At 71.2% G+C, this 102,450-nt stretch carries 82 protein-coding genes and 1 pseudogene (1 of these 83 only partly in view); 47 read left to right on the forward strand and 36 right to left on the reverse strand.

Translation table 11 applies throughout. The features are described 5' to 3' along the window. From QLQ12_RS09755 to QLQ12_RS09790, 8 genes are all read left to right on the forward strand, one after another. A protein-coding gene (locus QLQ12_RS09755) for a cellulose binding domain-containing protein (protein WP_282758783.1) crosses the window boundary here: on the forward strand, positions 1-627 show its end. The gene continues 774 nt to the left of window position 1, outside the view; only the last 627 of its 1,401 coding nucleotides appear in the window; its start codon lies off the left edge, out of view; its stop codon occupies positions 625-627. A gap of 92 nt (positions 628-719) precedes the next feature. Continuing rightward, positions 720-1,934 (forward strand): cellulose binding domain-containing protein, encoded by a 1,215-nt coding sequence (locus QLQ12_RS09760; RefSeq protein ID WP_282758784.1) that lies wholly within the window; start codon positions 720-722, stop codon positions 1,932-1,934. A gap of 328 nt (positions 1,935-2,262) precedes the next feature. Beyond that, positions 2,263-3,891, forward strand: coding sequence for a glycoside hydrolase family 27 protein (locus QLQ12_RS09765; RefSeq protein ID WP_282758785.1), 1,629 nt, complete (start codon positions 2,263-2,265; stop codon positions 3,889-3,891). A gap of 173 nt (positions 3,892-4,064) precedes the next feature. Beyond that, a complete protein-coding gene (locus QLQ12_RS09770; protein WP_282758786.1) occupies positions 4,065-5,462 on the forward strand; it encodes a family 43 glycosylhydrolase in 1,398 nt (465 codons plus the stop codon). A gap of 24 nt (positions 5,463-5,486) precedes the next feature. Continuing rightward, positions 5,487-6,878 (forward strand): glycoside hydrolase family 43 protein, encoded by a 1,392-nt coding sequence (locus QLQ12_RS09775; RefSeq protein WP_282758787.1) that lies wholly within the window; start codon positions 5,487-5,489, stop codon positions 6,876-6,878. Positions 6,879-6,909: 31 nt separating this feature from the next. After that, positions 6,910-8,382: a family 43 glycosylhydrolase gene (locus tag QLQ12_RS09780; RefSeq protein ID WP_282758788.1), complete on the forward strand. Its 1,473-nt coding sequence runs from the start codon at positions 6,910-6,912 to the stop codon at positions 8,380-8,382. 178 nt (positions 8,383-8,560) lie between these two features. Next, complete coding sequence (locus QLQ12_RS09785; RefSeq protein ID WP_282758789.1) at positions 8,561-10,804, forward strand: rhamnogalacturonan lyase family protein; 2,244 nt, start codon at positions 8,561-8,563, stop codon at positions 10,802-10,804. Positions 10,805-11,027: 223 nt separating this feature from the next. Next, on the forward strand, positions 11,028-11,711 hold the full coding sequence (locus QLQ12_RS09790) for a hypothetical protein (RefSeq protein WP_282758790.1): 684 nt from the start codon (positions 11,028-11,030) through the stop codon (positions 11,709-11,711). A gap of 333 nt (positions 11,712-12,044) precedes the next feature. Here QLQ12_RS09790 and QLQ12_RS09795 read toward each other — a convergent pair whose 3' ends face one another. Further along, the gene (locus QLQ12_RS09795) at positions 12,045-12,188 is read right to left on the reverse strand and encodes a hypothetical protein (protein WP_282758791.1); all 144 of its coding nucleotides are present in this window, start codon (positions 12,186-12,188) and stop codon (positions 12,045-12,047) included. 291 nt (positions 12,189-12,479) lie between these two features. Continuing rightward, the gene (locus QLQ12_RS47055; RefSeq protein ID WP_407651443.1) at positions 12,480-12,896 is read right to left on the reverse strand and encodes a hypothetical protein; all 417 of its coding nucleotides are present in this window, start codon (positions 12,894-12,896) and stop codon (positions 12,480-12,482) included. Between the two features lie 181 nt (positions 12,897-13,077). Between QLQ12_RS47055 and QLQ12_RS09805 the strand changes: the two genes are divergently transcribed. The 3 genes from QLQ12_RS09805 to QLQ12_RS09815 all read left to right on the forward strand — a co-directional run bounded on the left by QLQ12_RS09805 (position 13,078) and on the right by QLQ12_RS09815 (position 17,304). After that, positions 13,078-14,463 (forward strand): FAD-binding oxidoreductase, encoded by a 1,386-nt coding sequence (locus QLQ12_RS09805; protein ID WP_282758792.1) that lies wholly within the window; start codon positions 13,078-13,080, stop codon positions 14,461-14,463. Between the two features lie 241 nt (positions 14,464-14,704). Continuing rightward, a complete protein-coding gene (locus QLQ12_RS09810; RefSeq protein ID WP_282758793.1) occupies positions 14,705-16,171 on the forward strand; it encodes a cellulase family glycosylhydrolase in 1,467 nt (488 codons plus the stop codon). Positions 16,172-16,263: 92 nt separating this feature from the next. Next, positions 16,264-17,304, forward strand: coding sequence for a zinc-binding dehydrogenase (locus QLQ12_RS09815; protein WP_282758794.1), 1,041 nt, complete (start codon positions 16,264-16,266; stop codon positions 17,302-17,304). A 38-nt stretch (positions 17,305-17,342) separates the two neighbouring features. Here the strand turns inward: QLQ12_RS09815 and bla are convergent, their stop codons facing one another. From bla to QLQ12_RS09830, 3 genes are all read right to left on the reverse strand, one after another. Next, positions 17,343-18,317: a class A beta-lactamase gene (gene bla / locus QLQ12_RS09820; protein ID WP_282758795.1), complete on the reverse strand. Its 975-nt coding sequence runs from the start codon at positions 18,315-18,317 to the stop codon at positions 17,343-17,345. Positions 18,318-18,478: 161 nt separating this feature from the next. Beyond that, entirely contained in the window at positions 18,479-20,074 is a 1,596-nt protein-coding gene (locus QLQ12_RS09825; protein ID WP_282758796.1) for a methyl-accepting chemotaxis protein, read from the reverse strand. A gap of 181 nt (positions 20,075-20,255) precedes the next feature. Continuing rightward, positions 20,256-21,575 (reverse strand): MFS transporter, encoded by a 1,320-nt coding sequence (locus QLQ12_RS09830; RefSeq protein WP_282758797.1) that lies wholly within the window; start codon positions 21,573-21,575, stop codon positions 20,256-20,258. Positions 21,576-21,707: 132 nt separating this feature from the next. On the opposite strand from QLQ12_RS09830, the gene QLQ12_RS09835 reads away from it, so the two are divergent. Together QLQ12_RS09835 and QLQ12_RS09840 are read left to right on the forward strand one after the other, a co-directional pair. Next, positions 21,708-22,325: a 5-oxoprolinase subunit B family protein gene (locus tag QLQ12_RS09835; RefSeq protein ID WP_282758799.1), complete on the forward strand. Its 618-nt coding sequence runs from the start codon at positions 21,708-21,710 to the stop codon at positions 22,323-22,325. Beyond that, the gene (locus QLQ12_RS09840; protein WP_282758801.1) at positions 22,322-23,206 is read left to right on the forward strand and encodes a 5-oxoprolinase subunit C family protein; all 885 of its coding nucleotides are present in this window, start codon (positions 22,322-22,324) and stop codon (positions 23,204-23,206) included. The genes QLQ12_RS09835 and QLQ12_RS09840 overlap by 4 nt, the downstream gene beginning before the upstream one ends. A 3-nt stretch (positions 23,207-23,209) precedes the next feature. On the opposite strand, the gene QLQ12_RS09845 is transcribed toward QLQ12_RS09840, so the two are convergent. Beyond that, the gene (locus QLQ12_RS09845) at positions 23,210-23,902 is read right to left on the reverse strand and encodes a GntR family transcriptional regulator (RefSeq protein WP_282758802.1); all 693 of its coding nucleotides are present in this window, start codon (positions 23,900-23,902) and stop codon (positions 23,210-23,212) included. A 145-nt stretch (positions 23,903-24,047) separates the two neighbouring features. On the opposite strand from QLQ12_RS09845, the gene QLQ12_RS09850 reads away from it, so the two are divergent. Continuing rightward, the gene (locus tag QLQ12_RS09850; RefSeq protein WP_282758803.1) at positions 24,048-24,467 is read left to right on the forward strand and encodes a hypothetical protein; all 420 of its coding nucleotides are present in this window, start codon (positions 24,048-24,050) and stop codon (positions 24,465-24,467) included. Positions 24,468-24,509: 42 nt separating this feature from the next. On the opposite strand, the gene rph is transcribed toward QLQ12_RS09850, so the two are convergent. After that, positions 24,510-27,140, reverse strand: coding sequence for a rifamycin-inactivating phosphotransferase (gene rph, locus QLQ12_RS09855; RefSeq protein WP_282758804.1), 2,631 nt, complete (start codon positions 27,138-27,140; stop codon positions 24,510-24,512). Between the two features lie 200 nt (positions 27,141-27,340). Here rph and QLQ12_RS09860 point away from each other — a divergent pair, with 200 nt between their 5' ends. From QLQ12_RS09860 to QLQ12_RS09870, 3 genes are all read left to right on the forward strand, one after another. Continuing rightward, entirely contained in the window at positions 27,341-28,072 is a 732-nt protein-coding gene (locus QLQ12_RS09860) for a VOC family protein (RefSeq protein ID WP_282758805.1), read from the forward strand. Positions 28,073-28,222: 150 nt separating this feature from the next. Continuing rightward, complete coding sequence (locus QLQ12_RS09865) at positions 28,223-28,585, forward strand: antibiotic biosynthesis monooxygenase family protein (protein WP_282758806.1); 363 nt, start codon at positions 28,223-28,225, stop codon at positions 28,583-28,585. A 57-nt stretch (positions 28,586-28,642) separates the two neighbouring features. After that, positions 28,643-29,314 carry a DsbA family oxidoreductase gene (locus tag QLQ12_RS09870; RefSeq protein WP_282758807.1) on the forward strand — a complete coding sequence of 224 codons (672 nt, stop codon included), beginning with the start codon at positions 28,643-28,645 and terminating at the stop codon, positions 29,312-29,314. A gap of 394 nt (positions 29,315-29,708) precedes the next feature. On the opposite strand, the gene QLQ12_RS09875 is transcribed toward QLQ12_RS09870, so the two are convergent. Continuing rightward, complete coding sequence (locus tag QLQ12_RS09875) at positions 29,709-30,200, reverse strand: SgcJ/EcaC family oxidoreductase (RefSeq protein WP_282758808.1); 492 nt, start codon at positions 30,198-30,200, stop codon at positions 29,709-29,711. A 59-nt stretch (positions 30,201-30,259) separates the two neighbouring features. Here QLQ12_RS09875 and QLQ12_RS09880 point away from each other — a divergent pair, with 59 nt between their 5' ends. Then, positions 30,260-30,733, forward strand: coding sequence for a MarR family transcriptional regulator (locus QLQ12_RS09880; RefSeq protein WP_282758810.1), 474 nt, complete (start codon positions 30,260-30,262; stop codon positions 30,731-30,733). On the opposite strand, the gene QLQ12_RS09885 is transcribed toward QLQ12_RS09880, so the two are convergent. Beyond that, on the reverse strand, positions 30,734-32,248 hold the full coding sequence (locus tag QLQ12_RS09885; protein WP_282758811.1) for a M1 family metallopeptidase: 1,515 nt from the start codon (positions 32,246-32,248) through the stop codon (positions 30,734-30,736). Positions 32,249-32,353: 105 nt separating this feature from the next. Next, positions 32,354-33,301, reverse strand: coding sequence for a Bug family tripartite tricarboxylate transporter substrate binding protein (locus QLQ12_RS09890; RefSeq protein WP_282758813.1), 948 nt, complete (start codon positions 33,299-33,301; stop codon positions 32,354-32,356). Between the two features lie 76 nt (positions 33,302-33,377). Between QLQ12_RS09890 and QLQ12_RS09895 the strand changes: the two genes are divergently transcribed. Together QLQ12_RS09895 and QLQ12_RS09900 are read left to right on the forward strand one after the other, a co-directional pair. Continuing rightward, positions 33,378-34,937 carry a sensor histidine kinase gene (locus QLQ12_RS09895; RefSeq protein ID WP_282758815.1) on the forward strand — a complete coding sequence of 520 codons (1,560 nt, stop codon included), beginning with the start codon at positions 33,378-33,380 and terminating at the stop codon, positions 34,935-34,937. Beyond that, entirely contained in the window at positions 34,934-35,638 is a 705-nt protein-coding gene (locus QLQ12_RS09900; RefSeq protein WP_282758817.1) for a response regulator, read from the forward strand. Before QLQ12_RS09895 ends, QLQ12_RS09900 begins: the two co-directional genes overlap by 4 nt. Before the next feature lie 155 nt (positions 35,639-35,793). Here the strand turns inward: QLQ12_RS09900 and QLQ12_RS09905 are convergent, their stop codons facing one another. The 4 genes from QLQ12_RS09905 to QLQ12_RS09920 all read right to left on the reverse strand — a co-directional run bounded on the left by QLQ12_RS09905 (position 35,794) and on the right by QLQ12_RS09920 (position 41,526). Next, positions 35,794-37,338 carry a tripartite tricarboxylate transporter permease gene (locus tag QLQ12_RS09905; protein WP_282758818.1) on the reverse strand — a complete coding sequence of 515 codons (1,545 nt, stop codon included), beginning with the start codon at positions 37,336-37,338 and terminating at the stop codon, positions 35,794-35,796. Continuing rightward, positions 37,335-37,859 carry a tripartite tricarboxylate transporter TctB family protein gene (locus QLQ12_RS09910; protein WP_282758819.1) on the reverse strand — a complete coding sequence of 175 codons (525 nt, stop codon included), beginning with the start codon at positions 37,857-37,859 and terminating at the stop codon, positions 37,335-37,337. The genes QLQ12_RS09905 and QLQ12_RS09910 overlap by 4 nt, the downstream gene beginning before the upstream one ends. A gap of 6 nt (positions 37,860-37,865) precedes the next feature. After that, positions 37,866-38,894 (reverse strand): Bug family tripartite tricarboxylate transporter substrate binding protein, encoded by a 1,029-nt coding sequence (locus QLQ12_RS09915; RefSeq protein WP_282758821.1) that lies wholly within the window; start codon positions 38,892-38,894, stop codon positions 37,866-37,868. Between the two features lie 121 nt (positions 38,895-39,015). Beyond that, the gene (locus tag QLQ12_RS09920) at positions 39,016-41,526 is read right to left on the reverse strand and encodes a helix-turn-helix transcriptional regulator (protein ID WP_282758822.1); all 2,511 of its coding nucleotides are present in this window, start codon (positions 41,524-41,526) and stop codon (positions 39,016-39,018) included. A gap of 437 nt (positions 41,527-41,963) precedes the next feature. Here QLQ12_RS09920 and QLQ12_RS09925 point away from each other — a divergent pair, with 437 nt between their 5' ends. The 5 genes from QLQ12_RS09925 to QLQ12_RS09945 are packed head-to-tail and all read left to right on the forward strand — an operon-like array spanning position 41,964 to position 46,062. After that, positions 41,964-42,722, forward strand: coding sequence for a hypothetical protein (locus QLQ12_RS09925; protein WP_282758825.1), 759 nt, complete (start codon positions 41,964-41,966; stop codon positions 42,720-42,722). Positions 42,723-42,759: 37 nt separating this feature from the next. Beyond that, the gene (locus tag QLQ12_RS09930) at positions 42,760-43,005 is read left to right on the forward strand and encodes a hypothetical protein (protein ID WP_282758827.1); all 246 of its coding nucleotides are present in this window, start codon (positions 42,760-42,762) and stop codon (positions 43,003-43,005) included. 10 nt (positions 43,006-43,015) lie between these two features. Beyond that, positions 43,016-43,237, forward strand: coding sequence for a hypothetical protein (locus QLQ12_RS09935; protein ID WP_282758829.1), 222 nt, complete (start codon positions 43,016-43,018; stop codon positions 43,235-43,237). Between the two features lie 33 nt (positions 43,238-43,270). Continuing rightward, entirely contained in the window at positions 43,271-44,962 is a 1,692-nt protein-coding gene (locus tag QLQ12_RS09940) for a S8 family serine peptidase (protein ID WP_282758831.1), read from the forward strand. An 11-nt stretch (positions 44,963-44,973) separates the two neighbouring features. Then, positions 44,974-46,062, forward strand: a complete 1,089-nt coding sequence (locus tag QLQ12_RS09945) for a trypsin-like serine peptidase (RefSeq protein WP_282758832.1) — start codon at positions 44,974-44,976, stop codon at positions 46,060-46,062. 33 nt (positions 46,063-46,095) lie between these two features. Here the strand turns inward: QLQ12_RS09945 and QLQ12_RS09950 are convergent, their stop codons facing one another. Beyond that, a complete protein-coding gene (locus QLQ12_RS09950; RefSeq protein ID WP_282758833.1) occupies positions 46,096-48,273 on the reverse strand; it encodes an alpha-amylase family glycosyl hydrolase in 2,178 nt (725 codons plus the stop codon). A 365-nt stretch (positions 48,274-48,638) separates the two neighbouring features. On the opposite strand from QLQ12_RS09950, the gene QLQ12_RS09955 reads away from it, so the two are divergent. Beyond that, entirely contained in the window at positions 48,639-51,785 is a 3,147-nt protein-coding gene (locus QLQ12_RS09955; protein ID WP_328518272.1) for an alpha-amylase family glycosyl hydrolase, read from the forward strand. A gap of 74 nt (positions 51,786-51,859) precedes the next feature. Here the strand turns inward: QLQ12_RS09955 and rfbA are convergent, their stop codons facing one another. The 15 genes from rfbA to QLQ12_RS10030 form a co-directional block, all read right to left on the reverse strand. Then, a complete protein-coding gene (rfbA, locus tag QLQ12_RS09960; protein ID WP_282758834.1) occupies positions 51,860-52,768 on the reverse strand; it encodes a glucose-1-phosphate thymidylyltransferase RfbA in 909 nt (302 codons plus the stop codon). A gap of 472 nt (positions 52,769-53,240) precedes the next feature. Beyond that, positions 53,241-54,458 carry a sedoheptulose 7-phosphate cyclase gene (locus QLQ12_RS09965; RefSeq protein WP_282758835.1) on the reverse strand — a complete coding sequence of 406 codons (1,218 nt, stop codon included), beginning with the start codon at positions 54,456-54,458 and terminating at the stop codon, positions 53,241-53,243. After that, on the reverse strand, positions 54,455-55,300 hold the full coding sequence (locus QLQ12_RS09970) for a sugar phosphate isomerase/epimerase family protein (RefSeq protein WP_282758837.1): 846 nt from the start codon (positions 55,298-55,300) through the stop codon (positions 54,455-54,457). Before QLQ12_RS09970 ends, QLQ12_RS09965 begins: the two co-directional genes overlap by 4 nt. After that, a complete protein-coding gene (locus QLQ12_RS09975) occupies positions 55,297-56,055 on the reverse strand; it encodes an SDR family NAD(P)-dependent oxidoreductase (protein ID WP_282758839.1) in 759 nt (252 codons plus the stop codon). Before QLQ12_RS09975 ends, QLQ12_RS09970 begins: the two co-directional genes overlap by 4 nt. Further along, on the reverse strand, positions 56,052-57,149 hold the full coding sequence (locus QLQ12_RS09980) for an alcohol dehydrogenase catalytic domain-containing protein (RefSeq protein ID WP_282758841.1): 1,098 nt from the start codon (positions 57,147-57,149) through the stop codon (positions 56,052-56,054). The genes QLQ12_RS09975 and QLQ12_RS09980 overlap by 4 nt, the downstream gene beginning before the upstream one ends. After that, a complete protein-coding gene (locus QLQ12_RS09985; protein WP_282758843.1) occupies positions 57,146-58,228 on the reverse strand; it encodes an ROK family protein in 1,083 nt (360 codons plus the stop codon). Before QLQ12_RS09985 ends, QLQ12_RS09980 begins: the two co-directional genes overlap by 4 nt. After that, a complete protein-coding gene (locus QLQ12_RS09990; RefSeq protein WP_282758844.1) occupies positions 58,222-59,127 on the reverse strand; it encodes a PfkB family carbohydrate kinase in 906 nt (301 codons plus the stop codon). Before QLQ12_RS09990 ends, QLQ12_RS09985 begins: the two co-directional genes overlap by 7 nt. 67 nt (positions 59,128-59,194) lie before the next feature. Beyond that, positions 59,195-61,294 (reverse strand): 4-alpha-glucanotransferase, encoded by a 2,100-nt coding sequence (gene malQ / locus QLQ12_RS09995; RefSeq protein ID WP_282758846.1) that lies wholly within the window; start codon positions 61,292-61,294, stop codon positions 59,195-59,197. Beyond that, positions 61,291-62,130: a Cof-type HAD-IIB family hydrolase gene (locus QLQ12_RS10000; protein WP_282758847.1), complete on the reverse strand. Its 840-nt coding sequence runs from the start codon at positions 62,128-62,130 to the stop codon at positions 61,291-61,293. The genes malQ and QLQ12_RS10000 overlap by 4 nt, the downstream gene beginning before the upstream one ends. 1 nt (position 62,131) lies before the next feature. Further along, complete coding sequence (locus tag QLQ12_RS10005) at positions 62,132-64,330, reverse strand: glycogen/starch synthase (protein WP_282758848.1); 2,199 nt, start codon at positions 64,328-64,330, stop codon at positions 62,132-62,134. Then, entirely contained in the window at positions 64,327-64,920 is a 594-nt protein-coding gene (locus tag QLQ12_RS10010) for an NUDIX hydrolase (RefSeq protein WP_282758850.1), read from the reverse strand. Before QLQ12_RS10010 ends, QLQ12_RS10005 begins: the two co-directional genes overlap by 4 nt. After that, complete coding sequence (locus QLQ12_RS10015) at positions 64,917-66,017, reverse strand: sugar phosphate nucleotidyltransferase (RefSeq protein ID WP_282758852.1); 1,101 nt, start codon at positions 66,015-66,017, stop codon at positions 64,917-64,919. Before QLQ12_RS10015 ends, QLQ12_RS10010 begins: the two co-directional genes overlap by 4 nt. After that, complete coding sequence (locus tag QLQ12_RS10020) at positions 66,014-68,143, reverse strand: glycogen/starch synthase (RefSeq protein ID WP_282758853.1); 2,130 nt, start codon at positions 68,141-68,143, stop codon at positions 66,014-66,016. Before QLQ12_RS10020 ends, QLQ12_RS10015 begins: the two co-directional genes overlap by 4 nt. 3 nt (positions 68,144-68,146) lie before the next feature. Further along, the gene (locus tag QLQ12_RS10025) at positions 68,147-69,622 is read right to left on the reverse strand and encodes a hypothetical protein (protein ID WP_282758855.1); all 1,476 of its coding nucleotides are present in this window, start codon (positions 69,620-69,622) and stop codon (positions 68,147-68,149) included. Further along, entirely contained in the window at positions 69,619-70,914 is a 1,296-nt protein-coding gene (locus tag QLQ12_RS10030; protein WP_282758857.1) for an aspartate aminotransferase family protein, read from the reverse strand. Before QLQ12_RS10030 ends, QLQ12_RS10025 begins: the two co-directional genes overlap by 4 nt. A gap of 984 nt (positions 70,915-71,898) precedes the next feature. Here QLQ12_RS10030 and QLQ12_RS10035 point away from each other — a divergent pair. From QLQ12_RS10035 to QLQ12_RS10045, 3 genes are read left to right on the forward strand one after another with little or no spacing between them, the layout of a single operon-like run. Further along, a complete protein-coding gene (locus tag QLQ12_RS10035) occupies positions 71,899-72,927 on the forward strand; it encodes an ABC transporter ATP-binding protein (protein WP_282758859.1) in 1,029 nt (342 codons plus the stop codon). After that, the gene (locus QLQ12_RS10040; protein WP_282758861.1) at positions 72,924-73,727 is read left to right on the forward strand and encodes an ABC transporter permease; all 804 of its coding nucleotides are present in this window, start codon (positions 72,924-72,926) and stop codon (positions 73,725-73,727) included. The genes QLQ12_RS10035 and QLQ12_RS10040 overlap by 4 nt, the downstream gene beginning before the upstream one ends. Beyond that, positions 73,724-74,527, forward strand: a complete 804-nt coding sequence (locus QLQ12_RS10045; protein WP_282758862.1) for an ABC transporter permease — start codon at positions 73,724-73,726, stop codon at positions 74,525-74,527. The genes QLQ12_RS10040 and QLQ12_RS10045 overlap by 4 nt, the downstream gene beginning before the upstream one ends. Before the next feature lie 67 nt (positions 74,528-74,594). Here QLQ12_RS10045 and QLQ12_RS10050 read toward each other — a convergent pair. Beyond that, positions 74,595-77,792 (reverse strand): annotated as a pseudogene (locus QLQ12_RS10050) (alpha-amylase family glycosyl hydrolase); the annotation flags it as partial. A gap of 417 nt (positions 77,793-78,209) precedes the next feature. Here QLQ12_RS10050 and QLQ12_RS10055 point away from each other — a divergent pair. From QLQ12_RS10055 to QLQ12_RS10065, 3 genes are all read left to right on the forward strand, one after another. Further along, positions 78,210-79,982: a carbohydrate-binding module family 20 domain-containing protein gene (locus QLQ12_RS10055; protein WP_282758864.1), complete on the forward strand. Its 1,773-nt coding sequence runs from the start codon at positions 78,210-78,212 to the stop codon at positions 79,980-79,982. Between the two features lie 88 nt (positions 79,983-80,070). Continuing rightward, positions 80,071-81,018: an FAD-dependent oxidoreductase gene (locus QLQ12_RS10060; RefSeq protein WP_282758865.1), complete on the forward strand. Its 948-nt coding sequence runs from the start codon at positions 80,071-80,073 to the stop codon at positions 81,016-81,018. A gap of 65 nt (positions 81,019-81,083) precedes the next feature. Next, on the forward strand, positions 81,084-81,467 hold the full coding sequence (locus QLQ12_RS10065) for a COG3415 family protein (RefSeq protein ID WP_282758866.1): 384 nt from the start codon (positions 81,084-81,086) through the stop codon (positions 81,465-81,467). Positions 81,468-81,488: 21 nt separating this feature from the next. Here QLQ12_RS10065 and QLQ12_RS10070 read toward each other — a convergent pair whose 3' ends face one another. Continuing rightward, positions 81,489-82,400 (reverse strand): AEC family transporter, encoded by a 912-nt coding sequence (locus QLQ12_RS10070; protein WP_282758868.1) that lies wholly within the window; start codon positions 82,398-82,400, stop codon positions 81,489-81,491. After that, complete coding sequence (locus tag QLQ12_RS10075; protein WP_282758870.1) at positions 82,397-83,167, reverse strand: TetR/AcrR family transcriptional regulator; 771 nt, start codon at positions 83,165-83,167, stop codon at positions 82,397-82,399. The genes QLQ12_RS10070 and QLQ12_RS10075 overlap by 4 nt, the downstream gene beginning before the upstream one ends. Before the next feature lie 69 nt (positions 83,168-83,236). Between QLQ12_RS10075 and QLQ12_RS10080 the strand changes: the two genes are divergently transcribed. The 6 genes from QLQ12_RS10080 (at position 83,237) to QLQ12_RS10105 (ending at position 90,657) form a co-directional block, all read left to right on the forward strand. Continuing rightward, positions 83,237-84,406: an FAD-dependent monooxygenase gene (locus QLQ12_RS10080; protein WP_282758872.1), complete on the forward strand. Its 1,170-nt coding sequence runs from the start codon at positions 83,237-83,239 to the stop codon at positions 84,404-84,406. 145 nt (positions 84,407-84,551) lie between these two features. Beyond that, positions 84,552-84,977, forward strand: a complete 426-nt coding sequence (locus tag QLQ12_RS10085; RefSeq protein WP_282758953.1) for an Hsp20/alpha crystallin family protein — start codon at positions 84,552-84,554, stop codon at positions 84,975-84,977. 278 nt (positions 84,978-85,255) lie between these two features. Next, positions 85,256-86,182, forward strand: coding sequence for a carbohydrate ABC transporter permease (locus QLQ12_RS10090; RefSeq protein ID WP_282758874.1), 927 nt, complete (start codon positions 85,256-85,258; stop codon positions 86,180-86,182). Continuing rightward, a complete protein-coding gene (locus QLQ12_RS10095) occupies positions 86,175-87,074 on the forward strand; it encodes a carbohydrate ABC transporter permease (RefSeq protein WP_282758876.1) in 900 nt (299 codons plus the stop codon). The genes QLQ12_RS10090 and QLQ12_RS10095 overlap by 8 nt, the downstream gene beginning before the upstream one ends. A 13-nt stretch (positions 87,075-87,087) precedes the next feature. After that, a complete protein-coding gene (locus QLQ12_RS10100; protein ID WP_282758877.1) occupies positions 87,088-88,395 on the forward strand; it encodes an ABC transporter substrate-binding protein in 1,308 nt (435 codons plus the stop codon). A gap of 57 nt (positions 88,396-88,452) precedes the next feature. Then, positions 88,453-90,657, forward strand: a complete 2,205-nt coding sequence (locus tag QLQ12_RS10105; protein WP_282758878.1) for a rhamnogalacturonan lyase — start codon at positions 88,453-88,455, stop codon at positions 90,655-90,657. 49 nt (positions 90,658-90,706) lie between these two features. Here QLQ12_RS10105 and QLQ12_RS10110 read toward each other — a convergent pair whose 3' ends face one another. Beyond that, positions 90,707-91,162: a hypothetical protein gene (locus QLQ12_RS10110; protein ID WP_282758879.1), complete on the reverse strand. Its 456-nt coding sequence runs from the start codon at positions 91,160-91,162 to the stop codon at positions 90,707-90,709. Positions 91,163-91,352: 190 nt separating this feature from the next. Here QLQ12_RS10110 and QLQ12_RS10115 point away from each other — a divergent pair, with 190 nt between their 5' ends. From QLQ12_RS10115 to QLQ12_RS10140, 6 genes are all read left to right on the forward strand, one after another. Beyond that, positions 91,353-92,528, forward strand: a complete 1,176-nt coding sequence (locus tag QLQ12_RS10115; protein ID WP_282758880.1) for a UDP-N-acetylglucosamine--N-acetylmuramyl-(pentapeptide) pyrophosphoryl-undecaprenol N-acetylglucosamine transferase — start codon at positions 91,353-91,355, stop codon at positions 92,526-92,528. Positions 92,529-92,601: 73 nt separating this feature from the next. After that, entirely contained in the window at positions 92,602-92,991 is a 390-nt protein-coding gene (locus QLQ12_RS10120; protein ID WP_282758881.1) for an ATP-binding protein, read from the forward strand. Between the two features lie 40 nt (positions 92,992-93,031). Continuing rightward, a complete protein-coding gene (locus QLQ12_RS10125) occupies positions 93,032-94,207 on the forward strand; it encodes a PP2C family protein-serine/threonine phosphatase (RefSeq protein WP_282758882.1) in 1,176 nt (391 codons plus the stop codon). 136 nt (positions 94,208-94,343) lie between these two features. Further along, positions 94,344-94,622 (forward strand): chorismate mutase family protein, encoded by a 279-nt coding sequence (locus QLQ12_RS10130; protein WP_282758883.1) that lies wholly within the window; start codon positions 94,344-94,346, stop codon positions 94,620-94,622. Positions 94,623-94,800: 178 nt separating this feature from the next. Beyond that, positions 94,801-96,063 (forward strand): chitinase, encoded by a 1,263-nt coding sequence (locus QLQ12_RS10135; protein ID WP_282758885.1) that lies wholly within the window; start codon positions 94,801-94,803, stop codon positions 96,061-96,063. A 31-nt stretch (positions 96,064-96,094) separates the two neighbouring features. Beyond that, positions 96,095-97,276: a carbohydrate-binding protein gene (locus QLQ12_RS10140; RefSeq protein WP_282758887.1), complete on the forward strand. Its 1,182-nt coding sequence runs from the start codon at positions 96,095-96,097 to the stop codon at positions 97,274-97,276. A 98-nt stretch (positions 97,277-97,374) separates the two neighbouring features. On the opposite strand, the gene QLQ12_RS10145 is transcribed toward QLQ12_RS10140, so the two are convergent. Continuing rightward, positions 97,375-98,610, reverse strand: a complete 1,236-nt coding sequence (locus QLQ12_RS10145; RefSeq protein ID WP_282758889.1) for a serine hydrolase domain-containing protein — start codon at positions 98,608-98,610, stop codon at positions 97,375-97,377. 448 nt (positions 98,611-99,058) lie between these two features. Here QLQ12_RS10145 and QLQ12_RS10150 point away from each other — a divergent pair, with 448 nt between their 5' ends. The 3 genes from QLQ12_RS10150 (at position 99,059) to QLQ12_RS10160 (ending at position 100,962) form a co-directional block, all read left to right on the forward strand. Continuing rightward, positions 99,059-99,802, forward strand: coding sequence for an ATP-binding protein (locus tag QLQ12_RS10150; protein WP_282758891.1), 744 nt, complete (start codon positions 99,059-99,061; stop codon positions 99,800-99,802). Further along, positions 99,799-100,452, forward strand: coding sequence for an STAS domain-containing protein (locus tag QLQ12_RS10155; protein WP_282758893.1), 654 nt, complete (start codon positions 99,799-99,801; stop codon positions 100,450-100,452). The genes QLQ12_RS10150 and QLQ12_RS10155 overlap by 4 nt, the downstream gene beginning before the upstream one ends. 144 nt (positions 100,453-100,596) lie before the next feature. After that, positions 100,597-100,962, forward strand: coding sequence for an STAS domain-containing protein (locus QLQ12_RS10160; protein WP_282758895.1), 366 nt, complete (start codon positions 100,597-100,599; stop codon positions 100,960-100,962). Positions 100,963-101,001: 39 nt separating this feature from the next. Here the strand turns inward: QLQ12_RS10160 and QLQ12_RS10165 are convergent, their stop codons facing one another. Next, positions 101,002-102,357, reverse strand: a complete 1,356-nt coding sequence (locus QLQ12_RS10165) for a sensor histidine kinase (protein WP_282758896.1) — start codon at positions 102,355-102,357, stop codon at positions 101,002-101,004. Between the last annotated feature and the right edge of the window lie 93 nt (positions 102,358-102,450).

Genomic DNA, 102,450 nt, shown 5'->3' on the forward strand with positions numbered 1-102,450 from the left:
CTGCTGCGCGACATCCGCGCCAGATATCCGAGAGCCGCCATCCTGGCGCTGCAGACCTTCACCAAGCGGTACGCGGCTCAGACTCAGGCCGCGGTGCAGACCGTGACCGCCGCCGGCGACCGCAACACGTTCTTCGTCCCCACCGACGGATGGCTGCCGGCCGGCGGCTTGAGCGACAACGTGCACCCCAACGACGTCGGCCACCGCGCGATCGCCGCCCGGCTGGCGCCGATCATCGCCGCCAGGCTCGGCCCCGGCACGACCCCGTCCGCGTCGGCCTCCGCGTCGGCGTCCGCTTCGCCGGCGCCCGGCACGGCGTGCTCGGTCACCTACGCCCGGAGCAGCGAGTGGACCGGCGGCGCACAGTTCGACGTCACGATCCGCAACACGTCGGCGACGCCGGCCGCCGGGTGGACGCTGACCTGGACGCTGCCCGCCGGCCAGCGGATCACCCAGGCCTGGAACGCCGCCGTCACTCAGGCCGGCACGGGCGCCCGCGCGGCCGGTGTCGCCTGGAACAGCACGATCCCCGCGGGGGGCTCCGCCGGGTTCGGGTTCCTCGCCGACAGCGCGAACAGCGGCGCCACCGGGTTCGCCCTCAACGGCGCCACCTGCACCACCGCCTGACCTCCCGCCCGCACCACCGGGGCCCCGGCCTTCCGCCTGGCCTCCCGCCCGCACCTCCGGGGCCCTGGCCTCCCGTCTGACAGGAGCATGTCATGACGCCTTTCCGGCGGCTTCTCGCGCCGCTCACCGCATCGGTTCTCGCCCTCACCGCCGGCGGCCTCAGCGTGGCCACCGCCCGGGCCGACGCCGCGCCCGCCTGCCGCGTCGACTACCGCATCACCAGCCAATGGGGTACGGGATTCGGCGCCGACGTGACGGTCACCAACCTCGGCGACGCGATGACCGGCTGGACGCTCCGCTGGACACTCGCACCGGGGCAGAGCGTCACGCAGGCGTGGAACGCGACCGTGGCGACGGCCGGCTCGGCGGCGACCGCCACCGGCCTGAGCCACAACAGCGCGGTGCCCGCCGGCGCCTCCGTCACCTTCGGGTTCACCGGCGCTCACACCGGCGGCAACCCCGTCCCGGCGTCGTTCACCCTCAACGGCACGACCTGTCAGGGCGGTACCGCCCCCTCGGACGGCGGCACACCCGCACCGACGCCCTGCACCGGCCCCAGCACCCCGCCGGTCACGCCCGCGTCCCCGGCCCGGAAGGTCAAGATCTGGCTGGCCGGCGACTCCACCATGGCGAACCCGCAGGGAACCTGCCCGGTCGGCTGGGGCAGCCAGTTCGCCCCGTACTTCACCAGCGACGTGACCGTGCAAAACAGCGCGGTCGGCGGGCGCAGCATCCAGACGTGGCTCTACGAGGGCAACGTCACCGGCACCAAGGACTCCGCCGGCGAATGCGTCGTCAGTCCCGCCACCTACAGCTCGCGGTGGACCGGCATGCTCGACGCCACCACCGGGATGCGGGCGGGCGACTACCTGTTCATCCAGTTCGGCATCAACGACGGCTCCTCCGCCTGTCCCCGCCACGTCGGCCCGGCCCGCTACCAGCAGTTGCTGGGCGTGATGGTCCAGGCGGCCAAGGCCCGGGGCGCCAAACCGGTCCTCGTCACCCCGGTCGCGGCGATCAGGTGCAACGGCGGCTCCGCCGTCGGTAACCGCGGCTTCCTCACCGAGACCCGGAACGCCGCCACCGCCAACGGCGTGCCGGTGATCGATCTGCACCAGCGCAGCGTCGCCCTGTACAACAGGCTGCGACTCTGCCCGAACAACGGCGACTACTCGTCCGGCGCGGTGGGTTCCTTCTTCTGCAACGACCACACCCACTTCGAGGCCGCCGGGGCCCGGCAGATCGCGGGCCTGATCACGGCGGCGCTGGGCGAACAGGGCATCCCCCTCGCCTCCTACCTTCGCTGACCCCGCTTCCTTCCGAGTACGGCGCGGCCAGAATGGCCGAGCTCCTCGTCAGGGAATCCGCGAACGCAACCCGCCCTCACCAGATATCCGCGCTGAGCGCGAGAACGACGAGGCGGCAGCGAAACGATCCTCAGCGATGCGCCATACCTTGACACCGCTCGATGTGAGCGATAACACTTCCGAGTCACAGCACCATGGAGGCAATGCTCCGGTAACGCTTCCCGCGCCCCGCCGTCACGCACGCCGTCTGGCGCAGCCGTGGCCGCCTCGCCCCAGGCGGCCGCGAGGCGATCCCCCCTTCGAGAGCAGGTTCCTTGTGAGATCTCCGGTGCGGCCGCTCGCAGCCGCCCTCTCCGTCCTGGCCACGACTCTGGCGTGCGCGACGTTCGCCCCCGCCTCGCCCGCCGCGGCGGCGCCCGGCAGCCCCGCCGTCCGGCCGCCGCTGGGCTGGAACAGCTGGAACACCTTCGGTTGCGACATCGACGAGGCGAAGATCCGCGGCGCCGCGGACGCCATGGTGAGCTCCGGGATGCGTGCGGCCGGCTATGAGTACGTCGTCGTCGACGACTGCTGGCAGGCGACGACCCGGGACGCCGCCGGCAATCTGCGCTCCGACCCCACCCGATTCCCGACCGGGATGAAGGCGCTCGGCGACTACATCCACGGGAAAGGGCTGAAGTTCGGCATCTACCAGGCCCCACGCGAGGAGACCTGTGCCCAGTACTTCAACGCCGTCGGCGGCGCCACCGGCGCCCTGAACCACGAGCAGCAGGACGCCGACACGTTCGCGGCGTGGGGCGTCGACTTCCTCAAGTACGACTGGTGCTCACCGTGGGGCACCCTGAACGAGCAGGTCACCGGCTTCACGAAGATGCGTGACGCCCTGCGCTCCACCGGACGGCCGATCGTCTACTCGATCAATTCCAACAGCGCGCACACCAACACCGGCCCGTCCTACGACTGGAGCCCGGTCGCGGACATGTGGCGCACCACCGAGGACATCACCGACCGGTGGAGCACCGGCTGCCGCGCCGACTGCTTCATGGGCGTCACCGAGATCCTCGACGTGCAGGCGCCGCTCGCCTCCTGGGCCGGCCCGCGGCACTTCAACGACCCGGACATGCTCGAAGTCGGCGTGCGGGGCACCTTCACCCCCACCGAGAACCGGGCCCACTTCAGCATGTGGGCCATCATGGCCGCCCCGCTGATCGCCGGCAACGACATCACCACGATGCCGCCCGACGTACGGGCCGTGCTGACGAACCCCGACGTGCTGGCCGTCAACCAGGACAGTCTCGGCCGGCAGGCCACCCGGGTCCGCGACTACGGCGAGACCGAGGTGTGGGCGAAGGCCCTCAGCGACGGATCGGCCGCCGTGGCCCTGCTCAACCGCTCGAGCACCACCGCCACCGTGTCCACCACCGCCTCCGAGATCGGCATGCCCGCCGCGAACGGCTACCAGTTGTTCGACGTCTGGAGCAAGGCGGCCCGCAACACGGCCGGCGCGATCAGCGCCACCGTCGCGCCGCACGGTGTGGTCATGTACCGGGTGCGCACCGGCTCGACGGTTCCCACCGACACCTTCAGCCTGCGCGGCGCCGGGTCCGGGCGGTGCCTGGACGTGCTCGGCGGCGCGCCGGCGGACGGAGCCCAGGCCGTGATCTGGGACTGCAACGGCGGCATCACCCAGGTCGTCACCGCCGCCGACGGCCAGCTCCGCATCGGCGGCAAGTGCCTCGACGCCGACGGCAACGGCACCGCGAACGGCACCAGGGTCATCCTCTGGACCTGTGGCGCCGGCGCCAACCAGCAATGGACGCCGCAGGCCGACGGCGCCGTCCGGGGAGCGCAGTCCGGCAAGTGCCTCGACGTGAACCAGGCCGCCACCGCCAACAACAGCACGCTTCTGCTGTGGACCTGCTCGGCGGCGGCGAACCAGCGCTGGTCCCGGGTCTGATCACGGAGGCCTGGGGCCGGCCGGCCCCAGGCCCACTTCTTGACACACATCTATGTGAGCGATAACACTACGGCAACGGCCGTAACGCGGGGGAAACGCAACCTCAACGACCTGATCATGACCTTCCGTCTTGCGAGGCGCTTCGCGCCCCGTACCCCGAGGAAGTGGGTCTCATGTCCCTGCCCCGCCCCAGCCGCAAGCGCCTCGCCGGCGCGATGACGGTCGTCCTCGGCGCCTCCGTGGCGGCGGTCGGCACGGCTGCGCCCGTCCTCGCCGCCGAGATCCCGAGCGGGGCCCGGTCGCTGCAGTCCGTCAACGTCGCGGGGTCCTACCTGCGGCACACCGACTACCTCGGCGGCATCGCCGCGGTCAGCTCCACCAGCACCACCCAGGCCAAGAAGGACGCGACCTTCACGGTGACACCGGGCCTCGCGGGCGGCGCGGGCTGCGTGTCGTTCCAGGCCGCCAACGGGATGTGGCTGCGCCACCGTGACTATCGGATCCGGCTGGAGACCAACGCGGGCACCGCCACGTTCCTCGCCGACGCCACCTTCTGCGTGCGCGACGGGTCAACCGGCGGATCGGTCCGCCTCGAATCGTTCAACTATCCCGGGCGGTTTCTCCGGCACCGCGACAGCGCGCTCTGGATCGATCCGCCGGCCACCAACGCGAACACGTTCGCCGCCGACAGCTCGTTCCGGGTCACCGCGCCCTGGGTCGCCGGCGCCCGCAGCCCGGTGATCAAGGGGTTGTACGCCGACCCGAACATCGCCCACCTCGGCGGCCGCTACTACATCTATCCCACCACCGACGGCTACCACGGCTGGAGCGGCAGCCGGTTCAAGGCGTTCTCCTCCACCGACCTGGTGAACTGGACCGACCACGGCACCATCCTGGACCTCGGCCCACAGATCGCCTGGGCCGACGACCGCGCGTGGGCGCCGACGATCGCCTACCGCGACAACCGCTACTACTTCTACTTCAGCGCCGCCACCAGCATCGGGGTGGCGACCTCCAGCAGCCCGACCGGGCCGTTCACCGATCCGCTCGGCCGGCCCCTGATCGCGGCCGGCTTCCGCGGCGGCCAGATGATCGACCCGCAGGTGTTCACCGACACCGACGGCCAGTCCTACCTGTACTGGGGCAACGGCTCGGCGTACGCCGTCCGTCTGAACGCCGACATGATCTCCTTCGACGCGAGTCAGGTCCGCACGTTCAGCCTGCCCGACTTCCGCGAGGGCGCGTTCGTGTTCAAGCGTGGCGCCACGTACTACATGACGTACTCGGTCGACGACACCGGATCGGAGAACTACCACGTCGAGTACGCGACCGGCGCCTCACCGTTCGGCCCGTGGACGCACCGCGGCACGATCCTGTCCAAGAATCTGAGCCTGGGCATCAAGGGTCCGGCGCACCAGTCGGTCGTCAAGGCGCCGGACAGCGACACCTGGCACATCGCCTACCACCGCTTCGCGATACCGGCGGGCAACGGCACGAACCGTGAGGTGACCGTCGACCGGATGCGGTTCAACGCCGACGGCACCATCCAGCCCGTCATCCCCACGCTGTGACCGTCCTCCTCCCGGGAGATCCCCATGCCTCTGTCCCGCAGAGAGTTCCACCGTCTGGCCGCGCTCGGCACGCTGACCGCCGCCGCCGGCGGCGCCGCCGTGCTCGGCGCCCCGCCGGCCGCGCTGGCGGCCGACAGCGCCTACGTGTTCGGCTACTTCAAGGAGACGCCGAACCAGAGCGGCGACAGCTATGCCCTGCACCTGGCGGTCAGCACCGACGGGCTGAACTGGCGGCCACTGAACCAGAACAACCCGGTGGCGACCCCGACCGCCGGGACGCTCGGGCTGCGCGACCCGTTCATCCTGCGCAAGCGGGACGGCACCTTCGTCGTCCTGGCCACCGACCTGCGCGGCCGGATCTTCACCGAGAACAACCAGTACCTGCACGTGTGGGACTCGACCGACCTGCGCGGTTTCACCGGGTACCGCCGGATCCGGATGCACGGCCTGGCCACCCACACCTGGGCCCCGACCGCGTTCTGGGTGGCCTCGCGCAACCAGTACGCCATCGTCTACTCCGCCAACAACGGCGCCGACGTCTTCATGGTCAATTACACGTCGGACTTCCGGACGGTGAGCGCCAACCAGGTCTACCACAGCCCTGGCTTCCCGGTTCTGGACGCCGACGTCGTCGTCGACGGATCCACCTTCTACATGTACTACAAGAACCTCGCCGACGGCCTGATCTACGGCGCCCGGTCGTCGACCGGCGCACCCCGCAGCTACACCGACTACACCGGCGGGCTCCGGCAGGGCGGCGCGATCGAGGCGCCGATGCTGGTCAGGAACAACACCGGCAGCGGGTGGCGGCTGTGGGGCGACTCGTTCAGCCCGGTCAACAACGACTACTACGCGTGGTCGACGTCGAACGTCGGCGGCAACGCCTGGACGCCGCTCCATCAGCGCGACTACACCCCGCCGCTGAACGCCAAGCACGGCTCGATCGTCGGGATCACCTCGGCCGAGTACGACGGCCTCGTCTCCCGGTGGGGCCTGCCGGCCTGGGTGCGGCTGAAGTCGTACAACTTCCCCGACCGGTACGTCCGGCACGCCGGCGGCATCGCCCGGATCGACGCCTACCCGTTCGACCCGCACCAGGACCAGTTGTGGCGGATGGTTCCGGGCCTGGCCGACCCCGCCGGCGTGTCCTTCGCATCGATCAATCTGCCGGGCCGTTTCCTGCGGCACAGCGACTACGCGATCCGGCTGGACACCGATGACGGCACCGCGACGTTCCGCGCCGACGCGACGTTCACCCGGGTCGCCGGTCTCGCGGACCCCACCTGGTCGTCGTGGCGTTCCCACAACTTCCCCGACCGCTACCTGCGCCACTCCGGCTACGTGCTGCGCATCGACCCGCTCAGCGCGGCGTCCAGCGCGGCCGACCGGCAGGACGCCACGTTCCGGATCTCCTGATCCGTCCCGACCTTCCGACAGGAGCGTTCTGATGGGCAGATTCCCCCTCCGTACCGCGCTGGCCTCCGGTGTGGTCACCGTGCTGGCCGGCATCGGCGCGGTCGCGGTCGTGACCGAGGCCTCGGCCGCCACCGTGCGGGCCGGCATCCCCTACGTGCTGGTCAACCGCAACAGCGGCAAGGCGATGGACGTCTACAACCTGGCGACCACCGACGGCGCCGCGATCAACCAGTACACCCGCAACGACGGCGCCTGGCAGCAGTGGAAGTTCCTCGACGCAGGCTCCGGCTGGTACCGGCTGCAGTCGGTGCACAGCGGCAAGGTCCTCGACCTGCCCACCACCGCCGACGGCGTGCAACTCGTACAGAACACCGACCGCAACGACGCCCGCCAGCAGTTCCGCCTCGCCGACTCGGCCGGCGGCCTGGTCCGCCTGATCAACCGCAACAGCGGCAAGGCCGTCGAGGTGTGGGAGAGGTCCACGGCCGACGGCGCCCGGATCTCGCAGTACCAGGACCTGGACGGGACGAACCAGCAGTGGCAGCTGATCCCGCTGGCCGGCACGGCACGCACCTTCACCAATCCGATCAAGCGCAACGGGCCGGACCCGTGGCTGCAGCACCACAACGGCTACTACTACCTGGCCACCACGACGTGGAACTCCACCATCACCATGCGCCGGTCGGCCACCCTGGCCGGACTGGCCACCGCCACCGATCAGGTGATCTTCAACCTGGCCGGGCGCGCCAACGGCTGCTGCAACATGTGGGCGCCGGAGTTCCATCTGATCAACGGGCGCTGGTACTTCTACTACACCGCCGGGCAGAACGTGCCCGACTACAACCCCACCCAGCGGCTGCACGTGCTGGAGTCGGCCGGCACCGACCCGATGGGGCCCTACACGTTCAAGGCCGACCTGGGCAGCGACTGGGCGCTCGACGCGAGCGTGCTGAAGGTGGGCGCCAACCTGTACCTGATGGGCACCTACAACGCCGGTGGCTCCTACGGGCAGTCCAACTTCATCCAGCGCCTGTCCAACCCGTGGACGCTCACCGGCTCACGTGCCCGGCTCAGCTCGCCGACGCTGTCCTGGGAGCGGCAGACCGGCGCGGTCAACGAAGGCCCCGAGCCGCTCTACCACGACGGCAAGGTCATGGTCGTCTACTCCGCCTCCGCCTGCTGGGGTCCCGACTACAAGCTGGGCCTGCTCACCCTGACCGGCAGCGACCCGCTGAACCCCGCCCACTGGACCAAGAAGTCCACCCCGGTGTTCCAGCGCAACGACGCCAACGGCGTGTTCGCGCCGGGCCACAACGGATTCTTCAAGTCACCGGACGGCACCGAGGACTGGATCGTCTACCACGCCAACGACTCCGCGGGCGGCGGCTGCGACATGAACCGGTCGACCCGGGCGCAGAAGTTCACCTGGAACGCCGACGGCACACCGAACTTCGGCACCCCCGTCCGCCTCGGCACCACCCTCACCGCACCCTCCGGCGAGTAGCGGGCGGGGCCCCGCGGCACCCGACCACAATAATTGACCTATATCGATTGACACTTATTCGCACTGAAGACACGATGAATGTTAAGTGTCACGTCCGTGAGACGCCTCCGATCCGGCCGTCAGGACTCTCCCCCGAACGAGCTCTGCACCGGCCGTCCCCAGGTCTTGGAGCCCACCCATGCATTCACCCCGACACCGTGTGGCGCTGCTCGCCGCCGCCGTCACGATCCCGATCGCCGCGGCGGGCCTCGCCCCCACGACCGCCTCCGCCGCGGCGGCGACCCGCTACGAGGCAGAGAACGCGCCGGCCACCTGCGACGGCGCCATCGAGTCCAACCACACCGGCTTCTCCGGCAGCGGATTCTGCAACGCCACCAACGCGGCCGGCGCCGCCGCGCAATTCCCGGTCACCGCCGCGACGGCGGGCACGGCCACCATCGGCATCCGGTACGCCAACGGCGCCGCCGACAACCGCCCGGCGGACGTGCTCGTCAACGGAACGGTCGCCGCATCGGGTGTCCCGTTCCAGCCCACCGGCGCGTGGACGACGTGGGGCACCAGGACCCTGACGGTGCCGGTGAACGCCGGCGCCAACACCATCCGGCTGTCCCCGACGAGCGCCGCCGGCCTCGCCAACGTCGACGCCCTCGACCTCGACGCCGGCGGGACGCCTCCGGCCGAATCGGGCCGGCAGATGGAGGACCTCGACCGGGGCGTGATCAGCGTACGGTCCGGATCGGGAAACCTGGTGTCGTGGCGACTGTTCGGATACGAGCCGCCGGCCACCGGATTCAACGTGTACCGGGGCTCAGCGAAGGTGAACTCCTCTCCCGTCACCGACTCCACCAACCTCCTCGACCAGGGAGCGCCGGCCGACGCCTCGTACACCGTCCGCGCGGTGGTGAACGGCGCCGAGCAGGCCGCGTCCGCGCCGTCGCTGCGTTTCACCGGCGGCAACCACCTGGACGTGCCGATCTCCAGGCCGGGCGGCAACTACACCGCGGGTGACGCCTCCGTCGGCGACGCGGACGGCGACGGCCAGTACGAGATCTTCCTCAAGTGGGACCCCAGCGACCAGAAGGACAACTCCCAGGCCGGGACGACCAGCAACGTCTACCTCGACGCCTACCGGCTCAACGGGCAACGTCTCTGGCGCGTCGACCTGGGCCGCAACATCCGCGCCGGCGCCCACTACACCCAGTTCCAGGTGTACGACTACAACGGTGACGGCCGCGCCGAGATGGCGGTCAAGACCGGCGACGGCACCGTCTCCGGAACCGGGCAGGTCATCGGCAACGCCGCCGCCAACCACCGCAACGGTGACGGCTACATCCTCACCGGTCCCGAATACCTGACCATGTTCGACGGCCTGACCGGCGCGGCGCTGTCCACGGTCAATTTCGAGCCGGCCCGCGGCAACATCGGCGACTGGGGCGACACCTACGGCAACCGCGGCGACCGGTTCCTGGCCGGCACCGCCTACCTCGACGGCCGGCGGCCGAGCCTCATCATGGGCCGCGGCTACTACGCCCGCAGCGCGATCGCCGCCTACGACTTCCGCAACGGCACACTGACCCGGCGGTGGACGTTCGACTCCCGCACCGCCGGCAGCCAGTGGACCGGCCGGGGCACCCACTCGTTGTCCATCGCCGACGTCGACGGCAACGGCACGGACGAGGTGATCTACGGCGGCATGACCGTCAACGCCGACGGCACCGGCCGCTACACCACCGGAATCTACGCCCACGGCGACGCGCTGCACGTCGGCGACTTCGTGCCCGCCCGCGCGGGCAAGGAGATCTGGCAGATCCACGAACAGAGCTCCGGCGCCGCCGCCACACTGCGCGACGCCGCCAACGGCAACGTCATCATGCAGAAGAACAACACCTGCAACTGCGAGGGCCCCGCCCGCGGCGTGGCCGGCGACGTCTACGCCGGCAACCCCGGCAGCGAGTTCTGGGGACGAGGCACCGGGCTGACCAACCTCTTCAACGCCGCCGGCGCCAGCGTCGGCCGCACCCCCGCGAGCGCCAACTTCGTCGCCTGGTGGGACGGCGACCCGGTGCGGGAGCTGCTCGACGGCAACCACGTCGACAAGTACGGCACCGGCGGCGACACCCGTCTGCTCACCGCCTCCGGCGCGCACTCGGTCAACGGCACCAAGTCCACTCCGTCACTGTCCGGCGACCTGTTCGGCGACTGGCGCGAGGAGATCATCCTGCCTCGTGACGACAACGCCGCGCTGCGGGTCCACGCCACGCCGGTCCCGACCGACCGGCGGATCTTCACGCTGATGCACGACGCCCAGTACCGGAGCGCCGTCGCCTGGCAGAACACCGCCTACAACCAGCCGCCGCACCCGAGCTTCTTCCTCGGCGACGGCATGAGCACCCCGCCGCGACCGGACATCCACGTGCGCTGAGCTGCTCTGACACCGGCCGGTCCCGCGGGTGGAGCACTGCCTGCGGGGACCGGCCGGTCCGCTCCCGTCATTTGTCCCTCTGGGCCGTCGTGGGGCCCTCCCAGGGCAGCGCCACACTCACCGCCGGGAGCCCCACCCGCATCCGCCACTCGACGGGGTCACTTTGCTGGCCAGGGGCGTGTTTCGGGCACTCCCGTCGAGACGCTTTCGGTACGGTCGAAGCATGAAGGAGCGCCACAGTGTGTCTGGTGTTGTCGCATTAGCCACGGTCCTCTTAGCCGGATGTAGCTCACACGACTCAGCCAAGATTGAGGCGCCACCTCCCTCCCCTTCCCTCAATTGCGCGGATGTGAATCTGCCGCAGTCCGAATGGATGAAGCACTGCGCCAGCGGGAACGCGACTCCCGGTTCGGACTTGGTGGTCGTCAAGGTCGGGCAACCACTACGATATCAATACGACTACACGGATGGGACTTCCAGCTTTCAGCTAGAGGTCAACGTGTCGAAAATTGAGTGCGGCATTGAATCCATACCCCGTGCCGCCGATAACCCGGCGTGGGACGGCAGCGACGACATCCCTCGAATGATCGATGCAACACCCGCTCCAGGAAAGGAATTCTGCAGAGCTGTCGCGACGATGAAGAACATCGGCAGGACTCCCGGCCGCACCGTTCAGTTCGGCAATCTCGTGATAGATAAGGGAGAGTTCAAGGAATCAGACGGTGATGCAGACATAACAGATAACGTGAATGGAGACCTCGCCAATGCCGGCAAAGAGCTGAATCCCGGCGACTCGGCCGAATGGGTTCAAATTTGGAGTGCGCCGGTCGGCGCAAGGCCCCTCGCGGTCCTCTTTCCCATGACGACCCTTATGTCCGGCCCCCTCTACCGCATAGAACAAGCGTAGCGGCTTTTGCCAGGACAGTTTCGAGATCGACCAGGAGCATCTCGAGGCCGCCATGGAGGAGGCTCGGCGTATGTCGCCAGGAGCACCGGAAAGGCATGCGATCGTGGCGCAGGTCCACCTGGCGTGGGCAAACAAGAAGATCGTCACGCGGCTCGCCGGAGCACTGGACGAGGCGCGGCACAGGTAGCCGGCTACTATCAGCTTGGGAATCGCCTTGATTGCACCGCCACCGTTCACCCCTGGCGAGGTCGGCGATGCGTGGGGCTCGTTGAGCTCCAGATGACCGATCTTGACCGTTGTTCGCCGGTCGATCGGGCACGTAATGTCTGGCATTCAGGAGAACAGTTGCACCATCGGCCACGAGACCGCGGCCACCACAACCAAGATAAATAGTAAGAAAACCCCAAAGCAGCCATCGCCGCCGCCGTTCTCACGCCGGCGCTGCCGTTCGGCGTTCTCTTGGACTTCGCGCTTCATCTTCTCGCCTGGGTCGTACCAGCCGGCTGACGACATGCTCACCTCGCAAGATCGCGTACGTAAGGTCGCTCGAACTCCATACAGCGTGATCCTCAGAGAGGACTCTCGCAAGACGCTCCGTCTGTGGTTACCACGGAAGAGATGACACACGGTCCAAGAGTTGTCGACCATAGCGCCCGTGCACGCGCCCGCATGTTCTTCGGCTCGCGAGTTCCAGCCAACCAGCGTATCGAGCGACGTGGTGAATTGATCAGTTGCGTTAAAGCAAGATCCCTGGGTGTCAAGGCTGTATTACCCCCAGGAGGTGGCGTAATCGCAGGTCGAAGAAGGCGAGCGGGTGCGTCTGCTGGATTTGACCGCCAGGCTCGGGTCGAACGTTCCGATGAAGCCGGTCAGTTTCTGGTCGCTCATCCCGGTGAGCCGGGCCATCTGCGGGAGTAGCCATACCGCGTCGGAGTACGGGATCTCGGTGCCGCCGTCGATCCGCAGGTCGCGGCGCCAGCCGTGCAGGTGGGTCCAGAAATCGGCGGCGCTCAGTTTGCCGGCGCGAGTGAAGTCGGCGGTCATCATCATGAATGGCCGGTTGATGTCGGCGGTGATCGGGGGTTGGCATTGCATCGGGCCATCCAGGCTGAGCCCGGCCCGGGCGCGCTTGCCCTCGTAGCCCTTCTCGATGTCGACCAGGGCGGCCGTCTCCAGCACGCTCAAGTGTTTGGAGAGGTTGCCGGCGGTCAGGTCGAGATGGGTACGCGGGTAGCGAACTCGACCCGCCGTGCCTCGTGCCCCGCCGTCAGCCCGAAGTGGTGCTCGAGTCGTGTTCGCGACGGCACGACCGGTGACGGGCGGGTACGGTCGCCCTGCCACCCATCGCCTATCCAGGGGGGCCGGCATGAGCGCCACCAGCGCAGCGACCGATGCCACCGCGATCCGCCTGCTGCGACAGCGGCTCGGCGCGCGGCTCGTCACCGCCGGTGACGACGAGTTCGCCGTGGCCCGGCAGGTCTGGAACGCCGCCGTGACCCGCCGGCCCGCCGTGATCGCCCGCTGCGCCGACACGGACGAGGTCAGCCTCGCGGTGCGCGCCGCCCGTGACGCCGGCCTGCCCCTGTCGGTACGGGCGGGCGGCCATGACTGGGCCGGACGTGCTCTGCGCGACGGCGGCCTCGTCGTCGACCTCACCCTGATGCGCGGCACCCACGCCGACACCGCCGCCCGCACCGTCAGCGTCCAGGGTGGCGCGACGGCCGCCGATCTGCTCGCCGCGACCACCCCGCACGGCATGGCCACCGCGACCGGTGTGGTCAGCTCGGTCGGCATGGCCGGGCTCACCACCGTCGGCGGATACGGCGGCCTGATCGGCCGGCACGGGCTCGCTCTGGACAATCTGCTGGACGCCGACGTCGTCCTCGCCGACGGCGCCACCGTGACGGCCGGGCCGGACCACGACAGTGAGCTGTGGTGGGCGCTGCGCGGCGGGGGCGGCAATTTCGGTGTCGTCACCCGGCTGCGGTACCGGCTGCACGCGTTGCCGGTCGTGCTGGCCGGCATGCTGATGTTCCCGTTCGGCGAGGCCGCCGCCGTCCTCTCCGGATACGCCGAGGTGGTGGCGGACGCTCCCGACGAGCTCACCGTCATGTGCGGGTTCCTGCCCGGGCCGGACGGCCGCGCACTGCCGTTCGTCTGCCCGTTCTGGTCCGGGACCGACCTGGCCGCCGGTGACCGGGCGGTGGCGCGGCTGCGGGCCCTGGGGCATCCGATCGTCGATCAGGTGGGCCCGATGCCGTACCCGGCCGCGCTCGCGATGTTCGACGGCAACATCTCCGACCGCAACCACTATCTGCTGCGCAGCCGCTGGTTCCCCGAGATGTCGGCGGACGCCGTGGACGCGCTGGTCGCCGGCGCCGGCGCGGTGACGTCACCGTACTCGGCGCTGATCGTGAACCGGTTCCACGGCGCGGCGGCCCGGATCGAGCCGGGCGCCACCGCTTTCGCGATGCGGTCCCCGCACCAGGTGGCCGAGGTGATCGCGGTGTGGCCGCCCGGTGAGTCGCCGCAGCGGCACCGGGCCTGGGCCGACTCGGTGGTGACGGCACTCGACCCGATAGCGCTGCCGGGCGGATACCCGAATCTGCTCGGGCCCGAGGAGGACGACCGGGCCCGGGCCTCCTACGGGGCGAACCTGGACCGGCTGCTGGCGGCCAAACGCGCCTACGATCCCGGAAACGTCTTCGCCTCCGCGGTGCCGGCCCTTCTGGAGGAGACCGCGCTCTCCTGAGAAGGCCACACCCGGCTTTCCTGAGTAGGCCACACCGGCCGGAAACGGCCTGGCACGCGGTTGTCATTGCCGACCCCCACATCGGCCCTTACTGTCGTTTATAGAAGCGTCGGCGGTCAGCCGGTGGCGAGACGGCGAATCCGCGGGTGTCCACCCGCGACGAGACCAGCCGTCCCTCTCCCCCCACTTTCAGCCTCGGTGCCACGGCCCCGGCGCGCCCCCCGAAAGAAGGCCTGTTCCCATGCGCAGAGTGTGGTTCCGCGCCGCCGTCCTGGCCGGCTTGCTCCTGCCCGGCACGCTGCTTCCGGTCTCCCAGCTCCATGCCACGACCACCGCCTCCGCGCCGACGATGGCCAGCCGCCTGGCCGCGGTCGGGGTCGCGAAGAGCATGAACTACTACCCGTCCAACGCCGGCTGGTCGTCGATGTGGACGAACTTCGACCCGGCTCGTGTCAACACCGATCTCGCCAGGGTCGCCACGCTCGGCGCGGACAACGTCCGGGTCATCGTCTTCCCCCAGACGTTCGGATACCCGACGCCGGCCGCTACCTACACCGAGCGGCTTCGCACCGTCATCGACCTCGCCGCGGTTCACGGCCTGACCGTCAAGGTGACCCTGTTCGACTGGTGGTCCGGTTACTCCGACGTGGCCAACAGCATCGCCTGGGCCAACGCCGTGCTGGCGCCGTACGTGAACGACCCCCGGGTGATCGCCGTCGAGCTGAAGAACGAGTTCCAGCCGAACGACACCAGCGCGGTCGCCTGGGTTCGCCAGGTGATCCCCGCGATCCGCACCACCGCTCCGGCCATGCCGCTCACCCTGTCGGTCGACGGCGGCACCGGCGCGGCCGGCATGGCACAGATCAAGACCCTTCTCGCCAGTACGCCGCTGGACTACTACGACTTCCACTTCTACGGCGCCTCGGAACGGTCCCTCGCCGAGATCCGCCGCGCCCAGGCCGCGGTCGCCCCCGCCCCGATGGTCATCGGCGAGACCGGTGCCAGCACCCTGACCGGCACCGACGGGCACCAGGGCGCCTACCTGGCCCGGGTCTTCCGCGCCGCCCGGGAGGCGGGCACCGGATCGGTGTCCCCGTGGACGCTCAACGACTTCTCCCCCGGCGCCATCCCGCCCAACTCGGCGGTGTCCACGCAGCCCGCCCAGTACAAGTTCGGCCTGCACCGCACCGACGGCGCCCCGAAGTTCGCCGCCTCGGTGGTCACCACCGCGTGGACGACCGGGACCACCCCGAACAGCATCCTGAACCTGAGTTTCGAAGCCGCGGCGATCGACTCGCCGTGGCGGCAGCACCTGCCCGAGGCCGGCACCGCCGTGATCACCACCGAATCGGCGCGCACCGGCACCCAGTCGGCCCGGTTCTCCGGCACCACCCGGACCCCCTCCGGGCTGCCGTCGCTGGTCACCTCGCCGATCACGCCGGTTCAGGTCGGCTACCGGTGGCGTGCCGAGGCGTACGCCCGCGCCGTCGCCGCCACCGGCACCACGGAGATCGCGCTGAGCTGGTTCGACATCAACGGCCAGTGGATCGGCCAGAACACCTCGAACCGGCTGCCGTCCGGGAACTCCAGCTGGACGAAACTCGTCGTGGAGACCGTCGCCCCGGCCGGAGCGGCGGGCGTGCAACTGCACCTGAAGTCGGGTGACAACACCGGCACGGTCTGGTTCGACGACGTCGCGGTGTCCTGACCGGCCGGTGGTCGCGCGAGGGCGGGCGGCGCCGTGGCCGTACGACAGCCCGCCGTTGATCGCCGGATCCCGCCGCCTGGCAGGATGGGCCGGTGCGCGCCGTGGTGTTCGATGCCGTCAGATCCGAACCGGAAGTCCGGGAGGTCGCCGAGCCGACGGCGCCGGTCGGTGGGGTGGTGGTCCGGGTCCTGGCCACCGGGATGTGCCGCAGCGACTGGCACGGCTGGGCGGGTCACGACGACGACATCGTCCCGCCGCACGTGCCGGGTCACGAGCTGGCCGGTGTCGTGGCCGAGGTCGGCGCGGGAGTCGAGCGCTGGGCGGCCGGTGACCGGGTGACCGTTCCGTTCGTCTGCGGCTGCGGGCGGTGTGAGTGGTGCCGGACCGGGCAGGCGCAGGTCTGCCCGGACCAGCGGCAGCCGGGGTTCACCCACTGGGGCTCGTTCGCCGAGTACGTCGCCCTGCACGCCGCCGACACCAACCTGATCGCGATCCCCGGCCAGGTCGGCTTCGCGGCCGCGGCGAGTCTCGGATGCCGGTTCGCCACCGCGTACCGCGCTCTGGTCGGCCGTGCCCGGGTCGCCGAAGGCGAGTGGGTGAGCGTGGTCGGCGCCGGCGGCGTCGGGCTCAGCGCGGTGATGATCGCCCGTGCGCTGGGCGCCCGGGTGGTCGCGGTGGACCGGAACCCGCGAGCTCTCGCCGTGGCGGCCGAGCTCGGGGCGGAGCACACGTTGCTCGCCGACGGCGCCGACATTCCCGCCGCGATCGCCGCGGTGACCGGCGGCGGCAGCCACGTCTCCGTCGACGCGGTCGGCAGCGAGCAGACCTGCGCCGACGCGATCCTCGGCCTGCGCCGGCGGGGCCGCCACGTGCAGGTGGGGCTGCTGCCGCCGGTCGACGGGCTCCCCCGGGCGCCGATGGCGCGGGTGATCGGCTGGGAACTCGACGTGCTGGGCAGTCACGGGATGGCCGCGGCCGACTATCCGGGCATGCTGGCGCTCATCGAGCGGGGCACGCTGCAGCCTCAGCGCCTGATCGAGCGCACGATCGGACTGGCCGAGGCGGCGCGGCTGCTGCCCGTCTACGACACTGCCACGGTCGCCGGAATGACCATGATCGACCCCACTCGCTGACGCCCGCGGTGGGCCGACCCGAGCGGCGGCTACCGAGGTCAGGTGATCTTGTCCAGTACGTACCTGGCGGCCTCGGCGACGAGGGTGTTGTCGGGCGCGGCGTCGCGGCCGGACCGGCGCGACATGATGGAGATGAGGAGGGGCTCGGCCGACTTCGACGGCCACACGACGGCGATGTCGTTCGCGGGGCCGTACGGGCCTCCGGTGCCGGTCTTGTTGGCCACGGTCCATCCGCGCGGCACGACGGCCCGGATTCGATTCCTGCTGTTGGGCGTCTCATGGGCGCGTTCCAGCAGGTCGCGAAGGTAGGCACGGGCGTCGCCCGGGAGAGCGCCGCCCGCGACGATCTTGTGGTAGTCCGTGCCGATGGCCCGCGCGGAGGTCGTGTCGCGCTGGTCTCCGGGCGTCCAGTCCCGCCAGAGCGCCGGTTCCGTCCGCTCGGCCAGGGTCACCGTGTCGCCGAGCGTTCGCAGGTAAGCCGTCAGCTCGGCCGGGCCACCGAGCTGACGGAGGAGGAGATTGCCGGCCGTACCGTCGCTGAAGCGGACGGCGGCGTCGCAGAGCTCGCCGAGAGTCATCCCGGTGGCCACCCTCTCCCGGGTCTTGCGGGAGTTGTCCCAGTTCGGCTCCACATCGGCCCGGGTGAACCGGACGCGCTGGTCCAGCTTCGACAGCGGGACGCTGTTCAAGACGGCGGCGGCTGCCAGGCCCTTGAACGCCGAGCAGTAGGGAAACCGTTCATCCGCCTGATGGGCGACAGTGGCGCCGGTGCCGGTCGCCACCGCGTACACCCCCAGCCGTGCGGAGAACCTGCGCTCCAGCTCCACGAGCCGATCGTGGCGTTCCTCCGAGCCGGGCACGGTGGCCGGGGGTGACGCGGGGGCGGAGCCGGAAGGGCTGGGGCTCGGTCGACCTGCCGACGTGTCAGCCTTCTCGTCCTTCCGGGCGCAGCCCGCCAGCAGGAGCGCCGCGGCACCGATCGCGGCCCGCCGGGTGATCGTCGGCCGCGTCATCGTCCCCGCCCTTGCGCTGACGTGGCCATGAGCGCGCGACCTGACGGCCGGCCGACGCGGCATCGGTGGAGCACATCCCTGAGCACGCCGGGCAATCTACACAGTGGACGCAAGCGGGCCCGGTCGCCGTCACCGCACGCCGACGTGGGCTGGGAACATGCTCAGTAGCGGAAGCTGGAGACGGTGGTGTCGAGTTCGCCGGCGATGCGGGCCAGGTCGTCGGCGGCGGTGCGGGTGGCCTGGGCCGCCTCGCGGGTGGAGCCGGACAGCGTGACGACGTCCACGAGCTGGCTGCTGATCTCGGATGTGCCGGCGGCGGCCCGGCCGAGGTCGCTGGTCATGCCGTTGGTGGTGGCGCTCTGTTCCTCGACCGCGGAGGCGATCGTGTTCTGGTAGTCGTTGATCCGTCCGATCACCTGCCCGATGCCGGAGATGGCGTCGACCGCGACGCGGGCATCGGCCTGGATCGCCTCGATACGGCGGCTGATCTCCTCGGTCGCCTTCGCGGTCTCCTGCGCCAGGTCCTTGACCTCACCGGCGACGACGGCGAAGCCCTTGCCCGTCTCGCCGGCGCGGGCGGCCTCGATAGTGGCGTTCAGCGCGAGGAGATTCGTCTGCTCGGCGATGGCGGTGATGGTCTTGACCACGCTGTCGATCTCGGCCGACGACGCGTCCAGTTTGGCCATGACGTGCTCGGCTCGGCTCGCCGCCTGGACGGCGTCGCCGGCCACGGTGGCGGCTTCGGCGGCGCTCATGGCGATCTCCCGGATCGCGGCGCCCATCTCCTGGGCGCCGCCGGCCACGGCGTGCACACCGGAGGTGACCTCGCCGGCCGCCGCGTCGATCAGCTGCACCTTCTGCGAGTTCTGCTGAGTGGCCTCGGTCAGGTTCTGGCTGGCCTCCTGCAACTGACCCGAGCGCGTCGACAGGCTCGCGGACGCCGCGGCGAGCGTGGTCATGGTCGACCGCATCTGCGCGGCGACCCGGTGAACCGACCGCGACATCCGCCCGACCTCGGTGCCGGCCGGGTCGGGTTCGCGTTCCGCGAGATCACCCTCGGCCATCGCTGCCAGCACTCCGCCGAGCCCGTCGAGACGGCGGCTCAGCGCCCGCGCCATCAGCACGGAGACGACGGCCGCCAGCACCACGCCGATGATCAAGGCGGCGATGATGGCGGTACGGGCGTCCCGCGCCGTGGACCGGGCCTCCTCGGCCTGGGCTTGCGCCTGCTGCTGGGAGAGAGTCCGCAAGGTGTCCAGGTCGGTGATGACCTGGGCCAGAGCCGGGTTGAGGGTGCTGCTGCGGAACTTCTGCCACTCGTCGATCTGTCCGGCCTTCTTCAGTGCCGACGACTGATCGCGCAACTCGAGGTAGGTGTTCCAGGACCCTTCGAACGCCGCCATGGCGGCCCGCTCCGTGCCGGTGACCGTCAACCCCTGATACTCGCCGAGGCGAGCCGACACCAGGTCGAGCTGCTGCTTGGTCTCCTCCGCGTAGTCGGCGGCTTTGGCCGCGTCGGTGGCGGTGAGGTTCGACAGGCTCGCCCATCGCGAGTGCCAGATCAACTGCTGGATGTCCTGAACGGTGCTGACCGGCACCAGGGACTCGGCGTAGATCTTCTGCGCCCGGTCGGCGATCGCGTCCATCCGCATGACACCGACCGCCCCGACCACGACGGCGGCCAGCAGGGCGATCGTCGCGGTGACCAGCATGCTGGCCCGCAGGCTGAGCGAACCCATCACGCCGCCCATGGACATCGTCGACTCCCGCCGTCACTTTCAGCAGACCGGGCCGGCAAGAGGCCCCGAACTCTGATCGGCCGCGAACGGCCACGGATGAGGACATCTGCCGGATTGCCGGCACGAACCAGTCGGCGATCGGAGCGAGCGAGGACGCCCTCGGACGGATCAGCCTGCGGCCGGCCGAGGGCGCCGGGGCTCAGGCGGCGAGCGGGGACCTGCCGGGCGCGGCCTCGGCGGAGGCGGGATCGGTGTCGAGAGTGGGGAACCGGGAGGTCTCCGGGGCGAAGGCGAGCGCCACCAGGGTGAGCAGCAGCGCCGCCGCCACATAGACCGACACGGCGAACGCGCTGCCGGTGGACGCCACCAGCTTGATCGCGATGATCGGTGCGAGCGCTCCGCCGAAGATGCCGGCGATCTGATAGCCCATCGAGGCGCCGGAGTAGCGCAGCCGGGTGGAGAACATCTCGGCGACCAACGCGGCCTGCGGGCCGTACATGGCGGCGTGGGTGGCCAGCGCCACCACCACGGTGAGCACGATGACCAGCGTGTTCCCGGTGTCGAGCAGGGGAAAGAAGGCGAACCCCCAGATCGCGGCCGCGATCGCGCCGGCGGCGTAGACGGGCCGGCGCCCGAGCCGGTCGGAGAGCCCTCCGAACAGCGGGATCAGCACCAGTTGCAGGCCGGAGGCGACGAGCACGCCGGTGAGCGCGACCGTGCGCGGCAGGCCGACAGTGCCGGTCACATAGGTCAGGACGTACAGCGAGAAGGTGTAGAACGCGACGTCGGTGCCGATCCGGGCGGCCATCGCGACCAGCAGGCCGCGCGGGTGCCGCCGCAGCACCTCGATCAGCGGAAGCCTGGCCTTGCCGCCTTTCGCAGCGATCTGTGCAAACGCCGGCGACTCCGTGACCGCGATGCGGATCCACAGGCCCACCAGCACAAGCAGGCCAGACAGAAGAAACGGAACACGCCATCCCCAGCTGAGAAAGGAACTCTCCGAAAGGGTCGCCGAGAGCAGCCAGAGCACGCCGGAGGCGAGCAGGTTGCCGGCCGGGACGCCGACCTGCGGCCATGACGCGGACAGCCCGCGCCGCGCGGGGTCGCCGTGTTCCAGCGACATCACGACCGCTCCGCCCCACTCGCCGCCGAGGCCGAGGCCCTGCAGGAACCGCAACGTCACCAGCAGGACCGGGGCGGCGGTGCCGATGGCCGCGTGGGTGGGCAGCACCCCGATGAGGAACGTGGCGCCGCCCATCAGCAGCAGCGTGGCCACGAGCACGTTCTTGCGGCCCGCCCGGTCACCGAAGTGGCCGAAGACGATGCCGCCCAGCGGCCGGGCGACGAAGCCGACCGCGTAGGTGGTGAAGGCCAGCAGTGTGCCGGTGAGCGGGTCGAAGCTGGGGAAGAACAGTCTGCCGAAGACGAGGGCGGCGGCGGAGGCGTAGAGGAAGAAGTCGTACCACTCGAGGGATGTGCCGACGAGGCTCGCGACTATCACGCGGCGGCTGGTGTTCATGGCTGCTCCTACGGGGGTGGTCGTCGGATGCTTGGTGCCGTATGCCACACTGTAGAAATCGTTGAACAATACTGCAATACCTCAATCCAAGGACTGCGTAACCCGACACCTGACCCGACGAACGGAAGACCCATGCGCGCACGCCGGGCCGGACCCACGGCCGTTCTGCTCGAACTCGACGACGACAACGCCGTCTCCGCCGCCTACGACCTGCTCACCGCGGCGCGGACGGAGGGCACGCTGAGCGCGGCGGACATCGTCCCGGCGGCGCGCACCGTCCTGATCGACGGCGTCACCGATCCCGATCGGATCACCGCGCTCCTGCCGGCCGGCGGGCCCTCCGCGCCGTCGCCCGCCGCCGGCTCCTCCCCGACGATCAAGATCCCGACGTGGTACGACGGGGAAGACCTCGACGACGTCGCGCGACTGTGGGGCACCGACCGGGCCGGCGTGGTCGCGATCCACACCGGCACCACGTTCCGCGTGGCGTTCTGCGGGTTCGCGCCCGGATTCGCCTACCTGACCGGCCTGGACCCACGTCACCACGTGCCCCGCCGGCCGTCGCCGCGGACCCGGGTGCCGGCGGGGACGGTGGCGCTCGCCGGCCCGTACAGCGGGGTCTACCCGACCCCCTCGCCGGGCGGGTGGCAGTGCGTCGGCCGTACCGACGCCCGGCTCTTCGATCTGGACAGTGATCCGCCCGCGCTGCTCACCCCCGGCGCGACCGTGCGATTCGTCGAGGCGGCATGAGCCGGCTGTCCCACGAGGACCCGGTGCTGGAGGTGGTGCGCGCGGGAGTGCGCACCACCGTTCAGGATCTCGGGCGGCCCGGCTTCGCCCACCTCGGCGTGCCGCGCTCCGGCGCCGCCGACGCGGGCGCGCTCCGCCTGGCGAACCGGCTGGCCGGCAACCCGCCCGGCGCCGCCGGCCTGGAGATCCTGCTCGGCGGCGTACGGCTCCGGGCCACCCGCGCGGTCACGCTCGCGGTCACCGGCGCGCCCTGCGCGGTGACGGTCGGCGACCGGCCCGCGGACCCGGGCTTCCCCCTCGCCGTGCCGGCCGGCGCCCACGTCACCATCGGCCGGGCCACCGCCGGACTGCGCGTCTACCTGGCCGCCGGCGGCGGGATCGCGGTCCCGCCGGTGCTGGGCAGCCGGTCCACCGACACGCTGTCCGGCCTCGGTCCCCGCCCGGTCCGGGACGGCGATCTGCTCCCGGTCGGCCCGGTGACCGGGCCGCCTCCCGCCGTCGACGTCGCGCCCTACCCGCCGCCCGCCGGCGAGCTGCGGCTGCGCGTCTGGCTCGGCCCGCGTGACGACTGGTTCACCGCGTCCGCCCGCGACACCCTGTTCTCCTCCGAGTACCGCGTGTCGGCCGAGACCGACCGGATCGGCGCCCGCCTGACCGGCCCGGCTCTGGCCCGCGCCGTCGACGGGGAGCTGCCCAGTGAGGGGCTGGTGCTCGGCGCGATCCAGGTGCCGGCGAACGGCCAGCCGCTGATCTTCCTGGCCGACCACCCGACGACCGGCGGCTATCCGGTGATCGGCGTGGTGGACCCGGCCGACATCGGACTGGTCGGCCAGGCCCGGCCCGGGACGCCGGTCCGCTTCACCCCGGCCCCGCACCGGTGACGATCAGGACGCCGCGGCGGTGTAGGCGGCGAGCAGCTGCGCCTCCGCGTCGTCGAAGTAGCGCTGCAGGGCCTCCTCGGCGGCTCGCGCGTCACCCGCCGCCAGCAGTTCGTAGAGTTTGCGGTTCGCCGCCAGGTACGGCTCGTGCAACTGCCGCGGGTCGGCCACGACCAGGAACACCAGGCGCAACTCGGCCAGCAGCGCCCGGACCGCCTCGGCCACCCGCCGGCTGCCGGCCAGGTCGGCGATCGCCTGGTGGAACCGCATGTTCGCGGTGCCGACCGCGCTCCAGTCGCCGCGGGCCGCCGCCTCGCCGGCCGCCTCGATCGCCGCGCCCACGCCGGTCACCGCCTCCGGCGGCACGACGCCCAGGTTGCGCAGCGCGCCGCATTCGAGGATGCGGCGCATCGCGTACAGGTCCCGGATGTCCTCGACGCTCAGCAACCTGACGAAGACGCCCCGGTTGAGCTGGTGCTCCAGCAGCCCCTCGTGGGAGAGCAGCCGGAACGCCTCGCGCAGCGTGTTCCGCGAGATGCCGAGCGCCTCGCGCAGGTTCTCCTCGCTCAGCCGGGTGCCGGGCAGGAACACGCCCTCGGTGATTCGCTGTCGCAGGATGTCCGCCACCCGCTCCGCCGTGCTGCCCCGGTCGAGCAACGCCCGATCTCCCGCCAGCCGCGCACCCCACTCATCGGTCACCCCCAAATCGTAGAACAATCCCTTACCGCGCCTCGGCGGCGGGCGGCGCCGGCGAACGGTCGTGGAAAGAAACCATTCCTCTCCACCGCGGTTGTCCCTCATGTCACGGGAGATCCCCGAGACGTGGTGAAAGGACATCCCACGCATGCGTACGCCCATTCGAGCGGCCGTTGTCGCCATCGCCTCCGCCGCGGCCGTATCGGCGCCGGCCGCCGCCCACGCCGTGCCCTCCCCCGCCCGGCCCTTTGCCACCGTGACCGCCCTGCTGGGCACCTACGACTTCGGCCGCGCGGCCGTCATCGGCCGGGCCGGAAAACAGGCCGGAGCATGGAAGTCGTACACGGTCCGCTCCGGTTTCGCCGGCGACGACCTGACCGTCACGTACAAACCGCGAATCATTCCGCTCCGCAGCGAGAAGCAGATCTACACCGCGGCCTTCAACGAGTCCCGCGATGCCGAGGCGGAATGCCGGAAGGTCGGCGACGACGGCGTGGCACGGAAGGTCTGGGTGTCATTCCGCTGCCGGACCGGATTCGCGCCGAGTTATACGTTGCTGGTCCGCTGAACGGGCGGCCGATACGACACCGTCGACCGGCGGCAACCGCGCTCAGGTCGCCGCCGCGTCGTCCGGCAGGATTTCGACGAACCCGCCGTTTCCGTGGATCCGGATCCGCTGCCCGTCCCGGATCAGCCGGGTGGCCCGCTGCACGCCGACGACGGCCGGCAGGCCGTACTCCCGGGCGATCACCGCGCCATGGGTCATCAGGCCACCCACCTCCGTGACCAGGCCCGCGACGGCGACGAACAACGGCGTCCAGCTGGGATCGGTGTAGGCGGTGACGAGGATGTCGCCCGGTTCGAGGTCGGCCCGGGCCAGGTCCAGGACGACACGGGCCCGGCCCTCGACGGTCCCGCCGGAGACCGCCAGGCCGATCAGGGCGCCGTCCGGCACGTCGTCGCGCCGGTAGGTCCCGTCGACGGCCTCACCGTCCGAGGTGAGCACCCGCGGCGGCGTGAGCGCCTGGTACGCCCGGAAGTCCTCCTTGCGCTGCTGGAGAAGCCGGTGGTCCACCCGGTTCGTCCGCACGGCGTCGTGGAACTCCTGGAACGTGAGGAAGAAGGCGTCCTCCCTCTCCGCGAGGATCCCCGCCCGCACCAGCCGCCCGGCCTCCTCCAGCAGCGCCCGCTTGTAGACGAAGTAGCGGCTCACGATCGCGTACTTCGGGTACTCGCGGTAGCCGATGAAGGTCCGCACCCGCTCGATCATCCGCTCGGTCTCGGCGGCCTTGCGGTCGCCGTCCGGCAGGGCGCGCAGGCGTACCAGAATCTCTCGCGCCTTCTTCTCCGCCTGGAGACGTCCCTGTTCGAAACGCCGCCGGGCGGCGCCCGGCTCGAAATTGCGGACGTTGTCGAGGATCGCCGGTACGAGGGTGGACGGGCGCTCCCTCCATCGTGGCCGCGTGATGTCGATCTCGCCGGCGCAGCGCATGCCGTACCGGTCGAGATAGGCCGTGATGGCGTCGCGCGCCGCCGGCCCGCCGGCGAGTTTCGGCAGTTCGCCGAGGAAACCGTCGTCGTCGCGGTGGAGGGTGTCGCGCAGGAACGCGACCACCTCCGGATGCGGGCGGATCACGTCGGCGACGTCCAGCAGGTCCAGCCCCATCTCCGAGGTGATGTTGCCGGGAGCGGACAGCGTGAGGGTGTCGGCCGCGTTCTTCTCGCCGAGCCACTCCTGCAGCTTCTCGTTGAGCCACCACGTGGCGTTCATCCCCGCCATGATCACCTGCATGCTCAGCGGATCGCCGAGGAGCCGCTTGTGCTCGTCGAAGGCCTCCAGCAGGAAGTCGAACAACGCGGGCCCGGACTTGTCCCGGATGTCACGGCGCAGCACGTCGACGGACGCCTCGCTGCGCTCGATCAGCCCGGTGACGACGGCCGGGTCGGTCTCGATCGGGGCCGGGCCGGCCGCCTCGCCGGCCGGCGGCCCGCCCGGGCTCCGGTCCGGCACCGGTTCGATGATGTCGCCGCGGTCGAGGACGGTCTCCAGCGCGTCCCTGATCAACGGCTCCGACCTGCCGATGAGCTCCAGCAGGCCGGCCCGGCTCGCCGGCGCGGCGAGCCGCGGGGCGACGTCGACGAAGAGCCGGCCGCCGGCCTCGTGCATCGGGACCATCGCGGTGTGCTGCCACATCGAGAAGCCCAGGGGCTTCATCGCGTCGGTCATCATCTGCTGGTGGCCGACGCAGACGTAGACGTGTTTCTCCCCGTCGGCGGCCACCGGCACGGGGAACAGCGTCGTGATCGGCCGGCTCTGGACGATCGCGAAGTCGTCGCCGGCCAGGCACCACTCGATGTCCTGGGGACGGCCGAAGCGCGCCTCGATCCGCCGGCCGAGCCGCACCAGCCGCACCGCCTGCTCGTCGGTCAGCGCGGGCCGCTCCCGCCGTGCCGGCTCGATCGCCTCCTCCCGCGTCCCGCCGCCCGGTACGGCGTGGACGGCCAGATGCTTGGCCGCGATCGTCCGGGCGATCACCTCGCCGTCGCGCACCTGGAACACGTCCGCGTTGACCAGCCCGGACACCAGGGCCTCGCCGAGGCCGAACCCGGCGTCCACGGAGGCGATCCTCCGGTTGCCCGTGACCGGGTCGGCCGTGAACAGGATGCCGCTCGCCTCCGGGAAGACCATCCGCTGCACGACGACGGCCATCTGCACCGCACGGTGGTCGATGCCGTTGCGCCGGCGGTAGACGACCGCCCGTTCGGTGAACAGCGAGGCCCAGCACCGGCTGACGTGCCGCAGGATCGCGGCGGCGCCCACCACGTTCAGGTAGGTGTCCTGCTGGCCGGCGAACGAGGCCGTCGGCATGTCCTCGGCCGTCGCGCTGGACCGGACCGCATAGGCGTCCCGCTCGCCGAGTCCGGCGACCGCTTCGGTGATCGCCGCCACGAGATCGTCGGGCACGGCGATCTCCTCGACGGTACGGCGGATCTCCGCGCTGAGCCTGCCGATCGCCTCCCCGTCGTCCGGGTCCAGCGCCGACAGCCGATCGAGTCGCGTCCGCAGGGACGGCGCTCCGGCCACGGCCCGGCGGAAGGCGTGCGTCGTCACGCAGAAACCGGCCGGCACGCGGACGCCGTCGATCCGTGACAGCGCCCCCAGGTGCGCGCCCTTGCCGCCGGCCACCGCGACCCGCGTCTCGTCGATCTCGTCGAACCCCAGCACGTACTTCTCGATCATTGCGCTCCCTGTGATGTCGCCGGCGCTTCTGCCCGCCGCCGCTTCCGCCGGCGCCGAGTCAGGACGCCGATTCTGCGGCAGAACCCGGGTCTTGCCGCAAGCCCCCCGGTGCGCTATACGTTAGGAGTGGCGGGAGATGATCTCCCGCCTTGTCTCTTTCGGATGATCTTGATCGCCGGACTGCCGCTAGCATCGTCGGCATGGCAACGCGGCTCGTTCAAATCAACATGAAGGCCCGGGACGACTCCGCGCTGGGCGGTTTCTGGGCGGAGGCTCTCGGCTGGGCGGTCTCCAGCGAGGGACCCGGCGTGACAAACCTCGAACCCGAGGACTTCGTCTACCCCGACCCCATCGCCGTCTGCATCGACCTCATCGCCTCGCCGGAACCCAAGACGGTGAAGAACCGCGTGCACGTCGACCTCGCCACCACCTCGGCGAGTCATCAGGCGGAGCTGATCACGCGCCTGAGGCATCTCGGCGCGACGCTGGCCGACGTCGGCCAGGGCGACGTCGGCTGGACTGTGATGGCCGATCCGGAGGGCAACGAGTTCTGCGTGCTGGACCCGTCCCGCCAGGACACCGGACCGATCGCCTCGGTCGTGGCCGACTGCGCGGATCCGCGAGCCATGGCCCGTTTCTGGGGCGCGGCCATGGACTGGACCCTGCACGAGGTGACCGACGACCACGCGGTGCTGCGCTCGGCCAAGGACGTCGGCCCCTGGCTGCGCTTCGTCCGCACCCCCGACGTGAAGACCGTGTGGAACCGCGTCCATCTCGACGTCCGCCCCTACCCGGACGACGACCTGGAGGCCGAGGCGACCAGACTGCGGGCCCTCGGCGCCACCGCCGTCGACCTGGGCCGGAGCGATGTGCCCTGGAAGGTCATGGCCGACCCGGAAGGCAACGAGTTCTGCCTCCTCACCCCAGCCTGACCTCGGCCCTCTCCGTGCGGGCGCTGTCGGCCTCGCGCACACCGCAGTGGCTGTGGTTTGCCAGTTCGCGCTCTCTTGACCTCAAGTCTTGTTGAAGTTGCAAGGTCGAGACCGGCCACGACTTCTGCTGACCCATCGCCTGGAGAACGCATGACCACTGACACGGGGTTCTACTCCATCATCGACTACACGGTCGACGGACCTGCCACGCAGCGTGAACTCGTCACCGCCTTCGCCGAGATTCAGCAGCGGTGGGTTCGCTTCTATCCTGGCTACCGTTCGGCCCGGTTCCACATCAGCACCGACGGCACCCGCGTCTACAACATCGTGCATTGGGCAAGCGAGGCGGACTACCGCAACTTTGTGGCCACCTCCGACACCGAAGGCCGGATGGCGGCCATCCGCGAGGCCCTGAACGGATTATCCGGCAAGGCTGAGCCCCGTATGAGCGGCAATCCGACCTACGTCGTCGACCGTGAAGTCGGTCCCGGCCCGCAGCAGACCGATGCCTGATCCCGGGTCACCCGAACCTGTGCGGCGATCCCCCACTGCCGGTCGAATGAGGAACCCATGAAGGTAGAGATATACGCGGACATCCTTTGCCCATGGTGCTACATCGGCAAGAGGCGTCTCGCCGCCGCATTGGCCGAGATCACCGACCGCGATCGGAGCCAGATCGTCTGGCGCAGCTACGAGCTCGCTCCGGAGGAAGGCACGGTCCCCGGCCTGACGGCCGCTGAAGCGATGGCCGGCTGGTGGGGTGAGCAGGCCTCGGCCAGGATCACGCGCATCCGCGCGCTCGGTGAGGCGGAAGGCTTGCAGCTGAACCTGCACCGGGCGCGGCCGGTGAACACGTTCGACGCCCACCGGCTGTGTCACCTCGCCGCCGACCATGGTGTCGCCGACAAGATGATGGAGCGCCTGTTCCACGGCTATCACACCGAAGGTCTCAACGTCGCCGAGCCGCAGACTCTCGAACGGCTGGGCGACGAGGCCGGGCTTGACCCGGCCGACGTACGCACGCTGCTCGGCGGGAACGACTACGCCGAGGAGGTGCGCGCCGATGAACGTGGGGCCGCGGAACGGGGCGTGACGAGTGTCCCGTCGTTGGTGATCGACGGTCTGCCGCCGGTTTCCGGTGTTCAGGCTCCTGAAAAGCTACGCCTGTTGGTGAACCAGCGCCTGACCGCATCAGACGCCGCAGCACCACATCTGCCCGGTCGCGAAAGTCATCTCGGTTGACCCGAACCTTCCGGTACTGCTGCCCGGACGGAGCGGTTCGGCTGGTGCTGGCGGTGGATGTCTCGTGGCGGCTGCGCCCGGACGGCAACTGCAGCCTGCGCCGGCCCGGGGAACGTCCGATGACGCCGGAACGGCTCACGCCAGCCCGGGTACGGCGCGAGCTTCGGAACCTGTGCGCGACCAGCGCCTCGCCGGCGCGTGCACCGAAACCGGCTGGTCCCGGGCCCCGGATGCCCGCCCGGATTCCGCAACCGGCACACCGCTACCCGCCACAACGGAGGCCTCATCCTGGTCACCGGCCAGGCACCCCAGCGGCCTGCCCATCACAAGAACGGCACCAAGCCCCGCCGAACTGGTAAAAGACGAGCTCAGCGGGCCGCGACCTCCTCCGGCCTCAGCGGGCCGCGACCCGACCGCCGATGCCGAGCGCGCGGGCCAGGCCTCCCATCCCCCGCGCGAGGCGGGAGGGCACGGAGTCCGGCGCCGGGATCGCTATCGGTCGCACGCGGCCGTTGTGCAGCGCGGTGAACCGCCAGCCCTCGGGCGTGCGCACCGCCACGAGCGTCTGCCGCGACAGGCGCCTTTTCGGTGGGGCCGACCGCCACGGCATCCGCACCGAGGCGGTGCCGTGGACGACGGCGACGTCGTGGCCGAGGTAGCGGATGGATTCGATGCCGCCGACCAGCGCCGAGCCGGCAAGCACGCCCCGGAAGAGCTGGTCATGGGCGTGTTGCATCGGCCCTCGCCCGATGGCGCGGGTGCCGTCGAACGAGACGTAGTCGGAGTCTTCGGTGAAGCAGGCGCCGTAGGCGACGGCGTCGTTGTCGGTCCAGGCCTGTTTGAGGTGGTTGAACAACACGGTGATCGCGTGGTCGTCGGTAGCCATGCCTGCGCCCCTGCCATTAGAATTCGATCGCCTAACATTACGATAGCAGGAGTTTTCGAGTGTCGAAACGTGATCTGGCCGGGTCGGTGGCCACCGAGTTGCGGCTGCTGCAGCAGAGCTTCGACGCGTTCGACGAGGCCGTCGCCACCACCCTCAAACTCAACCGGACGGATCTGCGGGCGCTGGACCTGCTCCTGACCGGCGAGGGGCGCCTGTCGGCCGGCGAGCTGAGCCAGGCATTGAAACTCAGCCCGGCCGCCACGACCACGGTCATCGACCGACTGGAGCGGGCGGGATTCGCGGACCGGATCGCCGACCCGCACAACAGGAGGCGCGTCCTCGTCGCCGCGACCGAGGCGGCTCGCGCCGCCGAGCGAGACATCTACGCGCCGGTTGGCGTCGCCGGAGCCGAAGCGCTGGCCGAGTACGACCTCGACCAGCTCGCCACCATCCACCACTTCCTGCAGACCGCCCGCCGGGTGCAGGAGGAGCAGGCGACGCGGATCAGCCGACGCCAACCGGAGCATCCCTGACTAGTGCTGGTGAAGCAGTTCGTGGGTCTGGCTGATCCGCTCCCACGACTTCGGCGCCACCGGGGCGGACTCGGCCAGCGTGGCGGTCCCGGCCACGACCGGCTTCGACGGCGTGTAGAGCCAGGCCTGGAACAGCGCGTCCAGGTCCTTGCCGGAGATCTTCTCCGCCAGGGCGGTGAACTCGGCGGTCGTCGCGTTGCCGTACCGCTGCTCGGTCGCCCAGGTGCGCAGGATCTCGAAGAAGTCGTCATCGCCGACGGCCACCCGAAGCTGGTGCAGGGTCATCGCGCCGCGGTCGTAGACGGCGTCGCCGAACAGCTCCGGCACGCCCGGGTCGGCGGGCGCGGTCGTCCAGATCGGGGCGTCGTCGGGCGAGGACGCGTACAGGTAGTCGAAGATCTCCTGGGCGGTCCCCTCCTCGTTCTTCTCCGACCACAGCCACTCGGCGTAACTGGCGAAGCCCTCGTTGAGCCAGATGTGCTGCCAGTCGGCCACCGACACGGAGTCACCGAACCACTGGTGCGCGTTCTCGTGCACCACGACCGAGGTGTTGGAGCCGCGCCGGAAGAACGCGGACGAATAGGTGGGGCGGGTCTGGTTCTCCAGCGCGAACCCGAGCGTGCCCGGCGGGGTGACGACCCCACCGCGGGCCTCGAACGGGTACGGGCCGAAGAGGGTGCTCTGCCAGTCGACGATCTCGGACGTGCGCTCGACACTGGACTGTGCCGCGTCCCGGAAGTCCTGCGGCAGCGCCTGCGAGTAGGCGTTGTAGACGGTCTGCCCGTCGGCGGACGTGTCGGTGGTGACGTCGTACTGGCCGATGGTCAGGAACGTCAGATAGGAGGCCTGCGGCTTGGTCGAGCGCCAGCTCCACCGGGTGTAGCCGAGCGTCTCCCGCACCGGCGGCCGCGGCATCACACCGTTGCTGATCGCCTCCACGCCGTCCGGAACCGACACCGACACGTCGAAGGTGGCCTTGTCCAGCGGATGGTCGTTGCTCGGGTACCACCACCAGGCGATCTCCGGCTCCCCGACGGCGATGGCGCCGTCGGGGGTACGGATCCAGGCGGTGTACCCGGCGCCGACCTCGGTCGACGGCACACCGGCGTACCGCACCACGACGGTCATCGCGCCGCCGTCGGCGACCGGCCGGGCCGGGGTGACGACGAGTTCGTGGTCACCCTCGCGGGCGAACGTGGCCGGGCGGTTGTTCACCGTCACCGACGACACGTCGAGCAGGAAGTCCAGATTGAACCGGCTCAGATCCTGGGTCGCCCGGGCGAGGATGGTGGTGGTGCCGGTGAGCCGGTCGGTGGCGGGGGTGTAACGCAGGCGGACGTCGTAGTGGGAGACGTCGTACCCGCTGTTGCCGTAGTCCGGGTAGTAGCCGTCCCCGATTCCGGGGCCGCCGGGCGCGGGTGCCAGACGGTGCGGGGCGGGCGCGGCCTCGGCGGGCACACCCGTTCCGGCGAGGGTCAACGCTGTGGCGGTCAGGGCCACGAGCAGTCGTCGCACGGTGGTGTCTTCCTTCCGTCGGCGGACCGGGTCGCGGTCCGACGCTGGCGAGAACAGTCACCCGCAACATATCGAAAACCGTCGAGGCGTGCGGTCCGGGCCGACTCAGGTGTCGAGGCCGAGCTCTTCCAGGATCTGGGTGACCCGGGTGTCCTGCTGGTGGAGGAAGGCGCCGAACTCGGGACCGGCGAGATGGGCGTCGGTCCACCGGAACCCGGCCATCGCCTGCCGCCAGCTGGTGGAGTCGCGGAGCCGGGACACCGTGGTGCCGAGCGCCCGCAACTGGGTGTCGTCGAGTCCGGGCGGGGCGACCAGACCGCGCCAGTTGGCGAACACCACGTCCAGACCGGCCTCACGCAGGGTCGGCGCCTCGATGCCCGTGGTCCGCTCGGCCCCGGTCGTCGCGAGGACGCGCAGCTGGCCGGAGTCGATCTGCCCGGCGAACTCACCGAGGCTGGACACCGCGGCGGCCACCCTCTTGGACAGCACCGCGGCCAGCAGGACGCCGCCGCCGTCGTGCATCGCGTAGCGGGCCGATCGTGGGGTGACACCGGCCGCCTTCGCGACGAGCATCGCGGCGAGGTGGTCGGGGCCGCCCGGGGACGAGCCGCCGCCGACGATCAGCCCGGCCGGGTCGGCCTGCCAGGCCCGGACCAGGTCGTCGAGGGTTCGCAGCGGCGCGTCGTGGGTGACGACGACGACCTCCGGCTCCTCGATCAGCCGGGCGATCGGTGTGACCGCGTCGAGCGTGACCGACACCCCGGTGGTGTGCTGCGCACCGACCAGGCCGAGACCCATCAGCATCATCAGGTCGCCGTTGCCGCGCTCGTAGACCAGCCGCCGCAGGCCGACCATGCCGCCGGCGCCGGCGAGGTTGAACACCTCGACGCCGGAGGAGACGTCCAGAGAGGTCGCCACGGTGCGCGCGGTGATGTCGTAACCGCTGCCCGGCGCGTTGGGCACCATCAGCCGCAGGGCCGGGTCACGCTCCCCCGCGCAGCCGCCGCCGAACAGGACGGCCAACGGCGAGGCGAGCAGCGTACGACGGCGCACCCGCCCACCATAGCGCCGCCCGTCCGGCGCACCGGCGGGTAACGTACGGCCGCAGTGAGGTAGGGAGGCAACGCAGGTGCGCTGGAAGTTCTCGCTCGCCGGCCAGTTCCTCGTGCTCCAGCTGGGCATCGTGTTGCTGGTGGTCGGCGCGGTCGCGGCGGTGTCGCTCGCCGAGGCGGACGCCGCGTTCCGCCGGGACCAGGGCGCCAAGCTGCGGTCGAGCGCGGAGAACCTGGCCGCCACCGGGGTGATCCGCGACGGCATGGGCGCCACCGTCTGGTACGACGCCCTCGCCGCCGGCGCGGAGACGGCCCGCAGCGTCTCCGGCGCGTCCTTCGTCGAGCTCACCGACGCGAGCGGGGTGCTGCTGACCGGGCCGATGCGCGGCCGGCCCGCGGACCTGTCCGGCAGCGGCGGGCTCAGCGGCCGGGCCTGGCTGGGCGTCACCGAGCACGGCGGCCGGGCGCTGGTGGCACACGCCCCGGTGCTGGGGGCCGACGACGGCCGGGTGCTCGGCCTGGTCATGGTCGGCAAGACCTACCCGACGTTGCCGGAGTCGCTGGCGAGCGCGGCCGCGGACCTGCTGACCTATCTGCTGCTCGGTTCGGCGCTCGGCGTGGTCGGCTCGGCCCTGCTGTCCCGGCGGATCAAACGGCAGACCCTCGGCCTGGAGCCGGTCGAGATCGCCGGCCTGGTCGAACACCGTGAGGCGATGCTGCACGGCATCAAGGAGGGCCTGATCGGCCTGGACCCGTCCGGCCGGGTGACGTTGGCCAACGACGAGGCGCGGCGCCTGCTCGGCCTGTCGGGCGAGGTCAACGGCGCGCCGTTGCGGTCGCTCGGCGTACCCGAGGAGGTGTCGTCGCTTTTGATCGAGGGTTCCGACGAGCCCGATCATGTGGTGGTGCACGAGTCGCGGGTGCTGGTGCTGAACCGGATGCCGGTGGTGGTGCGCGGGCGCGCCGCCGGGTCGGTGACCACGCTGCGGGACCGCACCGAGCTGACGTCGCTGGAACGCGAACTGGACCTGAGCCGGCACACCACCGACGCGCTGCGCGCGCAGGCGCACGAGTTCACCAACCGGCTGCACACGATCTCCGGCCTGGTGCAGCTCGGGCAGTACGATGAGGCGGTCAATTTCATCGTCACGGCCGGTGAGACGCACCAGGCGCTCAGCCAGGACGTGCAGTCCCGGATCGCCGACCCGGCGGTGGCGGCGCTGCTCATCGCGAAGGCGAGCGTCGCGTCCGAGCAGCACGTCGAGTTCCGCATCGGCGAGGAGACCAGCATGCCCGCCCCGGTGGCCGACCATCTCGCCGCCGACCTGGTCACGGTCATCGGCAACCTGATCGACAACGCCATCGACGCCGTTGGCTCCGGCGGGTGGGTCGGCGTGGCGGTGCGCGACCTGGGCGACGAGATCGAGGTGTGCGTGACCGACTCGGGCGCCGGCGTGGCGCAGGAGTACGCGGAGAAGGTGTTCAGCAGCGGATTCACCACCAAGGCCGGGGACGGGCACCGGGGTCTCGGACTGGCGCTGATCAGCCGGGTGTGCACGGCGCGCGGTGGCGGCATCACCGTGGACGGGCCGGCGTTCACCGCGCGGCTCCCGGTGCACGCGGGAGGTGCGCGATGACCCGGGTGCTGGTGGTCGACGACGACTTCATGGTGGCCCGCATCCATCAGGGCTTCGTGCAGAAGGTGCCGGGCTTCACCGTGGTCGGCGCGGCGCACACCGGAGCGGCGGCCCTCCAGGCGGTCGAGGAGCTCCGGCCCGACCTGGTGCTGCTCGACATCTACCTGCCGGACATCTCCGGGCTGGAGGTGCTGCGCCGGCTGCGGCACGAGTCCAGCGACGTCGACGTCATCGCCATCACCGCGGCGCAGGACACCGAGACGGTACGGGTGGCGCTGCGCGGCGGCGTCATGCACTACATCATCAAGCCGTTCACCTTCGACACCCTGCGCGACCGGCTGGAGCGTTACACCGAGGCGGTCGCCCGGCTGGGCGAGACGCCCACCGCCGTCCAGGCCGACGTCGACCGGTTCTTCGGCACCTCCCGGGGCGCCGCCCGCGACGGCGCACGGGGTGGCTCCCGAGACGGCGAGGCGAACCTGCCGAAAGGGCTGGCCGGCCAGACCGCCGACCTGATCATCGCGGTGCTGCGCGACAGCGCCACCGACCTGTCCGCCGCCGAGTGCGCCGAACGGGCCGGCCTGTCCCGGGTCAGCACCCGCCGCTACCTCGAACACCTCGTCCGCCTGGGCAAGGCCCAGGTGCGGCTGCGCTACGGCGGAGCCGGCCGCCCCGAACACCGCTACATGTGGCGGGGTTAACCCCCACAGCGACGCGATCTTGTGGAGTTGCGCAGCGCCGTTGCTGCGCAACTCCCCAAGATCGCGTCGCCGGGGCGGGGGGGGGGGGGGGGCGCCCCCCCCCCCCCCCCCCCACCCCCCCCCCCCCCCCCCCCCGCCGGGGGTAACGCGTCGTGTCAGTCTTCGTCGCTGAAAGCCAGCCGCTTCGCGCTTTCGCGGCCTCGTAGGCGGGCTATCAGCTTGGGCAGGTGGGGCAGCCCCAGGGCGGCCACCGCGAGCAGCAGCAGGATCAGGGTGAGCGGACGGCGTACGAAGATGGTCAGGTCGTTGTCGGACAGCAGCAGCGCCCGGCGGAACTGGATCTCCATCATCGGTCCCAGGATGACGCCGAGGATGACCGGCGCGATCGGGAACTCGTACCGCCGCATGAACACCGCGATCACGCCGATGGTGAAGGCGATGAACACGTCGACGATGCTGCCGGAGACCGCGTAGACACCGAGGGTCGCGAAGACCAGGATGCCGGTGTAGAGCAGCGGCCGCGGGATCTGCAGAACCTTCACCCACACCCGGATCATGGGCAGGTTCAGCGCCAGCAGCATGACGTTGCCGACGAACAGCGACGCGATCAGTCCCCAGACGATCTCCGGCGACTTCTCGAACAGCTGCGGACCCGGGGCGAGGTCGAAGTAGCCGAACGCGGCCAGCATCACCGCGGCCGTCGCGGACGTCGGGATGCCGAGCGTCAGCAGCGGCACCAGCACGCCGGAGAACGAGGCGTTGTTGGCGGCCTCCGGACCGGCGACACCCTCGATCGCGCCGTTGCCCCACTCCTCCGGGTGCTTCGAGCGGCGCTTCTCCAGTGTGTACGACACGAACGTGGGGATCTCGGCGCCACCGGACGGCAGCGCCCCGAACGGGAAGCCGAGCGCGGTGCCGCGCAGCCACGGCCGCCAGGACCGGGACCAGTCGGCGCGGCTGAGCCAGGCGAACCCCTTGCCGGCCGGCTCCAGCGGCGTGACGTGCGCCGGCAGGTCACGCAGCCGGGAGGCGATGAACAGCGTCTCGCCGATGGCGAACAGGCCGACGATGATGGTGACGATGTCGACGCCGTCGAGCAGCTCCGGCACCCCGAAGGTGAACCGGGCCTGCCCGGTGAGCGAGTCCAGGCCGATCAGGCCGAGGAACAGACCGAAGGTCAACGACATCAGGCCGCGTACGAGTGACGCGCCGACCATCGCGGTGACCGTCACCATGGCGAGGACCGCCAGCGCGAAGTAGTCGGAGGCGCGGAACGTCACCGCCAGTTTCGCCATCGGGGTGGCCACGAAGGCGAGCAGGATCGTCGAGATGGTGCCGGCGACGAATGACCCGATCGCGGCGGTGGCCAGCGCCGTTCGGGCCCTGCCCCGGCGGGCCATCTGGTAGCCCTCGATGGAGGTCGCCACCGACGCCGACTCGCCGGGCGTGTTGAGCAGGATCGAGGTGGTCGAGCCGCCGTACATGGCGCCGGCGTAGATGCCGGCGAACATGATCAGCGTGCCGGTCGGGTCGTCGAGCCGCAGCGCCACCGGCAGCAACAGGGCGATGGTCAGGGCGGGGCCGATTCCCGGCAGCACGCCCACGAGCGTGCCGATGGTGACGCCGATCGCCGCGTACAGCAGGTTCACCGGGGTGAGGACCGTGCCGAAGCCGGCCATCAGGTCCATGAAGGAGTTCACAGCGGCAGCACTCCCGCCGGCAGGACGATCCCGAGCAGCCGGGTGAAGACCAGGTAGATGCCGAGCGAGAGCGCCACCGCGGTGGCCAGGTCCCGCACGATCACCTCACGCACCGGGCGGGTGCTCAGCAGTCTGGCCGCGACCAGCACGAACACCGCGGTGGCCAGGACGTAGCCCAGCACCGTGTACTTGAGGACGACGGCGTAGCAGACGAGCGCCACGAGCAGCAGCAGCGGCGTACGCCAGGTGGTGAGGCCGGCCGCCTCGCCCGCGACGGCGCGTTTACGGACGGCCTCCAGCAGATATCCGAGGGCGACGGCGACCCAGAGGCCCGTGACCACGATCGGCGCGAGGGTGGGGCCGCCGAGCGTGACACCGTTGTCGATCCCGGTGGTGACGGCCTGCCACAGCAGGGCGGCGCCGGCGAGCAGCAGCACGACGCCGGCGACCGGCGCACCGGAGGCGGACGGTGCCGCCTCCGGTGTCGCCTGTTCGGGGTCGGGAGGGAGTGCCGAGGTCATGGTTGCTCAGCCCAGGCCGATCTCGGTCAGGACCGTCTTGATGCGGGTGCTCTCCGACTCGTAGAACGCGACGGCCTCGTCGCCGGACTTGTAGAAGTCCTGCCACTTCTTGGCGGCCAGTTCGGCCTTCCACGGCGCGGAGTTGTGCAGGTCGTCGACGAGCTTGATGATCGCGGTCCGCTCACCGGCGCTGATACCGGGCGGGGCGACCACGCCACGCCAGTTCATCAGTTCCAGGTCGAACCCGGACTCCTTGATGCTGGGGGCGGGAGTGCCGGCGCCGGCGTCCCCGCCGGTGGCGCTGGAGACCGCGAGGGCGCGGACCGTGCCGGCCTTGACCAGGTCGGCGAACTCGCTGGTGCCGGAGACCGCCACGCTGACGTCGCCGGAGAGCAGCGCCGCCTTGGTCTCGCCGCCGCCGGAGTAGGCGATGTACTGCTTGGCCACCGCTTTGGCGTCGGCGCCGGCCGCTTTGGCGAGCAGTCCGACGAGGATCTGGTCGGTGCCGCCGGCCGAGCCGCCGCCCCACTTCACCGAGGCCGGGTCGGCCTTGACAGCGTCGGTGAGCTGCTTGAGCGTCGTGTACTTCGAGTCGTTGCGGACGACCACGACCTCCGACTCGGCCGTGAGCGTGGCGATCGGGGTCGTCTTGCTCAGGTCGACCGGCGCCTTGTTGGTGACCACACCGCCGACCATGACCAGACCGGTCACCATGAGCTGGTGCGGGTCCTTCTGGTGGCTGGTCACCAGCTCGGCCAGGCCGATGGTGCCGGCGGCGCCGGTGACGTTGCGGACCTCGGCCGACTGGCTCTTGAGGAGACCGGCGTCCTGCAGGGACTTCTGCATCGAGCGTGCGGTGGTGTCCCACCCGCCGCCGGCTCCGGCGGGCGCCATGATCTGGAGGGTCTTGCTCGGGTAGTCGGCGGGCGCGGCGCCCGAGGCGGCCGGCGACTCGCCGACGGACTGGTCGGCGCACCCGGCAGCCAGCAACAGCACGGCGGCGGGCAGGGCGGCCGCGAGGCGCAATCTCAACATGGAACTCGTGCTCCTGTCACAGGGGGAAGACGAACGTGTTACGCACCCTGCAACACCCAGTGACCCGGGTCACTATTGTGAAGCCTGCGAGCATATTGGTCTTTCTGGTCGCGCCGGCTCGTCAGTCTGCGCGGTCCGGCCCGCCCTTCAAGGTCTCGGTGAGCTGGGCCCGGCTGCTGACGCCGAGTTTGCGGTAACAGTGCTGCAGGTGGTTGTCCACGGTGCGCACCGACAGTCGCAGCATCTCGGCGATCTTCTCGCTGCTCAGGCCGCGTGCCACGAGGGCGGCGACCTCCTGTTCGCGGACGGTCAGCGGCACCAGGGGGGAGGCCGCCGGCCAGGCCATCGGGACGGTGATGCCGGTTTCGCTGATCAGGCTGGTCAGGCGGCGGGCGGAGGAATTGGCGGTCACCTGTTCGCCCGCGGTGCGCAGGTGCGCCTGGGCGTGGGCGCTGGCGGCGGCGGCCAGCAGGCGCAGGCCGCGTTGCTGGTAACCACGGGCACACGCGTCGAGGGCCGCGCCGGAGCGGCGCGCCAGGGCGGTGAGGTATCCGGCGTGGACCTGGGGCAGGTCGTAGTCGCAGTCGTCGGCGAGCCGGGTGAGACGCTGGGCCACGTCGAGATCGGGAACGGCCTGCCCGGCGACCAGGAGAGCCTCGGCGACGGTGGCTCGCCGGCCCAGGCTCTCGGCCCGGGCGGCGACGCGCAGGGCCTGCTCCCCGGCGGGATGGATCCGGCCGCGGATCAGCAGGATCTGCGCGGTGGTCAGGCCGGCCATCTCGTCGATGTCGGGCGAGCCGAGGGCCTGGGCGGCGGCGCGCACCTCGTCGAGAGCGCCGGCCGGTTCGGCGCCGCTGTGCCAGGCCTGGCACAGCGCCAGGCCGGTGAGGGCCCTGGCCTGGGTCCAGCCGGCCTCCCGGCCGTGCAGGGCGGCCAGGGCGTGACGGAAGCTCCGGCCCGCGTCGTCGAGGGCGCCACCGCGCAGCTGGGCGGCGCCGGCGAGGGCGAGCCCCGCGGCCAGGGCCGGGCCGTGCCGCAGACGGCGTCCTTCGGCGGCCAGCCGCCGGGCGACGTCGAGGGCCTCGGGGATGCGGCTGACGGTGAGCAGCGCGCGGCCGAACAGCAGCAGGACGGCCAGCCGCAGGTCGGGGACGAACTGGCCGAGGAACGTGTCGCCGATCTCGGTCACGGCGTGCAGGGCCGCCTGGGCCTGGCCACCGGCGAGCAGGGCGTACAGGTGGGCGAGGAAGACACGCTGGCCGTCGCGCTTGGCCAGGGGCGTGTTCTCCGAACGTTTCCGCAGCGTCGGCAGAAGCGACGAGACGTTCTCCGCGCACGCCGCGACGAGCAGTCCCGCGGGATCGAGCCGGTGCGGACGGCCCGGGCAGCCGGGTGGCATCACGACACGCTGGGCGGTGCGCACGTCGGCCAGCCAGAGGATGAGCACGTCGAGGCGCTCGGCGGCGAGCCGGCCACGGGATTCCGCGCCGGCGCTCGCGGCGGAGAGTCCGAGCATGCGCTCCGCCGAGCGTGGGCAGGCCTGCCGGATCAGGGTGTCGGCCAGCAGCGGCGAGCTCGCCGGGTCTGTGGCGTGGGGGTGCAGGAGTTGCTGGGCCCAGCGCGGGGCGTGGTGTTCCAGGGCGGCGCCGGCCGCGGTGATCGCGTGGTCCAGGTCGACGGGCCGGCCGGCGGTCATCCGCAGTTTCGCCGTGTCCAGCGGATCCAGCAGCCCGGTCCGGTCGACCGGCTCGCGCAGGGCCCGCAGACAGGCGTCGGCGAGCCGGCGGCGCTGGGTTCCGGTGCCGCCGGCCTGGACGGCCGGCGCCAGCCAGCCGGCCGCCGGGGAGAGGACGGCCCGGTCGTCGGTGGACACGGTGAGCAGGCCACGTTGTTCCAGGCGTTCCAGGCTGTCGTGCAGACTCAGCGCCTCGGCGAGCGGCAGCGGGATCCCGTCGATGATCGCGAGCAACTGCAGCAGGTCCCGCTCCCCGGGCGACAGCGGCGCCAGCGAGGCGGCGGCGGCCTGGCCGAACCAGATGGAGAACCGCACGGCCCCGTCCAGCCGCCACACGCCGTGGACGGTCCTGAGCTGGTCCTGCGCGAGCATCGTGTCGATGACCTCGCGGACCAGCAGCGGCAGCCCGGCGGTGGCGTCGCCGATCTCGGCGAGCGACAGGTCGTCGATCGGGCCGCCGAGCCGGCTCGTGCAGTAGGTGCGAATCTCCGCCTCGGTGAGGGCGGGGACCGGCGTGACGGCGAGGTTGAGCCCGCGTGCCCGCAGGGCGAGGTCGGGATAGAGCAGCGGCCGGGTGGTGGCGATCAGGTTCCGCTCGCCGGTGGTGGCGGCGTCGGCGAGGAGACCGAGCGCCCGGTCGTCCAGCCGGTCGATGTCGTCGATCAGCAGGACGTCGGCGACCGGGGCGGCGTGGGTGATGGCCGCTTCGGTGACGGCGGCGGCGTGCAGGAGCCGGCCGCGCTGCCGCAGATCCTCCGACAGGGCCCGCAACAGATAGGTCTTGCCGCAGCCGTAGGGCCCGACCAGCAGCACGCCGGGCTCTCGCGGTGCTCGCAGCGCGTCCAGCACCCGGTCCCGGACGGGGTGTCGCTCCAGGTAGGGCCATGCGGATGGCATTCCGGGCTCCCCCTACCGTCGATCGACCGTGAGTAATGTCTCCACGACTGTCGGTAGGGGTGAGTATCGTCCACCCGGTCGGAACTGTCGCGTGAATGAGTAGCCGGTACTCATGCCGCCCGGGCGGCAGCCGCGCCCGCGGTGATACGCCGCCGGCGCTGGAAACGCTCTCTGGCGCAGCGGTCGCGGGCGCCGCCCGGCACAGGCGGCCGGGCCCGGCCGCTCCAGGTGGGGAGCGTCCGGATGAGTAGCCGGCGGCCCTCCACATCGGGCGGATCCGGGTAGCGCCGGCGCGATCGTGAACGGCGGATGAGTAACGCCTACCCGGCCGGCGCCGCCGCGCGAATGAGTACCCGGTGCTCACGACAACGGGCGCGCTCCGGTCGAAGGATGAAGGCGCGATCACCGCAGACAGACAGATGGGAAAGGAGAGCGGCATGACCACCACCACTGCCGCACCCGGAGCGGTCACCTCGCTGCTCGGCCAGCAGGGTCAGGGCGGATCCACCCCGGCCGGCCAGGTCGACGCCCAGGGGATCTTCGACAGCATTCTGAAGAACCTGCCCGACATCATCCGCGTGGTGCAGGGCGTGGCGGCCGGGCAGTCCGCCGGCCCGCAGGGCTTCCAACAGCAGCAGGTCGACCCGCAGGGGCTGTTCGACAGCATCCTCAAGCAGCTGCCGACCATCATCCGCGTGGTGCAGGGTGTCGTGGCCGGCCAGTCGGCCGGCCCGCAGGGCTACCAGCCGCAGGGCTACCAGCCCTACCAGCAGCAGGGCTACCAGCCGCAGGGGTACCAGCAGGGCTACCAGCCGCAGGACGCGCAACAGCAACAGCTCGACCCGCAGTTCCTGCAGTTCATCCTTCCGGCTCTGCCGGCGCTCATCGGCGCCGTCACCCAGCTGGTCCGGCCCCAGCAGGCCGGCCCCCAGCAGCAGATGTTCGGTCCGCAGATGTTCGGCCAGCAGGGCCAGCAGGGCCAGCAGCTCGACCCGCAGGGACTGTTCGACAGCATCCTCAAGCAGCTGCCGACCATCATCCGCGTGGTGCAGGGCGTCGTGACCGGCCAGTCCGCGGGCCCGCAGGGCTTCCCGTCCACCCCGCAGTCGCAGTTCCCCACGAACCCCTTCCCGTGGAGTTCCGGCTGGACCGGCTGGCCGTTCCAGCCGCGTCCCACCATGCAGATGACCAACTAGAGCCCGCCGCGGCAACCAGGGAAGGAAGTTGATCGCGATGACCGCGACTGCCACGCCCACGGCGCAGCAGCAGCAGACCGCGCAGTTGCTGGTGCTGCTGCGCCAGTACGTCGTGAGCCACGTGCGGCAGTTCCCGTTCCTGCTGCCGTCGGTGGCGACGCTGCGGGAGGCCGCCGGGCTCTACGGCCGCAACGACCCCCAGGGCGCCTATCAGAAGGGTGTGGAGGCGTACCAGTTCATCATGCGGACTCGTGCCGCCTTCCCCAGCCTGCCGTTGCCGTAGGGGCGCGGCGATGAAGCAGCGCTACATCCTCGGCGGGAGCCCGGCCCTGGTCCGTGCTCTCGTCGAGGTGCTGACCGCGGACTCCGAGGTCGACCTGATCGCGACCGGAGGACCCGCCGACGCGCCCACCCGCCTCGTGGTCGACGCACCGCGGGAGTGGGCCGACCTGATGCGCGCCGCGTTCCGCGGCCACCTCGTCGTCGAGCCCGACGCTCCCCTCGATCTGTGCTGAGGTTCCACCGTCTCACCCAGCCGGGAGATAGCCATGCCCCCTTCCGCCCGGCGGCGCCAACCGTCGCCGCCCGACCCGGACAGCTCATCGTTCAACCCCCGCGAAAGGCACTACCTGGTCGCCCGCCGCGATCCCGTTCTTCTCCCCGCCGGTGAAACCCCGCTGTCCGGGGACGCTCTGGAGGAGATGCTCAGAAGCGAGGACGGCGTCGTCGTGGAACGGACGATGGGGCCGCAGAGCCTCGCCGTCCTGCTGGACACTCCGGCCTCGCTGCAGCAGGTGATCCTCGCCCGCATGTCGGACGAGAAGGCCGCCGAGCTCGCCGCGAACCGGCAGATCCTCGTCGAGGAGGACGCGCCGCTGCAACTGTCCCCGGTGGCTCCTCCGGTCGAGGACATCAACCCGGCGGCTCTCAACCCCTTCGGCGCCGGCACGACTTGGCGGATCCGGGTCACCGGCCCCGACGACGCGCCCGTCGCCAACGCCGCGGTGTTCCTGTACGGCAGCGGCGTCCCGGCGCAGGGACGCACCGACGACGACGGCAACACCGAGGTGACCCTCTTCAACGATTCCCCGGACACCTTGCGGGCCCTGTACGTCAACCCCCAGTCGAGGTTCTGGAGCCTGTGGCTCGACCGGCCCCGGCTGATCAGCGGGGACGTCAACCAGGTCAAGCTGGTGCCGCTGGCCTCGATGATCCCGAACCTGTCCGACAACCAGATCTTCGGCTGGGGTCAGCGCATCATGCGCCTGGACCGGCTGGATCCGTCGACGACCGCCGCGAACATCAAGGTCGCGGTGATCGACTCCGGCGCCGCGACCTCGCACCGCGACCTCGGCCACATCAGGCGGGGCCAGGACCTGACCGTCCTCCCACCGGACGACGCGACGTGGGCCAACGACACGTTGGGGCACGGCTCGCACTGTTCCGGGATCATCGCGGCCCGCGACGCCAAGAGCGGCATCCGCGGCTTCGCGCCCCAGGCCCAGATCCACGAGCTGCGGATCTTCCCCGGTGGACGGTTCAGCAGTCTTCTCGACGCCCTGGACTACTGCATCGAGCAGCAGATCGACGTGGTGAACATGAGCCTGGGCACGCAGACCGCCTCGGAGTTGGTCGCCCAGAAGATCAGGCAGGCCAAGCAGTTCGGCGTGGCCTGCATCGCGGCCGCCGGCAACTCCGCGGGCCCGGTCCAGTTCCCCGGATCCATTCGCGACGACGTCCTCACGGTCAGCGCGGTCGGCCGGGTCGGCGAGTTCCCGCCCAACAGTTTCCACGCCCAGCAGAACGCCGGTCCCGTCGACAACGGGTACTTCTTCGCCAAGTTCAGCTGCTTCGGTCCCGAGGTGGACGTGTGCGCGCCCGGCGTGGCCGTGCTGTCCTCGGTGCCGGCCGACGGTTACGCGGCCTGGGACGGCACCTCCATGGCCGCCCCGCACGTCGCCGGGCTCGCCGCCCTGACGCTGGCCAACCATCCCGACTTCACCGACGGGTTCAAGGGCCACGACGCCGCCCGCGTCGACCGGCTGTTCCAGATCATCAAGCAGAGCGCCACCCAGCTCAACCTGGGCGGGCCGGAACGCACCGGCGCCGGCGTGCCCGACGTCCTGCGCGCCCTGGGGACCGCGGCCGCCGCACCGGCCACCGGCGGCGCGGGCGCCGACATCATCACCGCCCAGTTGGAGGAGCTGCGCCGCGCCTACGCGGACGCCGGGTTGCTCTAGCCGGCTACCGGATGCCCGGTGGCGCCGCGGGACCAGCCGGCTCCCTGGCCCGCGGCGCCACCACATCGGTCACCGTCGCCGGCGCCGTGCCCGCCGGGGCCAGCATGCCGGGAGAGGACGTGTATCCGAACGGACGTCGCATCGTCGCGCCGGCCGCCATCGTGTCCCCGGGCGAGCAGAAGGACCTCGCCCGGGCATGGGCCGGCGCGGTCCGGGGAGAGATCTGGCGCAGGGAACCCCTGCACCGCAAAATCGAATACGCGAGGCGGGCCGGACTCGGCCTGCCGCCGGACCCCGACGCCGTCACCACCGACCTGGCCCTGGAAGGCATCGCCGGCAGTCCGCACCTGTTGCCCGGGAACTGGTTGCGGCGAGGCGCGGACATCAGCGACACGGTCGCGCTCCTGGAGACCCCGGCCGGGGACGCCACCGGTTTCCTCGTCTCCGACTGGTTGCTGATGACCAACGCGCACGTGCTGCCGAGCGCCGAGGTCGCCGCCCGGTCCACGGCCCGGTTCCGCCACCAGGAGAACGCGGCCGGGCGGATCGGCCGGAGCCGCCAGCACACCCTGGACCCGGACCGGTTCTTCCTCGCCGAACCCGGCCTGGACTACGCCGTCGTCGCGGTCGCCGCCCACGGCCGCACCGGGCGCGGCCCGGGACGCACCTACGGTTTCGTTCCGTTGATCGGCGCCACCGGCAAGATCCTGCTCGGGCAGCCGGTCAACGTCGTCCAGCACGCCGGCGGCCGATCCCGGGAGATCGCGGTTCGCGACAACCGGCTGCTCGAACTGACCGGCGCCCATCTGGTCTACGCCGCCGGCGCCGCGGCCGGCTCGTCCGGCGCCCCGATCTTCAACGACCGGTGGGAGCTGGTCGCCCTGCACCGCCGCCTCGTCGAGACGCGTGACGCCCAGGGGCGGCTCGTCGATATCGACGAGCACCCGGTGATCGGCGAACCGGAGTCGCCGCACCGGCGCTGGACCGCCGGTCAGGGCGTCCGGGTCTCCGCGATCGTCACCGACCTCGGGTCCCGCGGTCTCACCGCGGCGCGGCAGATCCTGCTCACCGGACTCCTGACCCCCGGCGGGTCGCGCTGACCGCACCGGGGGCCGGATCGACGCCGAGCGTGCTCAGCGCTGCCAGGTGAGCGTCGTGGCGCCGGTGCCCTCCGCGGGCACCGTGTAGCTGTGGTTGGCGCCGCCCTCCCAGGTCACCGACCCGTTCGCGGCCACCTTGACGAACTTGTACTCCACCCGGGCGCCGGCCGGCAGGTCGGCGACGATGACGCCGCGGGACGTGTTCGGCACCCGCGGCAGGGGACCCACGGCCTTCTCCCGGTTGGTGGACCACTTGCCCAGTTCGGTGACGTTACCGGTCAGGTAGACGGACTCACCGGCACCGATCGCCGGAAGGTTCTCGACGGTGAACTGCACGGGGACCGGCTTCCCGGTCTGGCTGAGAACCTGGTACTCGTTGCTGGTGCCGGAGCCGGTGCTGACCGTGACGGCGACGGAGCCCGTGGCGACGCCCGCCGGGACCGTGGCGGTGATCCGGTCGGCCTTCCAGTCCCGCACACTCGCGGTGACACCACCGACCTTGACGGTGCCGCCGGCGCCGAAGCCGACGCCCTCGACGGTGATGGTGCCGCCCGCGCGAGTCACGACCGGACCCACGCCGCCGATCAGCGGGGCGGTGGCCTCGGGCGCCCGGTGCGACCAGACCGCGATCTTGCCGGCGCCGAGCGTCGCGGTGGCGGTCGTCCGGTCGGCGCCCGAGCCGTCGTTGACGGTCAGGCTGAAGCCGCCGTGGGTGCCCTCCAGCACATCGGGGTAGGTGCCCGCGGGCAGCGCGGTGCGCAGTCCGTCGAGCTGGTAGTCCCGCGAGCCCTTGTTGATGGCGGCGAGCACGACGTTGTCGCCGAACTTGCGCTCGTAGACGTACACGTCGTCGTTGAGCCACCGTTCCTGGTGGTTGCCGTAGGGCACCGCGGGGTTGGTCCGGCGCAGCGCGGAGAGCTTCTGGACCTCGCGGTACGCCGCGGAGTCCTCGTTGAAGCTGTTCATCTTCGCCCGGTTGTACGGGGTCCTGCCGCCACCGGTGTCGTTGTGCAGGTACTGCTCCGTGCCGTAGTACAGGCACGGCGTACCGCGAGTGGTCATCAGGAAGGCGAGCGCGCGGTGCAGCGCCGCCGGGTCCGGGTTGACCGTTCCGAACCGCCGCGTGTCGTGGTTCTCGAGGAACGTGACCAGGTTCTCCTCGTGCGTGTAGTCCCGGTTGGTCCGGTCGATCGCCGCGTCCAAGGACTTCATCGAGGCGCCGGTGCCGAACACGTCGCGGATCGAACGGTTGGTGTAGAAGTCCATGGCCGCGATGCCGCTGGTGTTGGCGAACTTGACCTGCTCGGGGTAGAGCGGGTCGCCCTGGTCACCCATGTACCACTCGCCGAAGATCGCGGCGCTCTTGCGGGAGGTCACGGAGTCGGCGAAGGAGCGCTGCCAGCCCAGGGGCATGTGCTTGACGGCGTCCATCCGGATGCCGTCGACACCGCGGTCCATCCAGTAGCCGGCGTCGTCCTTGAGCAGCTGGTCGATCCGGGGGTGCTGCTGGTTGAGGTCGGAGATGCCCTCCAGGCTGTAGTTCTGGTTCTGGTAGGCGTCGTTCCAGTCGGTGATCCCCGGCGTGTGGTGGAAGTACCCGTTGCTGTCCTCACCGAACTTGCCGACGAGCCGGCCATCGTCGTACAGCGCGCCGTCCTCGGCCCGGCCCGGCGGGTTGGTCCCGTTGGGCGACCAGTCCATGATCACCTTGATGTTCCTGGCGTGCGCCGCCGACACGAGCTCGTCGAACTCCTCGGACGTGCCGAAGCGTTCCTCCACTCTCCGGAAGTCGCGGGGCCAGTAGCCGTGGTACCCGGTGTAGGACTTTCCGTCCTGGACCGAGGGCACGTTGATGTTGTCGACGTGCGGGGAGAGGTAGATCGCTCCGACGCCCATGTTCTTGAGGTAGTCCATCTTCTGGGTGATGCCGGCGAAGTCACCTCCCATGTATTTGTGCCACTCCTGCGGGTCGCTGAGCTTGTCCTTGTCGTAGAACATGCCGGGCACGTCTCCCGGGTTGTTGTTCTCCGGGTTGCCGTCGTTGAACCGGTCCGTGGTGATCTGGTAGCAGAGATCCTGCTTGAGGCTGGCCGGGTTGCCGGTGTAGGGCGCCACCGGCGCGTTCGCGGCTTGAACGGGCTGCTGAGACGCGGGCAGGAGCGAGATCGCCGCTACCGTCGCGACGAGAGCACGCCTGGCATGACGTTGCACGAGCTACTCCTTGCTAGGGGATCGAGTGGGCCGGCTCCGGGAAGCGCGCTCGGCCGACCCCGGGACCGCCTGCAAGAACTTGCAGCAGTCGCCGAGGTGATGGCCATACCGTCGCGCAGGCGCCGCTCCGATTTCAAGCCGGGCCATCGGAGAATTCTCGCAGTCGGTGCCACGAGCATCGACAGACAGTGATGAGAAGTGGCGTTGAAGTGCATCTATCTCGTACAAGATGGATCTCGCTGCACCCTGAACCGCCTCCTATGATCTGGGCAACACTGTCAGCAAGTCGTTGCATGCACCGCAATTTCTTGCAATGCCATGCCGCGGCCACTAGCGTCCGGGCCACATCCCAGGAAAGGTCCACCATGGATAGGCTCCTGAAATTCTGCTTGCCCGGAGTGCTGCTGGCCGCCGGTGGAGCACTGTCGGTCCCCGGCTCCGCACATGCCGCCCCCGTCCGCGCTCCCTCGCCCGCCGAAGCGGCCGCCGTCTGGAACAGCGACCGCCCGCCCTCTCAGGCCGAACAGCTGTACCTCGTCGTGCCCGACCGGTTCGCCAACGGTGACACCGGCAACGACCAGGGAAAGCTGACCGGCGACCGGCTCACCACCGGGCACGACCCCACCGACGCCGGCTTCTATCACGGCGGCGACATCCAGGGCGTGATCGACAAACTCGACTACATCCAGGGGCTCGGCACCACGGCGATCTGGCTGACCCCGATCTTCGAGAACAAGCCGGTGCAGGGCACCGGAAAAGACGCCTCCGCCGGCTACCACGGTTACTGGATCACCGACTTCACCCGGGTCGACCCCCATTTCGGCACCAATGAGGACCTGAAACGCCTGGTCGAGCTGGTGCACCAGCGCGGCATGAAGATCTACCTCGACATCGTCGTCAACCACACCGCCGACGTCATCAAGCACGCCGAGGGCACGGCCTACGTGGACAAGGGGACCGCTCCCTACCGCGACACCCGGGGCCGGGCCTTCGAGGACCGCAACTACGCCGACGCGACACACGGCTTCCCGAAGGTCGACAAGAAGTCGTTCCCGTACGAGCCGGTCTTCGCCACCCCGGCGGACGCCACCGTGAAGAAGCCCGCGTGGCTCAACGACCCGGCCATGTACCACAACCGGGGCGAGACCACCTTCGGCGGCGAGAACGCCGAGTACGGCGACTTCACCGGCGGGCTCGACGACCTGTGGACCGAACGTCCCGAGGTGGTGCGCGGCCTGACCGACATCTACGCCGACTGGGTGCGGCAGTTCGACGTCGACGGTTACCGGCTCGACACTCTCAAGGCCACCAATCTGGCGTTCTGGCCCACCTTCACGCAGGGCGTGCAGAAGGCCGCGGCCCAGGCCGGCAAGCCGGACTTCTTCATGTTCGGCGAGGTCTGGAGCAAGGACCAGGAGGTCGGATCCACCTACGTCCGCCGGGGCGGCCTGCCAGCCACCATCGACTTCCCCTTCCAGGGCGCGGCGCAGAGCTTCGTCACCGGCAAGGCCGCCGCCCGCAGCCTGGCCGACCTGTACGCCAAGGACGACCTCTACACCGCGGCCGGCACCGACGCCGGCCGGCTGCCCACCTTCCTCGGCAATCACGACATGGGGCGGATCGCCACCCTGATCAAGGCCGGCGACAACGCCACCGGCGTGCGCCGCCTCCAGCTCGCCAACGAGCTCATGTTCCTCACCCGCGGGCAGCCGGTCGTCTACTCCGGCGACGAACAGGGCTTCACCGGCGCCCTCGGTGACAAGGGGTCCCGGCAGGACATGTTCGCCAGCCGGACACCGGATTACCTGGACGACGAGCTGATCGGTACCACCAGCACCCACGCGACCGGCAACTACGACGCCGGGCACCCGCTGTACCGCACGATCGCCGAGCTCGGCGCGCTGCGCAAGGCGCACCCGGTGCTCCGCGACGGCATGCAGATCACCCGGTACGCGGCCGACCGCCCCGGCGTCTTCGCGGCCTCCCGGATCGACCGCACCGCACGGGCGGAGTACGTGATCGCCGTGAACAACGCCGCGACCGCGCAGACGGCCACGTTCGACACGTCCACCCCGGAATCCGGATTCGTCCCGGTCTACGGCGCCGGCGAGGCCGCTGCCACCGGCGCCGACGGCAAGCTGACCATCACCGTGCCGCCACTGTCGGCCGTGGCCTACCGGGCGGACAAGACGATCCCCGCGCCGTCGGCCGCACCGACCGTGGCGTTCACCAGCCCCACGGCCGGCGCCCTGGTCCCGACCCGTACCGAACTGGCCGCCACGACCACCGGCGACCCGCTGGCGACCGTCACCTTCTCTGCCAAGATCGGCAACAGCGCGTGGCGTGAGGTCGGCACGGCCGGCCGCGCCCCGTACCGTGCCTACCACGACCTCACCGGACTGGCCGGCGGCACCGCCGTGCAGTACCGGGCCGTCGTCCGCGACGGTCAGGGCCGGACCTCCACCGCCACCACGCGCATCAACGTGGGCACCGCCCGGCCCGAAGCCGGTTACGCCGTCGTGCACTACCAGCGACCGGGTGGCGACTACGACAACTGGCGCCTGCACGCCTCGGGCGACGTCGAACCGGCCGAGCCGGCGCCCTTCACCGGCGAGGACGCCTACGGCCGCTTCGCCTGGGTCAAGATCAAGCCTGGGGCCAAGAAGGTCACCTTCACCGTGCGGGACGAGAACGGCGTCAAGGACGTCGACGCCGACCGGTCGCTGAACCCGAAGCAGACGCCGGAGATCTGGCTCAAGCAGGGTGACCCGGCCATCTCCTACGAGGGCCCGGCCCCGGCGCCGGCGCCGAACACCGCGGTCCTGCACTACCGGCGCCCGGCCGGCGATTACGACGGCTGGGGCCTGCACATGTGGGACGGCGCGGCCACCCCGACCGCGAACTGGGGCGCCCCGTTCCTCCCCGAGTCGTTCGACAGCTTCGGGGCGGTCTTCCGGATCCCGCTCGCTCCCGGCGCGACCGGGCTGAGTTACATCATGCACGCCGGCGACACCAAGGACCTGCCGGGCGACCAGCGCCTCGAATTCGCCGGCGCGGGCCGCGAGGTCTGGCTCCTGGGCGGCGTCCAGGAGCGGTTGCTCCCCTCGGTGGTGAAACCGGCACGCCTGGACCTGACCAAGTCGGAGGCGGTCCGGGTGGACCGCAACACCATCGCCTGGAAGTTCGGCACGCCGAACACCCTGGAACCGGCCGGGGCGGCCACCGACGGCCGGGTGTACGACCTCGTCCACGCCCCGAAGGGCGGCCTGAGCATCGTCGACGGCGAACTCTCCGGCGAGTACCGCAGCGTCCGGCTGGAGGCGCAGCGCGACGGTCTCACCGAGAAGCAGCGCGGCCGGACGCCGTCGCTGTGGCAGCACCCGACGTTCCGGATCACCGGCGGCAAGGGCATCCCGGCGGGTGACGGCCAGTTCGTGGTGACCGAACGTGACGCCGAGGGCCAGCTCATGTCGGCCACCGGTGTCCGCGCCCTCGAGGCGGGCGACCGCTAGACACCACCCGCACCACGGCGGAGGCCGGTCTCCCGAGTCACGGGAGGCCGGCCTCCGCCGTGGTGGCCGGCTCGTCATCGGGCCGCGGCACTCAACGGCTGCTGGCCCGCCACGAACGGATCGACGGCCGCCAGGTCCACGAGGTACTCGCCGTAACCACTGCTCATCAGCGGCTCGGCCAGGCCGCGCAACTGGGCGTCGTCGATGAACCCGGCCCGCCAGGCCGCCTCCTCCACACAGCCGATCTTGATGCCCTGGCCCTCGTCGATGGCCCGGACGTAGTCCACCGCGCGCATGCAGTCGGCCAGGGTGCCGGTGTCCAGCCAGACCGCGCCGCGCGGCAGCACGGTCACCGACAGCGCGCCACGCCTGCGGTATTCCTCGTTGACCGCGGTGATCTCCAGCTCCCCGCGAGGGCTCGGCGTCAGCGCCCGCGCGATCCCCACCACATCGGCGTCGTAGAGATAGAAACCGGGCACCGCGTACGGCGAGCGCGGCCGCTCCGGCTTCTCCTCGATGGACAGCACCCGGCCGGCGCCGTCGAACTCGACGACACCGTAGGCCGACGGATCGGCCACCGCGACGCCGAAGACGTGCCCGCCGCTCGTGCCGCGCATCCGCCGCACCGCCGGGCGGAAGTCCACACCGTGGAGGAGGTTGTCGCCCAGCATGAGCGCCGCCGGCTCACCGGCGAGAAACTCCTCGCCGATCAGGAACGCCTCGGCGATGCCGGCCGGGCGCTGCTGGATCGCGTACTCCAGGCGCAGGCCCCACTGCGAGCCGTCACCGAGGAGCCGCTGGAACTGGGCGACCTCGTGCTCGTTGGTGATGACCAGGATCTCCCGGATCCCGCCACCGATCAGGGTGGACAACGGGTAATAGATCATTGGCTTGTCATAGACCGGCATGAGCTGTTTGGAAACCGCCCATGTCACCGGCCTAAGCCTTGAACCGGTGCCTCCGGCCAGCAATATTCCGCGCACTCCACGACCATATCAGCCGAATCCCGGAAAGCGCCTTCCGTGATTACGCTCACGACACCGAACGCGATGGGCCGGTCGATGAGATCGCTGCTCCTGCCACCGGACGCACGGCAGGGACGTCGTCGTGAGCCGCTGCTCCACAATTACGGAACCCGGCGATTCCCGAGACCATGACTTCGCTGTTCGTCACCCGGCGGCGGCCGCGAGGCGACGAATCTGGAATTGATCGAAATCCTCGTCGAGGAATGCGGCGCATCGCCCGGAAAGGTGTCGTTCATGACCGGCCGAAAGGCCACGACCGCCGTTACTCGCTTAGTTATTCGAAGATGGCCGGCGAGCTTGGTCACCGACCTCGGGTCGAATACCTAAAAAGGTATCGCGAGAACACTTCCTGGTGGTCATCGCCGCAGTGAGCGGTGAATGAGAAGGAATGCCGATCACCGGGAGAGCCGGTGATCGGCAAACCTGTCGGTCAGGCCCGCAGCGGCTGGGCGTAGGCGAGGTCCTCGCAGAGGCGGCGTTGCATCGCCGCGGCCGCGGCCAGCTCGTCGACCGTCACGTCGTTGACGAACGTGACCCCACCGATCCCGACCGGCAACGGCAGTCGCTGCTGGTCGTCACGGTGCCGCACGGTGTCCCGCAGCGCGCACTCCAGCACCGCGGGATTGAGCAGCGGATGCCAGGTCGGCAGTTCGAGTTCCGCCATCAGCCGCAGGATCCGGTCCCGCTGCGTCTCGTCGAGCAGGCCACGCCGGTAGGCCATCACCGTGGTCAGCGCCATGTCGACGCAGACGGCCTCACCGTGCAACAGCGACGGCAGCGCCCGCATCTCGACGGTCGGGCTGAACGTGTGCCCGTAGTCGACACAGCGTTCCAGCCGGCCCTCCCACAGGTTGGGCCCGAGTTCCTCCAGCATGCCCTGGGTCGCTGCCCGCAACGCGAGCGTGGCGGCCTGGTCACCGGCCGGGGTGTGACCCTGGAACCGTTCGTCCAGGAGCAGCCGGCCGGACCGTTCGAGCAGATCGAAGAGGGCGGCGTCCTTGATCAGGGCGATCTTCAGCATCTCGGCCATGCCGTTGCTGACGTGCCGGCGGTCCAGCGTCGCCAGGAACCGGCGGTCCAGCAGGGTCAGGTCGGCCGGGGCGTAGGTGCCCAGCCGGTTCTTGTGACCGTTGAAGTTGACGCCGGTCTTGGCGCCCACCCCGGCGTCGATCAGCCCGACCAGGGTGGTCGGCACCCGGAGGAACGGCGTGCCGCGCCGATAGAGGCTGGCGACCAGCCCGGCGACGTCCATCAGCACGCCGCCGCCGATGACGATCATCGGTTCCCGGCGGCGGGCCAGGCCGAACGCGTCCATCTCCGCCACGATGCGAGCCACCGAGTCGAAGTCCTTGACCGTCTCGGCGACCTGCATCACCAGCATCGCGTGATCGATGCCGTGATGGGTGAAGTACTCCCGGATGCGAGCGCCGTACAGGGCGTTGACGGCGCTGTCCACGACCACGAACCGGCGCCGCGAACCGAAGCCGCTCTCCCCGGCCTCGAGCAGGTCGGTCCGGTCCAGACCGAACACGTCGTCGCGCAGGCGCACCTCGTACGAAACCTGCTTCAGCGCCTGGACCCGCCACGAATCGTGGTGGTCGCCCGCACGTACCCCCGGCACGCCGCCGACCGTGTCGACACCGCTCACGCCTGTCTCCCCGTTCTTGTGTCTGCATGAGGCCGGCGACTGCCGGCCGGTACCCGGCTCCACCGCAGCGCCGCCTGCCGCGCCCATGCCAGATCGGCACGCAGCCGTACGCCGTCGTTGTCGCGGTAGTCGTTCTCCAGCACCAGTGCGCGTACCCGCGCCGGGCCGTCCCCGAGCGCGGCGAGGGTGTCCCGCAGACCGCCCTGACCAGCGCCGAGCAGCGGCGAGGGCCCCACGTCCGGCGGGCCGTCCTTGAGATGGACCTGGTCGGCGAGACACGGCCCGAGCTCCGCGGCCAGCACGGCGGGCGACAACCCGTGCGCCACCGGGTTGAACGTGTCCAGCAGCAGCCGGAAGGCCGGCGAACCCACCTGGTCCACCAGTCGCCGGGCCCGGTCCGCCGGCAGGACGTTCTCACTGGCCAGCAGGATGCCCCGGTCCTGCGCCCGGGCCGCGGTCCAGCGCAGGGCGGCCACCGTGCGCTCGAAGCCGGCCTGGTCGGTGATGGCGCTGCGCCGGAAGCTGGGCACGATGAGCAGCGGCGCCCCGAGAGCCCCGGCGGCGTCCACCAACCGGGTCAGCACCGGGCGCACGACGGCCGGCTCGGCGGTGAGGCCGATGTCGTTGAGCAGGTTGCCGGCCAGCGCGAGCACGCCGACACCGGTCGCCGCCGACGCCGCCCGCAGTTGTTCGACGCGGCCGGGCCCGTCCACCAGGACGCCGCGGCCCGGCCCGCCGAAGTCCAGTTGCAGCCCGTCGGCGCCCACCTCGGCCGCCAGGCGGAACGCCGCCACGCCCGACGGCGCGAGGCGCCACTCGGCCAGCCCGACCTGGCATCTCATGTGCGTACCGGCCGGCTCTGCGAGACCGGCAGGCGCTCGGTCACCGACCACCAGTCGCCGCCGGAGTCGACGACCAGGCTGTCGCCGTGGTGACCGGACCCGGCGGTGACGGCGAGGTCGACGGCGACCCGGGCGAAATCGGCCGGCACCATGTAGGAGCTGTAGTCGAAGTCGAGCGGGCGACGCCGGCGGATGCCGGGCGAGTCCACCATGCCGGCGGGCAGCACCTGCACGATCCGGACCCGGTTCTCGTCCTCCTCCTGCGCCACCGAGTCGAGCAGCGCCTTGGCGGCGGCCTTGGAGGCGGTGTACCCGGACCGTCCCGGGCCGGCGTTGTAGACGACCTCGGAGGAGACGCCCAGGAACAGCCCGGGCCCGGCGGCACGCAGCCGGGGCAGTGCCGCCTTCAGGGTCAGCCACAGCCCGTGCACGTTGATGTCGAGCTGGGTACGCCATTCGCCGACGGCCACGTCGTCGAAGCCGGCGCGCCGGTCCCCGTAGGAGACCGCCGAGAAGCACGCGAGGTCGAGACGGGCGCCGGCGATCCGGCCCAGCATCGCGCCCGCGCCGTCGGTGTCGGTGAGGTCGAGCCGCTCCCACCGCAGGGCGGAGGCGCCGGGCCCGGTCGGCCGGCTGCGGCCGCAGACCACCACGTCGGCGCCGGCGGCGGCCCAGGCGTCCGCGATGCCCCGGCCGATACCGGTGGTGCCGCCCACCACCAGAGCGCGGCGGCCTGCGAGGGTCCTGGTCGTCAACGGAGGTCCTTCCTGATGTCGATCTCGATCGAGAGTTTGACGAGCCGGTGGCCGTCGATGATCCGGTTGCGGCCGGTCCGCAGCGCGGTCATGATCCGGGCCGCTCCGTCCAGATCGGTGCGGTGCGTGATGAGGTCGCGGTAGCGCTCCGGGTCCCGGGCCAGTTCCCCGGCGGCCGCGCGCAGGTGCTCGTTGCTCACCCCGCGATGGCCCAGCAGCCGGACGCCACCGGATGTCGTGGTGACCAGCGCCGGGTCGGGCCGGCCCCCGCAGTTGGCCGCCCGCACCGCGGTCAGGTCGACGCCGGGAAGCAACGCGGTCCGCGCGCCCGGCGGCAGGCCGCCGACCACATCGATCAGAGTGCCGGGCCCGGTGACGGCGAGCGCCGCCTCCAGCGCCGCCACGGTGGCGTCGCGGGGCGTCGCCAGCAGCACGGCCACCGGTCCGGGCAGGGCGGCGGCCAGTTCACCGGCGACGAGCGACGATCCCGGGGGGTACGGGCCGCCGACGCTGAACCGCCGTCCGGCCTCGGTGTGGTGCACCAGGACCACCCGGGTCCGCTCCCCCAGCCACCGGGCGGCCGCCCGGGCCGCGAGATGGCCCACCGTGCCGTCACCGATGATCAGCAGGGTCTCCGGGTGTGCGGCCCGTAGCTGGCTCAGGGCGTACCGCACCACGGCGAGCGGCTCCAGCAACGGGCCCAGGGTGACGTCGGTGCTCTCCGGCAGGACGACCACCATGCCACCGGCCACCGCCGTGGCCGGCAGCAGCGTCCGTTCCTGCAGCAGGCCGGCCACATTGTGGCCGAGCAGGAAACCCGGGTCCCCGGGATGGGTGGGGTTGACCGCCACGAGCGTGCCGGGCCTCAGGCTCGCCGGGACGCCGTCGCCGGTCGCCACCACGCGGGCGATCCCCTCGTGCCCGATGATCGGCGCCGGGTCGTCGCGCAGGCCGCGCAGCATCTGGATGTCGGTGCCGCACAGCCCGGCGTACCGCGGGGCGATCACCATCTCCCCCGGCCCGGGGACCGGTGTCGGCACGGTGGCGACCGTCACGGTGTCGCCGGTGCGGACGATGGCGCGATGTGTGCTCACGGCCGCACCTGTCCCGCGCACGCCGTGCCCCGCTCGGCGGCCAGTGCCGCCAGGCCCGCTCCGACCAGCGGGTCCGCGGTGTCCGGCCCGATCACCTCGATCCGCCCGAGCAGCCAGCCGGGGTCCTGCTCGCCGGTGAGGTACAGCCCCTGCCGGCCGAGGTGGCCGTAGAGCGCCGCCTCGTAGTGCGGCCCGAGGCCCTGGACCACGCCGCCGGTCAGGGCCATCATGTCGATCTCCGGATCCAGGCAGAGCGCGGTCCGCAGCACGTCGGCGACCGGGCCGGTCACCGCGTCCAGCAGCCGGGCCGCCATCGCGTCGCCACCGTCCAGGGCCGCCCGGAACACCGGCTCGAAACCGTCGCCCCCGGCCGGCCGGGCGGCCAGCGCCGACGCCGCCCAGGCCGCCGGGTGCCGCCGGGCCATCTCGGCGGCGACACGCTGGATGCCCGGACCGGAGGAGAACGCCGCCACATGGCCGGGCTCACCGCAGTCGCACCGGGACTCCACCGGCACGCCGTCGATCAGGACGGTGGCCGGCAGGTGACCGATCTCGCCCTGCAGACCGGCACCGTCGACCGGAACGTGCCCGGTACGCAGGTCCATCGTGCGGCAGGCGATGCCGGTGCTGATCGTCGCCAGCGAGACCTTGCGCAGGTGCCGGCCGCGGACGGACTCGGCGACGTGCCACAGTCCGGCCGTGACGTCGTTGACGACCGACCAGCGCACGTCGGGCCGGGCCGCGCGCAGTGCCGCCGCCACGTTGAACGGGCGGATGTCCGGGCCCCACAGCGGCGCCGAGGCGTACGCCGTCGAGTTCCGGTGGTCCATGGCCGCGCCCAGCGACACGCCCGCCCGGCCGTGCGGGGGGACCCGGAGCGCGAGCTCGCGGATCAGGCCGGCCTGCAGCTCGCCGACGCCGGCCTCCGGCAGCCGGGTGTGACCGGGTGACGGCGCCCGCCGCACCTCGCCCAGCCCGCCGTGCGGCGCCCACCGCGCCCAGCGCAGCCAGGTGCCGCCCACGTCGATGACGGTGAACGCGCCGCCCGGATCAGGGGCCGGTGCGGGTGGGGTCAGCATCGGTCGGCCTGCCGCAACAGCGTGGCCCGGTCGATCGCGCTGACCCGGTTGCTGGGGATGGTGCAGGCGTACGCGCCCGCGATCGCCCCGTAGCGCAGGCAGGTCTCCAGCGGCTCACCGGCCAGGTGGCCGAAGAGGAAGCCGGACACGAACGCGTCGCCGGCCCCGTTGGAGTCCACCACCGGGGCGTGCGGCACGGCGGCTTCGAAGCGCCGGAGCTCGGTCTCGCCGCGGACCAGGACGTGACCGCCCTCGGCGCCGGCGGTCGCCACCACGACCTGGGCCCGGCCCTTGTCGATGATCTGCTGGAGCGTCGCCGGCACGTCGGCCAGCGCGGTGGCCGACAGGAACACCAGATCGGAGGCGTAGGCGTAGACCTCGAAAGGCTCGTACCGCCCGTCCCAGTTGTGCAGGTCGGTGGAGACCGTCGCGGACCCACCGGCCAGCCGGCCGACGACGTGCTGGCCGGGCGGGGTGATGCAGACGTGGACGTGCCGGGCGTGGGCGGTGTGCTCGGCGATGAGATCGGCGGGGAAGCGGTCCTCCTCGGCCTCACGGCTGCCGTCCCACAGCGACAGGCGGCGGCCGTCCGGGCCCACCATGTTCACCGCCCGCTTGGTGCCCGCCGCCGTGGGCAGCCCGGCGAACGGCAGTTGGTGGGCCTGGTGGAAGGCGCGGACCAAGGCGCCCTCGGGGTCGTCGCCGAGCACGTCGATGTGCATCGTGCGCAGGCCCAGCGCATGCAGGCCCAGGGCGACGTTGTCCCCGGTCTGCCCGGCTCGTGCCTCGATCGGCGGCACCACATAGCTGTCCCGGAACGGCAGGGGCAGTTCGGGCACGTAGGCGATCGTGTCGACGCCGGCTCCGCCGAGGACGAGGACGTCGGTGTTGTCGGACATGGTTCTCCTTCAGTGAGCGATAGCCGGATTCCGGGGTGGTAGCCGAATCCGGCGGTGAGAGCCGAGCTCAGGGCGCGGGTTCGGCCAGGCCCCGGTAGAGGTCCGCGACCGCCCTCGCCCCGGCCGAGGCCGCCACCTCGGGCATCGCCAGGGGCCGCCCGTCGCCGTCCGCGACCGGCAGCCGCCAGTTCGGGAACTCGCTGCTGGTGCCGGGCAGGTTCTGCGGGCGCCGGTCGCCGACCAGGTCCGGCAGCCACACCCCGATCAGGCGGGCCGGTGTCGCCGCGAGGAACCGGTGCAGCGCCAGCGACTCCACACTCATCCCCTCCACCGGTTGCTCCTGTTCCGCCTCCGGCAGGGCGCTGCGGCGCAGTTCGGCGAGCCAGCCCGCGCGCTCCGCCGCCGCTTCGGCGGCGGCCTCCGCCCGAGGCCGGTTCAGCAGGCCCAGCCGGTCGTGCAGGTCGACGTGCTCGCCGCTGAGCCACGCGGCGGTGCTGGGCAGGTCGTGGGTGGTGAGGGTGGCGAGGCAGTCGGCCCGCCACTGCGCCGCGGGCAGCGGGCCGCTGCGGTTCTCCGCACCGCCCTGGTATTCGAAGCGCAGCACGGAGGTGCCGAGGATGCCCCGGCCGGCGAGTTCGGCACGCACGTGCGGGGGCACGGTGCCGAGGTCCTCCCCGATGACCATGGCGCCGGCGCGGTGGGCCTCGACGGCGAGCACACCGAGCATGGCCTCGTGGTCGTACCGCACGTAGGCGCCGTCCCGGGCACCCGCCCCGGCGGGCACCCACCAGAGCCGGAACAGGCCGAGGATGTGGTCCAGACGCAGCGCTCCACAGTGCCGCAGGGTTCCCCGCACCACCTCGGCGAAGGGCTGGTAGCCCGCCTCCGCCAGGGTGTCCGGCCGCCACGGCGGCAGTCCCCAGTCCTGCCCGTGCGGATTGAAGTCGTCGGCCGGGCACCCTACCGTGACGCCGCCGGCCAGATGCTCCTGCAGCGCCCAGGCGTCCGCGCCCTCCGGGTCGACCCCGACGGCCAGATCGTGGATGACGCCGATTCCCATGCCGGCGTCGAGCGCGGTCGCCTGGGCCGACGCCATCTGGGAGTCGACCAGCCAGGCGAGCCAGCGATGGAAGTCGACCCGTGCGGCGAGCTCCCGCCGGGCGGCGGCGACCGCCGGACCGTGCGGGGTCCGCAAGCCGGCCGGCCACGAGCGCCAGCGGGTCCCGTGCACCTCGGCCAGCGCGCACCAGGTCGCGTAGTCCTCGAGGCCGCGACCCTCGCGGGCGGTGAAGGCGGCGAGAGCTTCGGCCGCCGCCGGGGTGCGCGGTGCCCGGTGGAGGGCTTCGAGCGCGGGCCGCTTCACCGACCACACCGCCGCCCGGTCGATCAGCGCGTCCCGGTGCAGGACCCCGGCGGTCAGCTCGTGTCCCTGGCGTACGGCCTGGTCCATCGCCGCGCGTACCGCCGGGTCCGTGGTGTGGTATTCCGGGATGTCCGGCAGGCACAGGTGCATCGGGTCGGCGAACCGGCGGCTGCCGGGCCGGTAGGGCGTCGGATCCGCCAGGGCGTCCGGCACGTAGGCGTGCATCGGGTTGACCAGGACGAACGACGCTCCGAGCCGCGCCGACCAGGCGGTGAGCCCACCCAGGTCGCCGAGGTCGCCCATCCCCCAGGACCGTTCGGAGAGCACCGAATAGATCTGCGCGAGCAGTCCCCAGTGGCGGTGGCCGGGGGTACGCAGCCGGGCGGGGGCCACGATGAGAGGCGCGCTGCCGTGCCGGCCGCCGGCCCGGGCGTGCAGCGTGTGGTAGCCGACCGGAAGACGGCCCAGGTCGTGGCCCGGGTCCGCCAGGTCACGCCACTCGCCGTCCTCGGTCCGCACCCGGCACGTCACGCCGGCCGCCCATCCGGCGTGGGAGGGCGCCTGTCCCTGGCGCACCACCACGCAGGGCGGCAGCAGCCGGTCCCGGGCGTCGTGGCGCGCGGCCTCCAGCGCGGCGGCGACCGCGGCCGGGGTGCTCGCGTCGACGCCCAGGACGGCGAGGATCCGCCGGAGGGTGGCGGCGGAGACGGTGCGGGGTTCGCCGCGGTCGGTGGCATAGCCCGGCTGCACGCCGTGGTGTTCGGCCAGTGCGGCCAGCGCGGGGTCGACAGTGGTGGTGGTCATCGCACGGGTACCTCTCCGATGGCGGCCCGGACGGCGGGCAGGCGTTCGAGCACCGCGGCCACGCCGTCGGCGTCGTTGCTGGACGTGATCTCGTCGGCGCGGGCCCGCAGCCGGGGATGGCCGTTGGCCATCGCGACGCCGTGGCCCGCCCAGTCGAACATCGGCAGGTCGTTGGGCATGTCGCCGAACGCGATGGTCTCCGCGCCGGTGAAGCCGAGTTCGGCGGCCAGGAAGGTCAGGCCGGTCTGTTTGCTGGTCCCGCCGGGCAGCAGTTCGACGAGCCGCGGCCCGGCGTGCATCACCGCGAGCGCGTCCCCGCACACCTTCTCGGCGAGGGCCGCCAGGGCGTCGTCGTCGTAGTCGGGGTGCCGGATCATCACCTTGAGGACCGGCTCGCGCCACAGGCCCGGCTCGTCGACGACCCGCCACTGGCGCTGCTGGTGCGGGGAGCCGAACCCCGCGGTGACGAGGAAGTCGCTGTCCGGGCCGGCGCCGACCGCCGCCAGGGCGAGCGGGCCGGTCCGCTCGGCGATCCGCCGCACCAGGTCGCGTGCCAGATCCTGGTCCAGAGAACGGGAGAAGAGCAGGCGTTCGGTGGCGAAGTCGTACACCTGGGCGCCCTGGGCGCACACCGCCGGGCCGGCGTAGCCGAGGCCGGCGAGGAGTCTGCGGGTGTCGGCCACCGGACGGCCGGTCACCGCGAGGTGGCGCATCCCGGCGGCGCGCACCGCCCGGAGCGCCTCCCGGGTGCGGGGTGACACCGACAGGTCGGATCGCAGCAGGGTGCCGTCGAGATCGGTGGCGACGACCCGGTGTTCACTGGGGATGGCGCTCATCTCACCGGCTCCCGGTGGCCACCGGCGTCGCCGGGGCGGCGTGCCCGACGAGGTCGGCGGGGTGTGCCGTGGCCGGCGGGGCGTCCCAGGCGAACCGCCCCGAGGCGAGCGTCAGCAGGAAGACCGGCGAGAGTCCGGGGAGGGCGGGCACCACCGTGGAGAAGAAGCCGGCGTCGTCGTTCATGCGACGGGCCGTCCCGTCCACGACGAGCGCCACCTCCTCGGCGCCGGGAGCCCGGTACTGGATCTCCCAGCCCTCGCGATGCGGCCTGACCCGGCATCGGCCGCGCAGCAGCGCCGCTTCCAGCTCCTGGTCGCCCAGCAGCTCGGCCGTCTCCACGCAGCGGTCGAAGTCGGCCCTGCGGTACGCCGCCTCGTAGAGGGCGCGCAGCGCGTCGGCGTCGACCGGCCCGCAGCGGCGCAGGGTGTCGAGGTCGGCGAGGCGTATCGCGGCCCGGCGGATCTGCGGCAGGTGGGAGCGCCACTGTTCGGCGTCGAGACGGTCGAACCAGCCGCATCCGACGACGTGTTCCAGATCGAGGGTGAGCGGGTCGCCGGCCAGCAGGCCGGCGAAGCGGTCGAGCCGCCGCTGGGACACCTCGGCGTAGCGGAAGCTGTGACCGAGGCGGGTCGCGTTGCCCGCCAGCCGGCGGTATCCGTCCGGGTCCTCCCGGTACAGGCACAGCGCCTCCCGGATGGTCCGCACCAGCGCGTCCGTCAGGCGCTGGTCGTCCGGGGCGAACGACCGTGGGAGACCGTAACCGGTCGCCAGCGGATGGTCGACGGCGAGCTGGTGCCGGTAGTGCCGGGTCGACTCCTGTGCGGTGCCGATCGGCACCGCGCCACAGGAGCAGAGCTGTCCCTGGGCGATCAGGAACGTGTCGAGCTCGTACTTGGACGGGAACAGCCCGAAGTCCGCGGCCACCGCCTCGGTGAAGAACTCGTCCTCGTCGGCCATGCTCCAGAACAGCCGGACCTGTCCGGGATAGCGGTCGGCCACCTCCTGGAAGGCGGGGTCCCCGACCGGGCTGCCGGCCGCGCCGCCGGCCGCGGTGGCGCACCGGAGCACGAAGTTGACCCGCGGGTCGGTGGCGAGGATCCGGTCCACCGCCCGGAACAGCTCCACCTGTCCCTTGTGGTGCGGCGAGTAGCGGGCCGCGTGGTAGAAGGTGGGAAGGGCCGGGTCGAGCCCCAGTCCGGAGAGGAACGCCGTCCGGTCCACGGTGGCGGGGTCGCGCCGCAGCCAGCTCTCGGGCAGCGCGCAGCCGCCGACGAACTGCTTCGCCGCGTTCTCCCGCACGACACGCGCCACCGCCGTACGCCGGAAGGCCGCCTCGTAGGGGGTGTCGCGGAAGGTCGAGTAGAACTCGCGCTGTCCCCGGGTCAGGAAGTCCACCGTGTCGCAGTGGTCGGTGATCAGTGCGAACAGGCCGACGTGGTCCGAGGACTTCCGGCCGGCGGAGAGGCGGGCCGTGGGCAGATATCCGGCCATCGCCGTGTCGAGGGCCACCTCCCTGGTGACGACGGGGTGTGCCGGCCCGGCGGCGGCCGGTTCCTCGACGTACCGGCTCAGGTCCACGTCGGTGTCGAAGAGTTCGAGCAGCCGTGCCACCTGTGGGCGGTACACCCCCAGGTCGACGGGCATGTTGCTGGCCACCGTGGAGACGACCCGGAAACGGGGGTCGCCGGCCAGCACCGGAGGCACCAGATAGTGGTAGTAGGGCTCGTAGGCCTGCACCACGGCCGGTTCGTCGCCGGCCGGCCAGGACCGCAGGAAGCGCAGCGCGTCGACCTGGAAGACGAGTGGCTTGAAATGGGCCAGGTCCTCGCCCTCGCTGGCCCCGGCCGGGTAGATCCGCTCCGGCAGCAGGTCGAGGTACTCATCGCTGAGCAGGTAGATGTCGACGCCCTCGTGCCGGAGCAGGTGGGCCCGGGTGGTCAGGGGGATGCCGAGTTCGGTTGGCTGCCCGGTCCAGACGTCCGGGTCCGGGACGAGCGGGACGACGTGCTCATCGTGATGGTCGAGTTCGACGAGGTCGTACCGGCTCGCGAGGTACGGCAGCCGGCCGTGGGCGGGCGTGATGATCGACGAGCGGTGTCCCTGGGCGGCGTAGTGGCGCGCCAGCTCCCACACCAGCGGCGCCAGGCCGCCGCGCATCATCCGGACATCGAAGGCGAGCGCCTCGAACGCGAGACTCACGACGTGCACGGCACAGTCCCTTCCGGCGCGGTCTGCCGCACGCCGCTGTCGTACATCTGGAGCAGGGCGAACGCCGCCAGGGTCGCGGCGTCGGTGATCGCGCCGGAGCACACCAGAGCGGCCCAGCCGGCGGCGTCCACGGCGCGCTGGCGCATGTCGGACTCGGAGCGCTCGCGCCGGGGCCGGCCCGCGGTGAGGTCCTCGGCCAGGAAGACGTGGCAGCCCTGGCTGGCGTACCCGTACGCGACGTGGATGCGGCCCAGCGCGACCATGCGACCGGCCCGCAGACCGGTCTCCTCGGCGAGCTCCGCGACCGCGAGCTGCTCGGCGGTGCCGTCGGCCGGGCCGGCGTCACCGGGCCACGAGCCCTGCGGGAACTCCCAGAAGCGTTCGCTCACCGGATAGCGGTACTGCTCGACCAGGTGCAGGAGGCCACCATCACGCGGGATGATCAGCGCGTAGTCGGGCTTCGACACGACCCCGTAGCTTCCGGGTGAGCCGTCGGCGTGCAGGATGTCGTCCTCCCGCACGCTCATCCAGGCGTTGCGGTACACCTCGCGCGATCGCAGGGTGCGGATCGGGTCGGTCATGCCCGGCCTCCGGCGCACGTCTCGGTGATCTGCTGGACGGTTCCGTCCTCCAGCACGACGGCCCCGTCGATCCGCGCGCCGGCCGGCACCACGGCGCCGGGCAGCACGACGCTGTCGGTCACCGTCGCTCCCGGGCCGACCCGCGCCGCGGGGAAGACGACGCTGCGTACGATCTCGCCCTCGTTGACCAGGCCGGCGGGCACCACGCTGCGGCGGATCCCGTGCGCCGCGGCGACGAACGCGCGCGGCGTCCGGGGCGCCACGGTCCACGGCATGGCCGCGACGGTGAGCGACGGCGGCGTGCCCACCAGGGCCAGGTGCGCCTCGTGATAGCGGTCCACGGTGCCGATGTCCGCCCAGTAGCCGGGCACCTCGTACCCGCGGATGTGTTCGCCGGCGGCGAGCATGGCCGGGATGACGTCGCGGCTGATGTCGTGTTGCCAGGCCGTGCCGTCGAGCAGTTCCAGGTACCGGTGGAGCACCGCGGCGTCGAACACGCAGAAGGCGGCGAACACCAGATCGCTGCTCGGGTCGGCGGGCTTCTCCACGAACGACGTGAGCCGGTCCCGGCCGTCGAACTCGACCATGCCGAACAGGTGCACGTAGCGGCGGTCGATCCGCTGGTAGGACACGGTCAGCGCGGCGCCGGTGGCCCGGTGTTCGGCGATCATCGGGCCGTAGTCGAAGCGGTAGACGTGGTCCGCGTGCTGCACGAGGACCTCGGTGACGCCGGGCTCGAAGAGGTACCGGGCCTTGCGGATCAGCGCGTCCGCGGTGCCCCGCTCCGGTGGGCCGGACGGCGGCTCGTACCCCTCCGGCACGCCGTCGGCGTAGGAGCGGTCGTACGGGCCGAAGTGCACCCGGAAGCCCGGCTGCCACCAGGTGCGCCGCAGGTCGTCCATCAGCTGTCGTTCCTGGTGCTGGGACAGCAGCAGAACCTGGCCCAGTCCGGAGTCGCGGGCGTTCGCCAGGCTGAAGTCGATCAGCCGGCAGGTTCCGCCGAACGGCACCAGCGGTTTCAGCCGGCCGGTGCCGAGCGGGCCCATCCGCCGTCCTTCGCCACCGGCGAGCAGCACCGCCCGTACACCCGTGGTCACGCGCCCACCTCGTCCCAGACGGTCCGGCCGTCGCCGAGGGTCAGCAGCAGATCCGCGCGGTGGCCGCCGTCCGGCAGCCGTCCGGTGAAGACGCCGCCGGTGGCCGTCAGGGCGGTCACGGTGACCTTTCCCCGGGCCGGCGCGGTCAGGTCGGGCACGACCAGTTCGACGCGTTCGGCGTGCGGCGGCCGGTAGGTGATCCGGCCGCCCGGATCGACGGTTCCCCGGCCGGCGAGCCGCTCGCGCCAGGCGCCGGCCCACTCCGGGCGCTTGTCCGTGGCGATCTGCGCGATCCGGTCGCAGGCCGCGAAGTCGGCCCGGGCCCAGGCGCGCTCGAACAGGTCGGGCAGTTCGTCGGCGCCGTCCGGGCGGCAGCGCAGGAACGCGTCGGCGTCGCCCCGCAGGCGGGCCGCGTCGGCGATCTCGTCGCGGTGCGCGGTCCACGCCGGCTCGGGCAGCGCCTCGAACCAGCCGTAGCGCACCAGGTCGCGTACCGGCAGCTGGGGGGTCTCGCCCCGCCAGATCCCGGCGAACGCGGCGGCATGCGCTTCGGCCGCCCGCTTCCAGGTGAACTGCCGGGCCCGGGTGACAGCGTTGCGGGACAGGCGCCGGTACTCGTCCGGGGCGTCGTGCCACAGCGCGACCGCGCGGCCGATCTGTTCGGTCAGGCCCTGCACGAGCAGCGGGTCGTCCTCGGCGAAACAGCGGTTGACCGCGAACCCGGTGGCCGTTTCGGCGTCCGGGCCGGTCACCGGGTCGGCCACGTGACCGAAGTGCGCCATGCCGAGCTGGGCGGTGGCGATGGGCACGGCTCCGGCGGCCATCGCCTCCCCCTGGGCGATGAGGAAGGTGTCCATCTCGAACTTGGACGGGAAGAGGCAGAAGTCGGCGCTCTGGGCGTATTCCTGCAGCTGCCGGTCCGGCACGCGATGCCATTGGAGGTGCACCCGGTCCGGGTGGCGGGCCACCACCTCGTGGAAGAGCGGGTCGGCGATGCCGGCGTCGCTGAGGCAGCGCAGGAGGAAGTTCGCCTTCACCCCGCCGCTCAGCGCCCGGTCGACGGCGCGGATCAGCTCGACCTGGCCCTTGTGGTTGACCGCGTACCGGGCGTTGTGGAAGAAGGTGGGCAGGGCGGGGTCGAGCCCCAGGCCGGTCAGGACCTTCTCCCGGTCGACGGCGGGCAGGTCGCCGGTCACCCAGTCGTCGCCGACGGCGCAGCCGCCGACGAAGTTCTTGTGCGCGTTGCGCCGGACCGTGCCGGCCACCGGCAGGGTGGCGAAGAGCTGCGCGAACGGCGTGTCCGCGAAGTCGGTGTAGTAGTCGCGGTGCCCCGGCGACAGGAAGTCGATCAGGTCGGCGTGCTCGGCGACCAGGTCGTAGACCCGCACGTGGTCGCGCGGGTACTCGTAGTGCAGGTGGGTGAGCTGCTGGTACTGGCTCATCGCGACCGTGTGCGGGGACCGCGCCGCGTCCGGGTCCGGCGGCGGCAGGGTTCCCGGCGCGCCGAGGAAGTCCAGCAGGCGGTCCACCTCGGGGCGGTACACCGACTTGTTGATCGGCATGTTGCTCTGCACCGTGCTGACCACGTGTTTGCCGGGGTCGGCGGCGAAGGCGGCCGGCATCAGGTAGTGGTAGAACGGCTCGTGGGCGTGCACGACCGCGCGCTCGTCGCCGAACCGCGACCGGATGAACCGGGTGGCGGCCACCTGGTAGGCCAGCGGTTTGAAGAAGACGAGGTCGTTGCCCTTGCTCTCGTACGGCGGGTAGAACCGGTCGGGCAGCCGGTCGAGCATCTCGTCGGAGAGGAAGTACAGGTCGACGCCGGCCAGCCGCACCCGGTGCGCGGTGGTGCGCAGGGCGATGCCGACCTCGGCGGGGAACCGCTCGCCCCACACCCGGGGGTCGAGCACCAGGGGCAGCTCGTACTCGTCGGCGCCGGGCAGGTCCTCCACCTCGTGCAGCTTGCGCAGATCGTCCAGCCGGCCGTGTGCCGGGGTGACGATGGAGACCCGGTGGCCGAGTTCGGCGAGACCGCGGGACAGCTGCCAGAGGTAGACCGAGGTGCCTCCCTGGATGAACCGGTGGTCGAATCCGCCGCACTCGAAGTACGTCTCGATGATGTGCATGTGTCAGTTCTCCCCGGCGCCCGCTGGTCGGTAGTTCTGCAGGACGTGTCGTAGGTTGATCGCCGCGTGGTAGTGCTGGTCGTGCGCGTACGCGTAGTCGAGTTCGTGGAGCAGGCGCCGCAGCCGGAAGATCCGCCAGGCCGGGTGCTCCTGCCAGTTCTCCGGCGGGCCGGCGTATCCGGTCAGCAGGAGTCGCCGAACCTGCCCCGCCCACCGGGACGCCGCGTCGTGCATCCGGCGCAGGGCGGTGATGCGTGACGGTGTCCAGCCCGGTGTGTCGGGCGGGTGCCCGGCGCTGATCAGCAGCACGGTCCGGCAGGTGTCGTCCTGGTCGGTGCCGAGTCGCATGGCCGCCTGGTGCACGAACTCGTCGGCGGTGAAGATGTCGAGGCCGCGCAGCAGCGCGACGATGTCCTGCCACGGGGACTGGGCGGACCCCACCGGGTCGGCCGGGTCCGCGGCGGGCGTGGACAGGTCGATGACGCACAGCTGCCAGCCGCCTTCCGACTCCTGGCGCAGAATGTGCGACAGATGCAGGTCACCGTGGGCGGGACCGGCCGGCCACGGCACACCGGCCGAGGCGGTGGCCTGGTCCAGCTCGCCGGTCAGGGCGACGACGACCGCGTCCCGCACCGCGCGGGGGTAGCGCTCGTCGGCGCTGATCCGGGCGCTGAGGGCGGCCACCCGGGCGCCGGTCTGCCGGAGGTACTCGCGGACCGGGATCATCGGGGTGGGGCCCAGCCGGTCCGCCAGCTCGGTGTGGAAGTCGCGCAGGAAGCGGCCGACGGCCGGCAGTTCGCCGGTGAGGCCCCGCTGGGCGGCCGCGACGGCCTCGGCCGGCTCGGCGCCGCCGTGCAGGATCGGCCACATCGACCGGATGCTGTGCCGCAGCGGGAGGTCGAGGCTGTCGCCTTCGGCGTAGGCGTACAGCAGGCCGAGCGGATGGCGGCGCCCGGTCGCCCGCTCCACGTAGTGGTAGTCGCCGACCCATCGCTGGGTACGGCCGCCGCGGTGCATCAGGCGCAGCAGGTGCGCCTCGCGGGTGTCGGCGTCGATCCGCCGGTACGCCTTGTGGATGTGCAGTGCCCCGTCGAGGTCGGCCAGCGACAGGGCGTTGGTGGACCATCCCGGGTCGAACGGGCGGGTGTCACGGAACGGTGCGGGGTCGCCGTCGAACTGGATCACGTTGCCGGCGGCGGTCGGCAGGGCCAGCCTGTCCCGCATCGCTTCCACCACGGCGCGGTCGTGGGCGGCGTGGCCGACCGCTTCGCGGGCCGGTTCGGCGCGCAGGACGGGAACGAAGTACCGGGTTCCGGGCGACTCCCGCGAGGCGACGACGAGCAGCCGCGACGGCCCCAGGGTCGCCTCGTCGAGGATCTGGACGTGGGCGGATCCGCGCAGGTCCTCGCCCGGCCAGTCGGCGGCCCGCAGCAGGCTGGTGAGGCCGAGGTCGGCGGTGGGCAGTTGCCGGACGGTCATGCCGCGGCCTCCTCGGCCTCGGTGATCGCCCGGTCGAGCACGTCGAGGCCGTGCAGCAGTTCGGCCTCGTCGATGATGAAGGGCGGCGCGAGCCGGATGATGTGCCCGCCGATGGCGGTGCGCAGGCCGGCGTCGAGGGCCGCCAGGTACACCCGCCGGGCGATCTCCGGCGCCGGGCGCCTGCTGTGCCGGTCCCGCACGAACTCCAGACCGTGCAGCAGGCCGATCCCCCGGACGTCGCCGAGGCGGGGGTGCCGCTCGTGCATCTCGAGCAGGCGTGCGTCCATCATCGCGCCGAGGTGACGGACCCGTCCGATCAGGTCGTCGCGGGACACCACCGACAGGGTCGCGTGCGCCGCGGCGATGCCGAGCGGGTTGGCGGCGAACGTGGAGGCGGTCGATCCGGCGCTTCCGGCCCGGGGATGCCGCAGCACCTCGTCGCGTCCGGCCAGGACGGCGAACGGGAAGCCGGAGGCCATCCCCTTCGCGAGGGTGACCAGGTCGGGTGTCACCCCGATGGCCTCGCTGGCCAGGAAGGTGCCGGCCCGCCCGCCTCCGGTGAGCACCTCGTCGGCGACCAGCAGCACGCCGTTGTCGCGGCAGGCGGCCTCGATCTGCTCCCAGTAACCGGGCGGGGGCACGATCACGCCGGCCGCGCCGAGGACGGGTTCGAAGAACAGGGCGCTGACGTTGGGTTTCTCGGCGATGTGCCGGCGGACCAGGGTGGCGCACTTGACGTCGCAGGACGGGTAGGTCAGCTCCAGGGGGCACCGGTAGCAGTACGGGGCGTATCCCAGCACGCTGTTGCCCGCGAAGGACTGGTCGCCGATGTCCCAGTGCACGAGCATGCGGGCGCCCTGCGTCTTGCCGTGGAAGCCGTGCCGTAACGCGCCCACCCGGTTGCGCCCGGGCTCGGCCACGGCCTGGACGGTGCGCAGCGCGGCCTCCACCACCTCCGCGCCGGTGGAGAAGAAGGCGAGCGTGGTGAGGTGCTCGGGGAGCAGCTCGGCCAGCAGTTCACAGAGGACGGCGCGGTCGGCGGTGGCGAAGTCGTGGACGTTCCAGAGCTTCGTGGCCTGCTCGGTGAGGCGGGCCACCACTTCCGGGTGGCAGTGTCCCAGCGACTGGGTCAGGGTCCCGGCGGCGAAGTCGAGGTACTCGGCGCCGTCGGCGTCGCGCAGCGTCGCTCCGCGGCCTTCGACGAACACCCGCTTGCCGAGGGCGGCCTCTTCGGAGGCGCCGGGCGCGAGGTGCCGTGATTCCCGCGCCAGCAGGTCCGCCTGCCGGCTCACCGGGTCCGCCGGGGTGCCGTCCCGGACAGCCGGGCTCTGCTGCCGACGTCGCGACAGATCAGCTCGAGGTAGGTCACAGAGTCACTCCTGAGGTGTTGGCCGCCACATTGCTGAGATGGGCTGAGCACTAGGGATACGGGACGACGCACGCATCGCACCGCCGGCCAGCGAGCCGCACACTCAGCTGGTATCAATCGGACAGTCCTCGGCCGACTGAGCCGAAATCTATGGCGATCACGCTCCGTTCTGCAAGCGGCACTGCAAGTTTCAGCAACTTCTTGCAGGACCTACCGGCGAGTAACAAATTGGCCGCCCCGACGCCCCTCCGGCCGGCCGCGGCGCCCTGTAACCGGATCCATCTGGCCAGACACCCCGGGCGGCACCACGCCGGACATCGAGGTTCGGCGATCGAATTTTGTCGGGTGACAACGAATTGAGACACCGATCACTCCACTGCCGACCGGAGCGCTTGCGAATGGGCGGAAGTGACAGTTGTGTCAAATATTCGGGACACGGCCGCCACGGCTTGACGCGGCAGTGGCAATCGCATTCAATGCCCACTTGCCGGCCCTCGCTCCGCACAGCACACGGGCCCGGGCGCGACGCACGCCAGTGATGCAGGTGACCGACTCCGCACAAGTGGTCACACCGCGTCGATCGTCGCCCCACCGGCACTTTTCCGCATCTCACACCGCCCCGCCGTCCTCCCTGGACGGCACCGGCCGGCCCGGGATCGGCAGCGCAGCGAAGCGCCGCCCCCGGCCGGGATTGTCACTGTGCCAATAAGCGCACGGCCCCGGCCACTGTTCACCTTCTTTACTTGAATAGGCCGCGCCACGTGACGAGCGCCTCAATAATGAGGCTCGGTTAAGACATTGTTATCTATCAATTACGTTCTTCACGTGCCACGGCATCGTGCTGAGAAGAAATGGATGCACCCATGCAATATCCCGATGCCTCATACGACACCACGGCGGGGCCCGCATGATCGTCGCGGAGCACGTGAGCAAGCACTTCAAACGGCACCGGCGCGAGCCGGGCCTGCGCGGCAGCCTGCGGACGATGTTCTCCTCGCAGTACGACCTCGTCCGGGCCGTCGACGACGTCAGCTTCGAGGTGCCGGCCGGCGTCAAGATCGCTTACATCGGCGCCAACGGCGCCGGCAAGTCCACCACGATCAAGTTGCTGACCGGCATCATGCGGCCGACGACCGGCCAGGTGCGGGTCGACGGCCTGGACCCGCACCGCCGGCGCGTCGAGGTCGCCCACCGCATCGGTGTGGTCTTCGGCCAGCGCAGCCAGCTCTGGTGGGACCTCCCGGTCCTCGACTCGTTCCGCGTCCTGCGGCACATCTACGAGGTCCCGCGGGCGGTGTACGACCGCAACATGCGGCTGTTCCGGGACCGGCTGGACCTCGGCGCGCTCGGCAACACCCCGGTCCGCCAGCTCAGCCTGGGGCAGCGCATGCGGGCCGAGATCGCCGCCTCCCTGCTGCACGATCCCGCCGTGCTGTTCCTCGACGAGCCCACCATCGGTCTCGACCTGGTCCTCAAGCAGGCGGTCCGCGATCTGATCAATCACGTCAACGCCGAGCTCGGCACCACCGTCATGCTGACCAGCCACGACATCGGCGACATCACCGGCATCTGCGACCAGGCGCTCGTGGTGGACCGCGGCGCCATCGTGCACCAGGGGACGATGCGCGAGTTGCTGCGGTCGGTGGACACCCGGGCGGTCACCTTCGAGTACGCCGCTGGCAGCGTCACCGAGGCGGAAGCGCTCCAGATCATCGCCGCCGAGCTGCCCGACGTCCGGGCGATCCCGGCCGAGTCCGGCCGCATCCGGGTGGAGTACCCGGTGGAGCGCTGGTCGGCCCGGCAGGTCATCGCGGTCCTGCTCAACCGTTTCGACCTGACCGACGTGCTGGTGCCGGACGCCGACCTGGAGACCCTGCTGCGCCGCATCTACGCCGGATCGCCGGCGGAACCGGTCAGCGTGGGGGACGGCGCATGATCCGCGCCGCACGCCGGTACGCGCCGTTCGCCCTCGCCGGGTTGCACGCCGTCACGCAGTACCGCTCGACCATCGTGCTCAGCGCCATCACGGCCGCCGCCGCGACCGCGCTGCAGGTGTTCCTGTGGCGGGAGGTCTACGTGGGCGGCTCGGCGCCCGCGGGCCTGCCGTTCGTCCACCTCACCTCGTACATCGTGCTGGCGCAGATCCTCGGGCTGTTGCACACCAACCGGATCGACGAGCTGATCGCCGGCGAGGTCTACCGGGGTGACATCGCGGTGTCCCTGGTGCGCCCGGTGAACTACGCGCTCAGTTGCCTGGCGGTCAACCTGCCCACGGCCGCGGTCAGCGCGGTCCTGGCCGGCGTCCCGGTGCTGGCCGGCTTCTCGCTGTTCGCCTCACTGCCGGTGCCCACGGCGGCGAATCTGGCGCTGTTCGCGGTGGCGGTCCTGCTCTCGGTGGCGCTGGCGTTCCAGATCAACTTCCTGGTGGGCCTCGCCGCCTTCGTCACGACCAACACCTGGGGGATCCGTACGATCAAGAACGCTCTCGTCGCCTTCCTGGCCGGCCAGGTGATCCCGCTGGCGCTGTTCCCCGCCGACGTGGTGACCCTGCTGCGCCTGCTGCCGTTCCAGGGCCTCATCGACAGTCCACTGCGCCTGCTGCTCGGCGGGTACGGCGACTGGGCCGACGCCGGCCGCATCCTCGCCGTCCAGGCCGGCTGGGTGGTCCTGCTGACCGGAGTCATGTCGCTGGCCTGGCGCCGTTCCCTGCGCAAGGTGGAGGTGCTCGGCGGATGAGCGTGTCGACGGCGCGCCGCTACGCGCGGCTCACGACGGTCCTGTGCGGTGTCAGCCTGCACCGGCTCACCGCATACCGGATGGACTTCCTGATCGGCGCGGCCAGCTTCGTGATCCGGATCGCCTGCCAGATCGCCCTGATCAGCGTGATCTTCCAATATGTTCCCTCACTGGGCGGCTGGACGCAGCAGCAGGCGCTGTTCCTGCTCGGGTTCTCCCTGCTCCCCCGCGGGCTCGACCGGCTCTTCACCGATCAGCTGTGGATCCTGGCGTGGCAGCTGGTCCGCACGGGCGACTTCTTCCGTTACATGATCAGGCCGGTGAACCCGTTCTACTCGCTGCTGTCGGAGCGGTTCCTTTACCCGGACGGGTTCGGCGAACTGGCCACCGGCATCGCGATCGTGGTGACCGCGGCCGGGGCGATGGATCTGGATCTCACCCTCGTCCAGTGGCTGCTGTTCCTGCCGCTGGTCCTCTGCGGGGCCCTGATCCACACCTTCATCAAGGCGTTCCTGGCGTCCCTGTCGTTCTGGATGACCAGCAGCCTGAACGTGATGGTCGCGGTCAACCAGCTCAGCGAGTTCACCGCGTACCCGCTGAACCTGTACCACCCGGTGCTGCGCGGACTGCTCACATGGGTGCTGCCGTTCGCGTTCACCGCCTACATCCCGGCGCGGTACCTGCTGACCGGGGACACCGGCCTGCTGCTCTGGACGCTGCCGGTCACCGCTCTCACCGTGCTGCTCGGGTACGGCACGTTCCGCCTCGGCATCCGGCGGTACGAGATGCCCGGCAGCTGACCGACCACCATGAAGGAGGGCCCGCACCGATCGGTGCGGGCCCTCCTTCATGGGACGCCTAGCCTCGGTCGATCTCGCCGGCGGACCGCACCCCGGTCGCCGACAACAGCTTGCCGGACGCGTCGCGCTCGGTCACCACGACCTGCCCGCGCAGCGCCTCGGGCAGGCGGCGGCGATCGCTCTCGGCGACCCGGAAGGCGCCGTACCGCCACAGGTCCGGGAACCGGGCCCGCTGCCGGTCGGTCAGTCCGTTGCGCTGCACGGTGAGCCGCAGGGTCCGGTACGTGCCGGTCAGTTCCCCGTCGGCCACGGTGATCCCGCCGGCCGGGGCGTAGGCGAGGCCGTACACCCGCCCGTCCGTGCCGCCGCCGACCGGCTGCAGGGTGTCGCCCGTGCCGGCGCGCCAGGCCAGCGTGTCCCGGTCGACCCACCCCGCCCGGGACTTCGTCAGGTCGATCTCGCCCCCGGTCTCGGCCTTGCCGGCCACCGGCAGCAGGTGCTCCGGGACCCCGGCCAGCAGCCAGGCCTCCCGGCCCGCGGCGAAGTCGAACCGCTGGTCGGTCGGCAGGTCCTTGGTGTCGCCGGAGTGCAGGACGTAGCTCAGCCCGGTGGCGCCCGGCGCCAGCGGCACCTTGAACGTCACGCCGTACGCGTCCCGCTCGACCGGAGCCAGCGGCGCCGACCAGTCGGTCTGCTGGGCCGCGCCGTCCCAGACATGCAGCCCCCAGCCGGTGTAGTCACCGTCGGCACGCCGGTAGTGCAGGATCGCGGTGGCCGGGTCCTGCGCCGGGTCGGGCTGCCCCGTGGCCGCCTGCCGGGACGGGTGCACCGCCGCGTCACCCGACTTCAGCCACACCTCCGGCTGCTTGCCGGGGTCGACGAACCGGTCCTGCTGGACGTCCTTGACACCCGCCTTGTCGACGACGACGAACCCGACGTTCTTGGCGCCCGGTTTGAGCTTCACCCAGGCGAACGCGCCGTACGAGTCCTGCCCGGCGAACGGCTGCCCGTCCGGATAGGTGGTCTGCGCCGAGGGGTCGATGTCACCGAAGGCGTACAGCCGCCAGTCGCCGTAGTCGCCGGCCGGCCGCTGATAGTGCACCACCATCCGCTCCGGGGCGGTCACCGTGCTGGGCGTGCCCACCGTGACGGTGGACGTGGTCGCCGCGGTGCGCCCCCGGCTGTCGCGCGCCACCGCCTTGTACTTCACGGTGGCGCCTCCGGCCAGGCCGGTCAGGTCGTGGAAGACCCGGTAGGGCGCCTGCCGGGCGGTGCCGACCAGGGTCCACGGGCCGGAGTTCACCTGCGCGGCGACCGTCACCGTCGCCAGCGGGTCGCCGGTGACGCCGGCGACCAGCTCGGTCCGCGACGGCACCGCGGTTCCGGCGGCCGGCGCGGTGATCCGCACGGTGGGCCCGGCGGACGGGACCGCGATCGGGGTACGCGCCCGGTGGACCACCGCCGACAGGGCGGGCACGGTCACCGTCAGCTTGCCGTCAGCGCCGGAGACGGTCGCCCCGGCGCCACCGTAGAGGCCGGTGAAGGTGGCGCCGGGGCTCCACGTGTCCACCGTGACGGTCTGCGGGGTGGTCGCGTTGTTGACCGCCACGACGTACTCGTGCCGCTTGGCCGGGTCGATCCGGGAGAACGCGAACACTCCCGCGCCGTCGGCGGCGTACCGGGTGACCTGCACGCCGTCGCGCAGGGCCGGGTGCGCCTCACGCAGCGCGCCGAGTTGCGCGATGGTCCGGTAGATCGGGTGCCGCTTGTCGTACTGGTCGCTCGCGTGGGTCCGGTCGGTCCCGATCAAATCGTCGTCGAGATAGTCGGCGCTCCGGCTCGCGAACATGTCCTGCCGGGCGTCCTTGTCGCCGCCGGGCCCGGTGAAGCCCTGCTCGTCGCCGGAGTAGATCACCGGCTGCCCGCGGGTCAGGAACATCAGCTCGTGCGAGAGCTGGGCCCGGCGCAGGTGACCGGCCGGATCGCTGCCGCCGCCGATGATGAACGAGCCGATCCGGCCGACGTCGTGGTTGCCGAGGAAGGTCGGCATCCGGGCCGCGCCGGTGTCGCGCGCGGTGTACAGGTCGTCCTGGCCGTACAGGTCCGCCAGGGTCCGGGCGGGAGTGTCGCCGGAGACGTACGTGCGCGCGGCCTGCTGGAAGGAGAAGTCCAGGGAGGCGGCCAGCCCGCCCTCGCGGACGTACCGGCTCTCCACCTCCGGGTCGGAGCTGAAGACCTCGCCGAACATGAAGAAGTCCGGCTTGCCGGCGCGGGCCGCGGCCTTCGCGATCGACGGGCTGAACTGCTTCCAGAACTCGATGTTGCTGTGCTTGACGGTGTCGAGGCGGTAGCCGTCGATACCAGTCTCTTTGATCCAGTCGGCGTAGATCTTCGTCAGGCCGCGGACCACCTCGGGCCGCTCGGTCCAGAGGTCGTCGAGGCCGGTGTGGTCGCCGTACTCGCTGTTCTCGCCGTTGAAGAGCGAGTTGCCACGGTTGTGATACATCGTCGGGTCGTTCAGCCAGGCCGGGACCTTGACCTTCGCGTCCGCCGGGTCGGCGAACACCGGGGTGTACGGGAACGACTTCACGTTCACGTCGGGGAACCGCCGGGTGCCGTCGGCGTAGTTCTGGTCCTCGAACGGCCGGCCCTGGCTGTCCCGGTACGGAGCCGTCGCCTTGTCGATGTACGTGGACTTCCCGCCCTCGTTCTGGATGACGTCGGCGGTGTGGTTCACGATGATGTCCAGGTAGACCTTCATCCCCCGCCGATGTGCCAGATCGACCAGGCGCTTGAGGTCGGCGTTCGTGCCGAAGTGCGGGTCGACCCGGGTGAAGTCGGTGACCCAGTACCCGTGGTACCCGGCCGACGCCGCGGCGCCGGCGCCCTGGACGGGACGGTTCTCGAAGACCGGCGCCAGCCAGAGCGCGGTGGTGCCCAGACCCTTGATGTAGTCGAGCCGGTCGATCACGCCCTGCAGGTCGCCACCGTGATAGAAGCCCTTGTCGGTGGGGTCGTACCCGGTGGACAGACGGTCGCCGGACAGTCCGCCGCGGTCGTTGCCCGGGTCGCCGTTGGCGAACCGGTCCGGGAGCACGAAGTAGAACTGCTCGGCGGGCCCCGGCCGGTCGGCTCCCCAGTGGGCGAGCGCGGCGGCGTTCGGCTCGCCGCGCCAGGTCTGCGCGCCGGCGCCGGTGGCCGCGGTGGCCGTCGCCCCGGTCGGTGGCACCAGCAGGAACGGGGCCAGCAGGCCCAGTGCCAGCACGGCGGACAGGCGACGAATGACGTCGCGGTGATACGGCACAACCAAGGTGCGGCCCTCCTCGGGCGTAACGGCTGAACGGGATGCGGTGGGCGCGGGCGCGAGTTCGCCCCCGGTGGCCACGGCGGGACTGCTCGCCGGCTACCGGTGGACGGGCCGCCCGGCGCTGGACGGAGCGCCACTTCGCTCGGCGACCGTAGCAAGTGCTTTCACGGGATGGAAGTCGTTGCAGAGACGAGCGTGCCGAATTCGGTCGGGCTCCGGACGGTCCATTGACGACGATCGGCCGGCTGTCTATGTTGGCGGTCACTGCAAATGTTTTCAGCAAGTTTCACAAGGGTTTCAACTATCTTGCAGAGATGGTCGCGCCGGCGCGCCACGCCGAGACCGCGCGCCCGGCCCTATCCGAAGGGGACCACCATGCCGGGAACCACCCGCACCCGCCGATATCTCGATCGACTGCTCCGGCGCGGCATGCTCGCCGGCCCGCTCACCCTCGCGGTCATGAGCACCGCGGTCGCCGTCGGCACCCTGCCGTCTCCGGCCCAGGCCGCTCCACCGGGTGACCGGGATGTCACCGCCGTGCTGTTCGAGTGGAACTACCGGTCCGTGGCCCGGGAGTGCGTGGACACTCTGGGACCCGAGGGCTACGGGTTCGTCCAGGTGTCACCCCCGCACGAGCAGGTGCAGGGCGACCAGTGGTGGACGTCGTACCAGCCGGTGAGCTACAAGATCGGCGGAAACCGCCTGGGCGGCCAGGAGGACTTCCGGGCCATGGTGAGGGCCTGCGACGACGCGAAGGTCAAGGTCATCGTCGATGTGGTGATCAACCACATGACCTCCGGCGCCGGCGTGGGCACGGCCGGCACGCGCTACACGAAGTACCAGTACGACGGCGTCTACCAGGACCGGGACTTCCACGGCTGCCGCCGGCACATCGACGACTACCGGAACCGCTCCAAGATCCAGGAGTGCGAGCTCGGTGAGCGGGACGGGGACACCCTGTCCGATCTGAACACCGGCCGGGCCCACGTCCAGGACACCATCGTCGCGTACCTCGACCGGCTGCTCGCGATGGGCGTCGCCGGATTCCGGGTCGACGCCGTCAAGCACATCCCCGCCGATCACCTGGCGGCGATCCGCGGCAGGCTGAGCAACCCCGGCGCGTACTGGGTGCAGGAGGTCATCCACGGCGAAGGCGAGGCCGTCCAGCCCGCCGAGTACATCCGCACCGGCGACGTGCAGGAGTTCCGGTACGCCCGGGGCCTCAAGGAGGTCTTCGAGAAGCGGCGCCTGGACTGGCTGGAGAACTACGGCGCCGGCTGGAACTTCCTGCCCAGCGCCAACGCCGGCGTCTTCGTCGACAACCACGACACCGAACGCAACGGCCAGACCCTCAACTACAAGTACGGCTCCGACTACACCCTCGCCAACGTGTTCATGCTGGCCCACCCGTACGGGTCGCCGCACGTGCACTCCGGCTACGCGTTCTCCCAGTGGGGCGCGGGGCCACCCCGCAACGGCCAGGCCGACGGGTGTCTGCGCAACGACGGCTGGACGTGCCAGCACGCCTGGCGGCCGATCGCCAACATGGTCGCGTTCCGCAACGCCGCCGCCGGCACCGGCATCAACGACTGGTGGGACCGGGACAACAAGCAGATCGCCTTCGGCCGGGGCGACAAGGCGTTCGTCGCCATCAACGGTGAGGACGGACCGCTGCGCCAGACGTTCCAGACCGGCCTGCCCGCCGGCACCTACTGCGATGTCCAGCACGGGGACCTCACCGCGGACGGGCGCTGCACCGGGCCGGCGTACACCGTCGACACCCACCGCCGGGTGACCCTGCCGGTCGGCGCCAACGACGCCGTCGCCCTGCACGCCGGCGCCCGGGTGGACCGGCCGGCGGCCGGCACGGCCTTCGGCCTCCACGCCACCACCCGGTGGGGGCAGGACATCTTCGTGGTGGGCGACCACCCCGCTCTCGGCGGCTGGAACCCGGCCGCCGCCGTCCCGCTGGACGCCGCCGACCACCCGATGTGGCGCGGCACGGTCGCCCTCCCCGGCGGCACCCGGTTCGCCTACAAGTACCTCCGCAAGGAGGGCGGCACCGTGACGTGGGAGTCCGGACCCGACCGGACCGCGACCGTCCCGGCCTCCGGGGAACTCAGCCTGAACGACACCTGGCGCCCCTGACCGGCGGGGCTCGACGTCGATCGGAGCGCCCGGCGCCCGGCGGCCCGTGGCGGGCGCCGGGCGCCGGGCGCCGCTATCGTCTGATCTCGTGAGCAGGGTGACCGTGGTGGGCGCCGGAGTGATCGGCTTGAGCATCGCGCACGAACTGGCGGCGGCCGGGCACACGGTGCGGATCGTGGCCGCGCGGGAAGCCGCGGCCAGCGTGTCCGGGGTGGCCGCGGCGATCTGGTTCCCGCACGACGTCGACAGTTCCGCGCGGGTCCTCGACTCCGCGGCCGTCACCTACCGGCGGCTGGAGCGGCTGGCCGGCGATCCGCGCACCGGCGTCCACATGCGCCCCGGCACGGTGCTGTCGCGCCGCCGGAACCCGGACGTCTCGTGGACGAGGGCGGTGCCGCACACCGAACCGGCCGGGCCGGCCGGGCTGCCGGCCGGGGCCACCGGGGTGCGCTGCGTCGTGCCGCTGGTGGAGACCGGCGCCTACCTGGCGTGGCTGCGCGAGACGGTGCTGGCCGCGGGGGTGCGGATCCGGGCCGCCGAGGTGACCTCCCTGGCGGGGCTGTTGCGGGAGGACGACGGCGACGTGCTGGTCGTGGCCGCGGGCCTCCGCTCGGCGGCGCTGCTCGACGACGACGAGTGCTTCCCGATCCGCGGGCAGGTGGTGCGGCTGGCCAACCCCGGCCTGACCGAGTGGTTCACCGACGCCGACAATCCGGAGGGGCTGGCGTACGTCGTACCCCGCCGTCTCGATGTCGTGTGTGGTGGGACCGGTGAGATCGGGTCGTGGGACGAGCGGGTGGACCCGGAGATCGAGGCCGCGATCCTGCGGCGGGTCCGGGCGCTGGTTCCGGAGCTGACCGGGCAGCCGGTGCTGTCGCGGGCGGCCGGATTGCGGCCGGGCCGGTCGAGCGTGCGGCTGGAGGCCGTGCCGGGTTTCGACCGGCCGGTGTTCGCCTGTTATGGGCACGGCGGTGCCGGTTTCACCCTGTCATGGGGCGAAGCGGCACGGATCGCCGCCCTGGTCGGACCCGCCTGACGGGCCGGGCGGCAGGCGCGACGAGTCCTGGGGCACGTCACCCGGCGACAGGGTAGCGTGACGGAGTGACTACGGATGGTAGCGAAACGCACCCGACCAGGGAGGACCGGATCGTCGCCGAGTTCGGGGACGGTTACGACGTGGAACAGATAGCCGCGCGTTACGGCCTCTCCATCGCGGAGATCTATGCGGTGGTCGAGCGGGAGGTCGGCCCGATCGACTTCGACTACCCGGGTCCGCCGAGCCAGTACCCACCGTCTCCCACCACCTACGCGCGGCCGTCGCAGGCCTTCCAGGACCATGACGCCATCGTGGCCGAGTACGGCGCGGGACACGACGTCGAGGCGATCGCCCGCCGGCACCGCATCCGCGTCGAGCAGGTCTACGAGGTCGTCCAGCGGGTCGTGGAGGCCCACGGGCCGCCGTCCGGCCCCACGGGGTCGCGGTGACACGCCACCGGCCCGCCGCGATCAGCCACCGAGCAGCGCCGTGATGGTCAGCATCGCCGGCACGCAGCAGAGGGTGGACAGGAAGATGGCGTCCCGGATCAGCACCAGCCCGGTCCCGGCGCGCTGCGCGTACAGGTAGAGGTTCTGCGCGGCCGGCAGCGCGGCCAGGATCGTCACCGTGTAGGTGGTGTCGCGCGGCAGACCCAGCGCCCACGCCAGCAGGAACGCCACCAACGGCATGCCGGCGGTCTTCAACAGCACCGCCACGGCGGCCGGAAGCCGGTCCGGCCCGGGGGCCAGCACCCGGCGACCGGACAGGGACATCCCGAAAGCGATCAGCACGACGGGGACGGCGGCCTGGCCGATCGTGGTGACCGGCGCGGCGAGCACCTGCGGGAGCCGTACCCCGGTGATGTTGACCAGGGCGCCCGCGGCGACCGCGATGATCAAGGGGTTTCCGGCCGGCGCGAGAACGGCGGAACGCCAGGACACCGCGCCCGAGGTGGTCGCGTCCAGCAGCGTCAGCGCCATCGGCGTCAGGATCAGAAGCTGCAACAGCATGATGGGTACGACCAGCGAGGCGTCCCCCAGGATGTGGGTCGCGATGGGGATGCCGATGTAGTTGGCGTTGGTGTAGCCGCCGGCCAGGGCGCCGAGGATCCGGGTGCCCCGGTCGCGGCGGACGAAGAGCACCGCGAAGACGGCGAAGCAGACCACCGCCGCCATCGCCGACACCAGGAGCGGGCCACCGGCCAGCCGGCGCAGTTCGGCGTCGGCCGTGCCCTCGAACAACAGGCAGGGCGCCAGCGCGAGGTAGGTGACCCGTCCGAGCACGGCTTCGGTGTCACCGGGCAGCTTCCCCCAGCGGCGCAGCGCCCACCCGGACAGCACGATCGCCGCCAGGAGCGCGAAGCCGGTCAGTGCGTCGATCACGGCCGGCCGTCGGGGCCGGCCGCCGGGCCACGCGAGTCGATCAGGGCGGCGACGCCGTCCAGGATCCGGTCGAGGCCGAAGTCGAGCGCCTGATCCCGGCCCGCGGCGGTGGCGGCCGACGTCAGGGCGGCGGTCAGCGCGGGGAAACGGTCCTGGCGGCCGGCCAGCACGAGGCGTAACGCCGACTCCATGGCCCCCTCGGCACCACCACTCTCGGCGCTGCCCTCCCCGGCACTGGGCCCCTCGGTGCCGGATGCCGCGGACATCGCGGTGACCTGCTGGGCCAGGTTGCGGACGTGACCGGTGAGGATCACCGCCACGTCGAGGATCTCGCCGCCGTCCAGACCGGTTCCGTCCATCGCGGCGACCGCGCGCTCCAGCCAGGTCAGTTCGCGGGGACCGACGACCCGGGCGCCGACGGCGGCTTCCAGCGCCCACGGGTGGTGACAGAACCGGGCGTAGAGCGCCCTCGCCCAGGCATCGAGCGCCGCACGCCAGGAGGCGCCGGGCGGCGGGAACGGGGGCGCGCCGATCGCGGCGTCGAGCATCAGCGCGACCAGTTCGGCCTTGCCGGGCACATACCGGTACAGGGCCATTTTCGTCACGCCGAGGCGTTCGGCGAGCCGTTGCATCGTGACGGCGGACAGCCCGTCGGCGTCGGCCGCCTCGATGCCCGCGCCGGCGATGGCCTCCAGCGTCAGGGCCGGCCGGGGCCCGCGCCGGGGCGGGACGGCCGGTTCCCACAACAGCGCCATCAGATCCTGCATCGGGTTGCCTTCCGCTCGAAACTGTGTCCACAATACTCTGTATCCGTTGGACACAGTTTCGGAGGCGCCATGCTCGATCTTCGCGTTCTGATCAGCGGCGCCGGGGTCGCCGGTCCCGCCCTGGCGCTGCGCCTGGCTGAATACGGCGCCCAGGTCACCGTCGTGGAGGTCGCGCCCCGCCTGCGCGACAGCGGCTTCGCCGTGGACTTCCGCGGCCCGACCCACATGGCCGTGCTGCGGCGCCTCGGCGTCCTCGACGAGCTGCGCGCCCTGCAGACCCACGGCGGGGCGATGACCTGCGTGGACGCCAGCGACCGGGAGATCTTCACGCTGCCGCCCGCGTTCACCGGCGGCGAGCTTGAGGTCCATCGGCGCGACCTCTCGCGCGTTCTTCACGACCGCGGCGCCGACCGGGTCGAGTATCTGTTCGGCGACACCCTCACCGAGGCGCGCGACACCGGGACCGGCGTGCGGGTGCGGCTGCGCCATGCCGGCGAGCGCGCCTACGACCTCGTGGTCGGGGCGGACGGGATGCACTCGACGGTCCGGCGGCTGGCGTTCGGTCCGGAGGACGGCTTCGTCCGGCGACTCGGCTACCACATCGCGGGCTGGCGGCTCCCGAACACCTTCGGCGTCCCGGCCGGCAGCCGACAGTTCAACGTGCCCGGCCGGATGGCGAGCATCACCCCGGACCCGCACGACCCTTCCCGGGCCACCGCCCTGGTGGTGTTCCGCTCCGGCGGGCTGGAGATCGACTGGCACGACCAGGACGCGCAGAAGAAGATCGTCGCCCACGCCTTCGCCGGCCTGCCCTGGCACGTGCCGGCCCTGCTCGACACTCTCCCGGACGCCCCGGACCTCTACTTCGACGCCATCGCCCGGGTCCGCGCTCCGCAGTGGACCAGCGGCCGCGTCGCCCTGCTCGGCGACGCCGCCTGGGGCGCCACGCTGGGCGGCATGGGCGTGGGCACCGGCCTGGTGGGCGCGCACGTTCTCGCCGGGGAGCTCGCCCTCGCCCGGACCGATCCCCGCCGAGGGCTGGCCGCCTACGAACAGCGCATGCGGCGGTACGCGGGACGCTGGCAGAAGGGCACCAACGCCGGCCGCTTCCTGGCTCCCGCGACCCGGTGGGGCCTCGCCACCCGCAACCGGCTCTTCGCCACCGCGCTGATGCGCCGGATGCTCCTCAGCGGCACGAATCGCCTGGCCACCGACACCGCTCTCCCCGGCTACCCGTGACCACGAACAGCGCGCCCGGGAAATTTCGGTGGAGGGGTTGACGACCAGACCACCGCGTTGTATGTGTAGAGATAACTTGAGTCTATGAGACTCAACCTATCGGACCCATGAGGCTTTGGTGAGGAGCACCAAGGAGGAGATGACCATGCTTCTGCGTACCGACCCGTTCCGCGACCTCGACCGCGTGTTCGAGCAGTTCACCGGCACGAGCAGCCGGCCGGCGGTGATGCACGTCGACGCCGAGCGTGACGGTGACACCTTCTACGTGTACTTCGACCTCCCCGGCGTCGACCCCGACTCGATCGACCTGACCATCGAGCGCAACGTCCTGCAGGTCCGGGCCACCCGGCAGCGCTACACCAAGGACGAGGTCGAGACCGTGATCAGCGAGCGGCCGATGGGCGTGTTCAGCCGGCAGTTGTTCCTCGGCGACACCCTCGACACCGAGCACCTCGAGGCCACCTACGACAACGGCGTGCTGGCCCTGCGCATCCCGATCTCGGCGAAGGCCAAGCCGCGCAAGATCGCCATCGGGTCCGGCGACAGCGGGCCCCGGCAGATCTCGGCCTGACCCCACCCGGCGACCCCTCTCGGTCACCCTCCCACGGCGGCTCGGCAAAGTGCCGAGCCGCCATTGAATTGTTCAAAGATGATCTTGGATAGAGGCCTGACGTGGTGCTATTCAGGTCGCTGAAACGATCCATAACTTTACCGAGCGGAAACCATTGACGCCTTCGTCACATCGATGCAGACTTCGCTGGAAAGCGCTTTCCTGCTGGTGCCGTGATCCACGGGCCGGCCTTCGCGGTGAGCGCTTAGCTCTGGCCCGCTGATGTGAAGGAGGGGCGCGTGAGTGCCCTCGGCGAACTCCGGCGTCTCGGCGCCTCCCGGGCCGGGCAGGCGCACCAACGGGACAACAAGGCCGCCTTCCTGTTCCTGCTGCCCTGGTTCGCCGGCCTGCTGCTGATCACCGCCGGCCCGGTGGCGGCCTCGTTCGTGCTCGGCTTCACCGACTACAACCTGCTCCAGCCGCCGGAGTTCAACGGCCTGGAGAACATCCAGCGCATGCTCACCGACGAGCGGCTGCACCACTCGCTCGCCGTGACGTTCACGTACGTGCTGATCTCGGTGCCGTTGCAGCTCGCGGCGGCGCTGGGCCTGGCGATGCTGCTCGACCGGGGCTTGCGCGGCCTGGCGTTCTACCGGTCGGCGTTCTACCTGCCGTCCCTGCTCGGGTCGAGTGTCGCGATCGCCGTGCTGTGGCGTCAGATCTTCGGCGCCGAGGGCCTGTTCAACCAGCTCCTCGGCCTGTTCGGGGTGTCCGCCCGGGGCTGGATCTCCGATCCCGACACCGCGCTGTCGACGCTGATCGTGCTGAACGTGTGGACGTTCGGGGCGCCGATGGTGATCTTCCTGGCCGGGCTGCGGCAGATCCCGGTGATGTACTACGAGGCGGCCAGTGTGGACGGAGCCGGCCGGTGGACGCAGTTCCGCAAGATCACCCTGCCGCTGCTGTCCCCGATCATCTTCTTCAACCTGGTGCTGCAGATCATCCACGCGTTCCAGTCGTTCACGCAGGCCTTCGTGGTCTCCGGCGGCACCGGCGGCCCGTCCGACTCCACCATGTTCTACACGCTCTACCTCTATCAGCGTGGCTTCCACAACTTCGACATGGGCTACGCGTCCGCGCTGGCCTGGTTGTTGCTGATCATCATCGCCGCGTTCACCGCGGTCAATTTCTGGGCCGCCAAGCGATGGGTCTTCTACGATGACTGACCTCAGGGACCGGATCGTCCCGATCGACACGACCGACGATCCCCCGCCGCCCCGCCGGCCGGTGCCGGCGATGATCACCTCCCTGGCCAAGCACGCCGGGCTGATCGCGCTGGCCGTGGTGATGCTCTACCCGGTCATCTGGATGGTGGCCAGTTCGCTGCGACCCGACGACCAGATCTTCCGCTCCCCCGGCCTGGTCCTCGACAGCCTGGAGACGCGCAACTACGGCGAGGGCTGGTCGGCGCTCGCCTCGCCGTTCGGGCACTACCTGCTGAACTCGGCGATCGTGGTGCTGGGCTGCATCATCGGCAACCTGGTGTCGTGCTCGATGGCGGCCTACGCCTTCGCCCGGCTGGAGTTCTCCGGCAAGAAGGTGTGGTTCGGGCTGATGCTCGGCACGATCATGCTGCCGATCCACGTGATCATCGTGCCGCAGTACATCATCTTCTCGAACCTCGGCTGGGTGAACACGTTCCTGCCACTGATCGTGCCGAAACTGCTCGCCACCGACGCGTTCTTCGTCTTCCTGATGGTCCAGTTCATCCGCGGCCTGCCGCGCGAGCTGGACGAGGCGGCCCGCATCGACGGCGCCGGCCACCCACGGATCTTCCTCCAGGTCATCCTGCCGCTGATGCTGCCGGCCCTGGCCACCACCACGATCTTCACCTTCATCTGGACCTGGAACGACTTCTTCAGCCAGCTCATCTACCTGACCGACCCCGGCATGTACACCGTTCCGGTGGCGCTGCGGTCGTTCGTGGACGCCACGGTGTCGACGAGCTGGGGCTCCATGTTCGCGATGAGCGTGGTCTCCCTGCTGCCGATCTTCCTGGCCTTCCTCATCGGCCAGCGCTACCTGGTCAAGGGCATCGCCACCACCGGCATCAAATAACGAGGAGGAACTCATGGGATACAGCCGTAGAGAAGCTCTCACACTCGCCGCCGGAATCCTGGCCGGCGGTTCGCTCGCCGCCTGTGGCGGTGGCGGCGGTGACGCGGGCGGCGACATCTCCAAGGAGGCGGTGAAGCTCCGGTTCACCTGGTGGGGCTCGGACGCCCGACACAAGCGCACCCAGCAGGCCATCGACCTGTTCACCAAGAAGTACCCGAACATCACCGTCTCCGGCGAGTTCAAGGAGTGGAACGGGTACTGGGACAGCCTGGCCACCACCGTCGCCGCCAACGACGCCCCGGACATCATCCAGATGGACGAGCTCTACCTGGCCTCCTACGCCGAACGCGGCGCCCTGCTCGACCTCGGCGCCGCGACCAAGCACCTCAAGACCGACGGCATCGACCCGGCGGCGCTGGACACCGGCAAGGTCGACGGCAAGCAGTACGCCATCCCGACCGGTGTCGCCGCCTACGCGATCGTCGCCAACACCACCATCCTCGACCAATACAAGATCCCGCTGCCCGACGACGCCACCTGGACCTGGGACGACCTCAAGCGCATCGGCGCGGACGTCTCCAAGGCCAGCGGCGGCAAGGTCACCGGCGTGCAGTCGTGGGGCTTCGACACCGGCGGCCTCAACATCTGGGCCCGGCAGGCCGGCGCCACGCTCTACGACGCCGCCGGCAAGGTCGCCATCCCGCCCGCCGTGCTGGCCGGCTTCTGGCAGTACCTGCTCGACCTCGCCAAGCAGGGCATCGCACCGGCCCCGTCGGTGACCGTCGAACGGGCCGGAGCGCCACTGGACCAGTCCGGCACCGCGACCAACACGTCCGCGTTCGGCGCCTGGTGGACCAACCAGCTCCCCTCCCTGTCGACCGCCAGCGGCCAGAGCCTCAAGCTGCTCAGGCTGCCCGGCAACGGACAGCCCGCCGCCGCGCAGAGCCCGTACTACAAGCCGTCGATGTTCTGGTCGGTGTCGTCGCGGTCCCGGCAGCCCGCCGAGGCGGCGCTGTTCGTCGACTTCCTGCTGAACACCACCGAGGCCGGCGACGTCCTGCAGACCGACCGGGGCGTGCCGTCCAACAGCACGGTGCGGGCCGCGGTCGTGCCGAAACTGGCCGCGAACGACAAGGCCGCCGCCGATTACGTCAGCGCTCTGAAGGTCGGCGCGGCGCCGCGGGTCACCCCGAACGGCGCCAGCAGTGTCGAGGCCATCCTCAAGCGGCACTCCGAGGAGGTCCTCTTCGAGCGGCAGACGCCGCAGAAGGCCGCCGAATCCTTCATCGCCGAGCTGCAGAAGGAGATCGACGCGGCCTGACGGCCTCGGACCAGGCGCATGTGGTACGCCCACCGACATCCCCTCGGAGGAACGAGCATGGGTTCCCGTACCGGAAAATGGTTGACGGCCTGCACCGCGGCCGTCGTGCTGGCCGCCGCCCTCCCCGCGTCCCCCGCGGCGGCCGGGTCGCGCGGGCCGCGGCTGGAGTACCTGGATCGCGGCCTCGTCGCCGCCGCGACCAGCGAAGGCGTCTTCCTGAGCTGGCGGCTGCTGGCGAGCGAGGCCACCGGATCGTCGGCGACCGGCCTGACCGGCGCCGACTTCCACGTCCACCGCGACGGCAAGCGGATCGCGACCGTCACCGACAGCACCAACTTCCTCGACACCGGCGGCGCCACCACGTCGAGGTACCGGGTGACCCCGGTCAAGGGTGGCCGTGCGGCGAGTGCGACGCCCTGGGCGGCCGGTCACACGGAGCTGCCGCTGCAGAAGCCCGCCGACGGACCGGACCACACCTACTCCGCCAACGACATGAGCGTCGGCGACGTGGACGGTGACGGCCGGTACGAGTACATCGTCAAGTGGGACCCGTCGAACTCCAAGGACGTGTCCCAGGTCGGGTACACCGGCCGGGTCTACGTCGACACCTACCGCGCCGACGGGACGCTGCTGCACCGCATCGACCTGGGCGTGAACATCCGGGCCGGAGCGCACTACACGCAGTTCCTGGTCTACGACTTCGACGGCGACGGCCGCTCGGAGATGATGATGAAGACCGCGCCCGGCACGAAGACGATCCGTGACGGCCGCGAGCGCTTCATCACGACCCCGGGTCACTCGCCGGCCGAGGACTACCGGCTCAGCGCCGCCGGTTATCACCAGCACGTCGTCGACATGTTCCTGGGCTGGCACGAGCATCCCGAGGTGGTGGCCGGGCGCTGGCCGGCCACGCTGGAGCAGGCGTTCGGCATCGAGCCGCGGTACCGGTACCCGCTCAGCCGCGCCGACGCCGCAGCGCTGACCGACCACTTCATGGACGTGTACGCGCCGTCGCGCAGCGCCCGCAACAACCTGCGCGCGTTCGAGGGTTTCATCGTCGACGGCCCCGAGTATCTGACCGTCTTCGACGGCGCGACCGGCCGGGAGCTGCAGACGATTCCCTACAAGCCGGGACGCCACGACGACGGCCTGATGTGGGGCGACTACGCGATGCCCCGGATCGAGCCGGGCAACCGGGTCGACCGGTTCCTGTCCGGCGTGGCCTACCTCGACGGCAGACACCCGTCCGCGGTCTTCGCCCGCGGCTACTACACCCGCTCCACGGTGGTCGCCTACCGCTGGAACGGGCGCAGGCTGGTCGAGGACTGGTTCGTCGACAGCGGCTGGACGCCGATGACGAACCCGTTCAACGACTCCCCGCACGGCCGGGACGGCGCCTCGCCCGAGTTCGGCACGCTGGCGACGCAGGGTTTCCACTCGCTCAGCGCCGCCGACGTGGACGGCGACGGCAAGCACGAGATCGTCTACGGGTCGGCCACCATCGACGACGACGGCAGCCTGCTCTACTCCTCCTTCGATGCGCTGCCGTCCGGCGAGCGGGCCCGCCTCGGCCATGGTGACGCCATGCATGTGACCGATATCGATCCCGACCGGCGCGGCCTGGAGATCTTCACCGTGCACGAGGGCGCGACGTCCGCTCCCTACGGCATGGCGATGCGTGACGCCGCGTCCGGCGAGGTCCTCTTCGGCACCTACTCCGGGCGCGACACCGGCCGCGGCATGATCGGCGACGTGCTCCCGGGCACCCGTGGCATCGAGTCGTGGGCGAGCATGCCCGGCGGCAGCGAGGCGCTCGGCCTGCACAGCGCCACAGGCCAGGTCCTCACCGACACCATCCCGGGTACGAACCAGAGCATCCGCTGGGCCGCCGACCTCACCACCGGGATCGTCAACGGCGCGCAGGACGTGACGCCCACGATCGACGACGGGAACCGGGGACGGCTGCTCACCGCCGAGGGCACCCGCGCCAACAACGGCACCAAGGGCAACCCGGGTCTGGTCGCCGACGTGCTCGGCGACTGGCGTGAGGAGCTGCTGGTACGCACGGCCGACAGCTCCGCGATCCGGATCTTCCTGAGCACCGAGGTGACGAACCACAAGCTGTACACGCTGATGCACGACCCGCAGTACCGCGCCGAGGTGGCGCGCCAGCAGACGACTTACAACCAGCCGTCCTATCCGGGCTTCTATCTGGCCTCCGACACCGACTGGTCCCGCGTCCCGCTACCCGGGCGCCGCTGAGCCGCGGCGCCGGATCAGGAAGCGGTCGCGAATCAGGATCGGTGGCCTCTCAGGAGCAGTGGCGCGAGAGCGGCGCCAGCCATCCGGTCAGGGTCTGGCCCATCGCCCTGTCGGCGTCCTCGGCCGTCTTGATCCCGGCGAAGAACTTCGCGTCGGCCGACGTGGCGCGCATCTGGTCGGCGGCCCGCTTGCCGTCGGCACGGATCTCGGCGTCCGTGCTCGCCTCGGTGGCGGCCTGGACGGCGGCCGCGAAGTCCGCCAGGGCCCGCTGTGCCGGTTCGGTCGCCTTGCCGTCGGCGACCACACCGGACAGTGCCTGGGCGAACGGGGCCATGTGCTTTCCGTACGCCCGCGCGAGCGCCTCGCAGGCGGCCGCGGTCGCCGGGTCCGCGGGAGGCGGGGCGCTCACCGTCGTGGTGACGCCGGTGGTGCCCGATCCGGCGCCACAGGCGCCGGCGGCCAGCAGGACACCCGCGGCGAGAAGGGCAGGAATGGCGCGGCGCATGGAACACCTCCGGGTTCGGTGGAGCGCGACAGGACCCTACGGGAGCGCTCCCAATCCGATGCAGCACCATACGTCGGCCAGTGGCGGATGTCGATATCCCCGCGCCGGCCGGGCTGGACGGCGCTCCGGCCGGGACCGGCGGCGCGCTAGGCTGCCTCGTCCGGTACCGCGATCCTCGGAGTGGCTCGACATGTCCCTCTACAGCACCCAGCGCCTGCACGCCCTCCGCATGATCGTCACCGGGGGTGGCACCGGCGGGCACACCTACCCCGCGCTGACCACGGTCAACGCCCTGCAGGCCCGGCTCGCCGCGACCGGCACCACACCCGAGCTGCTGTGGGTCGGCGTCGCCGACGGCCTCGAGGCCACGATCGCGACCCGCAACGACATCCCGTTCCGGGCGGTCACCACCGGCAAGCTCCGCCGCTCCCCCAATCCGCGCGAGCTGGCCCGCAACGTCGTCGACGCGTTCCGCATCCCGCTCGGCATTCTGCAGGCCGCCCTCACCGTGGCCCGCACCCGGCCGGCCGTCGTTCTCAGCACCGGCGGATTCGTCTCCGTCCCGATCGGGCTCGCCGCGGCGCTGTTCCGCGTGCCGTACCTGCTGCACGAGCAGACCCTCAGCCTGGGCCTGGCCAACCGCATCCTCGCCCGCGTCGCCACCCGCATCCTGCTCAGCCACGAGGCATCGCTCGATCACCTGCCGCCCAAGGCCCGCCGCCGCGCGGTCGTCACCGGCAACCCCATCCGGCCCGCGGTCCTGCGGGGCGACGCCACGAAAGGCCTGGCCGCGTACGGCCTCGACCCCGCCGTGCCACTCGTGCTCGTCACCGGCGGCGCCGCCGGCGCTCAGCAGATCAACCGGATGCTCGCCGGCGCCCTGCCCGGACTCCTGCCGCACTGCCAGGTCGTCCACCAGTGCGGCAGCCTCAGCCTCGCCGAGATGCAGGAGGTGGCCGGCGGCCTGCCCGCGCACCTCGCGCACCGCTACCGCGTCGTCGACTTCATCCACGACGAACTGCCCGACCTGCTCGCCGCGGCCGCCGTCGTCGTCGCCCGCAGCGGAGCCGGCACCGTCGCCGAACTGACCGCCCTCGGCAAGGCCTGCGTCCTGGTCCCCTACCCGCACGCCGCCGGCGACGAGCAGCGCATCACCGCCCGCCACCTCGCCCGGCACGACGCCGCCATCATGCTCGACGGAGACCAGGCCACCCCCGACCACCTGCGCGACAACCTCACCAGCCTGCTGGCGGACCCGGACCGCCGTGCCGCGCTCGCCCGGGCGGCCGCCACCCACGGCCGGCCCACCGCCGCCGACCAGGTCGTCACCGAGATCCTCACGGCCGCGGCCAAGGGCACCGCATGAGCTGACGCGGCGCCCGTCGCGGGCGTCGATCATCACCGACGGTAAAGATGCGGGTTCTGGGTATGAGACGAGTGTGGAGGACATTCGTGTGCCGTTGGAGCATGGCACCCCCGCGTCGTCGACCCGCCGGATAGCGGAACGGGCGCTGCGCCGCTGGGGGCTGACAGCGCACGAGGACGATGTGCTGCTGGTGACGACGGAACTCGTCCAGAACGTCACCAAGCACACCGACGACGGCGGCGAGTTCCGGATGTCGGTCACCGATGACGCCATCCTGATCGAGGTCACCGACACGAACCCGGCGCCGCCGCGCGTACGGGAGATCAGGCAGCACCGGGCCGGTGGGCGGGGCATGCTGCTGATCTCGTCGGTGGCCCGGCGATGGGGTAGCCGCCCGGCGGTCTGGGCCGGCCGGACCGGCAAGATCGTTTGGGCGGAACTGGTCAGACGTTGGCCGCGGTGACGCCGCGACGCCGGCTCCGCACATCTCACGGGAGGCGGTGATGGCCGCACCGATGCGGGTGGTGCAGCGCCTGTTGGGCCTGCGGCACCTCGACGAGCTTCCCGCCGCCCTGGTCAGCTCGGCGCCCCTGCTCGGCGCGGTCGAGGTCGCCGTGCTGCTCGCCGACTACGAGCAACTCGCCCTTTGGCCTTTCACCCGCGGCGATGCCCGGGCCGCCAGCTCCGTCGCGATCGACGGCACCGCCGCCGGCCGGGCCTACGCCTCGGCACGACCGGTGCGGGAGACCGGCGACGCCGGCGTCCTGCTCTGGCTGCCGCTGTCGCAGGGCGCGCACCGGCTCGGGGTGCTGCGAGTGACGCTCAGGGCGGACCCCGGCGACGAGTCGCTGCGGGCGCTGAGCGTGATCGCGGCCCTGGTCGCCGAGCTGATCTGCGGCCGCCGCCTCTACGGTGACGCCGTGGAGCACACCCGGCGCCGGCTTCCCATGCAACTGGCCGCGGAGATCATCTGGAACCAGTTGCCCCCGTTGAGTCTCGCCACCGGCGACACCGTCATCACCGCCGTCCTGGAGCCGTCCTACGACGTCGGCGGCGACACCTTCGACTACGCCGCGAACGGCGCCACCGTCCACGTCGCCCTGTTCGACACCGTCGGGCACGGCATCGCCGCCAGCGCCCTGGCCACGCTGGCCCTCAACACCTATCGCAACGCCCGCCGGTGCGGCCTGAGCCTGACCGACACCTACCGCAGCATCGACAAATGGGTACGCGCCCACCATCACGGCGCGTTCGTCACCGCCGTGCTCGCCGAACTCGACACCACGACCGGACTGTACCGGCGCATCTGCGCCGGGCACCCCGCCGAGCTCCTGCTGCGCGGGGGCACGCCCCTGCCACCCCTGCCGGGACCCACCGCGCTGCCGCTGGGCCTCGCCCACATGCGGGCCGAGCCACCGCGCGTCACCCAGCACCTCCTGGAGCCCGGGGACACGTTGCTGCTCTACACCGACGGCATCACCGAGTCACGCTCGGCCGACGGCGAACTGTTCGGGTTGGACCGGCTGTCCGCGTTCGTCACCGCCGCCCTGGCCCGGCGGACTCCCCCGGCCGAGATCATGCGCCGGCTCATCCAGACCATCGTCAGCTACGAGGCCGGCGAGTTGCACGACGACGCCACAGCCGCGCTGCTCCAGTGGCATCCGGCGCCGACGCCGTGACCGTTCGGGCACCGGCCAGTTAGACGGACGGCCGAGCCCGGAGGGCGGACGCCGGCGATCTTCACGGGCGTGCCGCGCTCGCTCACGATCTAGGGCACGCACACTGTCGTCATCAACACCGGAATGGGAGAGATTGTTGGCTGCTGGAACAACGCTCGCTCGCCTGGCGGACGAGTTCGTCGCGGCCATGCGTGAGCATGGCCTGCACATTGACCGTCCGGCCGTGGAGCAGGAGATGCGAGAGCGGATCGCCGCGATCGCCGATCGGCTCCGGCTCGACCCGCAGACGGTCCTGCGTGATCATGTACGCGACGGCTGGGGCCGGCAGATGTCCGCGGCGGTGATCCAGCAGATCCACGGTGAGCGCCTGCTCGACGCCGACATGCCACCGGGGGCCTCACCCACGGCGCGCTGATCACCGGGCCCGTATCGGTAAACATTTTTATCGACCGCTTTTGATGGGTCGTAGCCGCTGAGCAGCGGTTACGGCCCATCGTCGATTTAAGGAAGTTTAAGGCCCGGACATCTTTACATTTACTGTTAACAGTCCTAAAGATTGATGCATCCCACCGGGCATGCAGACAAGGACGGCGATGAAGCGCTCCAGATCGGTAATCCTCGCTACGGTCACGGCGCTGGCCGCCGCCGGCACGGCGACCTACTTCGCGGGCAACGCGTCGGCGGCGACGGCCTGCGCCAGTGGGTGGAGCGCGTCGGCGGTCTACGTCAAGGGCGATGTGGCCTCGCAGAACGGCCACAACTACACCGCGAAGTGGTGGACCCAGAACGAGTCGCCGACGGCCAACAGCAGTCAGTGGGCCGTCTGGGCCGCCAACGGCGCCTGCGAGGGCGGCGCCACGCCCTCGGCGTCACCCAGCACCTCACCGTCGACGTCGCCGAGTTCGTCGCCGAGTTCCTCGCCCAGCACCTCACCCTCGACGCCACCGAACACCGGTCCGCTGCCGAAGCACTTCCTCACCGGCTACTGGCAGAACTTCGACAACGGGGCCGCACCGCTCAGGCTGGCCGCCGTCCCGGACACCTACGACCTGATCGCCGTCGCCTTCGCGGACGCCACCGCGACCCAGGGCGCGGTCACCTTCAACCTCGACCCGGGCCTGGCCACCGCGGTCGGCGGCTACACCGACGCCCAGTTCAAGGCGGACATCGCCACCCTGCACTCGCGCGGCAAGAAGGTGATCATCTCGGTCGGCGGCGAGAAGGGCACCGTCGCCGTCAACAGCGCGGCCGCGGCCACCGCGTTCGCCGACTCCGTCCACTCGCTGATCCAGAACTACGGTTTCGACGGCGTCGACATCGACCTGGAGAACGGGCTCAACCCCACCTACATGGCCAGCGCGCTGCGGAGCCTACGGGCCAAGACCGGCAGCAATCTGATCATCACCATGGCGCCGCAGACGATCGACATGCAGAACCCGCAGTCGTCGTACTTCAAGCTCGCGCTCGACATCAAGGACATCCTCACCGTCGTCTTCACCCAGTACTACAACTCCGGCGCGATGCTGGGCTGCGACAACAACGCGGCGTACGGCCAGGGCACCATCAACTTCCTGACCGCGCTCGCCTGCATCCCCCTGCAGAACGGGCTACGCCCGGACCAGATCGCGCTGGGCCTGCCGTCGAGCACCCGCGCCGCCGGTGGCGGATACGTCGCCCCGTCGGTGGTCAACGCCGCCCTGGACTGCCTGGCCAAGGGCACCAATTGCGGCACGTTCAAGCCGCCGGCCACGTACCCGGGCATCCGCGGCGCGATGACCTGGTCGATCAACTGGGACGTGACCAACGGCAACGGCTGGGCCGGCACGATCGACCCGCACCTCGCCACCCTCCCCTGATCCGCTCTCACCCCTATCCGGGAGCATCCCCGTGAAACTCAGCAGGAAGATCGCCCTCGTGGTGACGGTCGCGGCGGTCGGCACCGCCGCCGCGGTCCTCCCCACCGCCACCTCCAACGCGGCCGTGGCGTGCGCCCCGGCGTGGAGCGCGTCCACGGTCTACGTCAAGGACAACACGGCCTCGCAGAACGGCCACAACTACACCGCCAAGTGGTGGACCCAGAACGAGTCGCCGGCGGCCAACAGCAGCCAGTGGGCCGTCTGGGCCGACAACGGCGCCTGCGGGGGCCCCGCACCGACCACCCCGCCGCCCACCGGACCGACACCCCCGGCCGGTGGCCGGATGGCCGCGGCGCCGTACATCTACCCGGGCTGGGGCAACCCGCCCGCCCCGGCCACCGTCGTGAACGCGACCGGCATCAAGGCCTTCACCATCGCCTTCGTGCTGGCCAGCAACGGCTGCAACCCGGCCTGGGACGGGGCGTCCGGCCTCACCGGCGGGGTGCACGCCAGCACCATCGCGGCGATCCGGGCGGCCGGCGCCGACGTGGTCCCGTCGATCGGCGGCTGGAGCGGCAACAAGCTCGGCCCGAACTGCGCCACGCCCGAGGCGCTCGCCGGGGCGTACCAGAAGGTGATCGACACCTTCCGGCTCACGTCGATCGACATCGACATCGAGAACACCGACGAGTTCGAGAACCACGTGGTGGCCGACCGGATCGTGGACGCGCTGAAGATCGTCAAGCAGCGCAACCCGGGCGTGACGACCATCCTCACCTTCGGCACCACCCCGACCGGCCCGAACGCGCACGGTGTCCGGCTGGTCCAGCAGGCCAGGGCGAAGAACGCGAACATCGACATCTTCACGCAGATGCCGTTCGACTTCGGCGGCCACGCCGACATGTACGCGGCCAACGTCGGCGCCACCGAGGGCCTGAAGAACCTGCTGAAGTCGACGTTCGGCTACACCGACGCCCAGGCGTACGCCCGGATCGGCATCTCCGGCATGAACGGTCTCTCCGACCAGCAGGAACTGACCACTGTAGAGACCTGGACCCGGATCCGGGACTACGCCAGGAGCAAGGGCCTGGCCCGCTTCGCCTTCTGGGCGGTCAACCGGGACCGTGGCTGCGCCGGCGGCGGCGTGGTCAGCCACTGCTCCGGGATCGCCCAGCCCGACTGGGCGTTCACCAGGGTGAGCGCCGGCTTCTGAGGTCACCGCACACGCGCGGCCGTCCCCCGGGACGGCCGCGCGTCGCTGTTCCCCGGCCGGGGTCTGGTGGCTCCAGTCCCCGCGCCGGCGCCTGCTGATCAGTCGCAGAACGCCTCGTCGACGAGCGTCTGCATCGCCTGCCGGAACGGCCCGGCCTGGGTCATCGCGACGTCGTCGACATAGGTCAGTGAGGCGGTCAGGGTCCGGCCGCCGTCGGGGGTGCTGTACATCATCGTCGCGTAGCCCTGGACACCGCCGTTGTGGGTGACGACGGTGGCGCCACAGGCCGGCAGCGGGAACGGCGAGTCCGTGGTGCCGTCCTGCACGAACAGACCCAGGCCGTAGCCCGCCACCGGGTGTGGAGCGCGCATCTCGGCCAGCAGCGGGGCCGGCAGGAGCCGCCCGCTCATCAGCGCGGAGATGAACGTGTGCAGATCCCGGGTGGTCGAGATCATGTCACCGCCGGCGGAGATCCACGACGGGTTCTGGCGGGTCACGTCGACCGTCCTCGGCTGGCCGGCCTCCTCGTAGCGGTAGTAGGCGTGGGCGTGCGGCCCGGGGATCTCCGGCGAGACGCCCGGCGCCACGGTGCCCCGCAACCCGAGCGGCCGCACGATCCGCCGCTGCAGCTCCACGGCGAACGAGTGGCCGGTGACCTTCTCGATCAGCAGTCTGGCCAGCACGTAGTTGGTGTTGGAGTAGCCCCAGTCGGTCCCCGGCGCGAACCGTAGCGGCTTGGACAGCGACAGCCGTACCAGATCCTCCGGCTGGTAGGTCGTGAACCGGTTCTCCACCCATTCCTTGCCGGACCAGGTGATGCCCGGCTCGAACGTCCCGTCGTAGAAGTCGCCGGTGAAGGCGAACACGCCGCTGGTGTGCTGCAGCAGCATCCGCAGCGTGATCCGCCGGTCCAGCCCGAATCCGGGCAGGTGGGCGGCCACCGGTTCGTCCAGCCCGAGCCGGCCCTCGGCCACCAGTTGCAGCGCCACGGTCGCGACGAAGGTCTTGGTGCTGCTGCCCACCCGGAACCGCCCGTTCAACGGCGGCCTCGCGGGCTCGCCCAGCCGGCGCGCCCCGGCACTGCCGGCCCATCCGCCCCGCTCATCGTGCACGCGCACCTGCGCTCCGACGAAACCGGAGTCGACGATCTCCTGGAGGGCCTGGCGCAGCTCCGGCCGGTCCGGCCCGGCGGCGGCGTGCGCGGGGGTGGCCGGCCCGGACAGGAGGGCGACCGCCAGGGCCGCCGCCCCCGCCCGCCGCAGGAGTCGCGGCATCCGTACGCCGCCGTTGGCAATGATCTTCTTCGGGAACGCCGTGATCGCTGATCTCGTCATGGGAACCACGATCATCGGCCGCTCTGACACCGGGCGGTCACCGCGCTGACACCGCTCCTGACACGACGGCGCGCCGTTTCGTCACGCTGTCGGGAGAGGACCCGTGTCATCGCCGGCTTCTGACGATAAGCGTACGGAGATATTATCGGTGGCGAATCTCGTCGCGGCTCAAAAAGTCGGGTTTGCGGTCATCAATGGCGTCCTGGGCTCACCGCGCCGCGGGAGATCGATGTTGCGGGAGATCGATGCCGTAGGGCACCGTGACGATGCGATCGACGTGGCGCTTCTGGCCCCGGGAACTCGTGTGTCTTCGAGGATGAGATCGACATGAGAGAACCAGATACCTCTCCCACCGCGTTACGGCCGGCAGCGCCGGGTGTGCCGGCTCGCCGGCGGGCGGGGGTGCGCCGTGGATAACAGCTATCTCGCCGAGGAATCGGATCGGCTTATGATCCGCAACGACTTCGATGCCGGTGTGACCGAGGTGTCGGTGCACGGCACCTGGAACGCCGAGCTGCGGGCGCTGACGGCGCCGAACCTGCGGGCCTGCCTCGCCGAGACCCCACGGGCGGTGCTCGTCGACCTGAGCGGCCTGGTGGATCCGGCCGGGGAGTCGGTCCAGACCTGGCGCACCGCCGCCCGTTTCGCCGCCACCCGCCGGCCGGTCAGTCAGCTGGTGGTGTGCGCCGCGCCGGAGCCGGTGCGGCAACGTCTCGACGGCACGAACCTGCGCAGCGCCGACAGCGTCGGCGACGCCCGCGCCGCCGCGAAGACGCCACCATGGACGAACCGGCGTCAGCTGCACCTGCCGTGCGATCTCGGCGCGGCCGCGCTGGCACGCGACCTGGTCGCCGACGCCTGCCACGACTGGCGGATGGCCCAGATGATCATCCCGGCCCGGCTGATCGTCTCCGAACTGGTCGCCAACGCCGTCGAGCACGCCGACACCGACCTCGTGGCCGCGGTCTCGCTGCGCGGGCCGGTGCTGCACCTGGCGGTGCGCGACTACGCCATGCGGATGCCCCGGCTGATCGAACACGATCCGGAGCGGCTCGCCACCATGATCGAGCAACGCGGCGCCGGGCTGCGCCTGGTCGGGCGCGTGTCAACCGGCTGGGGCGCTCTGCCCGGGACCGTCGGCAAAATCGTCTGGTCCACCTTTGATCATTGTCCAGGAGACGACCTGTCATGACCCGAGCCGGTGATCGGCCACGCGAGCCACGGCCGGCCGCGATCACATTGAGCGCACACCATCAGGACAGCACACTGGTCATCGACCTCGCCGGTGATCTCGCAGCCGACACCGCGCCGGGGCTCGACCTGCTCAGCGCGGCTCTGACCAGAGCCACCCGGCACGTCGTCGTGGACACCTCCGGCGTCGACTTCGTCGACGGGGCGGGGTTACGCACGTTGCTCCGTGCCCGGCACGTCTGCGCCGGGCACGGCATCGACTTCGTCCTGCGCCACCCCGGCCCGCATCTACAGTGGCTGATGGACATCACCGGCACCACCGAGCTGCTGCTGCTCCCCGGCCCGGCCGACCCCCCGGCTGACGAACAGCGATCGGGCGGCCCTGCCGGCAGCCGGTCGCGGCCCACGGGCGCAGCCGGCCCGCACACCGCTGAGGAACGTGAACGGCTCCTCGACGAACGCGAACACACCGCGGCCGACCGTGAGTTTCTCGCCGACGAACGCGAGAAACTGCTCGACGAACGCGAGCACCGGGTCACCGCCCATCAGGAGTGGGAGGACATCCGCGAGGACCTCGCCAACCAACGTGAGCAAGACCTTGAGCAGCGGGAACGCCGCCTCGGCCGGGACCCGCGCGACCCGGGCCCCTGACGCGCGGCCCAGCGCACGCCGGCGACAGCGCGCCACCGGCTCACCGGACTGCCGGCAGGTGGTTTAGCCACCGCGCCCGGGGAAATCCTTCCGGCACCTTCAGCAGCGAGGGAATTCCACGGCGGACGACCAATGGAGTTCCTCATGAAGCCCGATTTCGCACCGGACGCCGCCGCTACCAGGAACCGTCTGGCCCTGACCGTCGCCGCTGACAGCACGAGTGTCGTGCGGATCGCCGTCACCGGTGACATCGACGCGATGAGCGCGGATCAGATGCACAAGTCCGTCATCGACGCGTTGCGCCGTCATCGCCCGATGAGGATCGATGTGGACATGCGCGCCGTCACCTTCCTTGATTCGGCCGGCATCAGATGTCTGCTCGTGTGCCGCCACGACTGCTCGAAGATGGAGTGCGGGTTCGTCCTGCTGGACCCTCAGCCCATGGCGCGGCAGGTACTGCGGGTGACCGCTCTCGAGGAACACTTCGGGCTGGCCCCCTCGGCGGGCTGACCGCCGTCACCATCCAGTGCCGGCGGGTGACGGCCGGAGTCAGGGGCGGGCGTGAGCGCCGCCGAGGTCACGCCACCAGCGGCGTCGTCGCGGCGCCGGCGCCGGCGTCTCGCCGGGCACCACGCCCAGGGTGAGGCTGACGCGGGCCCCACCCCACTCGTTACGGCCCACGGACAGCACTCCCCCGGTGTCGGCGGCGAGCCGCTGGGCGATGTCCAGTCCCAGCCCGGTGGAGTTGGCGTCGCTGGCGCCACGGGCCAGGGCGGCCTCCGGGTCGGCGAACCCGGGGCCGGCGTCGTCGACGGTGACGGTCGCGGACTCGGCGGCCCGCTCGACGGTCACCCGGCAGGCCGCGTCCTCGCCGGTGTGGTGGAAGACGTTGCCGAGGAGCACGTCCAGCGCCTCGGTGACCCTCGACCAGGCGGCCGGCACGGTGATCCCGTCCGGTGGCGGGCCGGCGTGCCAGGGCCGGCCCTGGTCCTCGGCCAGCGCACCCCAGAACGCGGTACGCTCCGCGACCACGGCCCCGAGATCGCAGTGCAGGCGGGGCCGGGCGGCCAGCGGCCGGCTGGCCTCGCTGATCACCGCGCTGATCTCGTGCTCCAGCCGGTCCACCACGTGCAGCTGGCGGGCCCGGTCGTCACCGGCGGGCAGGGCCTCGGCGTTGAGGCGCAGCGCGGTCAGCGGCACCCGCAAGCGGTGGGACAGGTTCGCGGCCAGGGCCCGTTCCTTGGCGAGCAACTCCAGGAAGCGGTCGGCCAGCAGATTCAGGGCGGCGCCGACCTCTTCGATCTCGCGCGGGCCGCTGGGGCGCACCCGAGCGTGCAGTTGCCCTCCGCCGAGGCTCGTCGCGGTGCGTGCCAGGTCGCGGGTCGCACGGACGACCCGGGCGGCCAGCCGGTCGGCGAGGAACATGCAGAGGCCGACGAGGACGAGGGCCTCGCACACGAGGACCAGCACCGCGGTGCCGACGCCGGCGCGCAGTGAGGTGGCCGGGACGAAGACCTCGATGACCGCGATCAGACCCTGCGGCAACGCGACCGGGCGCAGATAGACCCGCCCGCCGTCGACGCTGACGGTGCCGGCGGTCTCGCCCTGCCGCACTCCGGCGACCGCGCTGGAGGGCACCCGGGTGACCCCGACAGTGCCGAGAGTGGGCAGGTGGGCGGCGAGCTCGCCGTGCTGGCCGGCCCGGGTGCTCATGATCGAGTTGAGGACCAGGTCGCGGTCGGTGGCGACCACCACCACGGCGGAGAGCCCGAGGGCCTGTCGTTCGGCCTCCCGCATGGCACGGTCCTGCACGGCGCTGTGCACGAGCAGCGCGAGGGGGATGACGAACGCCAGCGCCACCAGGGTGGTGACGGCGAGGGCGACCAAAACGTAGCTGCGTCTCATGGGATCGCCGACCATAGCCGTACCGGGCGTGGGGCCCCCCAGGGGGGGGGGCCCCCCGGCGCGAGTACAACACGTGAGGGGCCCGGGGGGCCG

The sequence above is a fragment of the Actinoplanes sandaracinus genome, assembly GCF_030009775.1.
GTDB classification, from domain to species: domain Bacteria; phylum Actinomycetota; class Actinomycetes; order Mycobacteriales; family Micromonosporaceae; genus Actinoplanes; species Actinoplanes sandaracinus.

What these genes read in the sequence shown, in the direction of transcription:
- QLQ12_RS09760 (WP_282758784.1), top strand. Translation starts at nt 720, where the DNA reads ATGACGCCTTTCCGGCGGCTTCTCGCGCCGCTCACCGCATCGGTTCTC.
- QLQ12_RS09770 (WP_282758786.1), top strand. Translation starts at nt 4,065, where the DNA reads ATGTCCCTGCCCCGCCCCAGCCGCAAGCGCCTCGCCGGCGCGATGACG.
- QLQ12_RS09775 (WP_282758787.1), top strand. Translation starts at nt 5,487, where the DNA reads ATGCCTCTGTCCCGCAGAGAGTTCCACCGTCTGGCCGCGCTCGGCACG.
- QLQ12_RS09780 (WP_282758788.1), top strand. Translation starts at nt 6,910, where the DNA reads ATGGGCAGATTCCCCCTCCGTACCGCGCTGGCCTCCGGTGTGGTCACC.
- QLQ12_RS09785 (WP_282758789.1), top strand. Translation starts at nt 8,561, where the DNA reads ATGCATTCACCCCGACACCGTGTGGCGCTGCTCGCCGCCGCCGTCACG.
- QLQ12_RS09790 (WP_282758790.1), top strand. Translation starts at nt 11,028, where the DNA reads ATGAAGGAGCGCCACAGTGTGTCTGGTGTTGTCGCATTAGCCACGGTC.
- QLQ12_RS09795 (WP_282758791.1), bottom strand. Translation starts at nt 12,188, where the DNA reads ATGAAGCGCGAAGTCCAAGAGAACGCCGAACGGCAGCGCCGGCGTGAG.
- QLQ12_RS09805 (WP_282758792.1), top strand. Translation starts at nt 13,078, where the DNA reads ATGAGCGCCACCAGCGCAGCGACCGATGCCACCGCGATCCGCCTGCTG.
- QLQ12_RS09810 (WP_282758793.1), top strand. Translation starts at nt 14,705, where the DNA reads ATGCGCAGAGTGTGGTTCCGCGCCGCCGTCCTGGCCGGCTTGCTCCTG.
- bla (WP_282758795.1), bottom strand. Translation starts at nt 18,317, where the DNA reads ATGACGCGGCCGACGATCACCCGGCGGGCCGCGATCGGTGCCGCGGCG.
- QLQ12_RS09825 (WP_282758796.1), bottom strand. Translation starts at nt 20,074, where the DNA reads ATGTCCATGGGCGGCGTGATGGGTTCGCTCAGCCTGCGGGCCAGCATG.
- QLQ12_RS09830 (WP_282758797.1), bottom strand. Translation starts at nt 21,575, where the DNA reads ATGAACACCAGCCGCCGCGTGATAGTCGCGAGCCTCGTCGGCACATCC.
- QLQ12_RS09835 (WP_282758799.1), top strand. Translation starts at nt 21,708, where the DNA reads ATGCGCGCACGCCGGGCCGGACCCACGGCCGTTCTGCTCGAACTCGAC.
- QLQ12_RS09840 (WP_282758801.1), top strand. Translation starts at nt 22,322, where the DNA reads ATGAGCCGGCTGTCCCACGAGGACCCGGTGCTGGAGGTGGTGCGCGCG.
- QLQ12_RS09850 (WP_282758803.1), top strand. Translation starts at nt 24,048, where the DNA reads ATGCGTACGCCCATTCGAGCGGCCGTTGTCGCCATCGCCTCCGCCGCG.
- rph (WP_282758804.1), bottom strand. Translation starts at nt 27,140, where the DNA reads ATGATCGAGAAGTACGTGCTGGGGTTCGACGAGATCGACGAGACGCGG.
- QLQ12_RS09860 (WP_282758805.1), top strand. Translation starts at nt 27,341, where the DNA reads ATGGCAACGCGGCTCGTTCAAATCAACATGAAGGCCCGGGACGACTCC.
- QLQ12_RS09865 (WP_282758806.1), top strand. Translation starts at nt 28,223, where the DNA reads ATGACCACTGACACGGGGTTCTACTCCATCATCGACTACACGGTCGAC.
- QLQ12_RS09870 (WP_282758807.1), top strand. Translation starts at nt 28,643, where the DNA reads ATGAAGGTAGAGATATACGCGGACATCCTTTGCCCATGGTGCTACATC.
- QLQ12_RS09875 (WP_282758808.1), bottom strand. Translation starts at nt 30,200, where the DNA reads ATGGCTACCGACGACCACGCGATCACCGTGTTGTTCAACCACCTCAAA.
- QLQ12_RS09900 (WP_282758817.1), top strand. Translation starts at nt 34,934, where the DNA reads ATGACCCGGGTGCTGGTGGTCGACGACGACTTCATGGTGGCCCGCATC.
- QLQ12_RS09910 (WP_282758819.1), bottom strand. Translation starts at nt 37,859, where the DNA reads ATGACCTCGGCACTCCCTCCCGACCCCGAACAGGCGACACCGGAGGCG.
- QLQ12_RS09915 (WP_282758821.1), bottom strand. Translation starts at nt 38,894, where the DNA reads ATGTTGAGATTGCGCCTCGCGGCCGCCCTGCCCGCCGCCGTGCTGTTG.
- QLQ12_RS09920 (WP_282758822.1), bottom strand. Translation starts at nt 41,526, where the DNA reads ATGCCATCCGCATGGCCCTACCTGGAGCGACACCCCGTCCGGGACCGG.
- QLQ12_RS09925 (WP_282758825.1), top strand. Translation starts at nt 41,964, where the DNA reads ATGACCACCACCACTGCCGCACCCGGAGCGGTCACCTCGCTGCTCGGC.
- QLQ12_RS09930 (WP_282758827.1), top strand. Translation starts at nt 42,760, where the DNA reads ATGACCGCGACTGCCACGCCCACGGCGCAGCAGCAGCAGACCGCGCAG.
- QLQ12_RS09935 (WP_282758829.1), top strand. Translation starts at nt 43,016, where the DNA reads ATGAAGCAGCGCTACATCCTCGGCGGGAGCCCGGCCCTGGTCCGTGCT.
- QLQ12_RS09940 (WP_282758831.1), top strand. Translation starts at nt 43,271, where the DNA reads ATGCCCCCTTCCGCCCGGCGGCGCCAACCGTCGCCGCCCGACCCGGAC.
- QLQ12_RS09945 (WP_282758832.1), top strand. Translation starts at nt 44,974, where the DNA reads ATGCCCGGTGGCGCCGCGGGACCAGCCGGCTCCCTGGCCCGCGGCGCC.
- QLQ12_RS09955 (WP_328518272.1), top strand. Translation starts at nt 48,639, where the DNA reads ATGGATAGGCTCCTGAAATTCTGCTTGCCCGGAGTGCTGCTGGCCGCC.
- QLQ12_RS09970 (WP_282758837.1), bottom strand. Translation starts at nt 55,300, where the DNA reads ATGAGATGCCAGGTCGGGCTGGCCGAGTGGCGCCTCGCGCCGTCGGGC.
- QLQ12_RS09985 (WP_282758843.1), bottom strand. Translation starts at nt 58,228, where the DNA reads ATGCTGACCCCACCCGCACCGGCCCCTGATCCGGGCGGCGCGTTCACC.
- QLQ12_RS09990 (WP_282758844.1), bottom strand. Translation starts at nt 59,127, where the DNA reads ATGTCCGACAACACCGACGTCCTCGTCCTCGGCGGAGCCGGCGTCGAC.
- malQ (WP_282758846.1), bottom strand. Translation starts at nt 61,294, where the DNA reads ATGACCACCACCACTGTCGACCCCGCGCTGGCCGCACTGGCCGAACAC.
- QLQ12_RS10000 (WP_282758847.1), bottom strand. Translation starts at nt 62,130, where the DNA reads ATGAGCGCCATCCCCAGTGAACACCGGGTCGTCGCCACCGATCTCGAC.
- QLQ12_RS10010 (WP_282758850.1), bottom strand. Translation starts at nt 64,920, where the DNA reads ATGACCGACCCGATCCGCACCCTGCGATCGCGCGAGGTGTACCGCAAC.
- QLQ12_RS10020 (WP_282758853.1), bottom strand. Translation starts at nt 68,143, where the DNA reads ATGCACATCATCGAGACGTACTTCGAGTGCGGCGGATTCGACCACCGG.
- QLQ12_RS10025 (WP_282758855.1), bottom strand. Translation starts at nt 69,622, where the DNA reads ATGACCGTCCGGCAACTGCCCACCGCCGACCTCGGCCTCACCAGCCTG.
- QLQ12_RS10035 (WP_282758859.1), top strand. Translation starts at nt 71,899, where the DNA reads ATGATCGTCGCGGAGCACGTGAGCAAGCACTTCAAACGGCACCGGCGC.
- QLQ12_RS10040 (WP_282758861.1), top strand. Translation starts at nt 72,924, where the DNA reads ATGATCCGCGCCGCACGCCGGTACGCGCCGTTCGCCCTCGCCGGGTTG.
- QLQ12_RS10045 (WP_282758862.1), top strand. Translation starts at nt 73,724, where the DNA reads ATGAGCGTGTCGACGGCGCGCCGCTACGCGCGGCTCACGACGGTCCTG.
- QLQ12_RS10055 (WP_282758864.1), top strand. Translation starts at nt 78,210, where the DNA reads ATGCCGGGAACCACCCGCACCCGCCGATATCTCGATCGACTGCTCCGG.
- QLQ12_RS10075 (WP_282758870.1), bottom strand. Translation starts at nt 83,167, where the DNA reads ATGCAGGATCTGATGGCGCTGTTGTGGGAACCGGCCGTCCCGCCCCGG.
- QLQ12_RS10080 (WP_282758872.1), top strand. Translation starts at nt 83,237, where the DNA reads ATGCTCGATCTTCGCGTTCTGATCAGCGGCGCCGGGGTCGCCGGTCCC.
- QLQ12_RS10085 (WP_282758953.1), top strand. Translation starts at nt 84,552, where the DNA reads ATGCTTCTGCGTACCGACCCGTTCCGCGACCTCGACCGCGTGTTCGAG.
- QLQ12_RS10095 (WP_282758876.1), top strand. Translation starts at nt 86,175, where the DNA reads ATGACTGACCTCAGGGACCGGATCGTCCCGATCGACACGACCGACGAT.
- QLQ12_RS10100 (WP_282758877.1), top strand. Translation starts at nt 87,088, where the DNA reads ATGGGATACAGCCGTAGAGAAGCTCTCACACTCGCCGCCGGAATCCTG.
- QLQ12_RS10105 (WP_282758878.1), top strand. Translation starts at nt 88,453, where the DNA reads ATGGGTTCCCGTACCGGAAAATGGTTGACGGCCTGCACCGCGGCCGTC.
- QLQ12_RS10110 (WP_282758879.1), bottom strand. Translation starts at nt 91,162, where the DNA reads ATGCGCCGCGCCATTCCTGCCCTTCTCGCCGCGGGTGTCCTGCTGGCC.
- QLQ12_RS10115 (WP_282758880.1), top strand. Translation starts at nt 91,353, where the DNA reads ATGTCCCTCTACAGCACCCAGCGCCTGCACGCCCTCCGCATGATCGTC.
- QLQ12_RS10125 (WP_282758882.1), top strand. Translation starts at nt 93,032, where the DNA reads ATGGCCGCACCGATGCGGGTGGTGCAGCGCCTGTTGGGCCTGCGGCAC.
- QLQ12_RS10135 (WP_282758885.1), top strand. Translation starts at nt 94,801, where the DNA reads ATGAAGCGCTCCAGATCGGTAATCCTCGCTACGGTCACGGCGCTGGCC.
- QLQ12_RS10145 (WP_282758889.1), bottom strand. Translation starts at nt 98,610, where the DNA reads ATGACGAGATCAGCGATCACGGCGTTCCCGAAGAAGATCATTGCCAAC.
- QLQ12_RS10150 (WP_282758891.1), top strand. Translation starts at nt 99,059, where the DNA reads ATGATCCGCAACGACTTCGATGCCGGTGTGACCGAGGTGTCGGTGCAC.
- QLQ12_RS10155 (WP_282758893.1), top strand. Translation starts at nt 99,799, where the DNA reads ATGACCCGAGCCGGTGATCGGCCACGCGAGCCACGGCCGGCCGCGATC.
- QLQ12_RS10160 (WP_282758895.1), top strand. Translation starts at nt 100,597, where the DNA reads ATGAAGCCCGATTTCGCACCGGACGCCGCCGCTACCAGGAACCGTCTG.
- QLQ12_RS10165 (WP_282758896.1), bottom strand. Translation starts at nt 102,357, where the DNA reads ATGAGACGCAGCTACGTTTTGGTCGCCCTCGCCGTCACCACCCTGGTG.